At 72.6% G+C, this 115,343-nt stretch carries 92 protein-coding genes; 50 read left to right on the top strand and 42 right to left on the bottom strand.

Annotation, left to right across the window (positions count from 1 at the left end; genetic code table 11):
* The first annotated feature begins 4 nt into the window (after nucleotides 1-4).
* The 3 genes from tatA to ACFV3E_RS10840 all read left to right on the top strand — a co-directional run bounded on the left by tatA (nucleotide 5) and on the right by ACFV3E_RS10840 (nucleotide 2,168).
* Nucleotides 5-271 (top strand): Sec-independent protein translocase subunit TatA, encoded by a 267-nt coding sequence (gene tatA, locus ACFV3E_RS10850; protein ID WP_500534356.1) that lies wholly within the window; start codon nucleotides 5-7, stop codon nucleotides 269-271.
* Nucleotides 272-368: 97 nt separating this feature from the next.
* Entirely contained in the window at nucleotides 369-1,217 is an 849-nt protein-coding gene (gene tatC, locus ACFV3E_RS10845; RefSeq protein ID WP_500534355.1) for a twin-arginine translocase subunit TatC, read from the top strand.
* Nucleotides 1,218-1,745: 528 nt separating this feature from the next.
* Nucleotides 1,746-2,168 carry an organic hydroperoxide resistance protein gene (locus tag ACFV3E_RS10840; protein ID WP_500534354.1) on the top strand — a complete coding sequence of 141 codons (423 nt, stop codon included), beginning with the start codon at nucleotides 1,746-1,748 and terminating at the stop codon, nucleotides 2,166-2,168.
* Between the two features lie 267 nt (nucleotides 2,169-2,435).
* Here the strand turns inward: ACFV3E_RS10840 and ACFV3E_RS10835 are convergent, their stop codons facing one another.
* Genes ACFV3E_RS10835 through ACFV3E_RS10825 form a run of 3 tightly spaced genes read right to left on the bottom strand, consistent with a single transcriptional unit; the run spans nucleotide 2,436 to nucleotide 4,604 of the window.
* Nucleotides 2,436-3,107, bottom strand: a complete 672-nt coding sequence (locus ACFV3E_RS10835) for an ABC transporter (RefSeq protein ID WP_500534353.1) — start codon at nucleotides 3,105-3,107, stop codon at nucleotides 2,436-2,438.
* Nucleotides 3,104-3,928, bottom strand: a complete 825-nt coding sequence (locus tag ACFV3E_RS10830; RefSeq protein WP_500534352.1) for an ABC transporter ATP-binding protein — start codon at nucleotides 3,926-3,928, stop codon at nucleotides 3,104-3,106. The genes ACFV3E_RS10835 and ACFV3E_RS10830 overlap by 4 nt, the downstream gene beginning before the upstream one ends.
* A gap of 1 nt (nucleotide 3,929) precedes the next feature.
* Nucleotides 3,930-4,604 carry an AIM24 family protein gene (locus ACFV3E_RS10825; RefSeq protein WP_500365468.1) on the bottom strand — a complete coding sequence of 225 codons (675 nt, stop codon included), beginning with the start codon at nucleotides 4,602-4,604 and terminating at the stop codon, nucleotides 3,930-3,932.
* On the opposite strand from ACFV3E_RS10825, the gene ACFV3E_RS10820 reads away from it, so the two are divergent.
* The 5 genes from ACFV3E_RS10820 to ACFV3E_RS10800 all read left to right on the top strand — a co-directional run bounded on the left by ACFV3E_RS10820 (nucleotide 4,546) and on the right by ACFV3E_RS10800 (nucleotide 9,704).
* The gene (locus ACFV3E_RS10820; protein ID WP_500534351.1) at nucleotides 4,546-5,352 is read left to right on the top strand and encodes an aminoacyl-tRNA hydrolase; all 807 of its coding nucleotides are present in this window, start codon (nucleotides 4,546-4,548) and stop codon (nucleotides 5,350-5,352) included. The genes ACFV3E_RS10825 and ACFV3E_RS10820 overlap by 59 nt on opposite strands.
* A gap of 93 nt (nucleotides 5,353-5,445) precedes the next feature.
* Nucleotides 5,446-6,801 carry an MbnB/TglH/ChrH family RiPP precursor modification enzyme gene (locus ACFV3E_RS10815; protein WP_500534350.1) on the top strand — a complete coding sequence of 452 codons (1,356 nt, stop codon included), beginning with the start codon at nucleotides 5,446-5,448 and terminating at the stop codon, nucleotides 6,799-6,801.
* Nucleotides 6,802-6,962: 161 nt separating this feature from the next.
* Entirely contained in the window at nucleotides 6,963-7,700 is a 738-nt protein-coding gene (locus ACFV3E_RS10810) for a DUF4142 domain-containing protein (protein WP_500534349.1), read from the top strand.
* Nucleotides 7,701-7,714: 14 nt separating this feature from the next.
* Nucleotides 7,715-8,881 (top strand): DUF1996 domain-containing protein, encoded by a 1,167-nt coding sequence (locus ACFV3E_RS10805; RefSeq protein ID WP_500534348.1) that lies wholly within the window; start codon nucleotides 7,715-7,717, stop codon nucleotides 8,879-8,881.
* A 73-nt stretch (nucleotides 8,882-8,954) separates the two neighbouring features.
* Complete coding sequence (locus tag ACFV3E_RS10800; protein WP_500534347.1) at nucleotides 8,955-9,704, top strand: TIGR04222 domain-containing membrane protein; 750 nt, start codon at nucleotides 8,955-8,957, stop codon at nucleotides 9,702-9,704.
* A gap of 191 nt (nucleotides 9,705-9,895) precedes the next feature.
* On the opposite strand, the gene hemQ is transcribed toward ACFV3E_RS10800, so the two are convergent.
* Together hemQ and hemG are read right to left on the bottom strand one after the other, a co-directional pair.
* Nucleotides 9,896-10,627 (bottom strand): hydrogen peroxide-dependent heme synthase, encoded by a 732-nt coding sequence (hemQ, locus tag ACFV3E_RS10795; RefSeq protein ID WP_500365478.1) that lies wholly within the window; start codon nucleotides 10,625-10,627, stop codon nucleotides 9,896-9,898.
* A gap of 4 nt (nucleotides 10,628-10,631) precedes the next feature.
* A complete protein-coding gene (gene hemG / locus ACFV3E_RS10790; protein WP_500534346.1) occupies nucleotides 10,632-12,077 on the bottom strand; it encodes a protoporphyrinogen oxidase in 1,446 nt (481 codons plus the stop codon).
* A gap of 127 nt (nucleotides 12,078-12,204) precedes the next feature.
* On the opposite strand from hemG, the gene ACFV3E_RS10785 reads away from it, so the two are divergent.
* Nucleotides 12,205-13,230 (top strand): DUF4349 domain-containing protein, encoded by a 1,026-nt coding sequence (locus tag ACFV3E_RS10785; protein ID WP_500534345.1) that lies wholly within the window; start codon nucleotides 12,205-12,207, stop codon nucleotides 13,228-13,230.
* A gap of 46 nt (nucleotides 13,231-13,276) precedes the next feature.
* On the opposite strand, the gene hemE is transcribed toward ACFV3E_RS10785, so the two are convergent.
* Nucleotides 13,277-14,320, bottom strand: coding sequence for a uroporphyrinogen decarboxylase (hemE, locus tag ACFV3E_RS10780; RefSeq protein ID WP_500534344.1), 1,044 nt, complete (start codon nucleotides 14,318-14,320; stop codon nucleotides 13,277-13,279).
* 89 nt (nucleotides 14,321-14,409) lie between these two features.
* Between hemE and ACFV3E_RS10775 the strand changes: the two genes are divergently transcribed.
* The 5 genes from ACFV3E_RS10775 (at nucleotide 14,410) to ACFV3E_RS10755 (ending at nucleotide 21,268) form a co-directional block, all read left to right on the top strand.
* Nucleotides 14,410-15,060: a DUF3000 domain-containing protein gene (locus tag ACFV3E_RS10775; protein WP_500365484.1), complete on the top strand. Its 651-nt coding sequence runs from the start codon at nucleotides 14,410-14,412 to the stop codon at nucleotides 15,058-15,060.
* A gap of 215 nt (nucleotides 15,061-15,275) precedes the next feature.
* Nucleotides 15,276-15,938: a response regulator transcription factor gene (locus tag ACFV3E_RS10770; protein ID WP_018563211.1), complete on the top strand. Its 663-nt coding sequence runs from the start codon at nucleotides 15,276-15,278 to the stop codon at nucleotides 15,936-15,938.
* A gap of 79 nt (nucleotides 15,939-16,017) precedes the next feature.
* A complete protein-coding gene (locus ACFV3E_RS10765) occupies nucleotides 16,018-17,259 on the top strand; it encodes an HRDC domain-containing protein (protein WP_500534343.1) in 1,242 nt (413 codons plus the stop codon).
* Nucleotides 17,260-17,912: 653 nt separating this feature from the next.
* Nucleotides 17,913-19,133: a thiolase family protein gene (locus ACFV3E_RS10760; protein WP_500534342.1), complete on the top strand. Its 1,221-nt coding sequence runs from the start codon at nucleotides 17,913-17,915 to the stop codon at nucleotides 19,131-19,133.
* Entirely contained in the window at nucleotides 19,130-21,268 is a 2,139-nt protein-coding gene (locus ACFV3E_RS10755; RefSeq protein WP_500534341.1) for a 3-hydroxyacyl-CoA dehydrogenase NAD-binding domain-containing protein, read from the top strand. The genes ACFV3E_RS10760 and ACFV3E_RS10755 overlap by 4 nt, the downstream gene beginning before the upstream one ends.
* A gap of 63 nt (nucleotides 21,269-21,331) precedes the next feature.
* Here the strand turns inward: ACFV3E_RS10755 and ACFV3E_RS10750 are convergent, their stop codons facing one another.
* The 3 genes from ACFV3E_RS10750 to ACFV3E_RS10740 all read right to left on the bottom strand — a co-directional run bounded on the left by ACFV3E_RS10750 (nucleotide 21,332) and on the right by ACFV3E_RS10740 (nucleotide 24,395).
* Nucleotides 21,332-22,288, bottom strand: a complete 957-nt coding sequence (locus ACFV3E_RS10750; RefSeq protein WP_500534340.1) for an SPFH domain-containing protein — start codon at nucleotides 22,286-22,288, stop codon at nucleotides 21,332-21,334.
* Complete coding sequence (locus ACFV3E_RS10745; protein WP_500534339.1) at nucleotides 22,285-23,568, bottom strand: peptidoglycan-binding protein; 1,284 nt, start codon at nucleotides 23,566-23,568, stop codon at nucleotides 22,285-22,287. Before ACFV3E_RS10745 ends, ACFV3E_RS10750 begins: the two co-directional genes overlap by 4 nt.
* Nucleotides 23,569-23,657: 89 nt before the next feature.
* A complete protein-coding gene (locus ACFV3E_RS10740; protein WP_500534338.1) occupies nucleotides 23,658-24,395 on the bottom strand; it encodes a DsbA family protein in 738 nt (245 codons plus the stop codon).
* A 129-nt stretch (nucleotides 24,396-24,524) separates the two neighbouring features.
* On the opposite strand from ACFV3E_RS10740, the gene ACFV3E_RS10735 reads away from it, so the two are divergent.
* A complete protein-coding gene (locus ACFV3E_RS10735) occupies nucleotides 24,525-24,932 on the top strand; it encodes an NTP pyrophosphohydrolase (RefSeq protein WP_500534337.1) in 408 nt (135 codons plus the stop codon).
* Here ACFV3E_RS10735 and ACFV3E_RS10730 read toward each other — a convergent pair whose 3' ends face one another.
* From ACFV3E_RS10730 to ACFV3E_RS10675, 12 genes are all read right to left on the bottom strand, one after another.
* Nucleotides 24,933-26,465, bottom strand: coding sequence for a glycosyltransferase family 39 protein (locus tag ACFV3E_RS10730; protein ID WP_500534336.1), 1,533 nt, complete (start codon nucleotides 26,463-26,465; stop codon nucleotides 24,933-24,935). It abuts the gene before it with no gap.
* 37 nt (nucleotides 26,466-26,502) lie between these two features.
* A complete protein-coding gene (locus tag ACFV3E_RS10725; protein WP_500365501.1) occupies nucleotides 26,503-28,014 on the bottom strand; it encodes an amino acid permease in 1,512 nt (503 codons plus the stop codon).
* Between the two features lie 146 nt (nucleotides 28,015-28,160).
* Nucleotides 28,161-30,089 carry a 1-deoxy-D-xylulose-5-phosphate synthase gene (gene dxs / locus ACFV3E_RS10720; protein ID WP_500534335.1) on the bottom strand — a complete coding sequence of 643 codons (1,929 nt, stop codon included), beginning with the start codon at nucleotides 30,087-30,089 and terminating at the stop codon, nucleotides 28,161-28,163.
* A gap of 136 nt (nucleotides 30,090-30,225) precedes the next feature.
* The gene (locus ACFV3E_RS10715) at nucleotides 30,226-31,527 is read right to left on the bottom strand and encodes a sugar ABC transporter permease (RefSeq protein ID WP_500534334.1); all 1,302 of its coding nucleotides are present in this window, start codon (nucleotides 31,525-31,527) and stop codon (nucleotides 30,226-30,228) included.
* Entirely contained in the window at nucleotides 31,524-32,312 is a 789-nt protein-coding gene (locus ACFV3E_RS10710) for a sugar ABC transporter ATP-binding protein (protein WP_499514582.1), read from the bottom strand. Before ACFV3E_RS10710 ends, ACFV3E_RS10715 begins: the two co-directional genes overlap by 4 nt.
* Before the next feature lie 187 nt (nucleotides 32,313-32,499).
* Nucleotides 32,500-33,603 carry a sugar ABC transporter substrate-binding protein gene (locus ACFV3E_RS10705; RefSeq protein WP_500534333.1) on the bottom strand — a complete coding sequence of 368 codons (1,104 nt, stop codon included), beginning with the start codon at nucleotides 33,601-33,603 and terminating at the stop codon, nucleotides 32,500-32,502.
* 146 nt (nucleotides 33,604-33,749) lie between these two features.
* Nucleotides 33,750-34,946 (bottom strand): ROK family transcriptional regulator, encoded by a 1,197-nt coding sequence (locus tag ACFV3E_RS10700; RefSeq protein ID WP_500534332.1) that lies wholly within the window; start codon nucleotides 34,944-34,946, stop codon nucleotides 33,750-33,752.
* A 227-nt stretch (nucleotides 34,947-35,173) separates the two neighbouring features.
* Complete coding sequence (locus tag ACFV3E_RS10695) at nucleotides 35,174-36,109, bottom strand: carbohydrate ABC transporter permease (RefSeq protein ID WP_500534331.1); 936 nt, start codon at nucleotides 36,107-36,109, stop codon at nucleotides 35,174-35,176.
* 16 nt (nucleotides 36,110-36,125) lie between these two features.
* Nucleotides 36,126-37,058, bottom strand: coding sequence for a carbohydrate ABC transporter permease (locus ACFV3E_RS10690; protein WP_500534330.1), 933 nt, complete (start codon nucleotides 37,056-37,058; stop codon nucleotides 36,126-36,128).
* A 102-nt stretch (nucleotides 37,059-37,160) separates the two neighbouring features.
* Nucleotides 37,161-38,555 carry an N-acetylglucosamine/diacetylchitobiose ABC transporter substrate-binding protein gene (gene ngcE / locus ACFV3E_RS10685; protein WP_500534453.1) on the bottom strand — a complete coding sequence of 465 codons (1,395 nt, stop codon included), beginning with the start codon at nucleotides 38,553-38,555 and terminating at the stop codon, nucleotides 37,161-37,163.
* A 266-nt stretch (nucleotides 38,556-38,821) separates the two neighbouring features.
* Nucleotides 38,822-41,536, bottom strand: coding sequence for an aconitate hydratase AcnA (gene acnA / locus ACFV3E_RS10680; RefSeq protein ID WP_500534329.1), 2,715 nt, complete (start codon nucleotides 41,534-41,536; stop codon nucleotides 38,822-38,824).
* 266 nt (nucleotides 41,537-41,802) lie between these two features.
* Nucleotides 41,803-42,630: an isocitrate lyase/PEP mutase family protein gene (locus tag ACFV3E_RS10675; protein WP_500534328.1), complete on the bottom strand. Its 828-nt coding sequence runs from the start codon at nucleotides 42,628-42,630 to the stop codon at nucleotides 41,803-41,805.
* 133 nt (nucleotides 42,631-42,763) lie between these two features.
* Between ACFV3E_RS10675 and ACFV3E_RS10670 the strand changes: the two genes are divergently transcribed.
* The 8 genes from ACFV3E_RS10670 (at nucleotide 42,764) to ACFV3E_RS10635 (ending at nucleotide 54,003) form a co-directional block, all read left to right on the top strand.
* Entirely contained in the window at nucleotides 42,764-44,254 is a 1,491-nt protein-coding gene (locus ACFV3E_RS10670) for an AlkA N-terminal domain-containing protein (RefSeq protein WP_500534327.1), read from the top strand.
* A 3-nt stretch (nucleotides 44,255-44,257) separates the two neighbouring features.
* Nucleotides 44,258-44,764, top strand: coding sequence for a methylated-DNA--[protein]-cysteine S-methyltransferase (locus tag ACFV3E_RS10665; RefSeq protein ID WP_500534326.1), 507 nt, complete (start codon nucleotides 44,258-44,260; stop codon nucleotides 44,762-44,764).
* 14 nt (nucleotides 44,765-44,778) lie between these two features.
* Nucleotides 44,779-46,308: a helix-turn-helix domain-containing protein gene (locus ACFV3E_RS10660; protein WP_500534325.1), complete on the top strand. Its 1,530-nt coding sequence runs from the start codon at nucleotides 44,779-44,781 to the stop codon at nucleotides 46,306-46,308.
* A 123-nt stretch (nucleotides 46,309-46,431) separates the two neighbouring features.
* A complete protein-coding gene (locus ACFV3E_RS10655; RefSeq protein WP_500534324.1) occupies nucleotides 46,432-47,454 on the top strand; it encodes a hypothetical protein in 1,023 nt (340 codons plus the stop codon).
* Between the two features lie 50 nt (nucleotides 47,455-47,504).
* Entirely contained in the window at nucleotides 47,505-49,349 is a 1,845-nt protein-coding gene (locus tag ACFV3E_RS10650; protein WP_500534323.1) for an HSP90 family protein, read from the top strand.
* A complete protein-coding gene (locus tag ACFV3E_RS10645) occupies nucleotides 49,349-52,261 on the top strand; it encodes a hypothetical protein (RefSeq protein WP_500534322.1) in 2,913 nt (970 codons plus the stop codon). Before ACFV3E_RS10650 ends, ACFV3E_RS10645 begins: the two co-directional genes overlap by 1 nt.
* A gap of 144 nt (nucleotides 52,262-52,405) precedes the next feature.
* Nucleotides 52,406-52,759 (top strand): YciI family protein, encoded by a 354-nt coding sequence (locus ACFV3E_RS10640; RefSeq protein ID WP_500534321.1) that lies wholly within the window; start codon nucleotides 52,406-52,408, stop codon nucleotides 52,757-52,759.
* A gap of 8 nt (nucleotides 52,760-52,767) precedes the next feature.
* Nucleotides 52,768-54,003 (top strand): RNA polymerase sigma factor, encoded by a 1,236-nt coding sequence (locus tag ACFV3E_RS10635; RefSeq protein WP_500534320.1) that lies wholly within the window; start codon nucleotides 52,768-52,770, stop codon nucleotides 54,001-54,003.
* A 385-nt stretch (nucleotides 54,004-54,388) separates the two neighbouring features.
* Here ACFV3E_RS10635 and ACFV3E_RS10630 read toward each other — a convergent pair whose 3' ends face one another.
* Complete coding sequence (locus ACFV3E_RS10630) at nucleotides 54,389-54,787, bottom strand: RidA family protein (protein WP_500534319.1); 399 nt, start codon at nucleotides 54,785-54,787, stop codon at nucleotides 54,389-54,391.
* Nucleotides 54,784-55,890 (bottom strand): acyl-CoA dehydrogenase family protein, encoded by a 1,107-nt coding sequence (locus tag ACFV3E_RS10625; RefSeq protein ID WP_500534318.1) that lies wholly within the window; start codon nucleotides 55,888-55,890, stop codon nucleotides 54,784-54,786. Before ACFV3E_RS10625 ends, ACFV3E_RS10630 begins: the two co-directional genes overlap by 4 nt.
* A gap of 119 nt (nucleotides 55,891-56,009) precedes the next feature.
* Here ACFV3E_RS10625 and ACFV3E_RS10620 point away from each other — a divergent pair, with 119 nt between their 5' ends.
* Both ACFV3E_RS10620 and ACFV3E_RS10615 read left to right on the top strand, forming a co-directional pair.
* On the top strand, nucleotides 56,010-57,590 hold the full coding sequence (locus tag ACFV3E_RS10620; RefSeq protein WP_500534317.1) for an AMP-binding protein: 1,581 nt from the start codon (nucleotides 56,010-56,012) through the stop codon (nucleotides 57,588-57,590).
* A 4-nt stretch (nucleotides 57,591-57,594) separates the two neighbouring features.
* On the top strand, nucleotides 57,595-58,419 hold the full coding sequence (locus ACFV3E_RS10615; RefSeq protein ID WP_500534316.1) for a PaaX family transcriptional regulator: 825 nt from the start codon (nucleotides 57,595-57,597) through the stop codon (nucleotides 58,417-58,419).
* 48 nt (nucleotides 58,420-58,467) lie between these two features.
* Here ACFV3E_RS10615 and ACFV3E_RS10610 read toward each other — a convergent pair whose 3' ends face one another.
* The 11 genes from ACFV3E_RS10610 to ACFV3E_RS10560 form a co-directional block, all read right to left on the bottom strand.
* On the bottom strand, nucleotides 58,468-60,735 hold the full coding sequence (locus ACFV3E_RS10610) for a bifunctional salicylyl-CoA 5-hydroxylase/oxidoreductase (RefSeq protein ID WP_500534315.1): 2,268 nt from the start codon (nucleotides 60,733-60,735) through the stop codon (nucleotides 58,468-58,470).
* A 2-nt stretch (nucleotides 60,736-60,737) separates the two neighbouring features.
* A complete protein-coding gene (locus ACFV3E_RS10605) occupies nucleotides 60,738-61,565 on the bottom strand; it encodes an enoyl-CoA hydratase family protein (protein WP_500534314.1) in 828 nt (275 codons plus the stop codon).
* Between the two features lie 98 nt (nucleotides 61,566-61,663).
* Nucleotides 61,664-62,668 carry an ornithine carbamoyltransferase gene (gene argF / locus ACFV3E_RS10600; RefSeq protein ID WP_500534313.1) on the bottom strand — a complete coding sequence of 335 codons (1,005 nt, stop codon included), beginning with the start codon at nucleotides 62,666-62,668 and terminating at the stop codon, nucleotides 61,664-61,666.
* A 115-nt stretch (nucleotides 62,669-62,783) separates the two neighbouring features.
* A complete protein-coding gene (locus tag ACFV3E_RS10595) occupies nucleotides 62,784-64,007 on the bottom strand; it encodes an arginine deiminase (protein ID WP_500534312.1) in 1,224 nt (407 codons plus the stop codon).
* 75 nt (nucleotides 64,008-64,082) lie between these two features.
* Entirely contained in the window at nucleotides 64,083-66,629 is a 2,547-nt protein-coding gene (locus ACFV3E_RS10590) for a polynucleotide kinase-phosphatase (protein WP_500534311.1), read from the bottom strand.
* Complete coding sequence (locus tag ACFV3E_RS10585) at nucleotides 66,626-68,083, bottom strand: 3' terminal RNA ribose 2'-O-methyltransferase Hen1 (protein ID WP_500534310.1); 1,458 nt, start codon at nucleotides 68,081-68,083, stop codon at nucleotides 66,626-66,628. The genes ACFV3E_RS10590 and ACFV3E_RS10585 overlap by 4 nt, the downstream gene beginning before the upstream one ends.
* On the bottom strand, nucleotides 68,074-69,036 hold the full coding sequence (gene mmuM, locus ACFV3E_RS10580) for a homocysteine S-methyltransferase (protein ID WP_500534309.1): 963 nt from the start codon (nucleotides 69,034-69,036) through the stop codon (nucleotides 68,074-68,076). Before mmuM ends, ACFV3E_RS10585 begins: the two co-directional genes overlap by 10 nt.
* Before the next feature lie 31 nt (nucleotides 69,037-69,067).
* Nucleotides 69,068-69,991 (bottom strand): LLM class F420-dependent oxidoreductase, encoded by a 924-nt coding sequence (locus ACFV3E_RS10575; protein ID WP_500365542.1) that lies wholly within the window; start codon nucleotides 69,989-69,991, stop codon nucleotides 69,068-69,070.
* A gap of 118 nt (nucleotides 69,992-70,109) precedes the next feature.
* Nucleotides 70,110-70,565, bottom strand: a complete 456-nt coding sequence (locus ACFV3E_RS10570) for a DUF6099 family protein (RefSeq protein ID WP_500534308.1) — start codon at nucleotides 70,563-70,565, stop codon at nucleotides 70,110-70,112.
* A gap of 241 nt (nucleotides 70,566-70,806) precedes the next feature.
* Nucleotides 70,807-71,139, bottom strand: coding sequence for a nucleotide pyrophosphohydrolase (locus tag ACFV3E_RS10565; RefSeq protein ID WP_500365545.1), 333 nt, complete (start codon nucleotides 71,137-71,139; stop codon nucleotides 70,807-70,809).
* Between the two features lie 10 nt (nucleotides 71,140-71,149).
* On the bottom strand, nucleotides 71,150-72,418 hold the full coding sequence (locus tag ACFV3E_RS10560) for an AAA family ATPase (protein ID WP_500534307.1): 1,269 nt from the start codon (nucleotides 72,416-72,418) through the stop codon (nucleotides 71,150-71,152).
* Nucleotides 72,419-72,520: 102 nt separating this feature from the next.
* Here ACFV3E_RS10560 and ACFV3E_RS10555 point away from each other — a divergent pair, with 102 nt between their 5' ends.
* Nucleotides 72,521-73,063, top strand: coding sequence for a DUF1697 domain-containing protein (locus tag ACFV3E_RS10555; protein WP_500534306.1), 543 nt, complete (start codon nucleotides 72,521-72,523; stop codon nucleotides 73,061-73,063).
* Nucleotides 73,064-73,102: 39 nt separating this feature from the next.
* Here the strand turns inward: ACFV3E_RS10555 and ACFV3E_RS10550 are convergent, their stop codons facing one another.
* From ACFV3E_RS10550 to ACFV3E_RS10540, 3 genes are all read right to left on the bottom strand, one after another.
* Complete coding sequence (locus ACFV3E_RS10550; RefSeq protein ID WP_500534305.1) at nucleotides 73,103-74,098, bottom strand: extracellular catalytic domain type 1 short-chain-length polyhydroxyalkanoate depolymerase; 996 nt, start codon at nucleotides 74,096-74,098, stop codon at nucleotides 73,103-73,105.
* Between the two features lie 85 nt (nucleotides 74,099-74,183).
* A complete protein-coding gene (locus ACFV3E_RS10545) occupies nucleotides 74,184-76,133 on the bottom strand; it encodes a GTP-binding protein (protein WP_500534304.1) in 1,950 nt (649 codons plus the stop codon).
* Nucleotides 76,134-76,309: 176 nt separating this feature from the next.
* Nucleotides 76,310-77,323: an alcohol dehydrogenase gene (locus ACFV3E_RS10540; RefSeq protein ID WP_500534303.1), complete on the bottom strand. Its 1,014-nt coding sequence runs from the start codon at nucleotides 77,321-77,323 to the stop codon at nucleotides 76,310-76,312.
* Nucleotides 77,324-77,468: 145 nt separating this feature from the next.
* Between ACFV3E_RS10540 and ACFV3E_RS10535 the strand changes: the two genes are divergently transcribed.
* Entirely contained in the window at nucleotides 77,469-77,861 is a 393-nt protein-coding gene (locus ACFV3E_RS10535; RefSeq protein WP_499514547.1) for a PPOX class F420-dependent oxidoreductase, read from the top strand.
* 46 nt (nucleotides 77,862-77,907) lie between these two features.
* Here the strand turns inward: ACFV3E_RS10535 and ACFV3E_RS10530 are convergent, their stop codons facing one another.
* Complete coding sequence (locus ACFV3E_RS10530; RefSeq protein ID WP_500534302.1) at nucleotides 77,908-79,581, bottom strand: acyl-CoA dehydrogenase family protein; 1,674 nt, start codon at nucleotides 79,579-79,581, stop codon at nucleotides 77,908-77,910.
* Between the two features lie 30 nt (nucleotides 79,582-79,611).
* Nucleotides 79,612-80,229, bottom strand: coding sequence for a TetR family transcriptional regulator (locus ACFV3E_RS10525; protein WP_500534301.1), 618 nt, complete (start codon nucleotides 80,227-80,229; stop codon nucleotides 79,612-79,614).
* A 1,089-nt stretch (nucleotides 80,230-81,318) separates the two neighbouring features.
* Between ACFV3E_RS10525 and ACFV3E_RS10520 the strand changes: the two genes are divergently transcribed.
* From ACFV3E_RS10520 to ACFV3E_RS10420, 21 genes are all read left to right on the top strand, one after another.
* Nucleotides 81,319-82,797 carry a sugar transferase gene (locus tag ACFV3E_RS10520; RefSeq protein WP_500534300.1) on the top strand — a complete coding sequence of 493 codons (1,479 nt, stop codon included), beginning with the start codon at nucleotides 81,319-81,321 and terminating at the stop codon, nucleotides 82,795-82,797.
* A gap of 73 nt (nucleotides 82,798-82,870) precedes the next feature.
* A complete protein-coding gene (locus ACFV3E_RS10515; RefSeq protein ID WP_500534299.1) occupies nucleotides 82,871-84,187 on the top strand; it encodes a nucleotide sugar dehydrogenase in 1,317 nt (438 codons plus the stop codon).
* On the top strand, nucleotides 84,177-85,442 hold the full coding sequence (locus ACFV3E_RS10510) for a glycosyltransferase family 4 protein (protein ID WP_500534298.1): 1,266 nt from the start codon (nucleotides 84,177-84,179) through the stop codon (nucleotides 85,440-85,442). The genes ACFV3E_RS10515 and ACFV3E_RS10510 overlap by 11 nt, the downstream gene beginning before the upstream one ends.
* On the top strand, nucleotides 85,439-86,806 hold the full coding sequence (locus tag ACFV3E_RS10505; RefSeq protein ID WP_500534297.1) for a YveK family protein: 1,368 nt from the start codon (nucleotides 85,439-85,441) through the stop codon (nucleotides 86,804-86,806). The genes ACFV3E_RS10510 and ACFV3E_RS10505 overlap by 4 nt, the downstream gene beginning before the upstream one ends.
* Nucleotides 86,803-88,332: a Wzz/FepE/Etk N-terminal domain-containing protein gene (locus ACFV3E_RS10500; protein ID WP_500534296.1), complete on the top strand. Its 1,530-nt coding sequence runs from the start codon at nucleotides 86,803-86,805 to the stop codon at nucleotides 88,330-88,332. Before ACFV3E_RS10505 ends, ACFV3E_RS10500 begins: the two co-directional genes overlap by 4 nt.
* 2 nt (nucleotides 88,333-88,334) lie before the next feature.
* Complete coding sequence (gene asnB, locus ACFV3E_RS10495) at nucleotides 88,335-90,269, top strand: asparagine synthase (glutamine-hydrolyzing) (protein WP_500534295.1); 1,935 nt, start codon at nucleotides 88,335-88,337, stop codon at nucleotides 90,267-90,269.
* A 29-nt stretch (nucleotides 90,270-90,298) separates the two neighbouring features.
* Complete coding sequence (locus ACFV3E_RS10490) at nucleotides 90,299-92,479, top strand: bi-domain-containing oxidoreductase (protein WP_500534294.1); 2,181 nt, start codon at nucleotides 90,299-90,301, stop codon at nucleotides 92,477-92,479.
* On the top strand, nucleotides 92,476-94,440 hold the full coding sequence (locus ACFV3E_RS10485; RefSeq protein ID WP_500534293.1) for an alginate lyase family protein: 1,965 nt from the start codon (nucleotides 92,476-92,478) through the stop codon (nucleotides 94,438-94,440). The genes ACFV3E_RS10490 and ACFV3E_RS10485 overlap by 4 nt, the downstream gene beginning before the upstream one ends.
* Nucleotides 94,441-94,448: 8 nt before the next feature.
* A complete protein-coding gene (locus tag ACFV3E_RS10480) occupies nucleotides 94,449-95,990 on the top strand; it encodes a right-handed parallel beta-helix repeat-containing protein (protein WP_500534292.1) in 1,542 nt (513 codons plus the stop codon).
* 1 nt (nucleotide 95,991) lies between these two features.
* Nucleotides 95,992-97,296, top strand: a complete 1,305-nt coding sequence (locus tag ACFV3E_RS10475; protein ID WP_500534291.1) for an O-antigen ligase domain-containing protein — start codon at nucleotides 95,992-95,994, stop codon at nucleotides 97,294-97,296.
* A 2-nt stretch (nucleotides 97,297-97,298) separates the two neighbouring features.
* Complete coding sequence (locus tag ACFV3E_RS10470; RefSeq protein WP_500534452.1) at nucleotides 97,299-98,576, top strand: glycosyltransferase family 4 protein; 1,278 nt, start codon at nucleotides 97,299-97,301, stop codon at nucleotides 98,574-98,576.
* Complete coding sequence (locus ACFV3E_RS10465; protein ID WP_500534290.1) at nucleotides 98,573-99,808, top strand: class I SAM-dependent methyltransferase; 1,236 nt, start codon at nucleotides 98,573-98,575, stop codon at nucleotides 99,806-99,808. Before ACFV3E_RS10470 ends, ACFV3E_RS10465 begins: the two co-directional genes overlap by 4 nt.
* The gene (locus ACFV3E_RS10460) at nucleotides 99,805-100,599 is read left to right on the top strand and encodes a sugar phosphate nucleotidyltransferase (protein WP_500534289.1); all 795 of its coding nucleotides are present in this window, start codon (nucleotides 99,805-99,807) and stop codon (nucleotides 100,597-100,599) included. Before ACFV3E_RS10465 ends, ACFV3E_RS10460 begins: the two co-directional genes overlap by 4 nt.
* On the top strand, nucleotides 100,596-101,243 hold the full coding sequence (locus tag ACFV3E_RS10455) for a PIG-L deacetylase family protein (RefSeq protein WP_500534288.1): 648 nt from the start codon (nucleotides 100,596-100,598) through the stop codon (nucleotides 101,241-101,243). Before ACFV3E_RS10460 ends, ACFV3E_RS10455 begins: the two co-directional genes overlap by 4 nt.
* A 3-nt stretch (nucleotides 101,244-101,246) precedes the next feature.
* The gene (locus tag ACFV3E_RS10450; protein WP_500534287.1) at nucleotides 101,247-102,272 is read left to right on the top strand and encodes an NAD-dependent epimerase/dehydratase family protein; all 1,026 of its coding nucleotides are present in this window, start codon (nucleotides 101,247-101,249) and stop codon (nucleotides 102,270-102,272) included.
* On the top strand, nucleotides 102,260-103,543 hold the full coding sequence (locus ACFV3E_RS10445; RefSeq protein WP_500534286.1) for a DUF4910 domain-containing protein: 1,284 nt from the start codon (nucleotides 102,260-102,262) through the stop codon (nucleotides 103,541-103,543). Before ACFV3E_RS10450 ends, ACFV3E_RS10445 begins: the two co-directional genes overlap by 13 nt.
* The gene (locus ACFV3E_RS10440) at nucleotides 103,540-104,847 is read left to right on the top strand and encodes a hypothetical protein (protein WP_500534285.1); all 1,308 of its coding nucleotides are present in this window, start codon (nucleotides 103,540-103,542) and stop codon (nucleotides 104,845-104,847) included. The genes ACFV3E_RS10445 and ACFV3E_RS10440 overlap by 4 nt, the downstream gene beginning before the upstream one ends.
* Nucleotides 104,844-105,791 (top strand): glycosyltransferase family 2 protein, encoded by a 948-nt coding sequence (locus ACFV3E_RS10435; protein WP_500534284.1) that lies wholly within the window; start codon nucleotides 104,844-104,846, stop codon nucleotides 105,789-105,791. The genes ACFV3E_RS10440 and ACFV3E_RS10435 overlap by 4 nt, the downstream gene beginning before the upstream one ends.
* On the top strand, nucleotides 105,788-107,038 hold the full coding sequence (locus ACFV3E_RS10430; RefSeq protein ID WP_500534283.1) for a polysaccharide pyruvyl transferase family protein: 1,251 nt from the start codon (nucleotides 105,788-105,790) through the stop codon (nucleotides 107,036-107,038). Before ACFV3E_RS10435 ends, ACFV3E_RS10430 begins: the two co-directional genes overlap by 4 nt.
* Nucleotides 107,035-107,586: a dTDP-4-dehydrorhamnose 3,5-epimerase gene (gene rfbC, locus ACFV3E_RS10425; protein WP_500365593.1), complete on the top strand. Its 552-nt coding sequence runs from the start codon at nucleotides 107,035-107,037 to the stop codon at nucleotides 107,584-107,586. Before ACFV3E_RS10430 ends, rfbC begins: the two co-directional genes overlap by 4 nt.
* Before the next feature lie 7 nt (nucleotides 107,587-107,593).
* Nucleotides 107,594-108,928: a glutamate-1-semialdehyde 2,1-aminomutase gene (locus tag ACFV3E_RS10420; RefSeq protein ID WP_500534282.1), complete on the top strand. Its 1,335-nt coding sequence runs from the start codon at nucleotides 107,594-107,596 to the stop codon at nucleotides 108,926-108,928.
* Nucleotides 108,929-108,935: 7 nt separating this feature from the next.
* On the opposite strand, the gene ACFV3E_RS10415 is transcribed toward ACFV3E_RS10420, so the two are convergent.
* From ACFV3E_RS10415 to ACFV3E_RS10405, 3 genes are all read right to left on the bottom strand, one after another.
* Nucleotides 108,936-109,688 (bottom strand): phosphatase PAP2 family protein, encoded by a 753-nt coding sequence (locus tag ACFV3E_RS10415; protein ID WP_500534281.1) that lies wholly within the window; start codon nucleotides 109,686-109,688, stop codon nucleotides 108,936-108,938.
* Nucleotides 109,689-110,207: 519 nt separating this feature from the next.
* Entirely contained in the window at nucleotides 110,208-111,560 is a 1,353-nt protein-coding gene (locus ACFV3E_RS10410; protein ID WP_500534280.1) for a class I SAM-dependent RNA methyltransferase, read from the bottom strand.
* 77 nt (nucleotides 111,561-111,637) lie between these two features.
* On the bottom strand, nucleotides 111,638-113,689 hold the full coding sequence (locus ACFV3E_RS10405; protein WP_500534279.1) for an APC family permease: 2,052 nt from the start codon (nucleotides 113,687-113,689) through the stop codon (nucleotides 111,638-111,640).
* Between the two features lie 137 nt (nucleotides 113,690-113,826).
* On the opposite strand from ACFV3E_RS10405, the gene ACFV3E_RS10400 reads away from it, so the two are divergent.
* Complete coding sequence (locus tag ACFV3E_RS10400; RefSeq protein WP_026251763.1) at nucleotides 113,827-114,495, top strand: potassium channel family protein; 669 nt, start codon at nucleotides 113,827-113,829, stop codon at nucleotides 114,493-114,495.
* A gap of 85 nt (nucleotides 114,496-114,580) precedes the next feature.
* The gene (locus ACFV3E_RS10395) at nucleotides 114,581-115,258 is read left to right on the top strand and encodes a potassium channel family protein (RefSeq protein WP_499514519.1); all 678 of its coding nucleotides are present in this window, start codon (nucleotides 114,581-114,583) and stop codon (nucleotides 115,256-115,258) included.
* The last annotated feature ends 85 nt before the right edge of the window (nucleotides 115,259-115,343 follow it).

The following is a 115,343-nucleotide window of genomic DNA, read 5'->3' as shown; positions in this document are numbered from 1 at the left end:
GCCCATGTTCGGCAGGCTCGGAGCACCCGAGATCATCCTCATTCTCGTCGTCGTCCTGCTCCTGTTCGGCGCCAAGCGCCTTCCCGAGATGGCCCGTTCCTTCGGGCAGTCGCTGCGGATCCTCAAGAGCGAGACCAAGGCCATGCGCAAGGACGACACCGGCGAACCCCCCGCCGGCTCGCCCGCCACGCCCCCCGCCCTGCAGTCCGTGGCCGATGGCCGTGGCATCGCTCCGGAAACGACCGAGACAGACACCCCGCACCGGCGTTGAAGCACCACAACCACCCACCGACCGTGTGCAGCCGGTGCCGCCCATCAAGGAACCCGAACCGCCCATGCCCACCCCCACGACGCACAACGCTGCCCGGATGCCGCTCGCAGAGCACCTGCGCGAGCTGCGAAACCGCCTGATCAAATCCGTCGGGGCGATCCTGCTCACCACCGCCATCGCGGCCTTCTCCTACCGTCAGCTGATCGGATTCCTCATCGATCCCCTACCGGGCTGCGCCCCGGGCCGACCGACCGGCACCACCAGCGCGGGACACTGCGGCCTGATCTCCCTCAACGGACTTCTCTCACCCTTCACCCTCGCACTGAAGGTGTCGATCACCGCGGGAGTCGTCGCCGCCAGCCCGGTATGGCTGTATCAACTGTGGGCCTTCATCGCACCGGGACTGCACCGCAACGAGAAGAAATACACACTCGCCTTCCTCGGAGCCGGCATCCCCCTGTTCCTCACAGGCGCCGCCACGGCGTACTGGACCCTGCCCACCACGGCACGGGTACTGATCTCCTTCACCCCCGACAAGGCCACCAACCTCCTGCCCGTCGACGACTTCCTCGACCTGGCCACCCGCATGGTCCTCGTCTTCGGCCTCTCCTTCGAACTCCCCGTCCTCCTCGTACTGCTGAACCTCGGCGGCGCCATCACCGCCCGCCGGATGACCGGCTGGTGGCGCGGCATGCTCATGGCCATCGCCCTCTTCGCCGCACTCGCCACCCCCAGCACCGACCCCCTCAGCATGCTGCTGCTCGCCACACCGATCAGCCTGCTCTACCTCGCGGCGTGCACCATCGCCTGGTGCAACGACCGCCGCCGCGAACGCACCAACAGCACCACACCAGGCGCAAACCCACAGGACACCGAAGCATCCCCCCTCGACCTGACACCGGCCCCCATCGAACCCCCCGACAGCACCACCATCAGCCCACCCTGACACGCCCTCCCGAACCCGAGCGGGCAGCCGCCACGCGACGGGCCACGTCGCCCGTATCTCCACGGACCCGACACCGGTGGACTCAACCGGTTGTCGCAACGGCCCGGTCGGCCTCGGCCTTCACAACCGCTGGCGCGCCCCGACCGTGAATCCAGGGACGCCCCGCTGAAAGCAGGCCTGCACCGCCTGGCGACCCCCACCAAGCCCGCCCTGCTCTATGTGCCAAGCCGCCTTCCGCCCTGACCGGTCCCCCTGCTGCGACCATGCGACCGTCGCGATGGTGGGCGGACGTGATCGAGGGTGGTGGGGTCCTCGAGTCACACCAGGCGGGTCTCGCGGGCGAGCTCTCCGGAGTCGATCGACCGTGCCCACCACTCCCGCCCACCCATCACCACCTTGACAGGTGATGGTTGCGTCGCGATCATTTAGTCACCTCCTGGGCAGGTGACGCAGGTAAACGCACGCCCGTCAGAAGGTTTTGCGATTCAAGGAACCCGCAACATTCCCAATCCCCTGGAAGGGCATGCCATGTCGAACAGCTACACCGCCGTCGTGAACGTCACCGGCGAGGGCCGCAACGGCGGCCGCGTGCGGTCCGACGACCGTCTGCTGGAGACCACCCTGTCGCTGCCCAAGGAATTCGGCGGTGCCGGCACCGCCACCAACCCTGAGCAGCTCTTCGCCGCGGGCTGGGCAGCGTGTTTTCTCGGCGCCGTTCGTCGTGCTGCCGCCGACCGCAAGGTCGGGCTGTCCAGCACGGAGATCAACGCCGAGATCACCCTGAATCACAGCGACGGCGAGTTCTCCCTCGCCGCCGTCCTCAACCTCGAACTCGGCGGCGTCGACCAGGACCAGGCCACCGAGCTCGCCAACGCCGCCCACCAGCTCTGCCCCTACTCGAAGGCCACCCGCGGCAACATCCCCGTCACCATCAACGCCACTGCCGTCTGAGCCGGCCGGGAGTGGACGCCGGCGCCCAGGGCCTCCATGGGTCGCCTCACGTCCAACTGCCAGCAAGACATGGTGGATTCACAGCCGGCGCTCCCCGAGGAGTCGTCGCAACACCCGCCGTTCGAAGGTGGGCGGGACGTTCGAGGGATGGGTTCTCAAAGCCGTGGATCCCCAGGGCCTCGTCGCCGCACACTCAACGGTCGGCCGCGTACAGCTGCCGGCGCGGCTCGCCGTTTGTGACCCTGGCCAGGACACCCGGGCCGCTAGCTAGCCCCGGCGCGCGCTGAGCGTCGCCGCGAGCCAGCCGGCGCCCGCGGCGGCGAGCGCCGCGAGCAGGAGGGGCACCAGCGGGAACGGGACCGCGCCGGTACGGGAACCGGTGACGAGCCCGGTGACCGCCGCGTTCGCGGGCGATCCGGCGGCGACGAGGACCAGGACCGCGGTGAGGGCCGTGACGGGCACCGCCCATCCGGGGCGGAGCAGCACCGGGGGGTTGGTGAGGGCGCCGACGGCGGTGCCGAGCAGCGCGGTCACCAGGGCGGCCAGGAGACCGGCCACGGCCGCCGGGACCACCGGGATGGCCTTCAGGTGGTCCGTGGTGCGGGGGTCGGCGATGCCGAGCACCACGGCGGTGCCCGCGGTGCCCAGCACCACCGAGCACAGCAGCGCCGCCAGGACGCCCGCCGTGTGGGCCCGCCCCGGCCCGGTGGCGGCCGCCACGCAGGCGCGGGCGGCCGGCGGCTCGGCCGTCACGCTGACCCGCACCAGCCAGGCCGCGGCCGGGAGCAGCGCGGCGGCGCTCCAGCCGAGGGAGTCCAGCAGCGGCTGCGGGCCCCCGGCCAGCCCGATCCCCATGACGGCCAGGTGGAGCAGGAGCGGCGGCAGCCAGCGGAAGGACCGCAGGAGCAGGGAGATCCGGTAGTGCAGCAGTGCGGTCATGAGGACTCCGTGGGCGGCTCCGCGGGGCGGACCGCGCGGATGTGCCAGGGCGGGGCCGCGGCGAGCAGCCGCCGCAGGACGGCGTCGGACCCGGCGACGGGGACGGTCACCCGGAGCGTGCCGGGCGCGGCGGGCTCGTACGCGAGCCCGGCCGGCGGCTCCCCGCCGCCGGTCGCCTCGATGACGACGCGCGGCCCGGCGGCGGCGTCCAGGGGCACCGGCACGAGCCGGGCGTCCTCGACGCGGTGGACCTCCGTGGTGTCGCCGGCCAGCCGGCGCGGGTCGTGGTCGACGAAGACGACGGTGCCGCCGGCGGCGCTCCGGGCGCGCACGGCGTCGTCCAGGACGGTGCGCGCGTCCCGGTCGAGCCCCGTCCACGCCTCGTCGAGGACGAGGAGTTCCGGCTCTGCCACCAGCGCCTGGGCCACAGCGACCTTCTGGCAGGTGCCCTTGGACAGCTCGGCGAGCGGGATCCGGGCGTACCCGGCGATGCCGAAGCACTCCAGCCACTCCGCGGCCCGCCGGGCGGCGGCGGCGCCGCCGAGCCCGTGCACCCGCCCCAGGTGCACGAGGTAGCCGTGCGCGTCGAAGGGCAGTGCCGGCGGGAACCGCTCGGGCACGTACGCGGTGCGCGGGCGCCCGCTGACCCGGCCCGTGGTGGGGCGGTCGATGCCGGCGAGGATCCGCAGGACCGTGGACTTGCCGCTGCCGTTCGCCCCCTCGACGCGCAGCACCCGTCCCCCGGGCACGTCGAGGTCGACGCCGCGCAGCACCCAGGGTCCGCGCGCCCCGTACCGGCGGCCGACCGCCTCCAGCCGCACGTCAGTTGGACGGCTGGTGGGGTGTGGACTCGCTGGGCCGGACGATGACGAAGCCCTCCCCCTGCAGCATCAGCTGCACGGCCTCGCCCGAGCCGCCGCGCAGCATCGAGCCGAAGCTCTGCGAGCGGTGCAGGGAGGTCTGCAGCTGGGCGCTCCAGCCGACGACCGCGTCGGTGTCGACGTACACCGGGGCCTGCGGGGTGACCGGGATGACGATCGGGGTGCCCTCGCACATCACGCCGAGGCGGCCGTGCCCGGTGAAGACGCTGTTGAACAGGCCGCCGCCGGCCATGCCCGCGCCCTTCACGACCTTTATCTCGTAGGAGAGCGTCGAGTCGAAGACCAGCACGTTGCGGCCGTTGATGGTGAGGCTGTCGCCGGGGTCGAGGTCGATGACGAAGCAGTTGGCGGCCTCGTGCGCGAACCAGGCCTCGCCCTGGCCGCGCACCGACATCAGCGGCAGGCCCTCACCGGTGAAGGCGCGCTTGAGGAACTTGCCGACGCCCTGCCCCTTCACCTCGAACTGCAGGTTGCCGCGGAAGGCGATCATCGAGCCCTGGCGCGCCAGGCACTCGCCGTTCACCGCGTACTTGATCGACTTGGCGTTCTGGAGGGTCATGCCGGGCTCGGTGGCCGGCTGCGCCGTGTTCTCGGTCGCGAAGAGGTCGCTGTGCACCCCGGCATCCTGGCCCGGAGGGATCGGCTCCGACAAGCTCTTGCGGGGCGGGTGGCAGACTGTCGAGGTGACAACCGATCCTCGCGACGCCGCTCCCCAGTTCGTCCTCCCCCTGGTCGTCCGCATCGAGCGGACCGCCCCGCCGGCGCGGACCGACGCGCTGGAGACGGCCGCCCGCGCCGTGCTCCTGTTGCGCTCCGACGAGCGCGCCACCGCCGGGGACGGGGAGTGGGCCGGGGCGGTACGGGGCTGGGAGGACGCCCGCATCCGCAAGGTCGTACGGCGGGCGCGCGGCGCCGAGTGGCTGCGGGCCGAGGCACTGCCCGGCATCACCGTCACCGGCAAGTCGGCCGAGGTCCGGGTCTTCCCGCCGGTGCCGCTGGACGGCTGGCCCAAGGACCTGGCGCGGCTGCAGGTGTCCGGGACGGAACTGGAGGACCCGGAGCCGCCCGCCGGGCCGGAGAGCGGGACGCCGGTGCTCTGGCTCAACCCCGGGGTGCAGATGTCGGCCGGCAAGGCCATGGCACAGGCCGGGCACGGCGCCCAGCTCGCCTGGCTCGCACTGCCCCCCGCCGAGCGCGCACAGTGGCGCGACGCCGGATTCCCGCTGGCCGTGCGCACGGCGCCGCAGGCCGGCTGGGAGGCGCTCACCGCCTCCGGGCTGCCCGTGGTGCGGGATGCCGGGTTCACCGAGATCGCCCCGGGGTCGTGCACCGTCGTGGCGGACCACCCGGCGCTGCGCCGCTGAGGCGCCAAGCTCAAATCAAGCTCTGAAACCCGCCCCCGCGGGGTTCACCCGCCCTGCGCGGGGCCAGAACCCCGGCAGGAGGAAGGGGGGCGCATGGAGCACTCGTATCTGGGCACGGGCATCGGCTGGCGGCCGGAGATCGCGGCGGCGGTCGAGGCCCTGGCGGAGGCCGGCCGTGTCGACTGGGTCGAGGCGGTCGCCGAGAACGTGTGCCCGGGCCATCTCCCCGACTCCCTGCTGCGGCTGCGCGAGCGCGGTGTCACGGTCGTCCCGCACGGTGTCTCGCTCGGCCTCGGGGGCGCCGAGCGGCCCGGCGCGGACCGGCTGGCCGCGCTCGCGCAGCGCGCGGAGGCGCTGGGCGCCCCGCTGGTCACCGAGCACATCGCCTTCGTGCGCGGCGGCGGGGAGCTGACGGGCTCGGCGCACCTGGAGGCGGGGCACCTGCTGCCCGTGCCGCGGACCCGGGACGCGCTGGACGTCCTGTGCGAGAACGTGCGCATCGCGCAGGACGCGCTGCCGGTGCCGCTCGCGCTGGAGAACATCGCGGCGCTGATGGCCTGGCCGGACGAGGAGATGAGCGAGGGTGCCTTCCTCGCCGAACTCGTCGAGCGGACCGGGGTGCGCCTGCTGATCGACGTCGCCAACCTGCACACCAACCACGTCAACCGCGGCGAGGACCCCCTCGCCGCACTCGACGCGCTGCCTGTGCACGCCATCGCCTACGTCCACGTGGCGGGCGGTGTCGAGAGGGACGGCGTGTGGCACGACAGCCACGCGCACCCCGTCCCCGAGGCCGTGCTGGACGTGCTGGCGGCGCTGTACGAGCGGGCCTGCCCGCCCGGCGTGCTGCTGGAGCGCGACGACGACTTCCCCGCCGGCGGCGAACTGGCCCGCGAACTGGCCGCGATACGCCGCGTGGTGGACGCGGGCACGGGCGGGCGGACGGACGTGCCGCCGGCCGTGCCCGCAGGGGTCGCCGCGGCGCCCGGGGCGGCCCGTCAGCGCCTCGCACTGCGCCAGACCGCGCTGTTGTCGGCGCTCGTGGCCGGGACGCCGGTGCCGGAGGGCTTCGACCGGACCCGGATCGGTGTGCAGAGCCGCGCGCTGGCCGCCAAGCGCGCCGGCATCGTCGCCAAGGTGGCGCCGGAGCTGCCGGAGATCCTGGGGGCCGCGTACCGGCCGCAGTTCCTGCGCTACGCCGCGCGGCGGCCGCTCGACGGGGGCCACCGCCGCGACGCCATGGCCTTCGCCGCGTACGTCCTCGACGGGGACGACCCGCACGACCCCGCGGTCACCAGGCGGCTGGCCGCGTGGTGGCGCGAACGCTCCGGCCCGGCACCGCTCCCGGCCTGGCGGCAGCGTCTGCGCGGAAGGGTTTTCCCGGCGCCGCGACAGCCCTCACACGTATTCATACGTATGCGGGACGCGCTCCGTTCAAAGCTGCCATAATCTTTTTCCAAGGGCCTCCCACCTGCGAAGGGAATGGCGGCGGGGCCCATCGGGCGCGAAAAGGCAACAACGTATCAAGGACCGGGTCCGGATTCCTGGAATTCGCGAATACGTGACAGTTCCTCGCCCTGGACGCTTCAAACGCACTAACGTGCGGTCCCATGCGATCCACCCGTTACGCCACCGGACTCAGCCTCGTGGTCGGGGCTCTCGTGGTCACGCTCGCCGCGCTGGCCTACCCCGTCATGTCCGGGCTGAACAGCCCCGCCGTGACCGCGGCCGGCGCCCAGACCGTGTCCACGCAGTACGGTCCGCTCACCCAGCTGGACCGCACCTTCGTCACCAAGGTCCGGCTGGCCGGCCTGTGGGAGTTCCCCGCCGGGCAGATGGCCCTGCAGAAGGGGACGACGCCTGCGGTCAAGCGCGCGGGGCAGCACCTGATCGACGGGCACACGAACCTCGATTCGACGTGCCGCACGATCGCGCCCCAATTGGGCATCCCCCTGCCCAACCAGCCCACAGCACAGCAAATGGGCTTTCTGGCCACCATGTCCGCGGCGACCGGACCGGATTTCGACCAGAAGTTCGCGAACATCCTGAGGCTCGCCCACGGCCAGGTGTTCTCGGTCGTGGCCCAGGTACGCGCCACCACCCGCAATTCGCTGGTGCGCGAACTGGCCGACCAGGCGAACGCGACGGTGCTCGACCACATCACCGTCCTGGAGAAGACCGGCCTGGTCAACTTCGACCAGGTCGCCGTGGACACGACCGCCAGCCCCACCAACCCCGGTGCGGCGGTGCCGGTCTCCCCTGCTCCCGGTGAGCCGACCTTCATCGTCACCCCGTCCCCGACGTACTCACTTCCCCCAGCGGCTTCGTCCCCCCAGCCGTCGCAGTAGAAATGAGCGATCCGATGCCCACACGACAACACATGAACCACCGGCGCAGGTTGAGCACCAAGCAACTCGTGCTGATAGCCGTGCTGGCACTGCTCGGCTCCGGCGGCACCTTCGCCCTGGTCACCGGTTCGGCCTCGGCCCACTGGCGGTCCAACTCCGGTCACTCGGGCGGCTGGCAGAGCCCCAGCCCGGGGAACAGCACCAAGGCGGACAACGGGGGCCAGAACGGCTCCACGGCCCCCTCCGCGGCCCCCTCCGCGGCCCCCTCCGCGTCCGCCTCGGCCTCCGCGTCCGCGCCCGCCGGCGGCGGCTCGCAGACCAACGGCCCCTCCCCCGAGGACTTCGCCGACATCCGCTCCGTCCAGCCCAACGTCCAGCGGGCGGCGAACCAGCGGGGCGCCTCGCGCGGCACGTTCACGGCGCGCTGCGGCCGCAACGAGAACAAGCACCACAACCCCGACAACTTCATCGTGGCCCCCGGCGTCGCCAACGGCGCGCACCACGTCCACGACTACGTCGGCAACCTGAGCACCGACGGCTTCTCGACCAACGAGTCCCTGGCCGCGGCCGGCACCACCTGCGCCCGCGGGGACAAGTCGGCGTACTTCTGGCCGGTGCTGCGCACCCGCTCCGCCAACGACGCGCCGGACGCCGACGGCAACACCGGCACCATCCTGCAGGCCACCTCGGTGCAGCTGCTCTTCGGGGGCAACCCGAGGGCCAAGGTGGTGGCGATGCCGTCCACGCTGCGGATCATCATGGGTGACGCCAAGTCCTTCACCAACGGCGTCGCCAACGCCAAGGCGTCGTGGAGCTGCACCGGCTTCGAGAACCGCCAGCTCACCGACAAGTACCCGCTGTGCCCGCAGGGCAGCCGGGTGGTCCGCACGCTGAACTTCCCCAGCTGCTGGGACGGGACCAACGCCGACAGCGCCAACCACCGCACGCACATCGTCTTCCCCGACGGTGCCGGGCAGTGCCAGGCCGGCTTCAAGGCCGTCCCCCAGCTGAAGATGCGGCTCACCTACAAGGTGCCGCAGGGCCCGAACTACGCGCTCGACAGCTTCCCCGAGCAGCAGCACAAGCCGGTCACGGACCACGCGGACTTCGCCAACTTCATGCCGACGCGCCTGATGAACCAGGTCGTCAGCTGCATCAACGGCAACCGCAACTGCGGCTGACGCGGTAGCCCGCGCCGCCCCCGATTCGGTAAACCGCGGGCGGACCCCCACGGGGGTCGGCTACAACTCCTCCATGTGGATGCTCTTCCTCCTCGTGGCCTGGGCCGCGGCGATCGCCTCCTGCACACGCCTGTGCAGGGCGGCGGTCGCCGCGGCCGATCTGCCTGACGGGGCCGCCGCACCGGCCGCCGACCACGCGCTCGGGCTCTACGAGATGGCCTTCCTGTCCGGCGGACCACGCCGGGTCACCGAACTGGCGATGGTCACGATGGGGCGCGAACGGCGTCTGCTGCTCGCCAGGACCGGCTGGGCGACCGTCGTCGACCCGGACGGCCGGGACGCCATCGAGCGCTCCCTGATCGCCGCCACCGGCCCCGAGGGGCAGGCCCCCGTCCCCGCGATACGCGCGGCGCACGCGACCTCCGACGGGGTCCGCGCCTTGGCGCAGGGCCTCGCCGACGCGGGGCTCGCGATGCCTCCCGCGGCCCGGGAGTCGATCTCCACCGGCATCCGCGAGGTCCGCGCGGCCTCCGCCCTCATCCTGGTCACGCTGGCCGCCGCGACGACCCTCAGCCCCGCGGGCCGGTCCCTGCTGCCCTGGTTCGCGCTCCCGCTGCTGGTCACCCTGGGCTGCCTGGCCATCGCGCGCTTCGAGATCCACCCCTACACCCGCTGGGCCGCCCCCGCGGGCCGCGAGCTGCTGCGCGCCGTCGACGTCCCCGACGGCCCGGCCCCCGACGACCGCCGGCAGCTCCTCACCGCCGTCGCCGTCCGGGGCCCCTCCGCCCTCTCCGACCCCGCCCTCCGCGCCGCCCTGAGCTGACGCACCGCGCGGGGCCGGGCCTCAGGCCAGGCCCGCCACCAGATCCGCCACCGACTTACGACGACCGGTGGCCCCTCCCCCACGGCCGCCCTCGCACCGCTCGGCCCCAAGGGGCCTCCCGGGCTTCGACCGGCACGCCGGACTCCGCCCGGCACCCGCCACCCGGGAAAGCCCCCGCGCGGGGCCGGGCCTCAGGCCAGGCCCGCCACCAGATCCGCCACCGACTTACGACGACCGGTGTAGAACGGCACCTCCTCGCGGACGTGCATACGCGCCTCCGAAGCCCGCAGATGACGCATCAGGTCCACGATGCGGTGCAGCTCGTCCGCCTCGAAGGCCAAGATCCACTCGTAGTCGCCCAGCGAGAACGACGCCACCGTGTTCGCCCGCACGTCCGGGTAGCCCCGCGCCATCTTGCCGTGGTCGGCCAGCATGCGGCGGCGGTCCTCGTCGGGGAGGAGGTACCAGTCGTAGGAGCGGACGAAGGGGTAGACGGAGACGTAGTCGCGGGCCGTCTCGTCGGCGAGGAAGGCGGGGACGTGGCTCTTGTTGAACTCCGCCGGGCGGTGCAGGGCCATGTTCGACCAGACGGGCTCCAGCAGGCGCCCCAGCATGGTGCGGCGGAAGCGGTTGTACGCGTCCTGGAGGGCGTCGGCGGTCTCGGAGTGCCACCAGATCATGACGTCCGCGTCGGCGCGCAGCCCCGACAGGTCGTACGTGCCGCGGACCGTGACGTCCTTCTCGGCGAGCTGCTCGAAGAGCTCCTCCACCTCCTCCGCGTAGCGGGTGCGGTCGTCGGGCAGGACGTCGCGCAGCCGGAACACCGACCAGAGGGTGTAGCGGATGACCTCGTTGAGGTCCTTGGCCTTCTTGCCGGCGTTGGGGGCCTTGGCGGGGGCGGCGGATGCAGTGGAGTCGGTCATGGGGCTATTGTCCCGCGTCCGGTTCCGCAGCCTGCCGCAGGGTGCCCAGGACCTGCGTGGCCGCGCCGCGCGCGCTCGCGACGCACGCAGGGATGCCGACGCCCTCGTAGAGGGCCCCGCACACCTCGAGGCCGGGCAGCTTCGCGACGTGCTCGCGCAGCCGCGTGACCCGGGCCAGGTGGCCGACCGGGTACTGCGGCAGGCCGCCGTCCCAGCGGGTGACGCGGGCCGCGACGGGGGCCGCGGTGAGCCCGACGGCCTCGCCGAGGTCCTCGCGGGAGAGGCGGACGAGGTCGGTGTCGTCCCACGCGAGGTCGGCCTCCTGGCCGTGCCGGCCGATCGAGGTGCGCAGGACGTAGACGTCCGCATCGGCGGCGCCGCTCCAGTGCCACTTCTGGCTGGAGAACGTGGACGCCTTGATGGTGCGCCCGTCCACCGGCGGGACGAGGAAGCCGCTGCCGGGCAGCGCGTGGGCGATCTCGCGGCGCCGGAAGGCCATGGTGACCAGGGCGACACTGGCGTACTCCACCGTCGAGAGCTCCGCGGCGGCGCCCGGTGACTCGGCGGCCAGCAGCTTGGCGGCGGCCGGGGCCGGCACGGCGAGCACGACCGCGTCCGCGGAAAGCGTCTCGCGGGTGCCGTCGTGGTCGAAGGCGACCTCCCAGCCGACTGGGGTGCGGCGCAGCGTACGCACCGGGGCGTCGGTCTCGATGCGCGCACCGGCGGCCCGGCAGGCCGCGGCGACGGCGACCGGGAGCCGCCCGACGCCTCCGCGGATGCCGGCGAAGACCGTGCCGTCCTGCCGCGCGGCGGCGGCCTTGCGCTGGCTCTCGCGGACGGCCTCGATCAGCGAGCGGCCGCCGCGCGCGCCCTCGTACAGCTGCGGGATGGCGGCGCGCAGCGAGATCTCGTACGCGTTGCCCGCGTACACCCCGCCGAGCAGCGGTTCGACGAGCCGGTCGACGACCTCGTGGCCCAGCCGGGCGGCGACGTAGGCGCCCACCGCCACGTCCTCGCCCACCTTGGTGCGGGGCAGGACGTGGTCGAGCGGCAGCCGCGCGAGGCCGGCCGCCGAGAGCACCCCGGACGCGGCGAGCGCGCCGAGGTCGCCGGGGACGCCCATGACGCCGCCCTTGGGCATGGGGCGCAGCCGGCCGCGCGTCCACAGGCCCGCGTTCGTCGTGGCAGGCGCCTCCAGGTCGTCGCCGAGGCCGACGGCGCGGGCCAGGTCGACCGCCTCGGGGCGGCGCGCCAGGATCGACTCGGCGCCCAGGTCGACCGGGACGCCCGCGATCTCGTCCGCGTACAGCTTGCCGCCCAGGCGCCCGGAGGACTCCAGCACGGTCACCCGTGCCACGCCGTCCTCCAGCAGGAAATGCGCCGCGGCGAGTCCGGAGACCCCGCCGCCCACGACCACCACATGCCCGGCCCGGGGCTGCGTATTGCTCATGGCTCCACTGTCTCAGACGCCGGAACGAGCCCTAACCGTGACCTCTTCGGGATCACGCACCCGCAACCCGCCCCGCGCCCCCCGCGTCGAATCGGCAACAGACGCAACGACCCCGGGGGGACGCCCTGTGAGCACGTCAACCACCACCGCCCGCAGACCACTTGCCGCCGTCCTCGGCGCCCTGGCCCTGGCCGCCGCCCTCACGCTCACCGGCTGCGGCGCCGACAACAGCACCGACAGCAGTTCCAGCGAGGCGGGCAGCAAGGCGGGCGCCGCCGCACCGGACCTGGCCGAGCGGCCCGGCGCCCAGACCGCGGCCACCGAGGCGGACGGCGACGCGAAGAACGCCACCGGCAAGGGCGCCGGTACCGGGGCGGGAAGGACCCCGACCCTCGCGCAGTCGTACATCGTGCGCACGGCAACGCTGACGGTCGAGGCCAAGAACGTCTCCGGCGCCGTGGCCAAGGCGCGCACGCTCGTGGAGGGGACGGGCGGCTACGTCGGCAACGAGAGCACCAGCCTGGACGACGACGGCCGCGAGTACTCCACCATCACGCTCCGCGTGCCGCCGGACGGCTACGACCGGGTGCTGCGCGACCTGTCGGAGCTGGGCACGCTCCGCAACCGCAAGGTGGACGCCCAGGACGTCACCGGCCAGGTCGTGGACGTCGAGAGCCGGCTCAAGACGCAGCGGGCGAGCGTGGCGCGGGTACGGGAGCTGATGGACCGGGCGACGAAGCTCAGCGACATCGTCTCCCTGGAGAGCGAACTCAGCTCCCGCCAGGCCGACCTGGAGTCGCTCGAGGCCCAGCAGGCCTCGCTGAAGGAGCGGACCGGGATGGCGACGATCACGCTGGAGGTGCAGGAGCCGGCCGTCAAGGAGGCGCCGGAGAAGGACGACGACGGCTTCTGGGCCACCGTGGGCAGCGCCTTCGGCAGCGGCTGGCACGCCTTCTACCTGACCCTGCGGGCCCTCCTGGTCGCCCTCGCGGTGCTGGCCCCGTTCGCCGCCCTGGCCCTCCTCGGCTACCTGGGCTTCCGGCTGCTGCGCCGGGTGCTGCCCGCGCGGCGTCCCGTCGCCGCGCCCCCGCAGCCGGTGACCGTGCCCGCGCCGATCGGTGCGGGCGACAGCGGGGCACAGCCGCGGGAGTAGCGGCGGACCCGGTGTCCCCGCGCCGGGCGGCGCGGGGACACCGCCGTCAGCGGGCCGTCTCGGTGTGGACGAAGTCCACGAGACGGGTCAGGGCGTCGGGGTCCGTGGTGGGCAGGACGCCGTGGCCCAGGTTGAAGATGTGGCCGGGGGCGGCTCCGGCCGAGTACAGGACCTCGCGGGTCTTCTTCTCCACCGCCGCGCGCGGGGCGAAGAGCACCGCGGGGTCCAGGTTGCCCTGGAGCGCCTTGCCGGGGCCGACCCTGCGGGCGGCCTCGTCCAGCGGGACGCGCCAGTCCACGCCGACCACGTCCGCGCCGGCCTCGCCCATGAGCCCGAGCAGCTCGCCGGTGCCGACGCCGAAGTGGATGCGGGGCACGCCGTAGTCCGCGACGGCCCGGAAGACCTTGACGGAGGCGGGCATGACGTAGCGCCGGTAGTCCTCGGGGGCGAGCGCGCCGACCCAGGAGTCGAAGAGCTGCACCGCGCTGGCGCCGGCCTCGATCTGCACCTTCAGGAATTCCGAGGTGATGTCCGCGAGGCGGTCCAGGAGCTCCGCCCACAGTTCGGGCTCGCCGTACATGAGGGCCTTGGTGCGCTCGTGGTTGCGCGACGGACCGCCCTCGACGAGGTAGCTCGCCAGGGTGAAGGGCGCGCCCGCGAAGCCGATGAGCGGCGTCGTGCCGAGTTCACCCGTGAGCATGCCGATCGCCTCGGTGACGTACTTGACGTCGTCCGGGTCGAGCGGCCGCAGACGCTGCAGGTCCTCCCGGGTGCGGATGGGCTGCTCGACGACCGGGCCGACGCCCGGCTTGATGTCGAGGTCGAGCCCGATGGCCTTGAGCGGCACCACGATGTCGCTGAAGTAGATCGCCGCGTCGACCTTGTGCCGCCGTACGGGCTGCAGCGTGATCTCGGTGACGAGGTCGGGCCGCATGCACGACTCGAGCATGGGGATGCCCTCGCGCAGCTTGAGGTACTCGGGGAGGGAGCGCCCGGCCTGGCGCATGAACCACACGGGGGTGTGCGGCACGGGCCGGCGCCGGCACGCCAGGATGAAGGGGGAAGCAGCGGTCTGCTGGTGCGCACTCACCCCCGAATCTTCGCATGCGCCAAGTGGGCGACCCGCCCGACCGGGTGTCCTCCCTCACTGCGGGCCCCCTTCGGCCTACGCTTCCGGGCATGGCAGCGGCTCATGGGCACCTCTCGGACGGGAACGACGCCCCCCTCCCGTTCCAGCACGCGGTCGACGCACTGCTGCGCGCCCGGGTACGGCACGAGGTGGAGCTCGATCCGGTGCCCCCGCCCAAGCGCCTGGCACCGCACGCGTACGCCCTGGAGGCGGCGGTCGTCGTCGACGACGAGGAAATCGGGGACGGGCGCCTGGTGCTGCTCTACGACCCCGACGGGCAGGAGGGCTGGCACGGCGCCTTCCGGCTGGTCACCCTCGTCCGGGCGGAACTGGAGCCGGAGATCGCGGCGGACCCGCTGCTGCCCGAGGTGAGCTGGTCGTGGCTGACCGGCGCGCTGGAGGGCCGCGGCGCGGCCTTCACCGCGGCGGGCGGCACGGTCTCGCGCAGCTCCTCGCACCACTTCGGCGCCCTGGCCGGGCGGGAGGACTCCACCCGCATCGAGATCCGGGCCTCGTGGACGCCGCTCGCCGTGAACGGCGGGGTACCTGACATGGCCACCCACCTGGCGGCCTGGTGCGACCTGGTGTGCACCTGCGCGGGGCTGCCGCCGGCGCCCACGGACCCCTCCTGCCCCCCGCCGGGCGGCGGGCCCTCGGTGGTGCCGCTGCCGAAGCGGCGCGGTCCGCAGCAGACGCGCTGAGGGTCGCCGCGCCCGCGCTGACCATTCGCTTTACCGCCGTCAACAAGGTCTGACACCCGGTGACCGCGATCTTCACACCTTCGATCGACCCTGGTCGACAGCGCGTCCGAATTGCCGGAATTGTTACTAAACAAGTCGTGATCATTCTCTAAAGCCGGGCGAAGTTGCTGCCGAAGGAACCTGTGACCCTTCCCGCCAATGTCCCAGGAGGCCCGGTGTCGGTTCTTCTCGAGCACCCCACAAGCCTGGTCGCCTACCGCCCCAACAAGCCGACGGCGATGGTGGTGGTCGCCGATCCCCGCGTACGTTCCACCGTCACGCGCCACTTGTGGGCGCTCGGAGTACGCGACGTGATCGAGGCGTCCTCCATCGCCGAAGCCAGGCCCCGGGTGGGCACCCCCCGAGACATCTGCGTCGCCGACGTACACCTCCCCGACGGCTCCGGGCTGACCCTGCTCGCCGAGACCCGGGCGGCGGGCTGGCCCAACGGCCTGGCCCTGTCCGCCGCCGATGACATCGGTGCCGTGCGCAACGCCCTCGCGGGCGGTGTGAAGGGCTACGTCGTCACCGGCACCCGCACCAACCTCGGCATCCCGGGCCGCCCCGGCGCCGTACCCCTCGGCCCGGCCGGCCAGCGGCTGCAGCGCCGCCCACCGGGCGCACCGGGCCACGGCGGCGGCTACCGCGAACTGTCCGGCCGCGAGGTGGAGGTGCTGCGACTGGTCGCGGAGGGCCAGTCGAACAAGGCGATCGGCGTCTCCATGGGGCTGTCGGCGCTGACCGTGAAGAGCCACCTGGCCCGGATCGCCCGCAAGCTGGGCACCGGTGACCGTGCGGGCATGGTCGCGGTAGCGCTGCGTACCGGCATCATCCACTGATCGAAGTCATATCCCGCGTGCGCCCGCCGACGGAACGTTCCGTCGGCGGGCGCCTGCTGTACACAGATACTCTTGACTGGTGACCGACGCCCGAGAGACCGCAACAGAAGCACCCCCGGCGCCGGTCCCGCTGCTGGACCCGCGCGAGGGAATCCCGCCGGTGACCGCCAGCCCGGAGGCCTTCGCCGACATCGTCGCGGCTTTCGCCGCGGGCTCCGGACCTGTCGCCGTCGACGCCGAGCGCGCATCCGGTTACCGCTACGGTCAGCGGGCCTATCTGGTCCAGCTGCGCCGCACCGGGGCAGGGACCGCGCTGATCGACCCCGTCGCCTGTCCGGACCTGTCGGCGCTGAGCGCCGCGCTCGACGGCACGGAATGGGTGCTGCACGCCGCCACGCAGGACCTGCCGTGCCTCGACGAGGCGGGCATGCGACCCGCCCGGTTGTTCGACACCGAGCTGGCCGGCCGCCTGGCCGGGTTCGCCCGGGTCGGGCTCGGCGCGATGGTGGAGAACGTCCTCGGGTACGCCCTGGAGAAGGGCCACTCCGCCGTCGACTGGTCGACCCGGCCGCTCCCCGAACCGTGGCTGCGGTACGCCGCGCTCGACGTCGAGCTCCTGGTCGACCTGCGCGACGCGCTGGAGGAGGAACTGCGCGCCCAGGGCAAGCTGGAGTGGGCGCTGCAGGAGTTCGCGGCCATCGCCGCGGCCCCGCCGCCCCCGCCCCGCGTCGACCCCTGGCGCCGCACCTCCGGCATGCACAAGGTGCGCCGGCGCCGCCAGATGGCGGTCGTACGCGAACTGTGGAACCTCCGGGACCGGCTCGCCCGCGAACGGGACGTCTCCCCCGGCCGGGTCCTCACCGACGCCGCGATCGTCACGGCGTCGCTGGAGGCCACCCCCAACGCGCACGCGCTGGCCGCGCTCCCCGGGTTCGGGCACCGCATGGGGCGGCGCCAGCTGGAGCAGTGGCAGGCCGCGATCGACCACGCCCGCAGCATCCCCGAGCGCGACCTCCCGCAGCCCGGCCCCGCCTACACCGGCCCCCCGCCCCCGCGCGCCTGGGCCGACAAGGACCCGGCCGCCGCGGCCCGGCTCTCCGCGGCCCGCGCGGCGGTCTCCGCGCTGGCGGACCAGCTGAACCTCCCCCAGGAGAACCTCATCACCCCGGACACCGTCCGCCGCCTGTGCTGGGCGCCCCCGCGGGACCGCAGCCCCGAGTCCGTGTCGGCCTTCCTCCAGGACGCCGGCGCGCGCCCCTGGCAGGTCGAGCTCACCACGCCCATCCTCACGGCGGCGCTCGCGGCAACGCCTCCGGCGTAGCCCGGGGGTTGCCCCTCGCGGCCGCCTGTTGTGTGCGGGTTGTTCGCGCCTGCGGCGGGCGGTTTCCCCGCCGCCCGCCCTCCCCCAGCCTTCGGCCGGGGGTGCCCCCAACTCCCCCGCCCCCTCCCTATCGCGGGCGACCAACGGCCGGAGGGTGGCTGAGACGGCGGTCCGGGGCCGCCGCAAGTGCCCCACTGAACCCCCACCGGCCGTCAGTCGCCCATACGACGGGAGGGGGTGTGGCGGGGTGCGCCCATGGGGGTCCCCCCGGCCGAAGGCTGGGGGAGACGAGCGGCGAACGCGGCGCCCAACGATGTAGGGCCAAACCGCGAGCGCTGTGGGGGTCCCCCCGGCCGAAGGCTGGGGGAGTGCGCCGGCGCGGCCCCGACCCCAACCCAACCCAACGATGCGCAGGCCCGCACTGACCGCGCCGGATGGGGGTCCCCCCGGCCGAAGGCTGGGGGAGGGCGGGAGGGCGGGGAAGAAACCCCACGGCAAGCACGAACGGCCGCACGCGGGAACCCCGGAGGAAGACCGAACGTGTGACCCCGCACACCCGCACTGTGCACATCGGTTACCCGCGAGTAGCATGTACGGCGGAGCCGCCGTCTTCTGCCCGCGGCAAGCGAACCCGCATCTTGAGGAGAGCCAACGTGCCTCGTACCGCTAGGGACGTCGTCTTCGTCGACGGCGTCCGCACCCCGTTCGGCAAGGCGGGCCCGAAGGGCATCTACCACGAGACCCGTGCCGACGACCTGGTCATCAAGTCCATCCGGGAGCTGCTGCGGCGCAACCCCGCGCTCTCCCCGGAGCTCATCGACGAGGTCGCCATCGCCGCGACCACCCAGATCGGCGACCAGGGCCTGACCCTGGGCCGTACGGCCGCGATCCTGGCGGGGCTGCCCAAGTCGGTGCCCGGTTTCTCCATCGACCGCATGTGCGCGGGCGCGATGACCGCGGTGACCAGCGTCGCCGGCGGCGTCGCCTTCGGGGCGTACGACGTGGCGGTCGCGGGCGGCGTGGAGCACATGGGCCGGCACCCGATGGGCGAGGGCGTGGACCCGAACCCGCGCTTCGTGTCGGAGAAGCTGGTCGACGACTCCGCGCTGTTCATGGGCATGACGGCGGAGAACCTGCACGACCGCTTCCCCCACCTGACCAGGCAGCGCGCCGACGAGTACGCGGTGCGCAGCCAGGAGAAGGCCGCGAAGGCGTACGCGAACGGCAAGATCCAGCAGGACCTGGTGCCCATCTCGGTGCGCCGCACCTCCCCCGAGGGCGGCGAGACCGGCTGGGGCCTGGCGACGACGGACGAGCCGATGCGCCCGGGCACCACGCTGGAGAACCTGGCCGGCCTGAAGACCCCGTTCCGCGCCCACGGCAACGTGACCGCGGGCAACTCGGCGGGGCTGAACGACGGTGCCACCGCCTCCCTGATCGCCGCCGAGGACGTCGCCCGGGAGCTGCAGCTCCCGGTGAAGATGCGCCTGGTCTCCTACGCCTTCGTGGGCGTCGAGCCCGAGGTGATGGGCGTCGGCCCGATCCCGGCGACGGAGAAGGCACTCGCCAAGGCGGGCCTGTCGATCTCCGACATCGGCCTGTTCGAGGTCAACGAGGCGTTCGCCGTGCAGGTGCTGTCGTTCCTCGACCACTACGGCATCGCCGACGACGACGCACGCGTCAACCAGTACGGTGGCGCCATCGCGTTCGGCCACCCGCTCGCTTCCTCCGGCGTCCGTCTGATGACGCAGCTGGCCCGCCAGTTCGAGGAGCAGCCGCACGTCCGCTACGGCCTGACCACCATGTGCGTGGGCTTCGGCATGGGCGGCACCGTGATCTGGGAGAACCCGCACTTCGACGGAGGCAGCAAGTGACCACCACCGCCGAGCTCCTCAAGGGAGCGGCCGAGCTGTTCCCGGACGAGGTCGTGACGCAGGCGCAGGTGCGCCACCTCGACCTCCCCCAGGGCGCCGGGCGTTTCGCGCTCATCACCCTGGACAACGGCCTGGACCACACCAAGCCGACCACCTTCGGACCGCAGTCGCTGGCGAACCTGAGCGCCGCCCTCGACCAGGTCGAGAAGGAGGCCGCGGACGGCGGGATCGTCGGTGTCGGCATCACCGGCAAGCCGTTCATCTTCGCGGTCGGCGCCGACCTCAAGGGCGTCGAGCTGCTGAAGCGGCGTGAGGACGCGCTGGCGATCGGCAAGGGCGGCCACGACGTCTTCCGCCGTCTGCAGTCCCTCGCGGTCCCCACCTTCGCCTACTACAACGGCGCGGCCATGGGCGGCGGCGTCGAGGTCGGCCTGCACTGCAGCTACCGCACCGTCTCCTCGGCCATCCCGGCGTTCTCCCTCCCCGAGGTCTTCCTGGGCCTGGTCCCGGGCTGGGGCGGCTGCGCGCTGCTGCCGAACCTCATCGGCGCCGAGCGCGCGGTGAGCGTCATCATCGAGAACTCGCTCAACCAGAACAAGCAGCTGAAGGGCGGTCAGGTCTACGACCTGGGCATCGCCGACGCGCTGTTCGACGGCGCGGACTTCCTGGAGCAGTCGCTCTCGTGGACCGCCGCCGTCCTCAAGGGCGAGATCCAGATCGTCCGCCCCGAGGTGGACCGTGGCGCGGCGTGGGACGAGGCCGTCGCCAAGGGCCGCGCCTTCGCCGACTCCAAGGTGCACGGCGCCGCCCCGGCCGCGTACCGCGCGCTGGACATCATCGCCGCCGCCAAGGACGGTGACCTGTCCGCCGGTTTCGACGCCGAGGACGAGGCCCTGGCGGACCTCATCATGGGCGGCGAGCTGCGCTCCGGCATCTACGCCTTCAACCTGGTGCAGAAGCGCGGCAAGCGCCCGGCCGGTGCCCCGGACAAGAACCTGGCCCGCCCGGTCACCAAGGTGGGCGTCGTCGGCGCCGGTCTGATGGCCTCGCAGCTGGCGCTGCTCTTCGCGCGCCGTCTGGAGGTGCCGGTGGTCCTCACCGACATCGACCAGGAGCGCGTGGACAAGGGCGTCGGCTACGTCCACGGCGAGATCGACAAGCTGCTGCTCAAGGGCCGGGTCAACCAGGACAAGGCGAACCGCCTCAAGGGCCTGGTGTCCGGCTCCCTCGACAAGGCCGCCGCCTTCGGCGACGCGGACTTCGTCATCGAGGCGGTCTTCGAGGAGATCGGCGTCAAGCAGCAGGTGTTCGCCGAGGTCGAGGCGGTGGTGAAGCCGGGGGCGATCCTGGCCACCAACACCTCTTCCCTCTCGGTATCCGAGATGGCGTCGAAGCTGGAGCACCCGGAGCGGGTGGTCGGCTTCCACTTCTTCAACCCGGTCGCGGTGCTGCCGCTGCTGGAGATCGTGCGCGGCGAGCAGACCGACGACGCGTCGCTGGCCACCGCGTTCGCCGTGGCGAAGAAGCTGAAGAAGACCGCGGTGCTGACCAAGGACGCCCCGGCGTTCGTCGTCAACCGCATCCTCACCCGCTTCATGGGCGAGATCCAGAACGTCATCGACGAGGGCACCCCGGTGGAGACGGCGGAGAAGGCCATCGAGCCGCTCGGCCTGCCGATGTCCCCGCTGGTGCTGCTGGAGCTGGTCGGCCCGGCGATCGGTCTGCACGTCTCCGAGACGCTCAACCGCGCCTTCCCGGACCGCTTCACGGTCTCCCCGAACCTCGCGGCCGTCGTCAAGGCGGGCAAGCGCGGCTTCTACGTCTACTCCGCCGAGAACGGCTTCAAGCCGGAGCTGGACCCCGAGGTCGCCGCGCTCCTGGTGCAGGGTGACAGCGTCCTGACGGAGGAGCAGGTGCGCGCCCGCGTCCTGGACGCCGTCGCGCAGGAGATCGGGATCATGCTGGAGGAGGGCGTCGTCGCCGAGGCGCAGGACATCGACCTGTGCCTGATCACCGGTGCCGGCTGGCCCTTCCACCTGGGCGGCATCACGCCGTACCTGGACCGTGAGGGCGTCTCGGAGCGGGTGAACGGCAAGCCGTTCCTGGCCCCGGGCGTGGCCTCCGTCCCGGCGTAACGCCGGCTGCGTACGCGGAAGGGGCCCCCGCCGTCCGGCGGGGGCCCCTTCCGCGTACGCGGCTCAGGAGGCCTGCGCGCCGCCGTCGGGGACGTGTGCGGTGCAGTAGGCGACCGTCAGGTCCCGTACGAGGGCCTTGCGTTCGTAGTCGTCGAGGTCGACCAGGCCGCGCTCGAGCAGGCCCCGTACGGTCTCGCCGACGGCGGTGAGGGCGTCGTCGAGGGCGGCCCGGCGGTGGCGGGCGTCGAGCGCCGCCAGTTGGGCGCGGCGCATGGCGGAGGCCACGGCGGGGGCGTAGTCGACGCGGACGGGCTGGGCGGAGAACACCTCGACGCCGACCGGCCGCAGGTCCCGGACGAGGATCCGGGTGAGGTCGTCCGCGAGACGGTCGGTGGCGCGGAGCGTGGGACCGGGGCCGTGGAAGTCGTCGGCGGGCAGCCGGGACACGCAGCGGGCGACCGCGGCCTCGACCTGTTCGCGCAGGTAGCGGACGTGGTCGTGGACGCCGAAGGTGGCCCGCGCGGTGTCGCGGACCCGCCACACCACCAGGACCGTGATCTGCAGCGGGGTGCCGCCCGCGTCGGTGGCCTCGATGGGGCTGCTGCGCCAGTGGCGCAGGCTGGTGTCGATGCGGCGGCGGACGAGCAGCGGGCTGATCCACAGCAGTCCGGTGCGGCGGACGGTGCCGTGGTAGGCGCCGTGCCGGGTGAGCATCCACACGGAGCCGGGGCGGCCCCGGGCGAGGCCCAGCGCGGTCAGGGCCGTGAGCGCCACGAGGACGGCCACGGCGCCGCCGCGGACGGCCGGGGACGTCCCGATGGGGCCCAGCACGAGCGCCGCCGTGCCGCCGGCCGCCGCCAGAGCCGTGAGAACGGCGAGGCCGCCGGGAAGGCAGCGTCCCGGACGCTCGGCGATCTCGGGCAGCGGCGCCGCACCGGCCTGGCCGGGGGTGCCGTGGGCGGTGGGGGCCTGGGCGGGGACGGGACGTTCGGCCCGGCTCCCCTGGGGGGTGATCGTCATGAGAAGAGCCGCCTCCACGTCTCGGGACCCGGGTAGCCGTCCGCCTGGCTGCCCGACCAGCCCTGGGACCGCTGGAAGGCCTCCACCGCGCGCCGGTCGGCCTCGCCCCAGCCGGGGCCGGGCCCCTTCGCGTAGAACCGGCCGAAGCCCTTGGCGGCCAGCCGCCGTCCCAGCGCGAGCACGTGCGGGCCCGACTGGCCGGGCCGGAAGCCCCCGAGGCCCGGGTAGGCCGGCTGGGCCAGGTGTGCCGGGCGGGCCGGGGGCGCCAGCGAGCGGCCGCCGCCGACGTCGGACCCGCCGCCCTCGGTCAGGTATCGCCACGTCAGGGGGCCCGGGAAGCCGTCGGCCTGGTCGCCCTTCCAGCCCTGGGCGCGCTGGAAGGCGCGGGTGGCCTCGCGGTCGGCGTCGCTCCAGCGGGGTCCCGGACCGTCGTGGTAGTACGCGCCCGCGCCCCGCTTCCGCAGCATCCGGCCGAGCCGGGTGACGTAGCCGTTGGAGGCGCCGGGGCCGAAGGACACGCTCCCCGGGTAGCCGGAGGCCAGGTCACCGAGGTCGAGGTCCCCGTAGAGGTCGTCGTAGAAGTCGTCGTAGCCCTCGCCGCTCAGGTACTTGTAGCGGTAGGGGACGTAGCGCTTGGAATGGTCCCAGTAGGCGTACGGGGTCGTGCGCACCCGGGCGCGCGGCCGGGTCTCCTCGTAGGCCACGTAGCGGTTGTGCGCGGCGTTCGCCCAGCCCCCGAAGATCGTGACGTGGGAGCCGTCGACGGGGTCGCGGGGGTTGTGGAAGAGCAGGATGTCGCCGGGTTCGAGATCGCCGCGGCCGATCCGTTCCGCGAAGCGCGGCAGCGTGCCGGTCCACTGGCTGCTGCCCAGGCCCCAGGCCATGGAGACGAATCCGGAGCAGTCCTGCCGGTAGCCGTCCCGCCAGCGGCGGCGCATGTCGTACGGGACGCGGGCGTCGATCCAGCGCTGGGCCCGCTCCAGGATCTGATCGCGGGTCAGCCGGAGCGGGGCCACGGCGCCGATCCGGTCGGGCTGCGCCTGCTCGGTCAGGCCCGCGGACGCGGCCTGGCCGGCGTCCTCCGCGGGGGCCGCCACGGCGGCGGGCGCCATGACGGCCGCGCCGGCCGTGGCCAGGAGGACCAGCGCGGCGGGAGCGGCGGCCGGTGGCGCGCACGGGGGCGTGGCGCGGGTCGCCGCCCGGATCAGCCGCCGCCGTGCGCAGTCCTCACAGACGCAGCCCGGCTGCGGCCCGACCTCGTCGAACACCGGTGTGGACATGCGCACCACCACTCCTCACGATCGAGTGCCACATGCCCTTATTACCCGATTTCCACATAAATCTGATGGAATGACAGCGGGTGATGTGGTCAGCCTGTCGCGATGGTGCTGTTCACGACCTCGGCGACGGCCTTGTCGACCAGCTGCGTCAGCCTCTCGGGAGTGAGCCCGGACGCGCCACCCGAAGGGTCGGTGACGGTCTCGCCGTTCACCTGCACGACCGGCGCGGAGGTGAACCCGGCCGCGGCGAACTCCTCCTGGGAGCGCCGCACCCACCCGTCGTGGTCCCCGCCCTGGACGCACGGGACGAAGTGCGTCTCGTCCACGTCGCCGGCCTTCTTGGCCAGGCCCTTCAGGAACGTGTCACTGGTGAACGGGTCCTCCGAGGCGTCGGCGGGCTGGGCGTCCCACACCTGCGCGACGTACTCCTGGAACCGGCCCACGTCCTGGGCGCACGCGGCCGCGTTGGCGGCGGCCAGGGAGCCGGTGCCGCCGTCCGCGGTGTCGGTCGGCGTCACCAGGCGGTAGTCGATCCCCACCTGACCGGTGGCGACCAGCTTCGCGAGGGTGTCCCCGTACTCGGCGGCGAAGGCCTTCGACTCCGGGCTGCGCAGGTCCTCGTACACGGTCAGCGTCACCGGCAGCTTCGTCGGCTTGACCGGCACCGCCAGCTGTTCCTCGCCCGAGGCGCCGGCCGGTACCTTGACCTCGTGCTGCTTCTCACTGCGCACATGCGCCCCGAGGACGGCCGAACCCCCGAACACCACGCCCAGGACGATCACCGTCCCGGCGTAGGACTGCCAGCGCTTGGACTTCGTCTGCTTCACCGGGACTTTCTACCACCGCGTACGAACACGCCCCGTGGGAGGGTACGGCCTCCGCCCGATGCACCTGCCCTGCCGGCCGGTCACCGAGCAGGCCACCCGTCCCCGGGCCGGTTGTGACAGGGTGGGCCGGTGAACGGTGGGAGCGCGCCCCTGGTCGTGGTCGACGCCGCCAACACCGTGGGGTCCGTCCCCGACGGGTGGTGGCGGGACCGGCACGGAGCGACGGAGCGCCTGCGGGACGCCCTCGCCGGGCTGGCCGGTACCGGGCTCCCGGAGCGGGCGGACGTGCCGGAATGGGCCCGGCGGGCGCCGCTCGACGTCGTGCTCGTCGTGGAGGGCGCGGCCCGGGGGGTGACACCCGTGCCGGGGGTACGGGTCGAGGCGGCGCCCGGCAGCGGTGACGACCTCATCGCCGAACTCGTCGCGGGCCGTCCGGCGGAGCTGCCGTGCCTGGTAGTGACGGCCGACCGCGAGCTGCGCCGCCGGGTGACCGCCCACGGCGCGGCCGTCGCGGGGCCGCGGTCGGTGCGTGCCTGACTACCGGCCGGGCGGCCGGGCGTACAGCACCGCGCCGTCCGCGGTGGCGACGCGCTCGTAGCCGCCCCGGTCGAGCAGGCGGCGCAGACCGGGCACATGCGCCGCGCCGTAGGGGGCGTCCCGCGAGTCGTCGACCACGACGGCCGGGGGCGCGGCGGAGAACTCGCGGCGGAAGGCCGCCCAGGCGCCCGGTACGGCGTACTCCTCGCCGACCCGGGCCCCGCCGCGGCCGCCGCTGAAGTTGGTGAGGAATCCCGCGGTGAGGAACCGGCCGGCCGGTGCGCGCCCGGAGAGCCAGTACTGCTCCGGGTGCATGCCCCACACCAGGACGGTCCCGTCCGCGTCGGTGTGGGCGCGGATCGCGGCGGCGACGGCCCGGGCGTGGTCGAGTTCGGCGCGTGGGGCCGCGAAGCCCCAGCCGGTGAACACGGCCGCCGCCAGCACCGTCCAGACCGCGGCCGCCCTTCGGGCCGGACCGCGCGCGGGCAGCCGGCGCAGCGCGGCCACCCCGACGAGCGTGAGCGGGGGCAGCAGTTGCAGGTAGTAGTGGCCGTAGAACTGGAAGCCCGCCACGACGGCGACGGCGGCCGCGCCGAGCCAGATCCACAACTCGGCCCCGGCGCCGGCCCTCCGGCGCGCGGCGAGCCGGACGGCCGGCAGCACCAGCCCCGCCCCGGCCGCCGTGAGGATCGCGGCGTTGCCGAGCCCCCGCCCGGCCGCGAGCAGCCAGGCTCCCTCGGGTGACATGTAGGCCCCGGAGCCGGTGACCGTCCAGAAGACGAAGCGCCCCGCACCGGTCGCCAGGGCCACGGCCACGACGGGCAGCGCGCACCCCGCCGCCAACCGGGCCCACGCTCCAGCGGACGCGGAGGCGGACGTACTCCCCCGCCGGGCCCGCCACAGCATCCAGACCACCGGGAGGAGCACCACCGCGCCGGTCTGCTTGGTCAGCGCCGCCCCGGCCACCGCCACCCCGGCCGCGCCCCAACGCCCGCGGTCGGCGCACAGCACGGCGGCGACCGTCCACGGCAGGGTGAAGACCTCGAAGGACGCCGCCTGCGTGTCCTCGGGCGCCAGCCCCACCGACAGCAGCAGGTAGCCGAACCCGGCGGCCGCGCCCCACCGGTCGCCCCAGCGGCGCCGGGCGAGGGCGACGAGCAGCGCCGCGGTCACCACGTGCGCGACGACGGCCGCTGCCCGCACGGGCCGGAGCGAGCCGTCGCCGAAGAGCGCGAACACCCCCTCGTAGAGCCACGGCAGCAGCGGGGGCTTGCGGTCCACGACGGTGTCGTAGAGGACGCCTCCGGAGGCGAGCACGCGCGCCTGGGTCGCGAGGAACCCCTCGTCGGGGTTCCAGACGGGGCGTACGAAGGAGGGCAGATGGACCAGCGCCGCCACCAGCGTCAGCAGCGGGAGCAGCACGGGCCACGAGAACCGGGTGAACGGCGAGGGCGTCCGGGACGGGGCGCCGTCCGCCCGCCGGTCCGGGAGCGCGGGCGCGGCGGCGCGGGCGGTCTCGGGGCGGGTCGGCACGCGCCCAACGTACCGGGCGCCCTCGGTGTGCGTCAGCTCACCCCTGCCGGGCCGGTGTGCGGACCCGGCTGTGCCGGTAGCCGTAGAGGAAGTAGACGAGGAAGCCGAGGGCCATCCAGATGGCGAACCGCAGCCAGGTCTCGGCGGGGAGGTTGAGCATCAGCCACAGCGTGGCGAGCACCGACACCGCGGGCAGCCACGGCACGAGCGGGGTGCGGAAGGCACGCGGCAGGTCGGGGCGGGTACGGCGCAGCACCACGACGCCGATGGCGACGACGATGAACGCGAAGAGGGTGCCGATGTTCACCAGCTCGGCCAGTTCCTCGATGGTCGTGAAGCCGGCGACGATCGCCACGATGCCGCCGAGCAGGATCGTCGAGCGGTAGGGCGTGCCCCGGGTGGGGTGCACCCGGGAGAAGAAGCGCGGCAGCAGCCCGTCGCGGCTCATCGCGAAGAACACCCGGCTCTGCCCGAGCAGCAGGATCATGCAGACCGTCGTCAGGCCCACCACCGCGCCGAAGGCGATCAGCCCGGCCCAGAAGGGGTGGCCCACCGCCTTGAAGGCGTCGGCCAGCGGCGCGTCCACCGTCAACCGGGTGTAGTGCTGCATGCCGGTGACGACGATGGAGACGGCGACGTAGAGCACGGTGCAGATGATCAGCGAGCCGAGGATGCCGCGCGGCACGTCCCGCTGCGGGTTCCTGGTCTCCTCGGCGGCGGTGGCGACGATGTCGAAGCCGATGTACGCGAAGAAGACCACGGCCGCCGCGGTGAAGATGCCCATGACGCCGAACTGGGACGGTGTGAAGCCCGAGATCAGCTGGATGAGCGGGGCCTTGATGCCGGCCTCCGCCCCCTCGGACGGCACGGCGGGCGGGACGAACGGGGTGTAGTTGTGGCTCTTGATGAAGAACGCGCCCACGATGATGACGATCAGCACCACGGTGACCTTGATGGCGACCACCACGGAGGTGACCCGGGCCGACAGCTTCATCCCGGCGACCAGGACGGCGGTGAGCACGGCCACCAGCAGGAAGGCCAGCAGGTCGAAGTGGAAGCCGCTCTGTTCGCCGCCGGACAGCACGGACGGCAGGTGCCAGCCCCAGTTGTCCATGATGGAGCGCAGGTAGCCTGACCATCCGACGGCGACCACGGCGCAGCCCAGCGCCAGTTCCAGCACGAGGTCCCAGCCGATGATCCAGGCGGGCAGTTCGCCGAGGGTCGCGAAGGAGAAGGTGTACGCGGATCCGGCCACCGGCACGGTGGAGGCGAACTCCGCGTAGCACAGGGCGGCGAGCGCGCACACGACGCCCGCGGCGACGAAGGACAGCGCGACCGCAGGGCCCGCGTTCTCCTTCGCAACCTTGCCCGTGAGGACGAAGATGCCGGTGCCGATGACGACGCCGACACCGAAGACCGTGAGGTCGAGGGCGGACAGCGACTTCTTGAGCGCGTGCTCGGGCTCCTGGGTGTCCCGCAGGGAGTCCTCGACCGATTTGGTACGGAAGAAACCGCTCCGACCCTTCGCCGCGTTACCGCCCACGTCCACCGGCGCACCTCCACAGTTGTTCCTGCATCACAGCACCCGCAGATGCTTGTGACCGGATCTGGCGCGCCTACACATCAGCAGAAGGGCCGGGCGATCACCCATTGGGGTGTCGCCCGGCCCGGTGGTGCGATGGACGGGGAGCGGCCTCAGTCGCCCGCGACCTGGGGCGCGGGCTCGTCGGCGTAGCGGTCCCCGAGCCGGCTGACGAGGCCGGTCACCTGGCGCGCGATGTCCGGGGCGGTCAGACCGATCTCGGCCATGACCTCCTTGCGGCTGGCGTGGTCGAGGAACTCCTGCGGGATGCCGAAGTCGCGCAGCGGCACGTCCACGCCGGCGTCGCGCAGCGCCTGGGCGACGGCGGAGCCGACACCGCCGACGCGCCCGTTGTCCTCGACGGTGACGACGACCCGGTGGCCGGCCGCGAGACCGGGCAGGGCCGCGTCGACGGGCTTGACCCAGCGGGGGTCGACGACGGTGGTGGTGATGCCCTGGGCGTCGAGCAGGTCGGCGATCTCCAGGCACATCGGGGCGAGCGCGCCGACGGAGACCAGCAGGACGTCCGGCTTGGCGTCGTCGCCCTGGGGCTCGGCCTGACGCAGCACGTCCATGCCGCCGACCTTGCCGACGGCCTTGACCGCCGGGCCGACCGCGCCCTTGGAGTAGCGGACCACGGTCGGGGCGTCCGACACCTCGACGGCCTCGCGGAGCTGGGCGCGCACCTGGTCGGCGTCGCGCGGGGCGGCGATCCGCACGCCCGGGACGACCTGCAGGATCGACATGTCCCACATGCCGTTGTGCGAGGCGCCGTCGGTGCCGGTGATGCCGGCGCGGTCCAGCACGAAGGTGACGCCGCACTTGTGCAGCGCGACGTCCATCAGGACCTGGTCGAAGGCGCGGTTGAGGAAGGTCGCGTAGACGGCGACCACCGGGTGCAGGCCGCCGGTCGCCAGGCCCGCCGCGGACACCACCGCGTGCTGCTCGGCGATCCCGACGTCGTAGACGCGGTCGGGGAACGCCTTGGCGAACTTGTCCAGGCCCACGGGCTGGAGCATCGCGGCGGTGATGGCCACGATGTCCTTGCGCTCCCTGCCGAGCTTGACCATCTCCTCGCCGAAGACCGAGGTCCAGTCGGCGCCGGAGGCCGCGATCGGCAGGCCGGTGTCGGGGTGGATCTTGCCGACGGCGTGGAAGCGGTCGGCCTCGTCCTGCAGCGCGGGGGTGTAGCCGCGGCCCTTCTCCGTCAGGCAGTGGACGATGACCGGGCCGCCGAAGCGCTTGGCGCGCTGCAGCGCGGACTCCAGGGCGGCGATGTCGTGGCCGTCGATCGGGCCGACGTACTTCAGGCCCAGGTCCTCGAACATGCCCTGCGGGGCGATGAAGTCCTTGAAGCCCTTCTTGGCGCCGTGCAGGGTCTCGTACAGCGGCTGGCCGATGACCGGGGTGCGCTCCAGCAGTTCCTTGGTGCGGGTGAGGAAGCGCTCGTAGCCGTCGGTGGTGCGCAGCGTGGCGAGGTGGTTGGCGAGGCCGCCGATGGTGGGGGCGTAGGAGCGCTCGTTGTCGTTGACGACGATGACCAGCGGGCGGTCCTTGGCGGTGGCGATGTTGTTCAGCGCCTCCCAGGCCATGCCGCCGGTCAGCGCGCCGTCACCGATGACGGCGACGGTGTGGTCGCGCTTGCCCAGCTGCTCGTTGGCCTTGGCCAGGCCGTCGGCCCAGCCGAGCACCGTGGAGGCGTGGCTGTTCTCGATGACGTCGTGCTCGGACTCGGCGCGCGAAGGATAGCCGGACAGGCCCCCCTTGCTCTTGAGCTTGGAGAAGTCCTGACGGCCGGTGAGCAGCTTGTGGACGTAGGACTGGTGCCCGGTGTCCCACAGCACCTTGTCCTGCGGCGAGTCGAAGACACGGTGGAGCGCGATGGTCAGTTCGACGACACCCAGGTTCGGTCCCAGGTGCCCGCCCGTCTTGGAGACCTCGTCGACCAGGAAGGTACGGATCTCGCCTGCCAGCTCGACCAGCTGCTCCGGGCTGAGCCGGTCGAGGTCGCGCGGTCCCTTGATACGGGTCAGCAGAGCCACCCGTGCCTCCTTGTTGTCGCTTGCCGGTTTCCCGAGTGTATGTGTTCGCGTTTTCAGCTCCGCACACACCCGTGCCCGGCGCTGGGATGATCTTCCCTGCGCCGGGCACGTCACGCCACTGGTGCGGTGCGGACCCTCAGCCGCGGCCCGCGGCCTTCTGGCTCTTGCGGGACACCGAGTCGATGACCACGGCGGCGAGCAGCACCGCGGCGGTGATCATGTACTGGAGCGCGGTGTTCATGTTGAGCAGGTCCAGGCCGGTCTGGATGGACTGGATGACCAGCATGCCGAGCAGCGCGGACCAAACGTTTCCGCGGCCGCCGAAGAGGCTGGTGCCACCGATGACCGCGGCCGCGATGGCCAGCATCAGGGTGTTGCCGCCGCCGGCGCCCAGGGTCGCCGTGAAGGTCTGCGCGGCGAAGAACAGACCGCCGAGCGCCGCGAAGCCGCCGGAGATGGCGAACACCGAGATGCGGACCATGGCGACGTTGATGCCGGCACGACGGGCGGCCTCGATGCCGCCGCCGACCGCGAACACCTTGCGGCCGTACGAGGTGCGCCGGAGCACGAAGTCCGTGACGACCAGGGCCGCCAGGAAGACGACCAGCGCGTTGGGCACGCCGCTCGCCTGGTTCAGGACGTACGCGGCGACGAAGGAGACGACCGCCAGGGCGCCCACGCGGAACGCGATCTCGCCGGTGGGCCGGAACGGGACGCCGGCCGCGCGACGCCGCCGCTGCTCGATCAGCGAGCCCGCCAGCATGGCCACGGTGCCGAGGCCGGCCAGCAGGTAGGCGCCGGAGATGTCCTGGTCCATGAAGAAGGAACGCTGGCCCAGGATGTGCAGCGGGCCGTCGTCCGGGATCGAGAGGCTTCCGCTGTCGCCGAGCAGCTGCAGCATCAGGCCGTTCCAGCCGAGGAAGCCGGCCAGGGTGACGACGAACGCGGGGACGCCGATCTTCGCGAAGAACCAGCCGTGCAGGGCACCGATGAGGATGCCGGTGACGACGGCCAGGATCATGGCCAGCCACGGGTTCATCCCGTGGTTCGTGACGAAGATGGCGAAGACGGCCGAGGCCAGACCGCTGACCGAACCGACCGACAGGTCGATCTCACCGAGCAGCAGTACGAAGACCAGACCGATGGCGAGCATGCCCGTGGCGGCCAGGAAGAAGCCGATGTTGGCCAGGTTGCCGGCGCTCAGGAAGTTGCTCGACTGGGTCTGGAAGATGGTCCAGATGATGATCAGGCCGATGATGACCGGCAGCGAGCCGAGCTCACCGCCGCGCACCTTGCGCTTGAACTCGGTGAGGTAGCCCTTGAAGCCCTCTTCACGGACGAGCAGGCGCGGGTCGACCACGGGCACCGCCGCCGAGGACGCGTCCTCGACCGCCGCTGCCACCTCGTCCTGCTTTACGGTCTTCGACGTGTCGCTCACTTTGCAGCCTCCGTGCGCCGCCCCTGACGGCGGGTCACGGCATTGTCCGTGGCACCGGTGATGGCGGAGATGATGTCTTCCTGGGACGTGCTCTTGACGTCGAAGACGCCGTTGTTGCGGCCGAGCCGCAGTACCGCCACCTTGTCGGCGACGGCCTTGACGTCGACCATGTTGTGGCTGATGAGGATGACGGCGAGGCCGCGCTCACGCAGCCGCTCGACCAGGTCGAGCACCTGGGCGGTCTGCTCGACACCGAGGGCGGCGGTGGGCTCGTCGAGGATGACCAGCTTGGGGTCACCGATCAGGGCGCGCGCGATCGCGACGACCTGACGCTGACCACCCGAGAGGCTGGCGATCGGGATGCGGACGCTGGGGATGCGGATCGACAGCGTGCTGAGCAGCTCCCGGGACCGCTTCTCCATCATGACCTCGTCGATCACACCGGCGCGCTTGATCTCGCTGCCGAGGTAGAGGTTGGCGACGACATCGAGGTTGTCGCACAGCGCGAGGTCCTGGTAGACGGTGGCGACGCCCAAACCCTGGGCGTCGTGCGGCCGGTTGATGTTGACCGGCTTGCCTTCCCACTCGATGACGCCGTCATCGATGGGGTGCACACCGGCGATCGTCTTGACCAGGGTCGACTTCCCTGCGCCGTTGTCGCCTACGAGCGCGACGACTTCTCCGGCGTGAACCTCCAGGTCGACATCGGTGAGTGCTTGGACCGCACCGAATCGCTTGGAGACTCCGCGCAACGCCAGCACGGGCGTAGCGGACACGTGAACCATCTCCTTCGCCGCCTGACCGGCGGGGATGCCGCGCTTGGAGGGGCGCGGAGTTTTGTGCAAACTGCACAGCTTTACATGAACTGGAACGGACTGTCTGTCCGGCGCCCGCCCCGTCAGCGGGGTCTGTTGGACGGGGCGGGCACCGGACAGGTTCGCGTGGCGGCCTCCGGAGGGAGGGCCTGCCGTGTTACTGGAGGCCGGCGGCCTTGCAGGCCTTGGCGAACTCGGCCGTGCAGATCTCCTCGACGGACCACAGCTTGTCGGCGACGACCGTGTCCTTGACGTTGGCCTTGGTGACCGAGACCGGGGTCAGCAGCTGCGACGGGACCTTGTCACCGGAACCGCTGGTCAGCGAGGTGGTGGCCAGCGAGTCGATGGCCTTGCCCTCGACCAGGTTCACCGCGAGCTGGGCGGCGGCGTCGGCCTCGGGCTTGAACGCCTTGTAGACCGTGCTGGACTGGCTGCCCGCGATGATCCGCTGGATGCCCGCGAGTTCGGCGTCCTGGCCGGTCAGCGGGATGCCGCTGATGCCGGCGCCCTTGAGGGCGGTGGCGATACCGCCGGCCATGCCGTCGTTCGCGGCGTAGACGCCCGCGATCTTCTTGGCGCCGATCTGGGTGATGGCCGCCGTCACCTTCTGGTTGGCGACGGTGTCCTTCCACAGACCGCTCTGCTCGTAGGCGATCTTGACCTTGCCGTCGAGGACCTTGTGGGCACCGGCCTTGAACAGCGCGGCGTTCGGGTCGGCGTCGTCACCGTTGATCATGACGACGTTCGCCGAGGGCTTGGCCTTGTCGCCCAGCGCGTCGAGGAGCGCCTGGCCCTGCAGCTCGCCGACCTTCTCGTTGTCGAAGGAGACGTACGCGGAGACCGGGCCCTGGGCCAGACGGTCGTACGCGATGACCTTGATGCCCTTGTCGACGGCGGCCTGGACGGAGGACTTGATGGCAGCGGCGTCCTGGGCGCTGATCACGATCACCTTGACACCCTTGGTGATCATGGTGCTGACCTGCTGGGCCTGCTTGCCGGAGTCACCCGCGGCGTTCGCGTACTGAACGTCGCAGTCCGCGCACAGTTCCTTGACCTTGGCCTCGAACAGCGGCTTGTCGAACTTGTCGTAGCGCGCGGTGACGCTGTCGGGGAGCAGCAGACCGATGGTCTTGCTCTTGCTGCCGGCGCTGCTGCTGCCGCCGTCCGCCTTGTCGTCACCGGCCTTGCCGCACGCAGCAACGGAAAGGGCCATGGAGACGGCCGCGGTGCCGATCACGACGCGACGCATCATTGCGTTCATGTGGGGTTGCCTCCCTGACAGGGCCGCAAGAGACTGCGGCCGAGGTGAGCGTGAGTCAACTCGGCAACAGCCTTGACGTCAAGAAGTAAATACTTAACGAGATGGCAACGGTGCGTTTCGTTATCTAGATGAACGCAGAGTGATCTCTACGGCACAGCAACCGCCGCGGGAACGTTAGCATCCAAAAGGGATGAATCGCCCACTTCACTGAGGGCCAGCGCCAGTGCGCCCAGGACCTCCGCACGGGCCCCGAGGCCCCCTGAGACCACCGAAAGCCTACGGGCCGCGCTGGGGATCGCGTACCGCGCCACCGACTCCCTGATGGGCGCCAGGACCAGCTCCCCGGCCTCCGCGAGATCACCGCCGAGCACCACCCGGCTCGGGTTCAAGAGGTTGGCGAGGCTGGCGACACCCATGCCGATGTGCCGGCCGACGTCCGCGATCACCCGGCGGCAGCCGGGGTCGCCCTCCCTGGCCAGCTGCACCATGCGCGCCAGGGTCAGGTCGGGGCCGTGGCTGCCGCGCAGCAGGTCCAGCACGTAACGGGCGGCGGTGAAGGTCTCCAGGCAGCCGCGGTTGCCGCAGCGGCAGACCGGGCCGGACTCGTCCAGCGTGATGTGACCGATCTCGCCCGCGGTGCCGCCGGGGCCGCGGTAGATGCGGCCGTTGATCACCAGCCCGGCGCCGACGCCGCTGGCCACCTTGATGTACGCCAGGTCCTTCACGCCCCGGCCGCCGCCCCAGACCAGCTCCCCGAGGGCACCGAGGTTCGCGTCGTTGTCCACCTGGACCGGCATGCGCAGCCGCTCGGCCAGTTCCTGGCGCGGGTTGATGCCGCCCCACCCCGGCAGGATGGCGGTGGACCCCAGCGCGCCGGTCTCCACGTCGATCGGGCCCGGGACGCCGAGGCCGACGCCGATCACCTTGTCGGCGTCGATGCCGCTCGACTCGATCAGCCGCGCGACGAGCTGCTCGGCCCGGTCGAAGCCCTCGGAGGCCGAGGCGTCCACGTCGATCGGCTCGGACTGCTCGGCCAGCACCTGGTGGGCCAGGTTGCCGACCGCGACGCGCAGGTGGGAGTGCCCGAAGTCGACGCCCACGACGACGCCCGCGTCGCCGGACAGCGCCACCGCGCGGGCCCGGCGGCCTCCCGAGGAGGTGGGCGTGACCTGCACGGTCCCGTTGTCGCGCAACTCGCGGACGATGTTGGAGACCGTCGCCGCGGACAGCCCCGTCGTACGGGCGATCTCCGCCTGCGTCAGCGAACCCGCCAGCCGTACGGCGCGGACCACCCGCTCGAGGTTGGCCCGGTGCAGCGACGACTGGGACCCCGGAGTCTCCACGACCATTCCACTCCTGCCGAACCGGACGGGAGCCACGCCGATGAGACCCCGTCGTCTACAACATGTGAACTCTAAGCAAGCCTTTAGGCCCGCTTCCCGTCAAGGGGCAGAACCAGACCGCTGACGTAATGACCCAAAAAATCCAGAAGCGGCCCCGCATACGGCGGGACCGCTTCCGCTCCGACGTCCGGGCGGCCGGGCGTCGGCCACGTGGAGTGACCTTCCGATTACTTCAAGGTGCCGGCCGTCAGACCCGCCTGCACCTGCCGCTGGAAGGAGAGGTAGACCACGAGCACCGGCAGCATCGCGATGGTCATGCCCGCGAAGAGCGCCGGGTAGTCACCGGAGTACCCCTGCTGCTGCGCCAGGTTCACCAGGCCCTGGGCCAGCATCGAGCGGTCCGGGTCGCTGCTGGACTGCTGCTGCTGCAGGGTCATCGGCAGGATGTACTGGTTCCACTGGCCCAGCACGTTGAAGATGCCCACGCTGATCAGGCCCGGCTTCGCCATCGGCAGCATCACCTGGAAGAAGGCCCGGGAGTGGGAGCAGCCGTCGATCATGGCCGCCTCGTGCACCGCCGTGGGCAGGGTCCTGAAGAAGGAGTGCATGAAGAAGACGGTGAAGGGCAGCGAGTAGGCGACGTAGACCAGGATCAGGCCCTGGTAGGTGTTGAGCATGCCCAGGTTGCTGACCATGAAGAACAACGGCACGAGGGCGAGGTACACCGGGAACATCGCGCCGCCGACGAACAGGTAGAAGATGATCCGGTTGCCGGGGAACTCGTAGCGCGCCAGCACGTACGCCGTCATCGACCCGAGCAGCATCGTCAGCGGCACCGAGAACACCAGCACGATCACCGTGTTCACGAAGAAGTCGCCGATGCCCTTCTCCCAGGCCCGGGAGAACGCGTCGAAGGACCAGTGCGAAGGCCAGGACCAGGCGCTCCCGCCGATCTCGGAATTGTTCTTGAAGGACCCGAGGACGATCCAGCCCAGGGGCAGGAGGATCAGCACGCCCCACAGGACCAGGAAACCGTGCGAGAAGACGTTGAGCGTCGCGCCGCCGTCGGCGAAGCGTTCCCGTTCCGTCTTCTTGCTGCCGATGGTGGTGGGCTGCCCCTTGAAGACCGGCACCGGGGTGGGCTGCTTGATGGGAGTGGCCATGGGATGCGCTCCCCGCTCAGTACTCGATGCGATCGCGGCGGGAGACCCGCAGCGCGACGGCGGAAAGGATCAGGGTGAGGAAGAGGATGACGACGCCCATCGCACAGGCGTAGCCGCTCTTTCCGAAGGTGAGGAAGTTGCGCATCAGGTAGGTCGCCATGACCTCACCGTGGTAGTCGGGACCGCCGCCGAAGTTCGATCCCGGAGTGAGGACCGAGGCCAGTACGAAGAAGTCCATGGCGGCGATGGCGAGGTACACCCAGGCCGTCTGCACGCTGTCCCACAGGAGCGGAAGGGTCACCTTGAAGAAGGTCTGCAAGCGGCCGGCGCCGTCCAGCAGGGCGGCCTCGTAGATGTCCTTGGGAACGGACTGCATGGCCGCCGAGAACAGCACCAGGTAGAAACCGACACCGGCCCAGATCTGCACGCCGAGAAGGCACCACATCACCAGGTTGGGACTGTTCAGCCATTCGATCGGGGCCTGTGGGTCCTCGAGGTGCAGTTTGATCAGGATGCCGTTCAGCAGGCCGCTTCCGTCACTGCGGTAGACCGCCTGGAAGAGCACGACGAGAATGGCGACGGAAAGCACCTGGGGGAAGAAGAAGATCACCTTGTAGAAGGCGGATCCGTGTACTCCCCGGACGCCCGTGGTGCCGCCGCGGCCGCCCACGTTGAGCATGAAGGCGAAGAAGAGCGCCAGCAGGATCGTGACCACCGGCAGGAAGACCAGCAGCAGCACGTTGTGCCGGAGCGCCTGCAGGAAGACGTGGTCCCCGAAGAGCTTCGTGTAATTCTCCAGGCCGACGAAGTGCATCTCCTGGGACTGCCCGGACCAGTCCGTCAGGGAATACCCGAACGTCTGCAGGTACGGCCAGATCACGAAGACGACGTAGAGCACGACCGGAATGAAGAGGAATCCCGCGATGAACGGGTACTTGCGGTAACGCATGGCGATGCTCCTGCCATCGGGTAGACCGTCGCACCGGGGCCCCGAACGCCCCCTGGACCATCAGGGGGCACCGGGGCCCCGGTGCGCAAGGGCCGGTCGGTACTAAGAGCCCTTCTTGGCCTTCTCGGCCGCCGCCTTGACCCGCTTGAGCCAGTCGGCGGGCTTGATGCGCTTGGCCATCAACTCGGCACTGGCGTTCTGCACGTCCGTGTCGAAGGCGCTCTGCGTGTTGATGTAGTTGTAGTTGAAGACGTTGCCGCCGGCCGCGGTGAGCGCCGTGACGGTGGACTTGGTGCCCGGGCGCAGCTGGACGTCGGAGCCGACGCCGTCCTTGAGCACGGTCAGCGAGTTGGCCGTCTGGGCGAACTTGCTCGAGGCTTCCTTGGTGAGCATCGTCCGCAGGAACTCCAGGCCGCCGGCCTGGTTCTTGGCCTTCTTCGGGACGATGAAGGGCTCACCGGCGCCGGCCCGGATCGCCTCGAAGGGCAGCTTGTCGCCGTCCAGCGAGGGGATCGGCAGGAAGGTCATCTCGAAGTCCGCGGGGGTGGCCTTCAGCTGCTCGTTCTCCAGCCACGAACCGCAGGGGATGAAGGCGGCCTTGCCCTCGTTCCAGGCGGTCTGCGACTCGATGTGGGTCATGCCGTTGGTGCCGGGGAGCAGGTAGCCCTTGTCGGCGATCTGGTAGACGGCCTCGACGGCCGCCTTGGCGGCGGGCTCGTCCCACACCGTCGGGTCGAGGCTGTCGATCCGCTTCACCAGGTCGGGGCCGCCGTGCTTGGCGATCAGGTCCATGACCACGATGTTGATGTAGTACGGGTACTTGCCCTGGTGGCAGAAGGGCGCCATGCCCGACTTCTTGATCTCCTCGGAGAGGGACATGAAGTCGGACCAGGTCTTCGGCGCGGTCCAGCCCTTCTCCTTGAAGAGCTTGCCGGAGTACCACAGGCCCCAGACGGTGTAGATGTAGGACAGCTGGTACATCTTGCCGTCGTCGAAACTGCCGATCTCGACGGTGCCGGGCTGCAGGACGTCCCTGATCTTCTTGCTCGGGTCGTCGATGTAGGGCGCGTCGAGGAGCGGGGTGAGGTCGGTGAGCTGGCCGCTCTTGTAGAGCACGTCCAGCTTGATCTGCTGGGCGCCGGAGTCGTCGACGACGTCCGGCGGGTTGCCGGCGTTGAAGCGGGGCTGGAGCTTTCCGGTGATCTCCTGGGTGCCGAGGTGGCTGACCTTCGACCCGGAGAACTTCTTCTTGTAGATCTTCTCGAACTCGATGGCGTACGCGTCGCCGTAGCCGCCCTTGAAGATCACGACGTCCAGAGGGGCGTCGTTGGCCACGCCGAAGGGGTTGTCCTTGGACTTCTCGCCCTTCTCGCTGGTCTTGTCGTTGCCGCTGCCGCTGGACGCACAGGCACTCAGCAGACCCGCGGCCGGAGCGGCCAACAGGCCCACCGCTGCAGCCCGCTTGATCAGATCGCGCCGGTTGACGTCGGATCTCATGCTCAAGTCCTCACCTTCTCCAGGACCCATGCGGTGCGGAGTTGAATCTGTGCACGGGCCACGCACCCGTTGTTCCCCCCGCGCAAGCCCGCGTTCAGCGGGCCTCCTGGACGCCGACAGGTATAGTCCACTTCCCGCGAGGTGGGCAAGGTCATGCGCGCTTTTGACGGACAGCTTTCCCTAGTTGAGACCTGCCGGTAACGCGAACGGGCCCGCACCCCCGGCAGGGGTGCGGGCCCGTTCACCGGGTCCGGACGCGGTGATCCCTACTTGCGGATCAGGGAGCGCAGGACGTACTGCATGATGCCGCCGTTGCGGTAGTAGTCCGCCTCACCGGGGGTGTCGATGCGGACCACGGCGTCGAACTCGACGCCGGTGTCGGTCGTCACCTTGACGGTGCGCGGCGTGGTGCCGTCGTTGAGCTCGGTGATGCCGGTGAACGAGAAGGTCTCCTCACCGGTCAGGCCCAGCGAGGCCGCCGAGGCGCCCTCGGGGAACTGCAGCGGCAGGACGCCCATGCCGATCAGGTTCGAGCGGTGGATGCGCTCGTACGACTCGGCGATGACGGCCTTGACGCCCAGCAGCGCGGTGCCCTTCGCGGCCCAGTCGCGGGACGAGCCGGAGCCGTACTCCTTGCCCGCCAGGACGACCAGCGGGATGCCGGCGGCCTGGTAGTTCTGGGAGGCGTCGTAGATGAACGACACCGGGCCGCCGTCGGCGGTGAAGTCGCGGGTGTAACCGCCCTCGGTGCCCGGCGCGATCTGGTTGCGCAGGCGGATGTTGGCGAAGGTGCCGCGGATCATGACCTCGTGGTTGCCGCGGCGGGAGCCGTAGGAGTTGAAGTCACGACGCTCCACACCGTGCTCGGTGAGGTACGTGCCGGCCGGGGTGTCGGCCTTGATCGCACCGGCCGGGGAGATGTGGTCGGTGGTGACCGAGTCGCCCAGCTTGGCCAGCACGCGGGCACCGGAGATGTCGGTGACCGGGTCCGGCTGGTCCTTCATGCCCTCGAAGTACGGGGGCTTGCGGACGTAGGTCGACTGCGGGTCCCACTCGAAGGTGTTGCCGGTCGGGATCGGCAGCGACTGCCACTGGGCGTCGCCGGCGAAGACGTCCTGGTAGGAGGAGGCGAACATGTCCTGGCCGATCGCGGCGGCGACGACCTCGTTGACCTCCTGCTCGGACGGCCAGATGTCCTGCAGGTAGACCGGCTTGCCCTCGGTGTCGGTGCCGATGGCGTCCCTGGTGATGTCCACCTTCATGGAACCGGCGATGGCGTACGCGACGACCAGCGGCGGGGACGCCAGGTAGTTCATCTTGACGTCCGGGTTGATCCGGCCCTCGAAGTTGCGGTTGCCCGACAGCACCGAGGTGACGGCCAGGTCGTGCTCGTTGACGGCCTTGGAGACCTCGTCCGGCAGCGGGCCGGAGTTGCCGATGCAGGTGGTGCAGCCGTACCCGACCAGGTTGAAGCCCATCTTGTCCAGGTACGGGGTGAGGCCGGCGCGGTCGTAGTAGTCCATGACGACCTTGGAGCCCGGGGCGAGCGTGGTCTTCACCCACGGCTTGCGGGTCAGGCCCTTCTCGACCGCCTTCTTGGCCACCAGGGCGGCGGCGACCATGACGTACGGGTTCGAGGTGTTGGTGCAGGAGGTGATCGCGGCGACGGTGACGGCGCCGTGGTCGATCTCGTACGTGGACCCGTCGGGAGCCGTCACCAGGGTCGGGCGGGTCGGGACGCCGTTGGTGGCGGCCGGGGAGTCGGAGGCCGGGAAGGACTCCTTCCCCGACTCGTCCGCGGTGTCGACGTAGTTGCGCACGTCGCTCTTGAACTGCTCGGCGGCACCTGCGAGGACGATGCGGTCCTGCGGGCGCTTGGGGCCGGCGATGGAGGGTACGACCGTGGAGAGGTCCAGCTCCAGCTTCTCGGAGAAGTCCGGCTCGGCGGCCGGGTCCAGCCACAGGCCCTGCTCCTTGGCGTACGCCTCGACGAGCGCGAGCTGCTGCTCCGAACGGCCGGTCAGCTTCAGGTAGTTAATGGTCTCCGCATCGATCGGGAAGATCGCCGCGGTGGAGCCGAACTCCGGCGACATGTTGCCGATGGTGGCGCGGTTGGCGAGCGAGGTGGCGGAGACGCCCTCGCCGTAGAACTCGACGAACTTGCCGACGACACCGTGCTTGCGCAGCATCTCGGTGATGGTCAGCACGAGGTCGGTCGCGGTGGTGCCGGTGGGGAGCTCGCCGGTCAGCTTGAAGCCGACGACGCGCGGGATCAGCATGGAGACCGGCTGGCCGAGCATGGCGGCCTCGGCCTCGATGCCGCCGACGCCCCAGCCCAGCACGCCGAGGCCGTTGACCATGGTGGTGTGCGAGTCGGTGCCGACGAGGGTGTCGGGGTAGGCCTGGCCGCCCCGGACCATGACGGTGCGGGCCAGGTGCTCGATGTTCACCTGGTGGACGATGCCGGTGCCCGGCGGGACGACCTTGAACTCGTCGAACGCGGTCTGGCCCCAGCGCAGGAACTGGTAGCGCTCCTTGTTGCGGCCGTACTCCAGCTCCACGTTCTGCGCGAAGGAGTCCGGGGTGCCGAACTTGTCGGCGATGACCGAGTGGTCGATGACCAGCTCGGCCGGGGCCAGCGGGTTGATGCGGGACGGGTCGCCGCCCAGCTCCTTGACGGCCTCGCGCATGGTGGCGAGGTCCACCACGCACGGCACACCGGTGAAGTCCTGCATGATCACGCGGGCCGGCGTGAACTGGATCTCCTGGCTCGGCTGGGCCTGGGAGTCCCAGCCGCCGAGCGCACGGATGTGGTCGGCCGTGATGTTGGCGCCGTCCTCGGTGCGGAGCAGGTTCTCCAGCAGCACCTTCAGGCTGTAAGGGAGGCGCGCGGAGCCCTCGACCTTGTCCAGCCGGAAGATCTCGTACGACTCGTCGCCCACCTGCAGGGTGCTGCGGGCGTCGAAGCTGTTCGCCGACACGACAGTCTCCTTCGTAACTTTGCGCGTACCACCGCAATGCTGCCGCTTCGACCCCTGGCCGATCCGCTAAGGTAAGGCTAAGTAAGGTGAGCCTTACCTCTGGCGGCAGCGGTGCGCCTTGGCAGATATCTCGATGTCGAGATAACTCTAATACATCACCGCTGCCGGGTCATGCGCTGGGCCGCCCGTGTGCGGCATCACGCCCCTTCCCCATGCCGCCGGGGGCCCGTCCCGCCCCGCCAGGGTGCCGCCGTGAGGCCCTGCCCTCACGCCTGCGGGAGCATCAGTGCGTTGAGCTCGCCCCAGGGGATGCCGCCCGCGACGGCGGCGTACGTGCCGGTGGCGAGCAGCTCGCGGGTGGCGCGGCCGACGAGGGCGTAGGCGGCCTCGGCGACCGCGCTGCCGAGGCTGACGCGCGCGGCGCCGGCGGAGGCCAGTACGGACACCGGCGGCGCGCCGGGCCCGGCGAGGATGCCGACGGGGGCGTCGATGCCCTCGGCCAGGGCGGCGACGACGGCCGGGTCGGTCACGCCGGGCACGAAGATGCCGTCGGCGCCCGCCGCGAGGTAGCCGGCGGCACGCTCCAGGGTCTCCCCCAGGTCCCCCGCGCCCCGCAGGAAGGTGTCGGTGCGGGCGTGCACGAACAACGGCACCCCGGCCTCGTCGGCGGCGCGGCGGGCGGCGGCGATGCGGGCGGCCTGGCCGTCGGCCGTGCGCAGCGGCGCAGGACCGCCGTCGTGGGAGTCCTCGATGTTGATCCCGACCGCGCCCGCGGCCAGCACCGCCCGCACCGTCTCCGCGACGCCCTCGGGGTCGGCCGCGTAGCCGCCCTCGACGTCGGCGCTGACGGGGACGGAGACGGCCGCGGCGACCCGCGCGGTCAGCTCCAGCGCGAGGACGCGGTCGACGTGGTCGCCGTCCGCGGTGCCCAGGGTCCAGGAGACCCCGGAACTGGTGGTGGCGACGGCGGCGGCCCCGGCGCGCTCGGCGACGCGGGCACTGGCGGCGTCCCAGGCGTTGGCCAGCAGCAGCGGGCGACCGGGGACGTGGAGGGAGTGGAAGAGTTCGGCCTTGGCCTTGAGTTCGCTGATCACGGACCGCAGTCCATCACCGGCCGGGCCCCGGGTCCGGCGGATATCCGACACCTACGTCCCGCGCCGCCTCCCCGTACGTCCACGTCGGATTCTCGCTAGCCCCGGCCCGCGCGGGCCACGGATGCTGGGGGATGTGCATGAGGACTTCGAGCGCTGTGTGCGCGCCGTGCAGTCGAAGGACTCCCGTTTCGACGGGTGGTTCTTCACCGCGGTGCTGACCACCCGCATCTACTGCCGGCCCGGCTGCCCCGCGGTGCCGCCGAAGCCGCAGAACATGACCTTCTACCCGAGCGCGGCCGCCGCCCAGCAGGCCGGGTTCCGCGCCTGCAAGCGCTGCCGCCCCGACGCCGCCCCCGGTTCCCCGCGGTGGAACGAGCGGGCGGACCTGGTGGCCCGCGCCATGCGCCTGATCGCGGACGGGGTCGTCGACCGGGACGGCGTACCCGGGCTCGCGGCGCGTCTCGGCTACAGCACCCGGCAGGTGGAGCGGCAGCTGCGGGCCGAACTCGGGGCCGGGCCGCTCGCCCTCGCCCGTGCGCAGCGGGCGCAGACGGCCCGCCTGCTGGTCGAGACCTCGGCGCTGCCGATGGCCGACGTCGCCTTCGCCGCCGGGTTCAGCAGCATCCGCGCCTTCAACGACACCGTGCGCGAGGTCTTCGCGCTCACCCCGACCGAGTTGCGGACGCGGGCGGCACGGGGGCGGCACTCCGCCCCCGCCGCCGACGTGGCGGGCTCGCTGGCGCTGCGGCTGCCCTTCCGGGCGCCGCTGTGCCCCGGCAACCTCTTCGGGCACCTGGCCGCGACCGCCGTGCCGGGCGTGGAGGAGTGGCGGGAGGGTGCGTACCGCCGCACACTGCGGCTGCCCCACGGCCACGGGATCGTGGCCCTGCGGCCCGAGCCCGACCACGTCGCCTGCCGGCTCTCCCTCACCGACTGGCGGGACCTGTCGCACGCGATCAGCCGCTGCCGGTGGCTGCTCGACCTGGACGCCGACCCGGTCGCCGTCGACGGGCTGCTCCGGGAGGACCCGCTGCTCGCCCCGTACGTGGACAAGGACCCCGGGCGCCGGGTGCCGCGCACGGTGGACGGGCCGGAGTTCGCGGTGCGCGTGGTGCTCGGGCAGCAGGTGTCGACCGCCGCGGCGCGCACGCTGGCCGGCAGGCTGGTGACGGCGCACGGCGAGCCCGTCGCCGACCCCGGGGGCGGGCTGACCCACCTGTTCCCCTCGCCGTGGGCGCTGACGGCCCTGGACCCGGGGTCCCTGGCGATGCCGGGCACCCGGCGGGCCACGCTGACCTCCCTGGTGGCCGCGCTCACCGAGGGGGGCCTGGACCTGGACGTCGGCAGCGACTGGGAGAAGGCCCGGCGGCAGCTCGCCGCGCTGCCGGGCTTCGGCCCGTGGTCGGTCGAGGTGGTCGCGATGCGGGCGCTCGGCGACCCGGACGCCTTCCCCGCCACCGATTTGGGCGTACGGTCGGCCGCGGAAAAACTGGGCCTCCCCACGACCCCCGCGGCCCTCGTCCGGCGGGCCGCGGCCTGGCGGCCGTGGCGCGCGTACGCCGTGCAGCACCTGTGGGCCACCGGCGACCACCCCGTCAACGTCCTGCCCGCCGACCCGGCCTGAGGAATGATCATGTCCCTTCGCACACACGCCCTGATCGACAGCCCCGTCGGGCCGCTGACCCTGGTCGCGACCGACGGCGTCCTGTCCGGTCTCTACATGCCCGCCCAGCGTCACCGGCCGCCGGAGGAGTCCTTCGGCGCGCGCCGCGACCCGGCGACGTCGCCGTTCACGCGGGCCGCCGAGCAGCTGCGGGCCTACTTCACGGGCGAGTTGACCGCCTTCGACCTGCCGCTCGACCTGCGCGGCACCCTCTTCCAGCAGCGTGTCTGGGCGGGTCTGCGGGCCATCCCGTACGGCACCGTGATGACGTACGGTCAGCTGGCGGAGGAGCTCGGCAGCCCCGGCGCGTCGCGCGCCGTCGGGCTCGCCAACGGACGCAACCCGGTCGGCATCATCGTGCCCTGCCACCGTGTGGTCGGAGCCTCCGGCAGCCTCACCGGATACGGGGGCGGACTGGAGCGCAAGCGGTACCTGCTGGACCTGGAGCTCGGCTTGCCATCTCATATGTGAGATAGTCTCTCCGCATGGGAGACGACTACCTCGCACGCATCGGCAAGCTCATCCGTGACGCCCGCCAGCACCGGGGCTGGACCCAGTCCCAACTGGCGGAGGCACTCGGGACCAGCCAGAGCGCGGTGAACCGTATTGAACGCGGGAACCAGAACATCAGCCTTGAGATGATCGCCCGAATCGGTGAAGCGCTCGACAGCGAGATCGTCTCCCTCGGCTACGCGGGTCCCATGCACCTGCGTGTCGTGGGCGGGCGCCGGCTCTCCGGCTCCATCGACGTCAAGACCAGCAAGAACGCGTGCGTGGCGCTGCTGTGCGCCACGCTGCTGAACTCCGGGCGGACCACCCTGCGCCGCGTCGCGCGGATCGAGGAGGTCTACCGCATCCTGGAGGTGCTGAACAGCATCGGCGTGCGGACCCGCTGGATCAACGACGGCAACGACCTGGAGATCGTCCCGCCCGCCCGGCTGGAGCTGGACGCCATGGACACCGACGCCGCCCGCCGCACCCGCAGCGTGATCATGTTCCTCGGCCCCCTGATGCACCGCACCGACCGCTTCCGCATCCCGTACGCGGGCGGCTGCGACCTCGGCACCCGTACCGTCCAGCCGCACATGACCGCCCTGCGGCACTTCGGGCTGGAGGTGACCGCCACCAGCGGGATGTACCACGCCCGGGTCGCCCCCTCGGTGGCCCCGCGGCGGCCGATCGTGCTGACCGAGCGCGGCGACACCGTGACCGAGAACGCGCTCCTGGCGGCCGCCCGGCACGACGGGGTGACCGTCATCCGCAACGCCAGCTCGAACTACATGGTCCAGGACCTGTGCTTCTTCCTGGAGGAGCTGGGCGTCCGGGTGGACGGCATCGGCACCACCACGCTGACCGTGCACGGTGTCACCGCCATCGACCGGGACGTGGACTACGCGCCCTCCGAGGACCCGGTGGAGGCCATGAGCCTGCTGGCCGCGGCCGTGGTCACCGAGTCCGAGCTGACCATCCGGCGGGTGCCGGTGGAGTTCCTGGAGATCGAGCTGGCGGTCCTGGAGGAGATGGGCCTGGACCACGAGCGCTCGGCCGAGTACCCCGCCGACAACGGCCGCACCCGGCTGATCGACCTCACCGTGCGCCCCTCCAAGCTGCGCTCCCCCATCGACAAGATCCACCCCATGCCCTTCCCGGGCCTCAACATCGACAACGTGCCCTTCTTCGCGGCCATCGCCGCCACGGCCCAGGGCTCGACCCTCATCCACGACTGGGTCTACGACAACCGCGCCATCTACCTCACCGAGCTGACCCGGCTCGGCGCCAACGTCAAGCTGCTGGACCCGCACCGGGTGCTGGTCGAGGGCCCGACCCGCTGGCGCACCGCCGAGATGATGTGCCCGCCGGCCCTGCGGCCCGCCGTGGTGACCCTGCTGGCGATGCTCGCCGCCGAGGGCACCTCGGTGCTGCGGAACGTGTACGTCATCAACCGCGGCTACGAGGAGCTGGCCGAGCGGCTCAACTCCATCGGGGCGCAGATCGAGACGTTCCGCGACATCTGACCCGCCCCGCCCCTCCTGGCCGGGAATCCGGCTACTCCCCCGCAAGGTGGCCGTGATAGTCATGCTCCGGGCCGCGGATCATGGCCCATGGGGGAGGAACGGCCAGGCCAGGAGGGGGTCTTCATGGTGGCGGTCCGAGGTGGTACCGCGGGCGGGACGGTGGACGGCAGCGCGCGGCGCAGTTCCGCGTTCTCACTGAGGCGGTGGGCGCCGCGCCCGTCGCCCCGGCTCGATCCGGCGCGGGGCAACCCCGCGCTCGCGGACCTGCGCGCGGCCGCCGCCGCGGCGGACTGGCCCGCGATCCGGGAGCGGCTGTCGGCGGTGGCCGACGACCGCGAGCGCAGCTGGCTCGTGGCGAACGTCGTGGACGTCGACGGCTGGGAACGCTGGATGCCGGCCGTCGTGGCGGCCGAGCCCGACTCCGGGCTCGCCCAGCTGGTGGCGGGCGCCCGCCAGGTGACCTGGGCCTGGGAGGCCCGGACCGGACTGCGCGCGCAGCACGTCTCGCGTGAGCAGTTCCAGGTGTTCCACGAGCGCCTCGAAGTGGCCGAGGACCTGCTGTACCGGGCCGCGGAGCTCGAACCCGCGTGGGCGTCCCCCTGGTACTTCCTGCAGATGAGCGGCCGGGGGCTGCAGGTCGGCCCGGACCTCGCGCGGCTGCGCTTCGAAGCGACCGTACGGCGCTCCCCGCTGCACCTGGGGGCGCACCAGCAGCAGTTGCAGCAGGTGTGCCGCAAGTGGGGCGGTTCGCACGAGGAGATGCACGCCTTCGCCCGGGAGTCCATGCTCGCCGCCCCCGAGGGCAGCGACCTGGGCGTGCTCGTCGCGGTCGCGCACCTCGAGCACTGGGGCGACCTGGACCGCGGCGACGACACGGCGTACATGCTCCGCCTGCAGGTCGAGAAGGAGCTGCACGAGGCCGCGGACCGCTCCTACCGCAACGCGGCGTACCAGGGCGCCCTCGACCCGGTCGGGACGTTCAACGCCTTCGCCATGGCCTTCGCGCTGGCCGGCGAGAAGAAGGCGGCGGCCGAGGCCTTCGCCGCCACCGGCGGACTCGTCACCGAGTTCCCGTGGCAGTACCTCAACGGCAACGACCCGGTGGCGGCCTACCGCTCCCTGCGGTCCCGCGCCGGACGTCCCTGACCGCCCCGCGCCCCGTTCCCCGTCCGCGCACCGCCCGGAAGGCCCCTTCGGTGTCCCAGTCCCCGTCAGCGCACACGTTCCAGGTCGACCTGCGCGGCCTGGTCGACCTGCTCTCCCACCACCTCTACTCCAGCCCCCGCGTCTACCTGCGGGAGCTGCTGCAGAACGCCGTCGACGCGATCACCGCCCGGCAGGCGGTCCAGCCGGGCGCACCGGCCAGGATCACCGTGCGGACCGGTGGGACGCTCAGCGTCACCGACACCGGTGTCGGGCTGAGCGAGGCCGACGTGCACACCTTCCTCGCCACCATCGGGCGCAGCTCCAAGCGCGCCGCCGACGGCGAGATCGAGGCCGCCCGCGGCGACTTCATCGGCCAGTTCGGCATCGGGCTGCTGGCCTGCTTCGTGGTGGCCGACGAGATCACGGTCGTCAGCCGCCCGGCGACCGCCCCCGGCGCCCCGGCCGTCGAATGGCGCGGCCGCTCCGACGGCAGCTACACCCTCCGCACGCTCCCCGCCGACGCGCTGCCCGAGCCGGGCACGCGCGTGACGCTGACCCCGCGCGCGGACGCCGGCGAGTGGACGGAGCCCGGCCGGGTGGCGTCGCTGGCCCGGCACTACGGCAGCCTGCTGCGGCACGAGGTCACCGTCGTCGACCCGCGCGGCGAGACGACCTCGATCAACGAGACCCCGCCGTGGGAGCGCCGCCACGGCTCCCCGCTGGCCCGCGCCGAGGCGCTCGCCGAGCACTGCCGCGCGACGTTCGGCTTCACCCCGCTCGACGCCATCGACCTCGACCTGCCCGTCGCCGGGTTGCGCGGCGTGGCCTACGTACTGCCGACCCCCGTCAACCCGTCGGAACGGGCCGGGCACCGGGTGCACCTGAAGGGCATGCTGCTCTCGGACCGGGCCGCCGAGCTCCTGCCGGAATGGGCGTTCTTCGTCCGCTGCGTCGTGGACGTCACCAGTCTGCGCCCGACGGCCTCCCGCGAGGCGCTGTACGAGGACGAGACCCTGGCCGCCGTCCGCGACGCGCTGGGCGCCCGCATCCGCGACTGGCTGACCGGGCTCGCCGCCAGCGACCCGGCGCTCCTGCGGCGCTTCGTCGACAGCCACCACCTCGCCGTCAAGGCGCTGGCCCGCTACGACGACGCACTGCTGCGGATGCTGCTGCCGTGGCTGCCCTTCGAGACCACGGACGGCAACGTCACCCTGGAGGAGTTCGCCCGCGCCCACCCCACGGTGCTGGTCACCCGCAGCGTCGACGAGTTCCGGCAGGTCGCCCCGATCGCGGCGGCGGCCGGTCTCGGCGTCGTCAACGGCGGCTACACCTACGACCGGGACCTGGTGCACCGGCTGCCGGAGATCCGTCCCGGCACCACGGTCACCGACCTGGACCCGGCCACCATGACCGCACACCTCGACCCGGTCGACTCGGCAGCCGAACTCGCCGCCGCCTCCTTCCTCGCGGTCGCCCGCGAGGTCGTCGGCCAGTACGACTGCGACGTCGTGCTGCGGGCCTTCCAGCCGGTCACGGCGCCCGCGCTGCTCCTGGACGACCGCGAGGCACGCCACGAGCGCACCCGGTCCGGCCTCGCGGAGAGCAGCGACGGGCTGTGGGCGGACATCCTCGGCTCGCTGCGCACGCAGGCCCCGCGGGCCCAGCTCGTCCTCAACCACCTCAACCCGCTGGTGCGCCGGGCCGCCACCGTCACCGAGCGCGGGCTGGCCCTCACCACCGCCGAGGCCCTGTACGGGCAGGCGCTGCTGCTCACCCGGCGGCCGCTGAAGTCCTCGGAGAGCGCGCTGCTCAACCGGGCCTTCATCGGTCTGCTCACCCACGCCATGCACGACCAGGACACCCCCGCGTCCGGGCCGGACGCCAAGGAGCACTGATGCTGGACACCCCCGAGGCCGTGTTCGAGGCGCTCCGCGAGAACAACGAGCGCCCCTACGGAACGCCCCGCACCGTGACCGCCGAGGAACTGGTCGAGGCGGCCGAGCAGTTCGAGGAGAAGGACGTCCTCGTGACGGCGCTGCTCGAACTCATGTCGGCGTACGAGTACGCCGCCGAGCACCGCAAGTCGCCGGTCGTCTTCGCCCGGATCCTCAAGCTGTGGGAGGAGGTGCCCGGCTCCTTCAGCGAGTGGGAGGGCCATCAGGTGCTGTGGCGCCACAAGTGGGTGACGACCTCGCTGCTCCAGGTGCCGGACGTCCCGCTGGCGGCGGTCCACGGGTGGGTCGGCCAGATGGGCGAGCGCTACCGCGCGGCCGGTGAGGGCCTGCAGCCGGTCGCGGCCATGCGGCACCGGATCGCCGCCCACACCGGCGCGGACCGCGAGACGGCCTGGGACCTGTGGGTCACCCGGCGCCAGGAGCGGCTCAGCGACTGCCAGGCCTGCGAGACCCGGCACCAGGGACTGCACCACCTCGCGGCGGGCGACGACGAGCGGGCCCTGCGGACCTGGGAACCGGTCCTCGACGGCGTCCGGAACTGCGAGGAGGAGCCCTGGGTCACCCAGGCCCACGCCCTGCTGCCGTTGCTGCGCCTCGGCCGCACCGACGAGGCCCGCTCCCACCATCTGACGGGCTACCGGCACGCCCGGGGCCGGATCGGCATGGCCGAGGAGACCGGACTGCACGTGGAGTTCTGCGCGCTGTCCGGCAACGAGGGCCGGGCGCTGGAGATCCTCGCCGAGAACCGCGCCCTCTTCGGCACCACCGGCGCGCCGCTGTCGCTGCTCGGTTTCCTCACCGGCGTCGAGGTCCTCACCCGGCGCCTGGTCGACCAGGGGTACGACACGACCCCCGTCGCCGGACCGCTGGGGCGCACCTGGACCGCGCGGGAACTGCAGGACCACGTGAGCGAGCAGGGCGACACCCTGGCCGCGGCGTTCGACCGCCGCAACGGCACCGGCAGCGTCGGCGAGCGCCGCCGGGCACGCCTGACCCGGCGCCCGCCGCTCGCCGAGCCGCTGGCACTCGGTCTGCGCACCGCGGCCGTGCCGTCCCCGGCGGCCGGGCCGGCGGCGACAGCCCCGCCCATGGCCGTGAGCGCGCGGGAGGTGCCCGAGGACTTCGTCGAACTGGTGGAGAGGGCCCGCGAGATGGGGGACGCGGGCCGTCCCGGCGACGAGGAGCTGTGGCGCCGGATCGCCGAGCGCGCCGGTGCCGAGGGCCATGTGCACGACCCCCGGCTGGGCCCGGAGGAGCGGCTGCGGGCCGAACTGGCCGAGCACCGCGCCTTCGCGGCCATGGAGGACGAGGACCGCACGGCGGCCAGGGCCGCGCTCACCGAGGCACGGGAGCTGTTCGCCCTGGCCGGCATGCCCGAGCGCGTCCTGACCTCCCGCGCGCGGCTGGCGTCGGTGGGCGTGGAGCCCGGCCCGGAGGCCGTCGCGGGCCGGGCGGAGCTGGACGCGGTGCGGGCCGAGGCCCGCGCACTGGTGGACGAGGGCTCCGCCGAGGTCCGGCGCGCCTACTGCGTCGTACTGCAGTGCCGTGCCTACCTCGCCCACACCGAGGCGGCGGCCACGCTGCCGGACGTCCCCGTGGAACTGCGCGAGCGCTTCGAGGCGGCCGTGGCCGAGGCCCTGGCGGAGTCGGAGCGGCTCGGCATCCCGGAGCGCACGGTCAACACCCGGATGTCCGCCGCCGATCTCGCGGCGCGCTCCGGGGACCTGGACGGCGCCGAGCGGGAACTGCGGAGCGCGCTGCGGGTCGTGGAGGCGGCCGGGACGCCCTGGCGCGCCACCCGCCCGCGGGGCCTGCTCGGCCAGGTGCTGCTGCAGCAGCACCGCCCCGAGGAGGCCATGGAGCAGTTCCACGGCGCGCTCGCCACGGCCACCGCCCATGGCGACACCGCGTTCCCGGTGGCGCGCACCCACGCGCTGCTCGGCCACGCCGCCGATCACGCGGGCGACCTGAACGCCGCCGTACGCCATCTGTCCGACGCCGCGGCGCGGCTGGACCGCGAGGGCGACGTCACGGGCGCCGCCGAGCTGCGGGTGGAGCTGGCGGACGTGCTCGCCCGCGCCGACCGCCAGGCGGACGCCGTCGCCGTGCTGGAGTCGCTGGTCTGCGACGAGGCCGCGGCCGGCATGGACGAACGCGCCCTGGCCCAGGCCCGGCTGCTGCTGGCGCGGGGCCTGCGGGAACTGGAGGAGCACCGCGCGAGCGCCGAGCAGTTCCTGCTGCTGGCCGACGCCGTCCAGGGGTGGGAGGAGCAGTTCACGCACACGCTCGCCGCCTCGGAGGCCGCCGTCGCCCTGCTGGAGGCCGGCCGCGAGGACGCGGCGCGCTCCGCGTACGACCGCGCCGTCGCCTCGCACGCGAAGGGGCCGAACCCGCACGCGGTCGCGGAGATGATGCGGGACTTCGCGGGCTCCGCCGTCTCGGCACAGGGCGCCGAGGGCCTGGAGACCGCCCTGGACCACCTGCGCCGGGCCGACGAGGTGCTGGCGGCCGTGCCCGCGGACGACGAGGACTTCGCCCTCTGGTACGAGAGCGGCGCCACGCACTACCAGCGCGGCCGGGCCTATGCCGGCGCCGAGCGCTTCCCCGAGGCGCTCGCAGAACTGGAGCGGGCGATCGCCGCCCACGAGGAGGGCGGGCCGCGGGGCGAGGCGCCGCGCGCCGAGGCCGTCCGGGTCGCCGCCCTCGTCGAGGCGAACGGCCTGGACCGGCCGGACGCGGCCCTGTCCCGTCTCGGTGCCGCGATCACCCGGTGCCGGGCCGCGGGGCTCGACCACGCGGCCGGGGTCCTGTCCCGGGTCAGGGACGAGGTGTCGTCGCGCCTCCGGGGCTGACACCCGTGGTACGAACGAGGTGACCGCCCTCGGCGCCCGTCCCCGGACATCCGCAGGGCGCGGGGTGTCGATCCGGGCGGTCGCCGTTCGTGTAGAGGGTGGAACGCCGGCGAAGGGCCGGCCCGGACCACGAGGACGCCCGACATGAAGCACTACCTGCTCAGCGTGTACCAGCCCGAGGCGACCCCGCCGCCGCCCGAGTTCCTCGCCCGGGTCCTGGCCGACCTGGACGTCCTCAACCGGGAGATGAAGGAGGCCGGGGCCTGGGTCTTCGGCGCGGGGCTGAACGCCCCGGACACGGCCACCGTGCTGCGGCTGCGGGGCGAGGAGGTGCTCGTCACGGACGGGCCGTTCGCGGAGAGCAAGGAGTACCTCGGCGGCTTCACGATCATCAAGGCGGCCGACCTCGACGCCGCGCTCGCCTGGGGCCGCCGGCTGGCCCGGGTGACCACGCTGCCCATCGAGGTCCGGCCCTTCGCGCACGAGGTCGAGGACTGACGGCCGGCGTGCCGGAGCCGGGCGCACCGGAGGTCGAGCGGGTCTTCCGCGAGGAGTACGGGCGCGCGGTGGCCGTCCTGGTCCGCCGGTTCGGCGACATCGACGTCGCCGAGGAGGCGGTCCAGGACGCCTTCACCACGGCCGTCCAGCGGTGGCCGCGGACCGGGCTGCCGCCGAGCCCCGCGGGGTGGATCATCACGACCGCCCGCAACCGCGCGATCGACCGGCTGCGCCGGGAGGCGGCCCGCGAGGACCGGCAGGCCCGGGCCGCCCTGCTGCAGGACGCCCGGGACGTCCGGGAACCCGGCGAGGAGGGCCCCGTGCGGGACGAACGGCTCCGTCTGCTCTTCACCTGCTGCCACCCCGCGCTCGCCCCGGCCTCACGGGTGGCGCTGACGCTCCGGCTGCTGGGCGGGCTCACCACCGCCGAGATCGCCCGGGCCTTCCTCGTCCCCGAGAGCACCATGGCCCAGCGCCTGGTCAGGGCGAAGGGCAAGATCCGCGACGCCCGGATCCCGTACCGGGTCCCGGACGAGGCCGACCTGCCCGAACGGCTCGGCGCCGTCCTCGCGGTGGTGTACCTGGTCTTCAACGAGGGGTACCTGCCCGGCTCCGGGGACCGCCTGGTCCGCGAGGACCTGTGCGCCGAGGCGATCCGCCTGGGCCGGCTGCTGGCCGGGCTCATGCCCGACGAGCCCGAGGTGCTGGGGCTGCTCGCCCTGATGCTGCTGGTCCAGGCACGCCGCCCGGCCCGCACCGCCGCGGACGGCGAAGCGGTGCCGCTGGCCGAGCAGGACCGCGCCCTGTGGGACCGGCCGCTGGTCGCGGAGGGCCGGGCACTGGTCCGCCGCTGCCTGCGGCACGGCCGGCCGGGGCCGTACCAGATCCAGGCGGCGATCAGCGCCGTGCACAGCGACGCCCCGGTCGCGGCCGCCACGGACTGGCGGCAGATCCTGGCGCTCTACGACCAGTTGACGACGCTCGCCCCGGGCCCCGTGGTCGCCCTCAACCGCGCCGTCGCCCTCGCCGAGGTCGAGGGTCCCGCCGCCGCGCTCGCCGCCGTCGACGGCCTCCCCCTGGAGGGCTACCCCGCCTTCCACGCCGTCCGCGCCGACCTCCTGCGCCGCCTGGGCCGTACGCCCGAGGCCGCGCAGGCGTACGGAGCAGCCGCCGCCCGCACAGAGAACGAGGCCGAACGGGACTTCCTGCGGCGCAGACGTGAGGCGCTCGGCGGCCCGAAGTGACCGCCTTGCGGGGCCTTCGGAACCGGGCGGACGCGCGCGGAGCGGGGCCACCTCCGCCGCGACGGCGCGGGCCCCGCACGACGCCGCGGCCGCACCACGGCGGTGACACCGCCTCGGGTCCCGGCCCTGGCCCCACGCACCCACACCCGGGCTCGTCGCGTACCGGCAGCGGCCGCGCCGTCCTTACGTACGCCCGGCGGCGCGCGGATCGGCGCCACAGCCACCGTCGTGAAGCGTCGCGGACACCGTGACGCCCGGCCACCGTCCCCGGCCTGCGGCGGCTGCCACCTGCGCGATCCCCGGCCGTCGGGCGCAGGGAACGGCGAGCGGCCACCGCCGACGTGCCGGGCCACCCTCCGTACCCCGGGTTCCTCCTGACTTCGGGTCAGGAAAGCACGGCGAGGCCGTCGAGTTCGACCATGGCCTCCTCGTCCCACAGGCGGGTGATGCCGATGACCGCCATCGCCGGGTAGTCACGGCCTGCAAGGGCGCGCCAGATGCGGCCGAGTTCGGGCGCGTGGTCGCGGTAGGCGGCGACGTTGGTGGTGTGGACGGTGAGGCGGGCGAGGTCGGCGGGGGTGCCGCCGGCGGCCTGGAGAGCGGTGAGCAGGTTGATCAGCGCGTGCTCGAACTGGGCGGGGAGCGTGTCCCCGACGACCTTGCCCCCGGAGTCCAGGGCGGTCTGTCCCGCGAGGAGGACGAGGGTGCGGCCGGTGGCGGTGACGGCGTGGCTGAAGCCGGTGGGCGGGGAGAGCTCGGGCGGGTTGATCCGGTTGAGGGTCATGCGAAGAGCTCCTTGGCGATGATCGACCGCTGGACTTCGGTGGCACCTTCGTAGATACGCGGTGCGCGGACCTCGCGGTAGAGGTGTTCCAGGACGTGGCCGCGCTCCAGGGCGCGGGCCCCGTGGATCTGGACGGCCGCGTCGACGGCGTACTGGGCGGTCTCGGTGGCGAAGAGCTTGGCCATGGCGGAGCTGCGGGCGGTGCCGGGAGCGCCGGAGTCGTAGGCCTCGGCGGCGGCGTAGACCAGCAGGCGGGCGGCCTCGGTGCGGGTGGCCATCTCGGCGAGGGTGTGGGAGACGGCCTGGAGCTCCTTCAGGGGCGCGCCGAAGGCGGTGCGGGAGGCGGCGTGGGCGGTGGCCGCGTCGAGGGCGGCCTGCGCCATGCCGACCGCGAAGGCACCGACGCTGGGCCGGAAACGGTTGAGGGTGGTCATGGCGACCCGGAAACCGCGGTCGACCTCGCCGATCACGTCGTGCCGCCCGACCGGTACGGCGTCGAAGCGCAGCCGCCCGATGGGGTGCGGGGAGAGCATGTCGAGGTGTTCGCCGCCGAGGCCGGGGCGGTCGGCCGGGACGGCGAAGGCGGTGACGCCGCGGGCCCCGGCTCCGGGGGTGGTCCGGGCGAAGACCGTGTAGATGTCGGCCTCGGGGGCGTTGGAGATCCAGCACTTCTCGCCGGTGAGCCGCCAGCCGCCGTCCGGCGCGGGCTCCGCGGCCAGTTCGAGGGCGGCCGCGTCGGAACCGGCGCCCGGCTCGGTGAGCGCGAAGGCCGCGACGGCCTCGCCGGAGACGACCCGCGGGATCCAGCGGGCGGCCAGTTCAGGCGATTCCAGCAGGGGGTGGGCGCCCAGGCCCTGCAGGGCCAGCGCGGTCTCCGCCTCGGTGCACTCCCGGGCCAGGGACTCCCGGAGCAGGCACAGCTCGAGGGCGGTGCCGGGGAAGAGGCGCCCCAGCAGGCCGAGTTCGCCGAGGGCGGTGAGCAGCGGCCGGTTGACCTGCCCGGGTTCGCCGGACCCCGCCAGCGGCCGGAGCCGTTCGGCGGCCCAATCACGGACCTGTGCACACCACTTGAGCTGTTCCGGATCCAGCGCGAACGATGCCACGCGGCACCTCCCGTATCGCGTACCGTTGACTGCCGTCACAAACACGTTACGCTGAATCCGCCCGCAACCAGGTGCCAACGAGGGGCGAACCCGCCATGGACCTGCTGCCATCAGCACACGTGGACACTTTCCCGCGGGATCACCTCCCGCCGCGTGACCAGTGGCCCGTCCTGACCCAAGACCTCCCCGAGCTGGCCTATCCCGGCCGGCTCAACTGCGGCACCGAACTCCTCGCCGCCGGACTGCCTGAGGCGCCCTGCCTGCGGATGCCGGGCGGTGAGGTCTGGTCGTACGCGGACCTGCGCGCCGCCTCCGACCGCATCGCGCACGTGCTGACCGAGGACCTCGGGGTGGTGCCCGGCAACCGCGTGCTGCTGCGCGGCCCCACCACGCCGTGGCTGGTGGCCTGCTGGTTCGCCGTCATGAAGGCGGGCGCGGTCGCGGTGACCGTGCTCGCGGCGCACCGCCCGCACGAGCTGGCCACGATCTGCGAGATCGCCGCCGTCCGGCACGCGCTGTGCGACATCCGCGCGGTCGACGACCTCGCCAAGTGCGAGGCGCCCGGGCTGCGCATCGCCACGTACGGCGGGGAGGCGCCGGACGATCTGCTGCGGCTCGCGGCCGACCGGCCGGACTCCTTCCCCGCGGTGGAGACCTCGGCCGACGACGTCGCGCTGATCGCCTTCACCTCCGGGACGACCGGACGGCCCAAGGGGTGCATGCACTTCCACCGGGACGTGCTGGCGATCGCCGACACCTTCTCCGCGCACGTACTGCGACCGACCTCGGCGGACGTGTTCGCCGGCAGTCCGCCGCTGGGCTTCACCTTCGGGCTGGGCGGCCTGGTCGTCTTCCCGCTGCGCGTGGGGGCGTCGGCGCTGCTGCTGGAGCAGGCCGGCCCCGAACAGCTCGCCCGGGCCGTCGCGGAGCACGCGGTGACCGTGCTGTTCACCGCGCCCACCGCCTACCGGGCCATACTCGCCTCGCACGGCACCCGCGACCTGTCCTCGCTGCGGCGCTGCGTGTCGGCGGGCGAGAACCTGCCCGAGGCGACCTGGCACGCCTGGTACGAGTCGACGGGGCTGCGGATCATCAACGGCATAGGGGCCACGGAGCTGCTGCACATCTTCATCTCCGCCGCCGACGACGTGATCCGGCCGGGCACCACGGGCCTGCCGGTGCCGGGCTACCAGGCCCGGGTCGTCGACCCCTCGACGCTCTCCCCCGTGCCGGACGGCGAGCCGGGGCTGCTCGCGGTGCGCGGCCCCACGGGGTGCCGCTACCTGGCGGACGAACGGCAGCGGGAGTACGTGCGCGAAGGCTGGAACATCACCGGCGACACCTACGTGCGCGAGCCGGACGGCTACTTCCGCTACGTGGCCCGCGCCGACGACATGATCATCTCGTCGGGGTACAACATCGCGGGCCCCGAGGTCGAGGAGGCGCTGCTGCGCCACCCCGACGTGCGGGAGGCCGCGGTCATCGGCGTGCCGGACGACCAGCGCGGCCAGATCGTCCGGGCCTTCGTCGTGCTGCGGGACGGCCCCCCGCGCGACGAGCACACGGTCGAGGCGCTGCGCGCCTTCACCCGGGAGGAGATCGCGAGCTACAAGTGCCCCCGCGAGATCGCCTTCCTCGACGCCCTGCCCCGCACTCCCACCGGGAAACTGCAGCGCTTCCGGCTGCGCGACCTACAGTGATCGCGTGACCGAGCACACCCCCAGTTCGCTGATCGTGACCTTCTTCGGTGCCTACGGCCGGGCCGAGGCCTGGGACGGGCGGATACCCGTCGCCGGGCTGATCCGGCTGATGGGCGCCGTGGACGTGGACCCGCAGTCGGTGCGCTCGGCGGTCTCCCGGCTCAAGCGCCGCGGCCTGCTGGAGCCGGACCGCGTCGGCGGCGCCGCGGGCTACGCCCTGTCCGAGGACGCACGGCAGCTGCTCGCCGACGGCGACCGCCGCATCTACGGTCACCCGGCCGGCGGAGCCGGGGACCAGGAATGGGTGCTCGCGGTCTTCTCCGTGCCGGAGAGCGAGCGCCACAAGCGGCACCTGCTCCGCTCCCGCCTGGCCCGGCTGGGCTTCGGCACCGCCGCCCCGGGCGTGTGGATCGCGCCCGCCCGCCTCCACGAGGAGGCCCTGCACACCCTGCGCCGGCTCGGCCTGGACACCTACGTCGACCTCTTCACCGGCACCCACCTCGGCTTCGAGCCGACGGCCGCGGCCGTGCGCCGCTGGTGGGACCTCGACGCCGTCGCCAAGCGCCACCACGCCTTCCTCGACGCCCACGAGCCCGTACTGCGCGCCTGGGCCGCCCGGGAGGCGACCCCGCCGCAGGAGGCCTTCGCGGACTACCTGCGCGCCCTCGACTCCTGGCGCCGCCTCCCCTACGCCGACCCGGGCCTGTCGCCCGCCCTCCTCCCGCCCGACTGGCCCGGCGGCCGCGCCGCGGCGGTCTTCGAGGGCCTGCACGCACGGCTGCGCGACGCGGGGGCACGGTTCGCGCGGTCCGCCGATCCCACGGCGTGACCGGGCACCGTCACCTCCCTCTTCGCCTGACCCGCGGCCCGCGACCCCTCACACGTCCAGCGTGAGCCGGGGCCGGGGGGCGTCCGTGCGGCCCGTGGGCGGGCGGCGGCTGCCCGCCTGGTACGGCAGGGGCCAGGGGGCGCCGGGGCCGGAGTAGTCCTGTTCGGCGGCGGCGTGGAGCGTCCAGTTGGGGTCGTAGAGGTGGGGGCGGGCGAGCGCGCACAGGTCGGCGCGGCCCGCGAGGATCAGGGAGTTGACGTCGTCCCAGGAGGAGATGGCGCCGACCGTGATGACGGGCACCCCGAGTTCGTTGCGGATCCGGTCGGCGTAGGGGGTCTGGTAGGAGCGGCCGAAGTCGGGGGCCTCGTCGGCGACGACCTGGCCGGTGGAGACGTCGATGGCGTCGGCACCATGGGCGGCGAAGGCCCGGGCGATCTCGACCGCCTCGTCGGCGGTCGTGCCGCCCTCGGCCCAGTCGGTGGCGGAGATGCGGACGGTCATCGGGCGGTCGGCGGGCCAGACCTGGCGGACGGCGTCGAAGACCTCCAGGGGGAAGCGCAGCCGCCCGGTCAGGTCGCGGCCGTAGGCGTCGGTGCGCCGGTTGGTGAGCGGGGAGAGGAAGGACGAGAGCAGGTAGCCGTGGGCGCAGTGCAGTTCCAGCAGGTCGAACCCGGCGCGGGCGCCGCGCGCGGCGGAGGCGGCGAACTGCTCGCGGATCGCGGCGAGCCCCTCGGCGTCCAGGGCGTGCGGGACCTGGCTCACGTGGGGGTGGTACGGCAGCGGGGAGGGGGCCGCGAGCGGCCAGTTGCCCTCCGGGAGCGGCTGGTCGATGCCGTCCCACATCAGCCGGGTGGAGCCCTTGCGGCCGCTGTGGCCGAGCTGCAGGCCGATCGCGGCGCCGGGCCGGGCGTGCACGAAGCCGGTGACGCGGCGCCAGGCGTCCTCGTGGCCGTCGTTCCACAGGCCCGCGCAGCCGGGGGTGATGCGGCCCTCGGAGCTGACGCAGACCATCTCGGTCATGACCAGGCCGGCGCCGCCGAGGGCACGGGCGCCGAGGTGGACGAGGTGGAAGTCGCCGGGGGTGCCGTCGGTGGCGGAGTACATGTCCATCGGCGAGACGACGACCCGGTTGCGCAGGGTCAGCCCGCGCAGGGTGAACGGGGTGAACATCGGCGGGGTGTCCGGCCCGGTGCCGAACTCCCGCTCCACGGAGGCGGTGAACTCCGCGTCGCGCAGGCGCAGGTTGTCGTGGGTGACCCGGCGGCTGCGGGTGAGCAGGTTGAAGGCGAACTGCCGGGGCGGCTGGGCGGTGTACTGCTCCAGGTGCTCGAACCACTCCAGGCTGGCCCGCGCGGCGCGCTGCGTGCTGGCGACGACCGGCTTGCGCTCGGCCTCGTAGGCGGCGAGCGCCTCGGGGACGCCGGGCTGCTCGTGCAGGCAGGCGGCGAGGGCGAGGGCGTCCTCCATGGCGAGCTTGGTGCCGGAGCCGATGGAGAAGTGCGCGGTGTGGGCGGCGTCGCCGAGGAGCACGATGTTCCCGTGCCGCCAGCGCTCGTTGACGACGGTGGTGAAGGCGATCCAGCGGGAGCGGTTGCCGCGCAGGCCGTGGCCGTGCAGGGCGTCGGCGAAGATCTTCTCGCAGCGGGCGATCGACTCGGCCTCGTCCAGCCGGTCCAGTCCGGCGCGCTGCCAGACGTCCTCGCGCATCTCGACGATGAAGGTGCTCGCGTCCGGCCGGTACGGATAGCCGTGGGCCTGCATCACGCCGTGCTCGGTCTCGGCGATCTCGAAGCGGAAGGCGTCCAGGACGAGGTCGGTGGAGAGCCAGATGTAGCGGCAGCGGTGGCCGGTGAGGGTGGGGCGGAAGACGGCGGCGTGGGCCCCGCGGGTGGCGCTGCCCGCGCCGTCGGCGGCGATGACGAGGTCGTTGTCGCGGGCCAGCCGTTCGGCGGCCGGGGCGAGTTCGCGGCTGCGGACGGTCACGCCGAGGTCGCGGCAGCGGTCGTGGAGGACCGCCAGCAGCGTGCGCCGGTCCACCGCCGCGAAGCCGTGGCCGCCGGAGGTGACGGCACGCCCGCGGTGGCGCACGTCGATGTCGTCCCAGCGGGTGAACTCCCGCTCCAGGGCGCGGAAGACGACCGGGTCGGCGTGCTCGATGCCGCCGAGCGTCTCGTCGGACAGCACGACGCCGAAGCCGAAGGTGTCCTCCGGCGAGCCGCGCTCCCAGACGGTGATCTCGCGTTCCGGGTCGAGGCGCTTGAGCAGTGCGGCCGCGTAGAGCCCGCCGGGGCCGCCGCCGATGATGGCCACCCGCACGGCTAACGGCCCTTCCAGTTGGGGCTGCGCTTGTCGGTGAACGCGGCGTGGAACTCGGCGTAGTCCTCGCTGGTCATCAGGAGCGCCTGGGTCGCGGCGTCCATCTCCACGGCCGCGCCGAGCGGCATGTCGAGCTCCGCGGTGAGCAGTGCCTTGGTCTGCGCGTACGCCAGCGCGGGGCCGGCCGCCAGGCGCTTGGCGAGGGCGGCGGCGCTCGCGTCCGCCTGCCCGTCGTCGACGAGCTCGCTGACCAGGCCGATGCGGTCGGCCTCCGCGGCGCCGACGGTGTCGCCGAGCATCAGCAGCCGGGTGGCATGGCCGAGGCCGACGATGCGGGGCAGCAGGTAGGCGGCGCCCATGTCGGCGCCCGCGAGGCCGACCTTGGTGAAGAGGAAGGCGAAGCGGGCCGAGCGCTCGACGATCCGGAAGTCGGAGGCGAGGGCGATGACGGAACCGGCTCCGGCCGCGACGCCGTGGATGGCGGCGACGACGGGGAAGGGGGCCTCGCGGAGGGCGCGGACGACCTGTCCGGTCATGCGGGTGAAGTCCAGGAGCTGGCCCGCACCCATGGCGAGGGTGGCGCCGATGATCTCGTCGACGTCCCCGCCCGAGCAGAAGCCGCGACCGGCCCCGGCGAGCACGAGCACGCGGGTGTCGCCGTGGTGCGGCAGCTCGGTGAGCAGGTCGCGCAGGTCGGCGTAGGCGCCGAAGGTGAGCGCGTTGAGCTTGTCGGGCCGGTCAAGGGTGACGGTGACGACGCCGTCGGCGCGCTCGACGCGCAGGTGCCGCCATTCCTCGGTCCGGCCTGCGGAGCCTCGGTAGGGGCTCATGGGCACGTCCTCCTTCGCGGGGGAGGCAGGCTTGCCAACACCGCGAAGTTATCACTCCTTCGTGACCGCCGTCACGAGTGCGCGATATGCGCGGCGCCTCACACGCCTCCCAGCGTGGCGACGAGGACGGCCTTGATGGTGTGCATCCGGTTCTCGGCCTGGTCGAAGACGATGGACCGCGCCGACTCGAAGACCTCGTCGGTGACCTCCAGCGAGGTCAGCCCGTGCCGTTCGTGGATCTCCCGGGCCAAGGTGGTGCCCAGGTCGTGGAAGGCGGGCAGGCAGTGCATGAACTTCGCGTCCTGGCGGCCGGTGGCCCGCAGCACGTCCGCGGTCACGGCGTACGGCTTCAGCAGCGCGATGCGCTCGTCCCACACCTCGGCAGGCTCGCCCATGGACACCCAGACGTCGGTGTGGACGAACTCCGCGCCGGCGACGCCCTCGGCGACGTCCTCGGTCAGGGTGACGCGGGCGCCGGTGGTCTGCGCGAGGCGCCGCGCCTCGGCGACGACGCCGCCGTCCGGCCACAGCTGCTCCGGGGCGGCGATGCGGACGTCCATGCCGAGGAGGGCGCCGGTGACCAGCAGCGAGTTGCCCATGTTGGAGCGGGCGTCGCCGAGGTAGGCGTAGGCGGTCTCCCCCAGCGGGGAACGGGAGTGCTCGGCCATGGTGAGCACGTCGGCGAGCATCTGGGTGGGGTGCCACTGGTCGGTGAGGCCGTTCCACACCGGCACCCCGGCGTGGGCGGCCAGTTCCTCGACGACCTCCTGACCCGTCCCGCGGTACTCGATGCCGTCGTACATCCGGCCGAGCACGCGGGCGGTGTCCTTCACCGACTCCTTGTGGCCGAGCTGGGAGCCGGCCGGGTCCAGGTAGGTGGTGGACGCGCCCTGGTCGGCCGCGGCGACCTCGAAGGCGCAGCGGGTGCGGGTGGAGGTCTTGGCGAAGATCAGGGCGATGTTCCGGCCGGCGAGCCGCCGGACCTCGGTGCCCGACTTCTTGGCCGCCTTCAGCTCGGCGGCCAGGTCCACCAGCCCGCGGAACTCCTCGGGGGCGAAGTCCAGCTCCTTGAGGAAGTGGCGGCCCGTGAGGTCGATGGCCATGGGGGCTCCTAGGTCGGGGTCGGCCGGGTGCCGAACATGAGTGCGCCGAGACCATGGAAGTGTATACGAACAGGCGCATCCTTATACAGCCCGGGCCCGGCCACGGATCGCCCCGTCAGACCGGGTCCCGCTCGATGGGGCAGCTCATGCAGCGCGGACCGCCGCGGCCGCGCCCCAGTTCGCTCCCGGGGATCTCTATGACCTCGATGCCGCGCTTGCGCAGGAAGGTGTTGGTGGTGACGTTGCGCTCGTACGCCAGCACGACGCCCGGCTCCAGCGCGAGCACGTTGCACCCGTCGTCCCACTGCTCGCGCTCGGCGGAATGGACGTCCTGGGTCGCGGTGAGCACGCGGATGTCGTCCAGGCCCAGGGCCGCCGCGATGGCCCGGTGCATGTGCTCCGGCGGGTGGTCGGTGACCTTCAGGTCGCGCTCCCCCGCGCCGGGCTCGATGGTGTACGAGCGCAGCATGCCCAGGCCCGCGTACTTGGTGAAGGTGTCGCCGTCGACCATCGTCATCACGGTGTCCAGGTGCATGAAGGCACGGCGCTTGGGCATGTCGAGGGCCACGATCGTGGTGGCCGACCCGGCGTTGAACAGGCGCTGGGCCAGCATCTCCACGGCCTGCGGGGTGGTGCGCTCGCTCATGCCGATGAGGACGGCGCCGTTGCCGATCACCAGGACGTCGCCGCCCTCGATGGTGGACGGGTAGGCCGCCTGCCCCTCGGACCACACGTGGAAGGAGCCGCCCGCGAAGAGCGGGTGGTGGCGGTAGATCGCCTCGTAGTGGATCGTCTCGTGCCAGCGGGCCGGCCAGCGCATCGCGTTGATGCTGACCCCGTCGTAGACCCAGGCCGAGGTGTCCCGGGTGAAGATGTGGTTCGGCAGCGGGTTGACCAGGAAGTCGTCCAGGTCCGTCACATGGAAGCGGACCGAGGTCGGCTCCGCGAAACGGGCCAGGAACTCCCGCTTGGTCATGCCGCCGACCAGGGCCTCGGTCAGCTCGGCCGCGGACAGCTCGTCGAAGGCCGCGCGCAGGTGGTCGGTGACCACCGGGCCGTACTCCTTCTCGTCGAAGACCCGGTCCAGCACCATGCGCCGGGCCTCGGCCAGGGTCAGCGTCTCCCGCAGCAGGTCACCGAAGAGGTGCACGGCCACGCCCCGGTCGCGCAGCACGTCGGCGAAGCCGTCGTGCTCGGCACGGGCCCGGCGCACCCACAGGACGTCGTCGAAGAGCAGGGCGTCCTTGTTCGACGGCGTGAGCCTTTTCAGCTCCAGGTCGGGGCGGTGGAGGATGACGCGGTGCAGCCGCCCTGCCTCGGAGTCCACATGGAATGCCATGGAGCTAGACATTCCCACTTGGCAAGGGTTTACCGCCAGGGAGGGGCGGGCACCCGGGTGCCCGCCCCTCACCCGTCACAGCCGGGGGTCCACCGGCTCGGACTCCAGCGCCAGGACGGCGAAGACCGCCTCGTGCACGCGCCACAGCGGCTCGCCCGCGGCCAGCCGGTCCAGCGCCTCCAGGCCCAGCCCGTACTCGCGCAGCGCGAGGGAGCGCTTGTGGCCCAGGGCGCGGGAGCGGAGCCTGGCCAGCTGGTCGGGCCGGGTGTACTCGGGACCGTAGATGATCCGCAGGTACTCCCGGCCGCGGCACTTGATGCCGGGCTGGACCAGCCGGTTGCCGTCCTCGGTGCGCACCAGGGCCTGGAGCGGCTTGACGACCATGCCCTCGCCGCCGGCGGAGGTCAGCTCCAGCCACCACTGCGTACCGGCCGCCACCGACTCCTCGTCGCGGGTGTCGACCAGCAGCCGGCGGGTCTCCTGGAGCAGCCCCGTCGGGTCGTTGGCGACCATGCGGTCGATGAGCGCCAGCTGCTCGTCGTGCGGGAGCGCGGCGAGGCTGCGGCCCTGGGCGGCCAGGATCTGGAAGGGCGCGAGACGCACCCCGTCCAGGCCCTCGGTCGTCCAGCAGTAGCGCCGGTACGCCTCGGTGAAGGCGGCGGCGTCCGCGGACCGCCCGCGCTGCCGCTCCAGCAGGCCCGTCACGTCGGTGCCGCGTGCGGCGGCGTGCTCCAGGGCGGCGATCGCACCCGGGAAGACCGCGCCGGAGGCGGCGCCCACGGCGGCGTACTGCCTGCGCAGCAGGCCGGTGGCCTTCAGCGACCAGGGCAGCAGCTCGGCGTCGAGCAGCAGCCAGTCCGTGCCCAGCTCCTCCCAGAGCCCGGCGGCGGTGACCGAGGCCCTCAGCCGGTCGAGGACCTGCTCGGTGACGGCCGGGTCGTCGAAGAACGGACGGCCCGTGCGGGTGTGCAGGGCGCCCGTCACGCCGCCGGTCACCCCGAAGCGCTCGCCGGCCGTCTCCGCGTCGCGGCACACCAGCGCCACGGCGCGGGAGCCCATGTGCTTCTCCTCGCAGAGCACCGGGCCGATGCCGTCCGCGCGGTAGGCGGCGAACGCCTCGTGCGGGTGCTCCAGGTAACCCTCCCGTTGCGAGGTCGCGCACGGCGACATCGTCGGCGGCAGGTACATCAGCAGCCGCGGGTCGACCGCGAAGCGGCTCATGACCTCCAGCGCGGCGGCCGCGTTCTCCTCACGGACGGCGACCCGGCCGTGGTGCACGGTCTCCACGACACGGCGGCCGGCGACGTCGGCGAGGTCGAGCGGTCGCCCGTCCTGCCCACCCGGGGCCTCGCCGGCGAGCGGCTTGGCCGGCTCGTACCAGACCCGCTCGGCGGGGACGTCGACGATCTCGCGCTCGGGCCAGCGCAGGGCCGTCATCCGCCCGCCGAAGACGGCGCCGGTGTCGAGGCAGATCGTGTTGTTGATCCACGAGGTGCTCGGCACGGGTGTGTGGCCGTAGACGACGGCTGCACGGCCGCGGTAGTCCTCGGCCCACGGGTAGCGCACGGGCAGGCCGAACTCGTCGGTCTCGCCGGTGGTGTCGCCGTACAGGGCGTGCGAGCGGACCCGGCCGGAGGTGCGGCCGTGGTACTTCTCGGGCAGGCCGGCGTGGCAGACGACCAGCTTGCCGCCGTCGAGGACGTAGTGGCTGACGAGTCCTTCGATGAACTCGCGCACCTGCTCGCGGAAGGCGGGGTCCTTCTCGTCCTCCTTCTCCAGCTGCTCGATGGTCTCGGCGAGGCCGTGGGTGTGCTGGACCTTCTTGCCCTTCAGCCAGCGGCCCAGCTTGTTCTCGTGGTTGCCGGGCACGCACAGGGCGCTGCCTGCGGCGACCATGCCCATGACGCGGCGCAGCACGCCGGGGCTGTCGGGGCCACGGTCGACGAGGTCCCCCACGAAGACGGCCGTGCGGCCCTCGGGGTGCACGCCGTCGACGTAGCCCAGCTTGCCGAGCAGGGTCTCCAGCTCGGAGCTGCAGCCGTGGATGTCGCCGATGATGTCGAACGGGCCGGTGAGCTCGCGCTTGTCGTTGTAACGGCGCTCCAGCACGACCTCGGCCGCCTCGACCTCCTCGGTGCCGCGCAGGACGTGCACCTTGCGGAAGCCCTCGCGCTCCAGCTGCCGCAGGGAGCGGCGCAACTCGCGCTGCTGGCGCTGCACGACGTGCCGGGGCAGGTGGGCGCGGTCGGGACGGGACGCGTTCCGCTCGATGCAGACCTGCTCGGGGACGTCGAGGACGATCGCGATGGGCAGCACGTCGTACTCGCGGGCGAGCCGGACGAGCTGGCGGCGGCTCTCCTGCTGCACGCTGGTGGCGTCGACGACGGTGAGCCGGCCTGCGGCCAGCCGCTTGCCCGCGATGTAGTGCAGCACGTCGAAGGCGTCACCGCTGGCGCCCTGGTCGTTCTCGTCGTCGCTGACCAGGCCGCGGCAGAAGTCCGAGGAGATCACCTCGGTGGGCTTGAAGTGGCGCCGGGCGAAGGTCGACTTGCCGGAGCCGGTGGTGCCGATCAGGACCACGAGGGAAAGGTCGGTCACCGGGAGGGTGTGCTTGCCGGTCATGCGGACGTGACCTCCTTCGCGGTCATCGTGAAAACTGCCATCTGGGTGGGCGGGCCGACCTCGGGGTCGTCGGGGCCGACGGGGACGAACCGCACGCCGTAGCCGTGCCGTCCGGCGACCTGCTCCGCCCACGAGCGGAACTCCGCCCGGGTCCACTCGAAGCGGTGGTCCGCGTGCCGGGCGTGCCCGGCGGGCAGCGTCTCCCAGCGCACGTTGTACTCGACGTTCGGCGTGGTCACGACCACGGTCGCGGGTCGTGCCGCACCGAAGACGGCGTACTCCAGGGCGGGGAGCCGAGGCAGGTCGAGGTGCTCGACGACCTCGCTGAGCACCGCGGCGTCGTAGCCCTTGAGGCGGGCGTCGGTGTACGTCAGGGAGCCCTGCACGAGCCGGACGCGGGAGGACTGCCGCTCGCCCATGCGGTCCAGCCGCAGTCGCCGCGCCGCCTCGCCCAGGGCCCGGGCCGACACGTCGACGCCGAGGATCTCGGTGAAGCGGACGTCCTTCAGCAGCGCGCCGACCAGCTGGCCCTGACCGCAGCCGAGGTCGAGGACCCGGTTCGCCCCGGCGTCGCGCAGCTCCGCCAGGATCGCCTCGCGGCGCTGCACCGCCAGGGGCAGCGGCTTCTCCTCGGTGTCCACCTCCTCGTCGACGGCGTTGTCCAGCTCCTCGGCCTCGCTGTCGTCGGCCTCGGCGAGCCGGGCCAGTTCCAGCCGCTCCATGGCCTGCCGGGTCAGCGACCAGCGGCGGGCGAGGTAGCGGCTGGTGATCAGCCGCTGCTCCGGGTGGACGGCGAGCCATCCGTCGCCCATGCGCAGCAGCTTGTCGACCTCGTCGGGCGACACCCAGTAGTGCTTGGCGTCGTCCAGGACCGGGAGCAGCACGTACAGGTGCCGCAGGGCCTCGGACAGCCGCAGCTCACCCTCCAGGGCCAGCCGCACGTAGCGCGACTCGCCCCACTCGGGGAACTGCTCGTCCAGCGCGACCGGTTCGGCCTCGACGGTCCAGCCCAGCGGCTCGAACAGCCGGCGGACGAGGGCGGCGCCGCCCCGCGCGGGCACGGCGGGGATCTCGATCCGCAGCGGCAGGGGCTGCGCGGCCCGCTCGGGGCGGGCGTCGCAGACGCCCCTCAGAGCGCTGGCGAACACCGTGCGGAGGGCGACCGCCAGCAGCGACGAGGCGGCGTACGGCCGGTCGTTGACGTAGTGCCCGAGAGCGGAGTCCGGGGCCCCGCCCCGGCCCTTGCCCTTGCCGCGCCGCACGAGCGCCACCGGATCGACCTCCAGCAGCAGCGCGGCCGTGCACCGTTGCTCGGACGCCACGGGGTAGAAGACGTGGGCGTCGCCGTAGGAGGTCGAGAAGACCTGGGCCTTCTCCGGATGCTTGTGCAGCAGGAAGCCGAGGTCCGTGGCGGGCATGCCGCCGCTGCCGGTGGTTGTTATCGTCAGGAACACCGCCTGAGTATCGCCTGCCCGTCCCCGCTCCGAACAGCGGTTTTCCCCGGCTGAGGGGTGAGTGCGCAGGCGAGGGCGGATATCTGCGCGGGCCCGACCCGGCAGCATCCCCCGATGAGCCGGGCACCGGCCCGCTGCCAGCCGGACGCCAGTGCCGGGTCGAAGACGGAGCCGCCGCGCCAGGCCCGGGCCCGTTCGTCCCAGCTCTCGCCGCTGTTGGGGTAGACGACCACAGGAAGGTCCACGGTCGCCGCCGCCGTCTCGACCGCCCGGGCGGCGTCCGCCGGGTCGCAGCAGTTGACGCCGACGGCGATCACCGCGTCCGCGTCCGCCGCGATCCGGAACGCCTCCTCCAGCGGCTGACCCGCCCGGGTCGTCCCGCCGGCGACGGTGTAGCTCAGCCAGACCGGCACCCCGAGGTCGCCGACGATCCTCAGCAGCGCCTCCGCCTCGTCGGTGTCCGGCACGGTCTCCAGCGCCAGGACGTCCGGACCGGCCTCGGCCAGCGTCTCGATCCTGGGCCGGTGGAAGCGCTCCAGTTCCGCGACGCTCAGCCCGTAGCGGCCCCGGTACTCGCTGCCGTCCGCGAGCATGGCGCCGTACGGTCCCACGGAGGCCGCCACCCAGACGTCCTCGCGGTCACGGGCGGCGGCACGGGCGAGGGCGACGCTGCGGCGCAGCAGGGCGGTCGCCTCCTGCCGTCCGATGCCGCGCGCGGCGAAGCCCTCGTAGGTCGCCTGGTAGCTGGAGGTGATGAGCACCCGCGCGCCCGCCCGCACGTAGGCGGTGTGCGCCGCCTCGATCTGCTCCGGCGCGTCGGCGAGCAGCCGGGCCGACCACAGCGCGTCGGCCAGGTCGCAGCCCTGGTCGGCGAGCTGGTTGGACAGCCCGCCGTCGAGGACGACGGTGGACTCGGCGAGGGCCTGCGCCAGGGGCCGGTGGGGTGCGGGCATCGCGGATGCTCCTTGCGGTGGTGTGCCGGGGTCAGCCGAGCTGCGACTGGACCTCGGAGGCGATCAGTTCCAGGTGCCCGAGGTCGCTCAGGTCCAGGATCTGCAGGTAGAAGCGGGTGGCACCGAGCTCGGCGTAGCGGCCGATCTTGTCGACGACCTCGGCAGGGGACCCGGCGAGGCCGTTGGCCTTGAGCTCGTCGACCTCGCGGCCGATGGTGGCGGCCCGGCGGGCGACCTCGGCGTCGTCCTTGCCGACGCACACGACGAGGGCGTTGGAGTAGACGATCTCGTCCTTGCCCCGGCCGTGCTCCTCGGCGGCCTCCCGCACCCGGGCGAACTGCTGGGCGGTGTCCTCCAGCGAACCGAACGGCAGGTTGAACTCGTCGGCGTAGCGGGCCGCGAGCCGTGGGGTGCGCCTGGCGCCGTGCCCGCCGATGAGGACGGGGAGCTTCGCCTGGGCCGGCTTGGGCAGGGCGGGCGAGTTCTCCACCGTGTAGTGCGTGCCCTTGAAGTCGAAGGTCTCGCCCGTCGGGGTGCCCCACAGCCCGGTGACGATGGCGAGCTGCTCCTCCAGCCTGGCGAACTTCTCCTTCGGGAACGGGATGCCGTACGCGGTGTGCTCGTCCGCGTACCACCCGGCGCCCAGGCCCAGCTCGACGCGGCCGCCCGACATCTGGTCCACCTGCGCGACCTGGATGGCGAGCACACCGGGCAGCCGGAACGTGGCGGCCGTCATCAGGGTGCCGAGCCGGATCCGCTTCGTCTCGCGGGCGAGGCCGGCCAGGGTGATCCACGCGTCGGTCGGCCCCGGCAGACCGTCCGCGTCGCCCATCTTGAGGTAGTGGTCCGACCGGAAGAAGGCATCAAAACCGAGCTCCTCGGTCGCCTTGGCGACGGAGAGCAGGGTGTCGTACGAGGCCCCTTGCTGGGGCTCGGTGAAGATTCGAAGATCCATGACTCCATCCTGCACCTCTCCGGTCCGAATCGATCGGCAACCTGTCGCGCGTGGCACCTTCCCGGGCCGGGGGCGACGGCAATCCGCCAACTCCATTCACGCTCCGGCGGCTTACCGCTCATGCGCCCTCCCGCTGCCGCGCCTCGACCGCGCGCAGGAGCACACCCACCCGGTCCTTGGACTCGTCGGCGGCGTCCACCGCCTCAATGCACTGCCAGTACTCCGTCTCGCTCTCGGCGGTGCAGGCCACCGAGACCAGGGCCATGCCCAGCTCCGTCAGCAGCTCGCGCAGTTCGCGCAAGGTCCCGGCCGGCTCGCGCACGTCGGTGAGCAGGGACGCCCGCAACGGCCCGGAGGCCACCCCCGGAGGTCCCGTGGCGCCGCACGCCCTGCCGCCCGCCTCGCAGACGGAGAAGCCGGGGGTGCGCAGCTCGGGCGCCCCGTGGAGGGCGAGGTGGCTGCCGACCGCCTCCGTCAGCGCCTGTACCTGCCAGGCCTCCGCCATCAGCTCACGCTCGGTCCCGCCGCTTCGCAGCGCCTCCCGAGTGGCCCGGATCAGCCGTACCGCGTCCATCACGACGCACCTCCGCCCCGTCTCCGCCCCGTCGATCCCGTTCCTTACTCAGAGTGACGGATCACGACGCGAGGTGGAAGTGGCCGGTTCCCGCCTGTGGACAACCCGCTCACCCGCCCGTGCCAGCGGGCGAACGCGCGGTTGACCGATGGACCGGTGAACCGACGGACCGGTCGATCGGCCGGTGGCCCGGCGCGCGCACCCGCGACGCCCGCACCCGCGGCGCACCGGCCGCCGCGGCTCAGTCCCCGGCCCCCGGCAGCGGAAAGCGCAGCTCGTTGCGGTCGATCTTGGCGGACAGCGCCTCGAGCACGTCGACACCGAGCACCTCGCAGAACTGCAGCAGGTACGCGAGCACGTCCGCCACCTCGTCCCGCACCCGGTGGGCGCTGTCGGGCTCCTCCATGACCCGTGCCGCCTGCTCGGGCGTGAGCCACTGGAAGATCTCCAGGAGCTCGGAGGCCTCGACGCTCAGGGCCACGGCCAGGTTCTTGGGCGTGTGGTACGGCTCCCAGCGCCGGGCGGCCGCGAAGGCGGCCAGCCTGCGCTGCAGCGCGTGCAGATCCTCGGTCACACCCGCAGGTCTACCCCATCGCCGCCGCGTGCTGCGCCGGGGCCTGCCCGGCCGGCGGGGCCCCGGCGTCCGGCGCATCCGGACCCGTCCCCTGGGCCGGCACCCGTTCCGGGTCGGCCGCGGCGCTCCCGAGGCGCAGCAGGGTGACCCCGTCCGCCCCCTCGGCCACCGAGGGGTCGTGCACCGTGCCGAGCAGCCTGATGTGGCCGCGCTCGGCGACCAGGGCGGCCAGCGCCAGCAACTGCCGCGTCTGCGCCCGGTCGAGACCGGCGTCCAGTCCGTCCGCCAGGACCGTGAGCACCTGCACGGCGTCCGGCACCTCGCCGCTGGTGTCCACCTCCAGCACGCCCGGCCCGGTGAGCAGCACCAGCGCCAGCGCGAGGAAGCGCAACTCCCCGTCGCCGAGCCGGTCCACCGGCACCAGCCCCAGCGGTCCCCGGTCGACGGCCGCCAGTACGGACTCCGCGTACGCCCCCGTCCCCGGCTCCCCGGCGGGGATCACCGTCAGTCCCTCGACGGGCGGGCTGCACACCGCCCGCAGGGCGCCGACCAGCGCCGCGTGCCGCGTACGGCACTCGCCCTGGGTGCGGCGCAGCACCGCCGAGAGGTTGTCGCAGCCGCCGCGGAGCAGGCCGTCCGCCACGCGCGCGGGTTCCCGCATCGCGTGCGGCCGGGGGTCGACGGGGAACGCCCCGCGCAGCGCGAGCACCGTCTGCTCGGCGGCGGCGAGCACCAGCCGCTGCCCCTGCGTCGTCCCCGCGACGCGCAGCGGCAGCAGGGAGGTGGCCAGCCGGTCGTCGGGCAGCGGGGCCCGGGTCACCGGGACCAGCCCCGCCGTGTGCCAGGCCGCCTGGACCGTGCGCCGTCCCGGGTCGCGCAGCGCGGTGGCGAGCAGGGTCTCCCCGGCGCCGGTCAACCGCTCGCCGACGATGCGCAGTTCGGGTTCGGTCTGCACGGCGACGTCGAGCACGACGGGGCCGACCGCGCCGTCCACCGTGCACCCGATGCGGAATCCGCGCCGCCCCTCCGCGTCCGGCCGGGCCGCGTGGGGCACGCAGGCCGCCACTCCCCCGCGCACGCCGTCGAACGCCGTCGCCAGTTCCTCGCCCGCGGCGAGCCGGCCGAGCAGGCCGAGCCCCTCCAGGACGCTGGACTTGCCGGTCCCGCTCGCCCCGCCCAGCAGGGTGAGCGGCCCGAGCGGGAAGCTCGCGCCGCGATGCGACTTGAACGCGGAGAGCCGCAGTTCGGTGACGACCGGGCGGTCACGCTTCGTGCTCATGGACGCGAACGTAGCGGTGGCGCCCGGTGCCGAACCGTTCCGCCGGGCCGGTGGTCCTCCGAAAGTGGGTAAGCCCGGCGAGGCGACGGTTAATGTGGCGGGGTGACCGGATACGTGGCGCTCCTGCGCGGGATCAACGTCGGGGCGACGACCAGGCTCCCGATGCAGGACCTGCGGCAGCTGCTGGAGGAGATCGGCGGCGCCCGCGTGCGCACCCATCTGCAGAGCGGCAACGCCCTGTTCGAGCACGAGCAGGCCGACCCGGGGAAGCTGGCGGACGCACTGGAGGCGGCCATCGCCGGCGCGTTCGACGGGCGGAAGGTGCCGTGCGTCGTCCGCGAGGCGGCCGCGCTCGCCGGGGTCGTCGAGCGCAACCCGTTCGACATGACGGGCGTCGATCCTGCGCGCTTCCTGGTCACCTTCCTGTCCGGGCCGGTCGATCCGGACCGGATCGCCGGTCTCGACCCGGCCGACTTCGCGCCCGACGACTTCCGCCCCGGCGAGCGCGAGATCTACGTGCACTGCCCGGGCGGGGTGCAGAAGACCCGGCTCTCCCACGCGCTGTGGGAGAAGCGCCTGGGTCTGACGGCCACGGCCCGCAATTGGAACACCGTGACCCGCCTGGCGGCGATGGCCGCGGAGTGACGGGGCGGGGCCGGCGCGCGCCCCGTCACCCCCTCCCGCTCAGCCCAGGCCCCAACCCGTCCCGAGCCGGTACGCCGCGCAGAGGTTGACGTCGAGCATGTAGGCGGCGGCCGTGCCGCACTGGGCCGCTCCGCTGCCCGGGTCGACGGGCTGGCCGTGGCCCATGCCCGTGATGCTGTACGTCTCGACGACGGCGGCGCCGGAGGCGTCCTTGTACGTCCGGTGCGGGAAGCCCGCCACGGTGTCGGAGACGTCGGCGGTCTGGTCGGCGCCGTGCACGTCCGTCCACTGCCGTACGAGGTCGTCCATGTTGACGGGCTTGACCGTGTAGTCGGCGGTGCCCTGGAAGACGGTCAGCCGCGGCCACGGACCCGCGTACCCGGGGAAGGCGGCGCGGACCCGGGCCCCCCACTGCGCGGGGGTCTGCGTCGCGCCGACGTACATGCACACGTACGGCGAACCCGCCGCCTGCGCGCAGCCGTACGGCAGCCCGGCGACCACGCCGCCCGCGGCGTACACGTCGGGATAGGCCGCCATCATCACCGCGGTCATCGCGCCGCCCGCGGAGAGCCCGGTGACGTACACCCGGGAAGGATCCCCGCCGGTGTCCGCGATCTGACGGTCGGTCATCTGCCGGATGGAGGCGGCCTCGCCCTGGCCGCGCGCGATGTCGCCGGTCTGGAACCAGTTGAAGCACTGGCTGAGGTTGTTGGCCGAGGTCTGCCCGGGCAGCACAACGGAGAAGCCCCAGCGGTCCGCCAGGGCGGTCCAGCCGCTCTGGGCGCCGTACCCCTGGGCGTTCTGGGTGCAGCCGTGGAGGGCGACGACGACCGGCCGGCCCTGCGGCAGCCCGGCGGGGACGTAACGGTACATCCGCAGCGCGCCCGGGTTGCTGCCGAAGCCGGTCACCTCCTCGATCGCGCCGGCGGCGTGCGCGGGACGGACGGGGACGAGCGCGGCGAGGAGCGCCACGAGGACGGCGAGCAGGGCGGCACGCGGGCGGCCCCGGTGGAGTGCGGCTCTGAGTAAGGTCATGCGCCGGACGGTAGGAGCGGTGCGACGCCCGCGACATGGCCCGGGGCACCACATCGCGGGCGCCGCGCGTGGTGCCCCGGACCGCTCAGTCCCGCCGGTGCCCGGGCAGCGCCGGGGGCTCGCCGCGGACTTCCCGCCAGTGGTCGAAGACGTACTCCAGGACGCCCTCGCCGCTGGTCAGGGCGGGCAGTCGGCGTTCCAGGGCGTGCACCTGCGCCGCGGGGACGTCGCCCTCGACGACGTACGACGCACCTTGAGGCGCCGAGGTGCGCGGCACCGCGCGCAACCGGGCGAGGACGGGCAGCACCCGGGCGTAGGCCTGCTCGGGGAGGTCGAGGGTGAAGCGGTGGACCGGCTCGCAGACGACCGTGCCCGCCCGTTCCAGCGCGCGCATCAGCACCACCGGGGTGAGGCCCCGGAAGTCGCCCGCGGTGCTCGACATGCTCTTGTCGAACACCGCGTGCGCGTGGCTCTGCCGCGCGGCGTAACCCGAGTGCGTCATGGTGACCGTGCAGTCGACGACCCGCCAGCCGTACAGGCCGTGCCGCAGCGTCTCGGTGACGGTCTCCTCGACCGCCCGGATGAACGCGTAGGGCATGGAGCCGAGTTCGACCTCCAGCCCGAACGCCACCCCGCTGCCCGTCGGCGCCGGGTCGACGCGCAGTCCCACGGTCGCCAGGAAGGGGTTGGAGGCGGTGTGGATGACCTCGGCGGCGGCGCCCGTGCCCACCGGCCGCTCGATGTGGATCGTCGTGGTCTCCTCGAAGGTCACCTCGACGCCGAAGTCGTCCGCCAGCGTCGCCTGTACGACCTCCTTCTGCACCTCCCCGTAGAGGGAGACGGCGATCTCCTGCCGCACGTCGTCCAGCCGCAGGTCGATCAGCGGGTCCTGTTCGGCGAGCCGGGTGAGCGCCACGTGCAGCGCGCCCGCGTCCGCCGGCCGGCGGGGCACGACGACCGTCTCCAGCGTGGGCGGCGCGAAGTGCCGGTCCGTGCCGGGGGCCGTACGGTGCGGCTCGCCGATCGCGTCGCCGACGCGGATCGCGCCGAGCCCCCAGAGCCTGCCGATCTGCCCCGCGGAGACCGCCTCCCCTGGCGTGTCCACGCCGCGCTCGAACACGCTGACCGCGGTGACCTTGCCCTCCTGCCCGGCGCCGTGCGTCAGGCGGTCGCGTACGCGGACGGTCCCCGAGAACATCCGTACATGGGCGATCTTCTCCCCCGCGGGGCCGCGTTCGATCTTGAAGACGGTGCCGGAGACCGGGCCGTCCGGGCTGCCCGCGGCGACGGGGAGCAGTTCCGCGATCCCCTGGACCAGGGCGTCCACCCCGGCGCCGGTGACGGCAGAGCCGAAGTACACCGGATGGACCAGCGCCCCGCGCGTCTGGGCGGCGAGGGCCGCCCGCAGCCGCGGGTAGGACGGGGCCGTCCCGTCCGCGACGTAGCCGGCCAGGAGCTCCTCGTCCCGCACGGACAGGACGTCCAGCAGCCGGGTGGTGAACCCGGTGTCGTCCGGACCGTACGGCGTGGAGCGCGCGTCCCGGGTGCCGAGGCCCTCGACGCGGCCCATGGCCACGCAGGCCGGGCTGAGCCGCTCCGCGACGGCGCGCAGCACTTCGGCGTCCCGGGCGCCGGAACGGTCCGTCTTGTTGACGAAGAGCAGGGTGGGGATGCGCAGCCGGCGCAGCGTCCGCATCAGCACGCGGGTCTGCGCCTGCACGCCCTCCACCGCCGACACCACGAGCACGGCGCCGTCGAGGACGCCGAGCGCCCGTTCCACCTCCGCGATGAAGTCCGGGTGGCCGGGGGTGTCGATGAGGTTGACGGTGATCTCGTCGCCGATCGCGAACGAGGCGACGGCGGACCTGATGGTGATGCCCCGCGCCCGTTCCAGGGCCAGGGTGTCGGTCTGGGTGCTGCCGTCGTCGACGCTGCCGAGCGTGTCGATGACGCCGGCGGTGTGCAGCAGCCGCTCGGTCAGGCTGGTCTTCCCGGCGTCAACATGCGCCAGGATCCCCAGGTTGAGCACGTGCATGGAATGCCATGTCCTCCGAATAGGCGATGAATTCGGGCTGGGTGGACATGTGCAGTCCCCGCATGATCACGACTCCCCGGTGGATGGCCTGTGGTCCTGGCAGTGCAGCAGAGGCCGCCGGCCGGGGGCAACCGGATTACCCCCGGCCGCCGGCCGGCCGGCGGCACCCGGGCGGCTCAGGGGACGAGGACCATGCGGAAGCGCGCGGCGCCGGACATCATGCGGGCGAACGCCTCGTTGACCTCCTCCAGCGGCACCGTCTCGGTCATCGGGCGGATCCCCGCGAGCGCGCTGAAGTTCATCGTGTGCTCGACGTCGCGCGAGGTGCCGGAGGGGTGGCCGACGACGGAACGGGACGACAGGATCAGCTGGGCCGGGGTGATCGGCAGCGGCTCGGAGTCGATCCCGATGACGATCAGCTGGCCGCGCGGCTGGAGACCCTCGACACCGGCCGCCATGGCCTGGGAGTTGGAGGCCGTGGCGAGCACCGCGGTGGCCCCGCCGAGGGCCTGGAGTTCCTTGGCCGGGTCGCCGGCGGAACTGTCGATGTAGTGGTGGGCGCCGAGCTCCATCGCCAGGGCCCGCTTGTCCTCGCCTCGCGCCACGGCGACCGTCTCGAAGCCGAACTTGGCCGCGTACTGCACCGCCAGGTGGCCGAGGCCGCCGATGCCGATCACCGCGACGAGGTCGCCGGGCCGGGCGGAGCTCTTCTTGAAGGCGTTGTACGTGGTGACGCCGGCGCAGCCGAGGGGGGCGGCGTCGACCGCGGTCAGCCCGTCGGGGATCCGGGCCAGCGCGTTGACCGGCGCGACCATGTGCGTGGCGTAGCCGCCCTCGTACGCCCAGCCGGGCACCTGCAGGTTCCGGCAGTCGATGAAGTCGCCCTCGCGGCAGGGCGGGCAGTGCCCGCAGTGCCCGCCGAACCAGCCGACCTCCACGCGGTCGCCCACCGCCCAGTGCCGGACGCCCTCACCGAGGGCGTCGATGCGCCCGGCGACCTCGTGGCCGGCGACCAGGGGGAAGGTGATGTGGGGGAAGGCGTTGTGCACGAAGCCGGCGTCGCTGTGGCAGACGCCCGACGCCTCGACGGCGATGCGGACGTGGCCGGGGCCGGGCTCCGGCAGCGCGCGCTCGACGATTTCGAATGGTCCGCCCGGTTCTGCGACCTGGGCCACCCGCATGGAGTTCATGGCCGTCCGGTGTGTGAGGGGTTGCGGCGCGTGGCGCCCTTCCCACCCATCGTGACCCCGGAGGCGTGATTTCTCGCGCCGAACACCGGTCGCCGGGCCGCCGGGCGGGGAGCGTAGGCTGCGCCCAGCCGACCGAGGGATCATCGTGAAACTACCCGCCGACCTGCTCGACCTCCTGCACCGCCCGAGCCTGTGCTTCCTGGCGACCACCATGCCGGACGGCTCGCCGCAGCTGACCCAGACGTGGGTCGACACCGATGGCGAGCATGTGCTCGTCAACAGCGTCCAGAGCCATGTGAAGACGCGGAACATCGCGCGGGACCCGCGGGTGGCCGTCGCCGTCTCCGATCCGGACGACCCGTCCCGCTACTTCCAGGTACGCGGCCGCGTGCGCGAGGTGACCACGGAGGGCGCGGCCGACCACATCGAGAAGCTCTCGCACCGGTACACCGGCGGCCCCTACCCCTGGTACGGCGGCCGTGACCAGGTGCGCGTGGTCTTCGTGATCGAGGCCGAGAGCATCAGCGGCACGGCGTGACCGCAGCGGGTCCGCGACCGCGGCACGGCCGCGGACCCCGGCCCGTTCAGCCCGTGGCGCCGGGCACGCGCTCGATGACGGCGGCCAGGTCCGTCCCGGCCGGGAGGGTGCCGAAGGCCAGGCCCCGGTCGCCGGCCAGGCGGGAGGCGCAGAAGGCGTCCGCGACCGGTGCCGGCGCGTACCGGACGAGCAGCGAACCCTGCAGCACCAGCGCCAGGCGCTCGACCAGACGGCGGGCCCGCAGCGGGGCGTCCTCGGTGGGCACCAGCTCCCCGCGCACCTGGCGCCACGCCTCGTCGAGGCGGGCGTCGCCGCCCGCAGCGGCCTCGACCTCGGCGCGGAAGGCCTCGAGGGAGTCCGGCTCACGGGTCAGGGCGCGCAGCACGTCGAGGGCGTTGACGTTGCCCGAGCCCTCCCAGATGCCGTTCAGCGGGGCCTCGCGGTAGAGCCGGGGCATGCCGGAGGCCTCGTCGTAGCCGTTGCCGCCCAGGCACTCCAGGGCCTCCGCGACCGCCGCGGGCTGCCGCTTGCACACCCAGTACTTGCCGACCGCGGTGGCCAGCCGCAGGAAGGCGCGCTCCTGCGCGTCCCCGCGGCGGGCCCGGTCGACCGCTCCGGCGACGCGCAGCGCGAGGGTGGTGGCGGCCTCGGACTCCAGGCCCAGGTCGGCGATGACGTTGCGCATCAGGGGCTGGTCGATCAGCCGGGCTCCGAACACCGAGCGGTGGCGCGCGTGGTGGGCCGCCTGGGCGAGCGCGGCACGGGTGCCGGAGGCGGAGCCGAGGATGCAGTCCAGCCGCGTCATGGTGACCATCTCGATGATGGTCCGTACGCCCTGGCCCTCGGGACCGACCAGCCAGGCCACGGTGTCGTCGAACTCGGGCTCGCTGCTGGCGTTGCTGCGGTTGCCGAGCTTGTCCTTCAGCCGCTGGATGCGGAAGGTGTTGCGGCTGCCGTCCGGCAGCACCCTGGGCACCAGGAAGCAGGACAGGCCCGCGGGGGCCTGGGCCAGCACGAGGAACAGGTCGTTCATGGGCGCGCTGGTGAACCACTTGTGCCCGCGCAGCCGCCAGGTGCCGTCCGGCTGCTCGACGGCGGTGGTGGTGTTCGCCCGTACGTCGGTGCCGCCCTGCTTCTCGGTCATCCCCATGCCCGCCAGGAGCCCGCGCTTGCCGGCGGGGGCGCGCAGTCCGGGGTCGTAGACGCGGCTGGTGAGCAGCGGCTCGTACACCGCCGCCAGGTCCGGCGCGGCACGCAGCGCGGGGACGACGGCGTAGGTCATGGACACCGGGCAGCCGTGGCCGGCCTCGGCGGTGCTCCACACCATGAAGCCGGCCGCGCGGGCCACGTGCGCGCCGGGCCGGTCGTCGGCCCAGGGTGCGCCGGCGAGGCCCTCGGCGAGGGCGACCTCCATGAGCGCGTGGTAGGAGGGGTGGAAGTCCACCTCGTCGACGCGGTTGCCGTACCGGTCGTGGGTGCGCAGCACCGGCTCGTACCGGTTGGCCTCCTCGGCCCAGCGCTGCACCTGCTCCGATCCGGCGAGCCGTCCCAGCCGGTGCAGGTCGTCGACGTACCACCCGGCTCCCTCGCGCCGTACGCCCTCCAGCAGCACGACGTCGTCGGCGACGTCGTGGCCGACCAGCGGCGGGGCCTGGTTGGTCACCTCGTGGGTGCGCGCGGTGGGGTTGCTGCGCGGCGCGGCATCTGCGATCGCGGTCATGGCAGTCGGGCCCTTCGTGGTCGTGGGGAGTCAGACGGCGGGCGCGGCGCCCGCGCAGCGCAGGGACATCGCCACCAGTTCGGTGACGAGGTGGTCGGCGGCGGCGCCCTCGGCGGGAGCGGACAGCGGGTCCACCAGGACCTCGCCGATGGCACCGGTCAGCGCCGCCGCGGTGACCTCGGGGTCCTGGGCGGGGAGGAGCCCGGCGGCCATCCCCTCGCGGATCACCTCGGCGAAGACGGTGCGGTAGCGGCGCCGGAAGTCCAGCCGCTCCGCGCCCAGGGCCGGTTCCGCGGGTGCCGCGAGCAGGGCGTGGGCCAGTCCCCGGTTCTCCATGGCGCGGCGGGCGAAGACGGTGACCCCCAGGGTCAGCCGCTGCACCGGGTCGCCGGCGCCGTCGCGGAGCACCTCGCCGAGCACCTCGACCTCGCGGCCCGAGGCCCGGCGGAAAACCTCGACCGCGAGCGCGCCCTTGGACGCGAAGTGCTGGTACACCGTGCCCACGGACATGCCGGCCGCGGCCGCCACCGCGGTGACGGAGGCGTTCGCCCAGCCCACGTCGGCGACGACGGCCGTGGCCCGCGCCACCAGGTGCTCCCTGGCGGCGGTCAGGCGGTCCTGCACCGCGGGGGTCTTCCGGTAGGCCATGGCAACAAGTGAAGCACCGTTCAGAGCTTCGAGCCACCCCTCGGCCGGCAGCGCCGCCCGAGGGGCCGGGCGAACGCGTGCGACCGGCCCCACACCGGCGGATCCTCACCACGACCACGGACCACGCGCGGGCGGGAGCGCATCGCGAAACGAAGCTCCGGCAGTGGACCCGGAACCGCGCGAGCGACTCGCGCCGGAACTCGGAGCAGCCCTGCGACCGGACCCGCAACTGCTGCCGCACATCGCGTGGTTGTTGCCCGATCTGCACGTTCCGCCCGCTCCAGGGCCGCCCCGCACTCCACGTGGCGCGTCGCCGCGAAGACGTGCAACTGATCCCCGCGGGGCAAACCCAAAGATCAGGCCACGTTTTCGGGCTTCCCGGCCAGGCTTCGCGAGTCGATAGGCGTCACATGGGAGTCACGAATTCCGATCATGCTCGCCCCGCACTCGAGCACCGGTTGTTCTCGGCCACACTTTCTCCATCAATGCCTGGGCCGGCATCGCGGCATGCACCGGGGCCTTGAGGCGGTCGCGACCGGCCCTGGACACACCGCCGCACTCCGGCAAGATCAACCAGTGCACCTCAGCGGGGAGTTGCCACCGGAGCGCGCTGTGGCGCGAAGGCATCCATAGGCGGTCAGCGCTCGTTGGATCCAGCCTCAAAGCTTGAGCACAAATTACACACATTCACTCTTCATACCGGCGCCGATGGTCTAGATTGACCTTGCTTCAGCCGTTCGGGCACGAGGCGACCACTAATGATCTACAGGTTCGGCGCTACGGAAAGCCGGCAGTCGCGTACCCGGCGCCAGACGTGGGGGTGATCGGTTCTTGGAGCCCGATAAGGGGCCTTGGGCGCGGGGAGCCCCGGGGTTTCGACGGGTTCCGGCACACCTCGAGGGTCCGGCGGAACCGGCACGTCAGCTTCCGCCAGGGTGGGTTGTTCAAGTGACTCCGAAATAACCGGGAGTTCACGCGCGGGGGGCGGGGGCCTCCCGAGGGGAGGAACGGTGCGGGAGGCGGGGGCCTCCCGGGGGGAGGGACCGTGTTGGGCGAACACGTCGAACCACTGGGGACCTGGGGGGTTCTGTGCGGCATGGGGGACTAGTCAGCCCGTTTCCGTCGGCACGCGAGCATCTGGGGAACGGCGCGGTCAGCCGGCCCGCAATCGAATGGGAGCAGCGGTACCGCCGTGCCGTGATCACCAGCGATACGGTGGCCACCGCCATCGTGGTGGCCGCGATCGGCGGCTTCTTCGGGGTCCGGGACGCGGCCAACTGGCATGAGAAGTGGGGGATGCTCGCCTTCGGCACCGAGCTGCTGGTGCTGGGGACGCTTGCGGTGAGCCGGTCGTGGGCTCCGGCCGTGCTCGGCCAGGGCGCCGAGGAATTCCGCCGGCTCGGACGCTCACTGTGCACGGCGGCCGTCGTGCTGGCGCTCGGCGGGGTCGCCGTCACCTCGCGCAACATCAAGCTCTGGATCTTCGTCGCGATCCCGGCGATCGCACTCGTCACCATGACCGAGCGGTACCTGCTGCGCCTGTGGCTGCACAAACAGCGGAAGGAAGGGCGGTGCCTGCGACCGGTGCTCGCTGCCGGGAGCCCGGCCACCGTGCGCGACCTGATCACCCGGATCCGCAAGTTCCCGCACCTCGGCTGGCAGGTGGAGGCGGTGTGCACGGCGGACACCCCCGGGCTCGACGGTGACCACGTGGACGGGGTGCCGGTCGTCGGCCGGCTGACCGACGTCGCGGGCCACGTCCGCCGCAACGGCTACCGTGTCGTCGCGGTCACACCGGACCCGCACTGGTCACCGGACCGGCTGCAGCGGCTTGCCTGGAACCTCGAGGGCAGCGATGCCGAGATGGTCGTGGCCCCCGTGCTGATGGAGGTGGCCGGCCCGCGGCTGCACGTCGACGCGGTGCTGGGGATACCGCTGCTGCGGCTCAGCATGCCGACCTTCACCGGTGGCCGCCGCGCGGTCAAGGAGGTCGTCGACCGGCTGGGCGCGGCGGTCCTGCTGATGCTGTTCGCGCCGCTGATGGTGTTCGTCGGGCTGCTCGTGCTGGCGGACAGTCCGGGTGGGGCGTTCTACCGCCAGCGCAGGGTCGGCAAGGACGGTCGCGAGTTCACCATCTTCAAGTTCCGCACCATGGTCTCCGGGGCCGACCGGGCACGTGCCGAGCTGGCCGACCGCAACGAGGGTGCCGGCCTGCTGTTCAAGCTCCGCCGGGATCCGCGGGTGACCCGGGTGGGAGCGGTGCTGCGCCGGTACTCGATCGACGAGCTCCCGCAGCTCTTCAACGTGCTCACCGGCTCGATGTCGCTCGTCGGTCCGCGGCCTCCGTTGCCGGAGGAGTCCGCCGAGTACGGCCCGGACATCCGGCGGCGGCTGCTGGTCAAGCCCGGGCTCACCGGCCTGTGGCAGATCAGCGGACGCAGCGACCTGCCGTGGGACGAGGCGGTCCGGCTGGACCTGCGGTACGTGGAGGACTGGTCGCTCGCCCTGGACACGGTGATCTTGTGGAAGACGCTGCGTGCGGTGCTCCACGGGCAGGGGGCCTACTGATGCGCGGAGGTCGTCGTCCGGCCGGCGCGAGGATCGCAGGCCGGGAGAGCCTGCCTGGGGGGAGGAACGGGTCATGAGAGTCAGCGTTTTCGGGCTCGGCTACGTGGGCTGCGTGTCGGCCGCGTGCCTGGCCAGCATGGGTCACCAGGTCATCGGGGTGGACGTGAACCCGGTGAAGGTCGACCTGGTCAACGACGGCAAGGCCCCGGTGGTCGAGGAGCGGATCGGCGAGCTCACCGCCGAGGTCGTGCGGACCGGAGCGTTGCGCGCCACCGGCGACGTCCGCGAGGCGATCATGGACAGCGAGGTGTCACTGATCTGCGTGGGCACACCGTCGGAGCCCAACGGCAGCCTGTGCACCACGTACTTGGAGCGGGTCACCGAGCAGATCGGCGCCGCGCTGGCCGAGCGGGGTGGGCGGCACACCGTCGTGTTCCGCAGCACCATGCTCCCGGGCACCTGCCTGAACCTGCTGGTGCCGATCCTGGAGAAGTACCTCGGCGGCACGGCCGGGGTGGACATCGGAGTCGCGGTCAACCCGGAGTTCCTGCGCGAGGGCACGAGCGTGCGGGACTTCTTCGACCCGCCCAAGACCGTCATCGGCGAGCTCGACCCGGCGAGCGGCGACGTGGTGGCGGCGCTGTACGACGGCCTGCCCGGCGAGGTGTTCCGGGTACCGGTCCCGACGGCCGAGGCGATCAAATACGCGGACAACGCGTTCCACGGCCTCAAGATCGGCTTCGCGAACGAACTGGGCGCGGTGTGCCAGGCGCTCGGGGTGGACTCGCACCAGGTGATGGACGTGTTCCTGGCCGACCGCAAGCTGAACATCAGCCCCGCCTACCTGCGGCCCGGCTTCGCCTTCGGCGGCTCCTGCCTGCCCAAGGACCTGCGCAGCCTGGTCCACGCCGCGCAGCGGGCCGACGTCTCGGTGCCCATCCTCGCCAACGTGCTGACCTCCAACTCCGAACATCTGCAGCGCGCGGTGGAGCTGGTCGAGCGCACCGGCAAGCGCCGGGTGGGCCTGTTCGGGTTGTCCTTCAAACCCGGCACCGACGACCTCCGCGAGAGCCCGCTCGTCGAGCTGGCGGAGAGGCTCTTCGGCAAGGGGTACGACCTGCGCATCCACGACGCCAACGTGAGCCTCTCCCGGCTGATGGGCGCGAACCGCGAGTACATCGAGACCCGGCTGCCGCACCTGGCGCAGCTGCTCGGGGACTCCGTCGGCGAGGTGCTCGAGCACGCCGAGGTGGTCCTGGTCGGGACCAGGGATCCTGCCGTGCTGTCGGCGCTGCCGCATGGCGACGGCCCGGTGATCGTCGACCTCATCCGCCTCCCCGACGCCGAGGCGCGCCGGGCCGAACCGGGGTACATAGGCCTTGCTTGGTGACACGACCAGGGGCGACCGGCCGGACCGGCGCGCGCTGATCCTGGTGGAGAACCTGTCGGTCCCGTTCGACCGGCGGGTGTGGCAGGAGTGCACGACGCTGCGCGACGCGGGCTGGGAGGTGCACGTCATCTGTCCCCGGGGGAGCAAGCGGGACACGGAGCCGGAGGCGGAGATCGACGGGGTGCGGATCCACCGCTACCCGTTGCGCGCGGCCACCGGAGGTCCGGCCGGCTACCTCAGCGAGTACGGATCGGCGTTGTGGCATACGTTCCGGCTGGCCCGCAAGGTCGGCCCGGTCGACGTGGTCCACGCCTGCAACCCGCCCGACCTGCTGTTCCTGCCGGCACTGTGGCTGAAGCGGCGCGGCGCGCGGTTCGTCTTCGACCAGCACGACCTGGTACCCGAGCTGTACCTGTCCCGGTTCGACCGCGGGAAGGACCTCCTCTACCGCGCCGTGTGCGCGCTGGAACGGCGGACCTACCGGGCCGCGGACGTCGTGCTCGCGACGAACGAGAGCTACCGGGACGTGGCGCTGCGCCGAGGCGGCAAGCGGCCGGAGGACGTCTTCGTGGTGCGCAGCGCGCCCGACGTCGACCGTTTCCACCCGGTACCGCCCGAGCCGGAGCTGAAGCGCGGCAAGCCTCATCTGCTGTGCTACCTCGGTGTCATGGGCCCGCAGGACGGCGTCGACTACGCCTTGCGGGCCCTGGCGAAGCTGCGCGACGAGCTCGGGCGGAGCGACTGGCACGCGGTGTTCGTCGGCGCCGGGGACGCCTTCGACGCGATGGTGGAGCTGTCCCGGCGGCTCGGGCTCTCGGACCAGGTGCAGTTCACCGGGCGCATTCCGGACGCCGACCTGGTGCGCTACCTGTCGACCGCGGACGTGTGCCTCTCCCCCGACCCGCGCAATCCGCTCAACGACGTGTCGACCATGAACAAGGTCCTGGAGTACATGGTGATGGGGCGGCCGATCGTCTCGTTCGACCTCCGGGAGGCACGCGTCTCCGCCGGTGACGCCGCCGTCTACGCGCCCGCCAACGACGAGGCCGAATTCGCGGGGCTCATCGCGCTGCTGCTGGACGATCCGGAGGAGCGGGCCCGGATGGGCAAGATCGGCCAGGAGCGGATCACCGGGCAGCTCTCCTGGCGCACCTCGCAGCGGTCGCTCCTCGCCGCCTACGCCGCTGCCTGTCGTGACCGGGCTCCGGCCTCGGCGGGCGACCCGGTTCCGACAGAGAAAAGGCCGCCCCGTTGAGCGATGACACGATGCGCCTGGCCATGATCGGGCGGATGATCCGTCGGCGCTGGCGGCTGCTCGCCGTCCTCGCCGTGGTGGGCGGGCTCGTCGGCTACGGCGCCTCCTTGCTGTTCCCACCGCGGTACACGACGTCGGCATCGGTACTGCTGCCGGGGGCGTGGGAGGAGCGCGAGCTGCTGACCCAGTCGGAGATCGCGACCAGTTCGGTGGTGCTCGACCGGTCGGCCGCCACGCTCGACTGGGCCGGGGTCGGCGGCGTCGAGCTGCGGGACCGGGTGAGCGCCAAGGCCACTGCCGGGAACATCATCAAGATCTCGGGTACGGCCGACACCCCGGAGCGCGCGCAGCGGCTCTCCGACGAGGTGGCCCAGCAGTACGTCACCTTCGCCGCACGGGTCGTGGGCGACAACACCGATCCCGAGGCGTCGGCGAAGCCCGAGGCGCTGCGGGAGCTGATGGAGCAGACCAGTCGCCGCATCACCGACCTGGCCAAGGCGGCCGATCCGGGTCGGACCGTGGAGAGCGTGCAGGCCCGCACCGAGCTCGAGAAACTGCGCACGACGCTGGAGCAGGCCATGGACAAGCTGGACCAGACCGATCCGGCGACCAACAAGGCCAACATGGTCGTCATGGGGGCGGCGGCCCGGCCGATCGGCGAGGCACCGCCGACCAGGACGCAGTTCATCGTCACCGGGGCGCTGCTGTTCCTCCTGTTCGCGGTCATCGGTCATCTCGCCGCCGCACGGATGAGTCGCCGGCTGCGCACCGAGCCGGAGATCGCCGCGGCGCTGGGCTCGGCGCTGCTGGGTACCGTCGACGTACCTGATGGACGGCGCGCGCACCGGCCGGAAGGCCGTGGCGCGCGGACCCGGATCCGCCGGCTGCTGGGTGTCGACACCCGGTGGGACGTGCCGGCCCTGCACGCGTCCGGTGACGAGGCCAGCAGGAAGATCCGCTACGGCCGGGTGTGCGCCCGCCTCCGGGACCAGCTGCCGGCCCCCCGGCGGCTGCTGGTGGTCGTCCCGGACGGCGACGGGACCGCCCGCCGGGCCGCCGAACAACTCGTCGCCGAGGCCGGGAGCGATCCGCTGCTGCGGGTGGTGGGGGTCTCGGCGTCCCGGCCGTTGGTGCCGGACCGCGACACCGAGTCCGGTGTCCTGGTCGTGCTCAGCGCGGGCAGCTGGACGGCAGGGGAGCTCGCCGGCATCGGCGAGGCATGTGCCGACGCCCGGCATACGGTCGTCGGCATCGTCGTCGCCGGCGGGGTCAGGGACCGTCGGACACGGTCTGCCGCCCCTCCTCCGGATGGCGCCACGCCGGCGCTCCCGGTTGGCGTCGACGCGATGGGAGGTTCGGTGTGACGACGAGCACGACTTCGCAGTCGTCGGCAGCCGCTCCGCTGCTGGACCTGCAGGCGCTGGTGGTGGCGGTACGCAGGCGCCGCCGCCTGTGGTGTTCCGTGGCGCTGCTGGGGTTGCTGGTCGGCGCGGGGGGCGCGGTCCTGCTGCCGCCGCAGCCGACCGCGGTGACCACGGTGCTGGTCGCCCATCAGGCGGACCAGCCGAACGACCCCGGAACGCTGATCCGCACCGACGCCGCGCTGCTGGAGACCACGCAGATCGCCGGTGAGGCCCTGCGGTCGCTGAAGTCCTCGGAAGACCCGGAACACTTCATGCGGGACTACCGGGGCATCGGTTTGACCAACAACCTGCTGCAGATCAACGTGACGGCTGACAGCGACGCGGAAGCCGTGGCCCGCGCCAAAGCACTGGCCGACGCCTTCGTCGCGGACCATGTGAAGCGGATACAGAAGGCCGCGAACGCCGAGGCCAAGACCCTGCTCGACCAGCGTGACCGCATGCGGGACGAACTCGCCCAGGTCAACAAGGCGATCGGGGAGGGGCCGCCGGAGAGCGACCCGAACGCGTCGGCGAACCTCGAGTCGCTCTTCGCCCGCCGGGCCGAACTCACCTCGCGGATCGCCGATTTCGACCAGCGCGCCGCGGAGGCGGGCGTCGGCACGCCCCAGCTCATCGCCGGCACGCAGATCGTGGACGCCCCGCGCGCGGTGCAGTACTCCCTGCCCAAGGCCGCTGCCACCAACGCCGCGATCGGACTCGGCCTCGGGCTCGCGCTCGGGCTCGCGCTGGCCGCGGTCGGCGCGGTGGTGGCGGACCGCCCCGTGCTGCGCCGGGAGATCGCGGCGAACCTGGGCGCCTCGGTCATCGCGGAACTGCGCCGCACGCCCCGCCGCCGGTCGGCCGGGCGGTGGCAGCGCCGACGGACCCGGGCGGCACGCGAACGGCTCACCGCGACCCTGGCCCGCACCGTACGCGGCTCCGCGGAGCCGGTGTCGCTGCTGGAACTGGGCTGCGCACGCGGCGCGAGCGTGATCGCCCTGGACCTCGCCGGCGCACTGGCGGCGGAGGAGCCCGTGGTGATCATCGACGGTCTGCCCGGCCGGCAGCTCGCCAACCGCCGCCGGAAGTCGGGAGACCCGGCCGTGGTCGGCGGCGAGCGTGCCGCGACCGTGTCGCACGAGGTGCGCCGGCTCGGCGTCGGCTCGGTCGCGCCCGGCACGGCGTGGACCGACCTCCAGTACCTCGGTACCCAGACGGTGCTCGTCGTGCGTGCCGGGCACGGCAGCGCCGCATGGCTGCACACCGTGGCGCGGCAGCTCGCGGACCTGCGCATTCCGGTCATCGGTGTGGTGCTGATCGACCCCGATCCGCGTGACCGGACCGACGGCACGCTGTGGGACGGGCTGCACACCGCGCTGCGCGGCCACAACGAGCGGCTGGCCCGGCAGAGCGGGACGGGCCGGCCGCGGCCGATGCAGCCGTCGTGGGCCGCACGGGTCCCGGACAGCGACCAGGAGGCGCGCTAGACATGTGTGGCATCGCAGGCACGTACCGATGGCCGGACGGGAAGGCCGTGGCCGACCGGCTCACCGACACCCTCGCCCACCGCGGTCCGGACGGGGCGGGCCGGTACAGCCATCCCGTCGGTGACGGCGAAGTGCACCTCGGGCACCGTCGGCTGGCCATCATCGACCTGTCCGAGACCGGCGCCCAGCCGATGGTCTCGGACGGCCTCGTCCTGACGTACAACGGCGAGCTGTACAACGCGCCCGAGCTGCGAGCCGAGCTCGCGGCCGCCGGGGTGCGCTTCCGCGGTACCTCCGACACCGAGGTCCTGCTGGAGGCCTGGCGGCGCTGGGGCACGGACTGCCTGCCCCGGCTGCGCGGCATGTTCGCGTTCGGGATCTTCGACGAGCGAACCGGTGAACTGGTGCTCGCCCGCGACCAGCTCGGCATCAAGCCCCTGTTCCTGCTCCGGCGCGGCGAGGGTCTGGTGTTCGCCTCCGAGCTCAAGGCGCTCGCCGCCGTGACCGACGGGTCGCTGCAGGTGGACCCCGCGGCGCTGGTGGCCTCGCTGCTGTACTACTGGGTGCCGGACTCGCGGTGCGCGTTCCGTGAAGCGGAGAAGCTGCCGCCGGGGACCTGGCTGCGGTGCCGGCCCGACGGCCGCGTGGAGCGCGGCCGGTTCTGGAACCTGAAGGACGTCGCCGCCGAGGGACGGGAGCGGGCCCTGAGCGGCGAGCAGCCGGACATCGCCGCCGTCGTCGAGGAGTCGACCCGGCGCCACCTGCTCTCCGACGTACCCGTGGCGACCTTCCTGTCCGGCGGACTGGACTCGAGCTACCTGACCGCGCTGGCCGCCCGCGACCGCCCCGGGATCTCCGCTTACACGATCGGGTTCCGCGCCGAGGACGCCAAGTTCGAGGCGATGCCGGACGACCTGCGCTACGCCCGGCAGGTGGCCGGGCGGTTCGGCGTCGACCTGCACGAGATCGAGATCGCTCCGAACGTGCTCGACCTGCTGCCGCAGATGACCCACCACCTGGACGAGCCGATCGGCGACCCCGCCGCGATCAACACGTTCCTGATCTGCTCGGCCGCCCGGGAGGCCGGGGTCAAGGTGATGCTCTCGGGGATGGGCGCCGACGAGCTGTTCGCCGGTTACCGCAAGCACCTGGCCAACATGATCGCGCTGCGCTACCAGCGCGTCCCGCGGCCCCTGCGGCGCGGCCTGTCCAGGGCCGTGGACCGGCTGCCGGTCGCAACGGCCCGCCGGGGGTACCGGTCGGTGCGCTTCGCGAAGCGGTTCCTGTCCTTCGCCGATCTGCCGGAGGAGACCGCGTTCCGGCGCAGCTACACCATGTACGACCAGGACGAGCTGCTCGCCCTGGTCGATCCGGACCTGGCCGGGTCGGTCGAGGACGTGCTGACCGAGCACGCGGACGTCTACCAGGACAACGACCTCGACGACTTCGTCAACCGCATGTGCCTGGGCGACGCCCGGATGTTCCTGCCGGGCCTGAACCTCACGTACACGGACCGGTCGAGCATGGCCGCGTCGACCGAGGTGCGGGTGCCGTACGTGGACGTCGAGGTGGTCAGGGCGGCGTTCGCCGTGCCCGGCGACCGCAAGATCGTCGGACGGCAGGGCAAGGCCGTCCTCAAGGAGGCGGCCACCTCGATCCTGCCCCGGGAGATCGTGTACCGGCCCAAGGGCCTGTTCAGCGCCCCGCTGCGCGCATGGATGAGCCGGGACCTGGCACCGCTGGTGCGCGAGGTGGTGAACGACGGCGTGCTCGTCAGTTCCGGGTTCCTGCGCCGCGACGCGCTGGCGCGCATGGTCGCCGAGGACGCCGCCGGACAGCGGGACTTCTCCAAGCATCTGTGGCACGTACTGACCCTCGAGTACTGGTACCGCGACGCGACCTCCGGGTCCGGCCAGAACGCCCGCTCGGCGGCATAGAAGACGGCGTAGAAACAAGGGGACTTCGGGTGAAGCAGGTTGTGCAGAACTACAAGAGCGGCGAGCTGGCGGTGCTCGACGTGCCGGAGCCGGGGTGCAAGCCGGGCGGTGTGCTGGTCAGGACCGCCTACTCGCTGATCTCCACCGGGACCGAGCTCATGAAGGTGTCCGAGGCGGGCATGTCGATGCTGGGCAAGGCCCGTTCGCGGCCGGACCAGGTCGCCAAGGTCATGCAGAGCGTGGCCACCAACGGGGTGCCCGCCACCTACCGCAAGGTGATGGGCAAGCTGGACTCCTACACCCCGCTGGGCTACTCGCTGTGCGGGGTGGTCGAGCAGGTCGGCAGCGGGATCGACGACGTGAAGGTCGGCGACCTCGTGGCCTGCGCCGGCAACGAGCACGCGCTGCACGCCGAACTGAACTGGGTTCCCAAGAACCTCTACGCCCCGGTGCCGGACGGCCTCGCGCCGCGGCACGCGGCCTTCGGCACCGTCGGGTCGATCGCGATGCAGGGCGTCCGCCAAGGCGAGCCGCAGCTCGGCGAGGTGGCGCTGGTCATCGGCCTCGGGCTGATCGGGCAGCTGGTGGTGCAGCTCCTGACCGCCTCGGGGGTCCGCGTCGTCGGGGTCGACCCCGATCCGGCGCGCTGCGAGCTCGCCGAGCGCCTGGGCGCCGCGGCCTGCGGCGATCCCTCGTCCGCGGCCGTGGAAGCCGCCGTCGCCGAACTCACCGGCGGTCACGGCGTGGACCAGGTGTACCTGGCCGCCGGCGGCGGCAGCAACCAGCCCGTCGAGCTGGCCGCGCGGCTGAGCCGGGACCGCGGCCGGGTCGTCGACATCGGCAAGTGCCGCCTGGACCTGCCGTGGAACGCGTACTACGAGAAGGAGCTCGACGTCCGGTTCTCCCGCTCCTACGGCCCCGGGCGCTACGACCCGTCGTACGAGCTCGAGGGGCGGGACTACCCGATCGGCTACGTGCGCTGGACCGAGCGCCGCAACCTGGCGTGCTTCCTCGATCTCCTCGCCCGCGGCGCCGTCGACGTGGAGCCCTTGGTCTCCCACGTCGCCGACTTCGATGACGCCGTCGAGACGTACCGGAGCCTGAAGGACGGCGACCTGAAGGCCGTGGCCGTGCTGTTCCGCTACCCCGAACACGCGCGAGAGGCGCAGGCCCCGGCGGTGGCCGTGCCCGCGGTGCGACGCGACGAAGGAGTCTCCGTCCCGGCCCGGTCCGCCAAGGCTCCGGTGCGGCTCGCGTTCGTCGGCGCGGGGAACTACGCGACGTCGATGCTGCTGCCGCACCTGGCACAGCGCGACGGCGTCGAGCTGTCCACGGTCGTCACCACGACGGCGCTGTCCGCGGCCAACGCGCAGCGGAAGTTCGGCTTCGCGCAGGCGACCACGGATCTCGACGCCGTGCTCGGCGACACGTCCATCGACGCGGTGTTCGTCGTCACCCGGCACAGCTCGCACGCCGAACTGACCCGAAGGGCGCTGCTGGCCGGCAAGACGGTGTTCGTGGAGAAGCCGTTGGCACTCACCGGGGACGAGCTGGCGGACGTGCTCGCGGCGGTCGAGGAATCCGGCAACGACCGGCTGCAGGTGGGCTTCAACCGCCGGTTCGCGCCGCTGCTGCAGGAGGCCAAGAAGCGGTTCGGCGGCCGGACCGGTCCGGCGAGCCTGCGCTACCTGGTCAACGCGGGCCGGCTGCAGCACGGGAGCTGGTACCTCCAGCAGGGCACCGAGGGCTCGCGCTTCGCCGGCGAGGGCGGCCACTTCATCGACACGGCGAGCTGGCTGCTCGACGCCGACCCGGTGTCGGTGTACGCGGTCGCCACGTCCGGCAACGAGGACCTGCAGGTCGTGCTGCACTACCCGGACGGGTCGACCGCCACCATCAGCTACGTCACCACCGGCGCGCCCAGCTTCCCCAAGGAGACGCTGGACCTCGTCGCGGACGGCAGGGTGCTGCGGCTCGACGACTTCGTCCGTGCCTCGGTCTACGGCCGCAAGCGGTGGGTCAGTTCGCGGCTGCCCAAGGCCCGGGACAAGGGCCAGTCCGCCGAGCTGGCCGCGTTCGTCAAGGCAGTGCGGACCGGCGGACCGATGCCGGTGCCGCTGGAGTCGCTGGTCGCCACCACGGCGGCCACCCTCGCCGTGCAGGCCGGCCTGGCCGGCGGCGCGCCGGTGACGTTGGCGAGGGCGCGATGACCATGACCGCGGGCTGGTACCTGCGGCGGCTGTCCCGGATGGGACCGCGCGAGGTCGGCGGCCGGATGGGCGACGCGGTGCGCAGGCGGCGGTGGCGGTCGGCGCTGCCCGACGGCCCGGGCGTGACCGGCGCCCGGTTCACCGCGGTCCTGCCCGCCGGGACGATCGCCGCGGTGCCACCGGACGCGGCGAAGCGCCTCATCGCCCAGGCGGACCGGCTGATGGACGGGCACGCCGAGTTCTTCGGTGTGGAGCGCGACGACCTCGCCGACCCGGACTGGTGGTACGACCCGAAGACCGGGCGCCGGGCCCCGTCGGGTTACGCCTTCGACGTGCCGTACCGGAGCGAGGACGCGGTCGGGGACATCAAGCAGATCTGGGAGCCGTCCCGGCACCAGTACCTGACCGTGCTCGCCGTCGCCTACGCGATCACCGGCAACGACCGGTACGCCGAGCGGGTGGCCGAGCACCTGCGGTCGTGGTGGGCGGCCAACCCGCCGCTGCGCTCGGTGCACTGGATCAGCGGCATCGAGCTGGGCATCCGGCTGCTGTCCTGGGTGTGGATCCGCCGGCTGCTCGACGGCTGGCCGGGCGCGGCCGGGCTGTTCGAGGACAACCCGGTGGCGCTCCGGCAGATCTGGCACCACCAGCGCTGGCTGGCCGCCTTCCCCAGCCGGGGGTCCTCCGCGAACAACCACGTCGTCGCCGAGGCCGCCGGGCAGTTCGCCGCGGCCTGCGCGTTCGGGTGGTTCCCCTCCTCGGCGCGCTGGCGGGCAGGCGCGGTGCGGTCGCTGGAACGGCACCTGAGGAGCAACACCTTCGAGTCCGGCCTCAACCGCGAGCTGGCCACCGAGTACCACGGACTCGTGCTGGAACTCGGCCTGGCCGCGGTGGCCGAGGCGGACGCCGCCGGCGTGCCGGTCCCCGCGTCCATCCGGCTGGTGCTGCTGCGGATGACCGACGCGCTCGCGGCCGTCGTGGACAGCCGGCTGCGGCCGCCGCGTCAGGGGGACGCGGACGACGGGCACGGTCTGGTCGTGGACGGCGCGGGCACCGACCGCTGGGCCTCGCTGCTGGCGACCGGGGAGGCCGTGTTCGGCCGGCTCGCCTGGTGGCCCGCGGTGACCGGTACCGACGTACGCACCCCGCTGCTGGCCGCGCTCATCCGACCCGGCGCACCGGCCGTGACCCGCCCGGCAAGCCGGCCGGACCACCTCGCCGACGCGGGGCTCACCATCCTGCGCGGTCCGGGGGAGATCTGGTGCCGCTGCGACGGCGGTCCGCACGGCTTCCTGTCCATCGCCGCGCACGCCCACGCGGACGCGCTGTCCGTCGAGGTCCGGCACGACGGGGTCGACGTGCTCGCCGACCCCGGGACGTTCTGCTACCACGGGCAACCCGAGTGGCGGCGGTACTTCCGCTCGACCCTCGGCCACAACACCCTGCAGCTGGACGGCGGCGACCAGTCCGTCTCCGGCGGCCCGTTCCTGTGGACCCGGCATGCCCGCAGCCGCGTCCTGGTCGCGGACACGTCCGGCGCCTCGGAAGGGGGGACGGTGCGCTGGTGCGCGGAGCACGACGGCTACCAGCGCTCCGTGCACCGCCGCCGGGTGGAGCTGACCGCCGCGAGCCGGGAGCTGCGGGTGGTCGACGAGGTGCGCGGCCCGCGGCGGACCGCCGTGCAGCTGGCGTTCCACCTCGGCCCGGCGATCGCCGCGGACCTGGTGGAGAACCGGGCGGTGCTCACCTGGACCCGGGACGGCGAGGGCCGCTCCGCGGTGCTCGACCTGCCCGGGCAGCTGCGCTGGCGGGCGCACCGCGGCGAGAGCGACCCGCCGCTGGGCTGGTACTCCGCCGGCTTCGGGCGCAAGGAACCCGCCACGACGCTGGTCGGCACCGGCTCCGCCGACGGCGCTGCGCTCTCGGGGGAGTTCACCACCGTACTCAGGTTCCGCGGCTAGGGGGACGCGTGGGATTCAAGTGGAGGCACCGGGCGTGGCCGGCGGCACCGCTGGCGCTGGCCCTGCTGGCGGCGACCGCCTGTACGAGCACGCCGGACGACGCCCGGGCGAAGCCGACGCGTGCGCCCTCCACGTCCGGAGCGCCCTCCAAGTCCGTGGCCCGGGTGTGCGCCAAGCCCGCGGCCGGGCCGGCGAAGGCGCCGGCGGGCGCGGTGACGGTCGACCCCGGGGTGGTCGGTGACCTGGCCGAGAAGACCGAGAACAGCCCTCCGGGCACCACGTTCTGGCTTCGACCGGGCACGCACACGCTCGACAAGGACCGCTACGCCCAGGTCATCGCCAAGAAGGGGAACCGCTACCTCGGCGCGCCGGGCGCGGTGCTCGACGGCCGGAAGACCAACAACTACGCGTTCAGCGGCACTGCCCCCGACGTCACCATCAGCTATCTGACCGTGCAGCGTTTCGTCGCGCCGCACGACGAAGGCGTGGTCAACCACGACATGGCCGACGGGTGGGTGATCGAGCACGCGACGATCCAGAACAACTCCGGCGCCGGGCTGATGGCCGGTGCCCGCCAACAGGTCCGGGCCAACTGCCTGCGCGACAACGGGCAATACGGAATGAACGCGTACAAGACCGGTGACACCATCCGCGACCTGGTGGTCGAGGGCAACGAGATCGTGGGCAACAACACCGACGACTGGGAGAAGCAGCGGCCGGGCTGCGGCTGCACCGGTGGCATCAAGTTCTGGGCCGTCAACGGCGCCGACGTCCGCGGCAACTGGGTGCACGACAACCGCGGCGCCGGGTTGTGGGCGGACAACAACAACAACGACTTCCGCATCGAGAACAACGTGCTCGAGGCCAACGACGGTGCCGCGCTGATCTACGAGACCAGCTACAACGCGGTCATCCGGAACAACACGATCCGGCGGAACAACTGGGTCGAGGGCCGCACATCCGCCGAAGCCGGCGACAGCTTCCCGTTCGCGACCATCTACCTGTCCGAGTCCGGCGGCGAGCCACGGATCCGGGCCCGCACGGACAAGATCGAAATCTATCGGAACGTACTGACGGACAACTGGTCCGGGATCACCCTGTGGGAGAACGCCGACCGGTTCTGCAACAGCCCGGCCAACACCTCGGCCGGTGAATGCACCTTGCTGGTGCCGGACATCGACCGCTGCGCACAGCCGGCGATCGCCACCGCACCGCTCTACGACGACTGCCGGTGGAAGACCCAGCGGGTGGACATCCACGACAACCGCTTCATGCTGGACGCGTCCGTCGTCGGGTGCACGGTGCAGTGCGGCCGCATGGCGGTGCTGTCCAACTACGGCACCTATCCGGACTGGTCGCCGTACCAGGGCGAACGGGTGGCCGAGGCGATCACCGACAAGCAGCACAACCGCTGGCACCGCAACGTCTACGTCGGGCCGTGGAGCTTCGTCGCCCACGACCCGAGCCGGACGCTGGACGTCCTGCAGTGGCAGGGCACGCCGTACCGGCAGGACACGGGCAGCACCTTCCGCCCACGGGCCGGTGGTTGAGATGGGCGGGGACATGACGCCCGGTGGGCCGCCGGGCGGACCGGCCGCGGCGGGCACGCGGCCCGGCGCCGAACCGCGCCCTGCCGGCACGCCGAAGACCGTCGGGGTGGTCTGGGGCCTGCTGGTCCTCAACACGCTCGGCTCCGCCGGGGCGAAGACCATCATCCCGCTGCCCCGCTCCCTCATCCAGATGGCCACCATGGGTGCGCTGGTCGCCGCGTTCGCGCTGGCGCTCACGCTCAATCTCCGGCTGCGCATCCGGCCCAGCGCCTTCGTGCTCCTGCTCACCCTGCTGCTGGTGCCGAGCTTGATCTCCAGCGCGGACCTGGCGTCAGGGTTCGGCGCGCTGTTCCGCTGCGCCCGGCTCGCTCTCTTCGTCGGCACACTGTGGCTGCTCAGCCGCTGGTGGGACGGCAGCCTGACGTTCGTCCGCTACCACATCCGGATGTACTTCGCGGTGCTCGCGTTGGTGATGGCCGGCCTGGTCATCTCACCGGGTGCGGCCATGCCCGAGCTCTACGGCGGGCGACTGGTCGGCGCGTTGTGGCCGCTCACCCCGCCGCAGATCGGACAGTACGCCGCGGTGATCATCGGGCTGACCGTGCTGCTCCTGATGGGCCGCCGGACCGACAGGGCAAGCGCGGCGATGATCATCGTGCCGTCACTCGTCCTGCTCGCGTTGACCCATACGCGGACGGCCACGGTCGGCCTGCTCCTCGGGTTGGCGTTGGCGATCGGCTCGCTCGTCCTGACCAGCGCCGCCGCCCGCCGGTTCTTCGCCTGGGCGGTGCTGTGCGCCGCGGTGGCCGCGGTGGGGTTCGCCGCCGCGCTACGGGCGTGGTTCCTGCGCGGACAGAGCCAGGAGAACTTCACCAGTCTCACCGGTCGGGCCAAGGTCTGGGACGCCCTGCTGGCAGCGCCCCGGACGACCGCGGAGAAGTTGTTCGGCATGGGTCTGGGCGACAAGTCGTTCGGCGGGCTGCCGATCGACAACAGCTGGCTGGCCGTCTACAACGAGCAGGGTCTGATCGGCGTCACCCTCGTGGCGGCGTTCATCCTCGTGCTGGGCGGTGTCGCGTTGCTGCGGCCGCCGTCGCTGCCGAGGGCCTGCGCGATCTTCCTGATCAGCTACGTCGCGATCTCGTCGTACACCGAGGCCGGGCTGGGCGACGCCTCACCGTATCTGCTGCATCTGGCCCTGGCCGCCTCGCTGCTGACGGCACCTGCCGCGACCACGCCTCTCCCGGCTCCTGCAGCCCCTCGACGACGTGTCCCGCGATGGGCCCAGAGATCGGAGGTGACGTGAGCATGCACGTCCTCGTGGTGCACAACCGCTACTCCTCGGCGCAGCCGAGCGGGGAGAACAGGGTCGTCGATGAGGAGGTGGGACTGCTGCGCGAAGCCGGCCACCGGGTCGAGGTGTTCGAGCGCCGCAGCGACGACATCGCCGCCCGGTCCCTGCTGGGCAAGGTCGCGGTGCCGCTGCTGGTGCCGTGGAACCCTGCGGTCCGCACGGAGCTCGCCGCCCGGCTCCGCGCCGAGCGGCCGGACGTGGTGCACGTCCACAACGTCTTCCCGCTCCTGTCGCCCGCGGTGCTGGCCGCCTGCGCCGACGCCGGCGTGCCCGCCGTCGCCACGCTGCACAACTACACCCAGGTCTGCCCGCCCGGCACGCTGCAGCGGGACGGCCGGCTGTGCACCGAGTGCGTCGGGTCGGCGGCGCCGCTGCCCGCCGTCCGGCACGGCTGCTACCGGAACTCCCGGCTGGCGACGGTGCCGCTCGCGGTCAGCCTGTCGGTCAACCGGCGGCGGTGGTGGTCCGGCGTGGACCGGTTCTTCTGCATCTCCGCGGCCCAGCGCGACGTCCTGGTGCGGTCCGGCATGCCGCCCGAGCGGCTGGCGGTGAAGCACAACTTCGTGCCCGACCCGGGCGCCTGCCGAGCCGGCGTCGGCGAGCAACTGCTCTTTCTCGGCCGGCTTGCGGAGAGCAAGGGCGTGCGCCTGCTCATGGCCGCGTGGGACGAGATCGCAGCGAGCGGCGGTGTGGGCGTACCGCTCATGATCGCGGGCGCGGGGCCGCTGGAGCGAGAGGTGACCGCCTGGGCGGCGGGCCGGGACGACGTGCGGTACGTCGGCCTGCTTGACCCGGCAGAGTGCCGGCAGGCCGTCGCGCGGTCGGTCGCCGTGGTGGCTCCCTCGATGGCCCTGGAGACGTTCGGCCTGGTGGTCGCGGAAGCCATGGCGGCGGGGGTCCCGACCGTCGCGGCCGGTCACGGCGCCTTCGTCGAACTCGTCGAGGACGGGGTGACCGGGCTGCTGCACCAGCCGGGCGAGGCCGCCTCGCTCGCGTCGTGCCTGCGCCGGATCACGGCCGATCCGTCCGGCAACCGGGAGATGGGCCGGGCGGCCCGGCGCCGTTACGAGCAGGGTTTCAGTCCGGCCGTCGGGCTGGAGCGTCTGGTGGAGGGGTACCGAGCCGCGATCGCGGGTCGGTCCGGCGGCGGGGACAGTGCGCCGCCGGTAGGAACGGAAACGCTGGCTCGCGGTGGGGACACCCGCGCGGGCAGGGATGGGGGCAGTAGATGACACGATGCCGACTCTGCGGCTCGACGGCGCTGGCGAGCGTCGTCGACCTGGGGGCGACCCCGCCGTGCGAGAGCTTCCTCGCCGCGGACCAACTCGACCGGCCGGAACCGGCGTACCCGCTGCACCTGCGGGTCTGCACCGACTGCTGGCTCGCGCAGATCCCGCCGCTGATCACGCCGGAGGAGACGTTCAAGGAGTACGCGTACTTCTCCTCCTACTCCACCTCCTGGGTGGAGCACGCGCGCACGTTCGTCGCCGGCGCCGTGCAGCGGCTGGGTCTCGGCCCCGAAGCCTTCGTGGTCGAGGTCGCGAGCAACGACGGGTACCTGCTGAGGCACGTGGTGGACCGGGGGATCCGCTGCCTCGGCATCGAGCCGTCGGTGAACGTCGGCGGCGCGGCGCGGGACGCGGGCGTACCCACGCTCACGGAGTTCCTGAGCCCGCAGACCGGCGCGGCCGTCCGCGCGGAGCACGGCCCGGCGGACCTGGTCGTGGCCAACAACGTGTACGCGCACATCCCCGACGTCGTCGGGTTCACCCAGGGGCTGCGCGCCCTGGTCGCCGACGACGGCTGGGTCTCCATCGAGGTGCAGCACCTGCTGACCCTGATCGAGGAGAACCAGTACGACACGATCTACCACGAGCACTTCCAGTACTACACGGTCGCGTCCGCGATCCGGGCGCTGGCCAGCGGCGGACTCACGCTCGTGGACGTCGAGCTGCTGCCCACGCACGGCGGCTCGATCCGGCTGTGGGCCCGGCCGTCCGAGGTGGCCGGCGAGCCGACGCAGCGGGTGGCCGACGTGCTGGCCCGGGAGAAGGCCGCCGGGCTGCAGGAGCTGTCGGGGTACACCGAGTTCTCCGCCCGGGTGGCCAAGGTGCGCCGGGACCTCCTGCGGTTCCTCATCGAGGCGGCCGAACGCGGCGAGACGGTCGTCGGCTACGGCGCCCCGGGCAAGGGCAACACCCTGCTCAACCACTGCGGCATCCGGCCCGACCTGCTCGCGTACACGGTCGACCGCAACCCCTACAAGCACGGCAGATTCACCCCGGGCACCCGCATCCCGATCCTGCCGCCCGAGCAGATAGCCGCAGACGAACCCGACTACGTCCTCGTCCTCCCGTGGAACCTGCGGGCCGAGCTGGTCGAGCAGCTGTCCTTCGTGCACGACTGGGGCGGCCGCCTTGTCTTTCCCATCCCGGAACTGAGCATTGTCGAGGTCGAGTCATGAAGGTCGTCCTGTTCTGCGGCGGTTACGGGATGCGGATGCGCAACGGCGTCTCCGACGACGTGCCCAAGCCGATGGCGATGGTCGGCCCGCGTCCGCTGATCTGGCACGTCATGCGCTACTACGCGCACTTCGGGCACAAGGAGTTCATCCTGTGCCTCGGGTACGGGGCGCACCACATCAAGAACTTCTTCCTCAACTACGAGGAGACGACGTCCAACGACTTCGTGCTGCGGGGCGGCAGGACCGAGCTGCTGTCCACCGACATCGCCGACTGGACGATCACGTTCGCGCAGACCGGCATCGAGTCCCCGATCGGGGAGCGGCTGCGCCGGGTGCGGCACCACCTGGACGGTGACGAGATGTTCCTCGCCAACTACGCCGACGTGCTCACCGACGCCCCGCTGCCGGAGATGGTCGACCGGTTCGCCGGGCGCGACGCAGGGGCGTCGATGATGGTGGTGCCACCCCAGTCCTCGTTCCACTGCGTGGAGTTGGGCGAGGACGGCCTGGTGGGGGGCATCACCGCGGTGAGCGACCTGCCGATGTGGGAGAACGGCGGCTACTTCGTGCTCCGCCAGGAGGTCTTCGACCACATACCGGAGAACGGGGACCTGGTCGCCGACGGATGCGCCCAACTGGCCAAGCGCGGCCGGCTGGTGGCGCACCGGCACCGCGGCTTCTGGAAGCCGACCGACACCGTGAAGGAGCGGGCCGCGCTCGACGACGCCTACGCCAGGGGCGACCGCCCGTGGGCCGTGTGGGAACAGGGCGCCGGAATGAGGACCGCATGATCCGGCTCAGCGCCGGGCGCCCGGACCGGATCGTCGCGGTGGGCGCGCACTGCGACGACATCGCCATCGGCGCCGGCGGCACGCTGCTGACCCTGTGCCGCGCGCGGCCGGGCATCCGCGTCGACGCGCTGGTGCTCTCCGGCGGCGGCAGCGAGCGGGAGCAGGAGGAGCAGGCCGCGCTCGCCGCCTTCTGCCCCGGTGCCGACCTGCGGCTGACCGTGCTCAAGCTGCCGGACGGCCGGCTGCCCGCGCACTGGGAGGAGGCCAAGGCCGCGGTCGAGGAGCTGCGCGAGCGGACCGAGCCGGATCTGGTCCTCGCGCCGCGTACCGATGACGCGCACCAGGACCACCGCGGCCTGGCGCGGTTGCTGCCCACCGCGTTCCGCGACCACCTCGTGCTCGGCTACGAGATCGTCAAGTGGGACGGCGACCTCGGCCGTCCGTCGGCGTACCAGCCGCTGTCGCCGGAGACCGCCGAACAGAAGGTGCGGCTGCTGCAGGAGCACTACCCCTCGCAGCGGCACCGGCCCTGGTACGACCGGGAGGCCTTCCTCGGCCTTGCGCGGATCCGGGGCATCGAATGCCACGCGCGCTACGCCGAGGCGTTCGCCGTCACCAAACTCACTCTCGACCTGGGGGAATGAACCTTGCGCGTACTGCTGACCGGACACCAGGGCTACCTGGGCACCGTGATGGCCCCGGTCCTGGCGGCCGCCGGGCACGAGGTCGTCGGTCTCGACGCCGGCCTGTTCGCCGACTGCGTGCTGGGCCCGGCGCCCGCGGACCCGCCGGGGCACCGGGTGGACCTGCGCGACGTCACGGCCGACCACGTGGCCGGGGTGGACGCCGTGATCCACCTGGCCGCGCTCTCCAACGACCCGCTGGGATCGCTGGCGCCGGAACTCACCTACGACATCAACCACCAGGCCTCCGTGCACCTGGCCCGGCTGGCCCGCGACGCCGGGGTGCGGCGCTTCCTGTACGCGTCGACCTGCTCCGTCTACGGCGCCGCCGGCGGTGACGACCTGGTGACCGAGGACGCCTCGCTGCGCCCGGTGACGCCGTACGCGGAGTCCAAGGTGCGCGTGGAGGACGACCTGCACGAGCTGGCCGACGGCGACTTCACCCCGGTGTTCATGCGCAACGCCACCGCCTTCGGCTACTCGCCCCGGCTGCGCGCCGACATCGTGCTGAACAACCTGGTGGGCCACGCACTCCTGTCCGGCGAGGTCCTCGTGCTCTCCGACGGCACCCCCTGGCGCCCGCTGGTGCACGCCGCCGACATCGCACGGGCCTTCACGGCCGCGCTGACCGCGCCGCGCGAGGCGGTGCACGACCGCGCGTTCAACATCGGCAGCGAGGTCAACAACGTCACGGTCGCCGAGATCGCCGAGCAGGTCGCCGAGGCGGTGTCCGGCGCGAAGGTGGTGATCACGGGCGAGACCGGTGCCGATCCGCGGTCGTACCGGGTGGACTTCTCCCGGTTCCGCGCCGCGATCCCCGGCTTCGACTGCGCGTGGACGGTGAAGCAGGGCGCGCTCGAACTCGCCGACGCCTACCGGAAGTTCGACCTGACCCGGGAGGACTTCGAGCAGCGCTTCACCCGGCTCGCCGTACTGCGCGCGGCGTCCGGCGCCGGCGAGGTCGACGACACCCTGCGGTGGCGCCGATGACCGCAGTCGGCGAGGAGATGCACGCGCTGGTGGAGCGGCTGTACCCGCTGTGCCGGAGCATCACCGGCGACGGTGTGCGCGCCACCCTGGAGATCGTCGGCGAGTACGTCCCGCTGCAGGTGCACGAGGTGCCGACCGGGACGCAGGTGCTCGACTGGACGGTGCCGCAGGAGTGGAACATCCGTGACGCGTACGTCGCCGACGCCGGCGGCAACCGGGTCGTCGACTTCGCCGCGTCGAGCCTGCACGTGCTCGGCTACAGCGTGCCGGTGTCGGCGACCATGCCGCTGGCCGAGCTGCGGTCGCATCTGCACACCCTGCCGGAGCACCCGGCCTGGGTGCCGTACCGCACCAGCTACTACAAGCCGGAATGGGGATTCTGCCTGGCGCAGGAGACCCTGGACGGGCTGCCGGACGGCGAGTACGAGGTCCGTATCGACTCCACGCTCGCCGACGGTCACCTCACCTACGCCGAGCACGTGGTCCCCGGGCAGGTCCCCGACGAGGTGATCGTCTCCTGCCACGTCTGCCACCCGTCGCTGGCCAACGACAACCTCGCCGGCATCGCGGTGGCGACGTTCCTGGCCCGCGCGCTGGCACAGGAGACGCCGTACTACACCTACCGGTTCATCTACGCGCCCGGCACCATCGGGGCGATCACCTGGCTGGCCCGTAATGCGGAGCGGGTGGACCGGGTCAAGCACGGGCTCGTACTGGCCTGCGCCGGCGACCCGGGCCGGCTGACGTACAAGCAGAGCAGACGCGGCGACGCGGAGATCGACCGGGTGATGCGACATGTCCTGACCGCCTCCGAACGCCCGCACCACGTCAAGGAGTTCACCCCGTACGGCTACGACGAGCGGCAGTACTGCTCGCCCGGGTTCGACCTCGGCGTGGGATCGCTCAGCCGGACCCCGTACGCCGGGTACCCCGAGTACCACACCTCGGCGGACAACCCGGACTTTGTCTCCCCGCAGGCGATGGCGGACACCCTCGCGGTCTGCCGCGAGGCGTTCGCCGTGCTCGACCGCAACCGGCGGTACGTCAACCTCAGCCCCTACGGCGAGCCACAGCTGGGCCGGCGCGGGTTGTACGACTCGCTCGGCGGCCGCAGCGACGCGCAGCAGGCCCAGATGGCCATGCTCTGGGTGCTCAGCCTCTCCGACGGCGAGCGCAGTCTGCTGGACGTCGCCGAGCGGTCCGGGCTGCCGTTCGACGCCGTCGCCGCCGCGGCCGGCGCCCTGCACGACGCCGGGCTGATCAAGGCATGACACCGATGACCACCGAGGGGGAGAATCCGCGGACGACGGCGGCACCGGCCGGGTCCGCCAGACGGGCCCTGGTCGGCCGGCTGTCCTGGGGACTGGCCGACCAGGCGGCCTCCAGCGTGAGCAACTTCGTGGTGGGCGTCTACGTCGCCCGCTCGCTGGGGGTGACCGCGTTCGGCGTGTTCAGCCTCGCCTGGGTGACGTACGGCGTGGTTCTCAACGTCTCCCGCGGGCTGGCCACCGATCCGCTCGTGGTGCGCTTCAGCGGCGTGCCGGACGCGTCCTGGCGCGGGGCGGTGGCCCGGTCGACGGGTACCGCACTCGGCGTCGGTGCGGCCATCGGCGCGGCGTGCCTGGTGGCCGGGCTCGGCCTCGGCGGCCGGGTGGGGCCCGCGTTCGCCGCCCTTGGTGTCGTGCTGCCGGGGCTGCTGCTCCAGGACGCCTGGCGGTTCTCGTTCTTCGCCGCCGGCACCGGGCGGAAGGCGTTCGTCAACGACGTCGTGTGGGGTGTCGCCCTCGTCCCGGCCATGGTGGTGGCGGCCCGTGCGGGCAGCGTGGCGGCCTTCGTGCTCGCCTGGGGCGCGTCCGCCACGGTGGCGGCCGGGTACGGCTACCTCCAGTCCGGCATCCGGCCCCGGCTGACCGAGGCGCGCGGGTGGCTCCGCGAGCAGCGCGACCTCGGCTACCGGTACCTGGTCGAGAACGTCAGCCTCAGCGGTGCGAGCCAGCTGCGGGCGTACGGGCTCGGCGCGATCGTCGGGGTGAGCGCGGTGGGTGCGGTGCGGGGCGCAGAGCTCCTGCTCGGCCCGTTCCTGGCGGTGCTCATGGGGCTTTCGCTGGTCACCGTCCCGGAGGCGGCCCGGGTGCTACGGAGGGCCCCGCACCGGCTCGGCACGTTCTGCCTCCTGCTGGGCGGGGGGCAGGCCGCCGCCGCTCTGCTCTGGGGCTCGGCGCTGCTGCTGATGCCCGGCCGGCTCGGCGAGCTGATGCTCGGCGGCGTCTGGCACTCCGCCTCGGAGCTCATCGTGCCGGTCACCCTCGGCGTCGCGGGCGCGGGCCTGGGCACCGGCGCGGCGGCCGGACTGCGCGCGCTCGGCGCGGCCCGGCGCAGCCTGCGCTGCCAGCTGTTCGCCTCCGCCTGCTACGCCGGCGGCGGGCTCGGCGGGGCGGCCGCCGCCGGCACGGTCGGCTCGGCCTGGGGCGTCGCCGCCGCGACCGTCTGCAGCTCGGCCGTGTGGTGGCTGCAACTGCGCTCCGCCCTGCGCGAGCACCACCGCGATCCCATCCCCGAAGTGAGGACCTCATGACCGCCCAACCCAGGCTGAGCATAGGCCTGCCCGTGTACAACGGCGAGGAGTACCTGGCCGAGTCGCTCGACGCCCTGCTCGGCCAGACCTACGAGGACTTCGAGCTCGTCATCTCCGACAACGCCTCGACCGACGGAACCCAGGAGATCTGCCGCAAGTACGCCGCGCGGGACTCGCGCATCCGGTACCTCCGGCTGCCCCGGAACATCGGCGCCGCGCCGAACCACAACCATGTGTTCACCGAGTGCCGCGGCGAGCTGTTCAAGTGGGCCTCGCACGACGACCTGTACGCCCGGGACCTGCTGCGGCGCTGCGTGGAGGCGCTCGACGAACGGCCGGACGTGATCCTGGCGCACGCCGACCAGGCGGTCATCGACGCCGACGGCAAGGTGAAGGTCCCGTACGAGTACACGCTCGCCACCGGCTCGCCGCACGCGCCGGAGCGATTCCGCAGCATGCTGTTCGAGCCCGGCGGCGACGACTTCTACGGGGTGATGCGTGCCGACGTGCTGCGCCGGGTGAAGCCGCACGACAGCTACCACCACGCGGACCGCACGTTCGTCAGCGAGATCGGCCTGCACGGGCCCTTCCACCAGGTGCCGGAGCTGCTGTACTTCCGCCGCGACCACCCCACCCGCGCCGAGCGGGCGAACCCTTCCAAGCGCTCCCGGTGCGTCAACCTGGACCCGCGCCGGGCAGGCCTGCTGCACCCGACGCCCCGGCTGCTCGCCGAGTACGTCTGGGGCTTCGCCTCGGCGATCCGGCGCGCGCCGTTGTCCGCGGCCGACCGGCGTGCCTGCTACCGCCACCTGGCCGCATGGATGACCAGCCGGGTCCGGCCGGGCGCCGGCGAGCGGGTCGAGGACCGCGCCCCGGTCGACCCGGGTCTGCTCACCGTCTCCGTCGACGCCCTCGTCGCCGGCCGTGAGGGGAGGCGGACATGACGGCCGCGGCCGGGGCACCGGTGCGCGTCGGGGTGTTCGGCCTGCTCGGCTCCGGCAACCTCGGCAACGACGGATCGCTCGAGGCCGTGCTCGGGTACCTCCGCGCCGAACACCCCGAGGCGGTCGTGGACGCGCTGTGCGGCGGACCCGAGGCCGTGACGACCCGGTTCGGGATCCCCGCGACGCGGCTGCACTGGTACCGCGGGGAGTACCTGACCGCCTCGCGTGCGGGCGCGGTCGCGGGGAAGGGCCTGGGCAAACTCGTCGACGTCTTCCGCACCGCCGCCTGGGTGCGCCGGCACGACGTGGTGATCGTCCCGGGCATGGGCGTCCTGGAGGCCACGCTGCCGCTGCGGCCGTGGGGCTTCCCGTACTCGCTGTTCCTGCTCTGCGCCAGTGGCCGGCTGCTGCGCACCCGGGTGGCGCTGGTCAGCGTCGGCGCCGCGACGATCGGCGACCGGCCGACCCGGGCCCTGGTGCGCTGGTCGGCGCGGCTGGCCGCCTACCGGTCGTACCGGGACGCGCAGTCCCGCGACGCGATGCGGGCGATGGGCGTGGACACCGCGCGCGACGAGGTCTACCCGGACCTCGCGTTCGCCCTCCCGGCGCCACGGTCGGGCGGACCCGACAAGCTCTCCGTCCCGTCGGCGCCGCAGGGCCCGGTCTGCGTCGGCGTCATGGACTTCCACGGCGGCAACGACGATCGTGCCCGGGCAGACGAGATACACCGGCGCTACCTCGACGGGACGATCCGGTTCGTCCGCGCGCTGGTCGAGGAGGACCGGGCCGTCCGGCTGCTCACCGGTGACGAGTGCGACACGTCGGTGGTCGCCGCGATCCTCGACGCGGTGGACTCGCCGCTGGTCACCGCCGCCGAGCCGTCCTCACTGGCCGACCTGATGAAGGAGATGGCGGCTGCCGACACCGTGGTGGCGGTCCGCTACCACAACCTGATCTGCGCGCTGAAGACCGGTACGCCGGTGCTCGCCCTCAGCTACGCGGCGAAGAGCGACGCGCTCATGGCGGAGATGGGCCTCGGCGCGTACTGCCACCCGGCGCGCGAGGTCGACGCCGACCGGCTGCTCGAGCAGTTCCGTGCGCTGGAGAAGCGTTCGGCCGAGCTGCGGCGGACCCTCACCGAGCGGAACCTGGCCGCCGCCTTGCGACTCCAGCACCAGTTCCACTCCTTGACCGCGGCCCTGTTCCCTGCGGCCGACCACGCCCACACCTCGCGGAAGGCCCCATGAAGGCGACCCAAGTCCCGGAGATCACCGGCGCGTACCTCTTCGAACCGACGCCGTACGCCGACGAACGCGGCTTCTTCTGCCGCACCTTCGACGCCGACGTGGTCCGCTCGGTGGGCCTCGACCCGGACGCCTTCATCCAGGACAGCCTGTCCCGCTCGGTCCGGGGCGTACTGCGCGGCCTGCACCTGCGCTCCGGTGCCGGCGAGGCCAAGCTGGTGCGGTGCTCGTACGGGAGGATCTTCGACGTCGTCGTGGACCTGCGGCCGGACTCGCCGACGTACCGCAACCGGGCCACCTTCGAGCTGTCCGGCGAGACGCAGGTGACCCTGTACATCCCGGCGGGGTGCGCGCACGGCTTCCAGGCGCTGACCGACACCGCCGACACCTCGTACCGGATCGACCGCCCGCACGATCCGGCCGAGGACGTGACGATCGCCTTCGACGACCCGGAGCTCGCCATCGCCTGGCCGCTGCCGGTCACATCGATGTCCCAGCGGGACCGGGAGGCGCCGAGCCTCGCCGAGGTCCTCAAGCACCAGGAAGGTTGAGGTCGGCGTGTACACCGAAGACACCGAAGAGTTGCTCCTGCCCCGGTCGCGGATGGCGAACGAGCGGCTGCACGCCATGATCCCCGGGGGCGCGCACACCTACGCCAAGGGCGACGACCAGTACCCCGAGAACCTGGCCCCGGTCATCAGCCACGGCCAGGGTGCCCACGTGTGGGACGTCGACGGCAACCGGTACGTCGAGTACGGCTCCGGCCTGCGGTCGGTCAGCCTCGGCCACGCCCACCCACGTGTGGTCGAGGCCGTGCGGCGGGAACTCGGCCGCGGCAGCAACTTCGTCCGGCCGTCCATCGTGGAGGTCGAAGCCGCGGAACGCTTCCTGGCCACGGTGCCGACCGCCGAGATGGTGAAGTTCGCGAAGAACGGCTCGGACGCCACCACCGCCGCGGTGCGCCTCGCCCGCGCCGCCACCGGGCGCCCGCGGGTGGCCCTCTGCGCCGACCATCCCTTCTTCTCCGTCGACGACTGGTTCATCGGCACCACGCCGATGTCCGCCGGTGTCCCGGCGGCGTCCAACGAGCTCACCGTGGCGTTCCCTTACGGGGACCTGGCCGCCACGGAGGAGCTGCTCACCCGGTACCGGGACGAGGTCGCCTGTCTGATCCTCGAACCCGCCACCCACACCGAGCCGCCGCCGGGGTACCTCGCCGGCCTGCGCGAGCTGGCCGACCGGCACGGCTGCGTACTGATCTTCGATGAGATGATCACCGGCTTCCGCTGGTCCGAGGCGGGCGCCCAGGGCCTGTACGGCGTCGTCCCCGACCTCTCCACGTTCGGCAAGGCGCTGGGCAACGGATTCGCCGTCTCCGCACTGGCCGGGCGCCGCGATCTGATGGAGCGGGGCGGGCTGCGGCACTCCGGCGACCGGGTGTTCCTCCTGTCCACCACGCATGGTGCGGAAACGCACTCCCTTGCAGCCGCGATGGCCGTGCTCACCACCTACGTCGAAGAGGGCGTCACCGCGCGGCTGCACACCCTGGGCGAGCGGTTGGCCGCCGGTGTCCGCGACGCCGCGGCCGCCATGGGCGTCGGCGACCATATCGTCGTCCGGGGCCGGCCCAGCAATTTGGTCTTCGCCACCCTCGACGAGAACCTGCAGCCCTCGCAGGAGTACCGCACCCTGTTCCTGCACCGGCTCCTCGCCGGCGGGGTGCTGGCCCCGTCGTTCGTGGTGAGCAGCGCGCTCAGCGACGCCGACATCGATCACACCGTCGACGTGGTGGCCCGGGCATGCGCGGTGTACAGGAAGGCACTGGACGCCGCCGACCCCACCCCCTGGCTGACCGGACGGCCGGTGAAACCCGTGTTCCGCCGCCTGGCGTGACGGGGCGTCAGCGTTGCTCCAGCCGACCGGCGTCGGCCCTTCCGCCGGCCGCCCCATCGGCCGTCCCGTCGGCCAGCCGGTCGGCCAGCCGGTCGGCCATCCGGTCGGCCATCCGGTCGGCCATCCGGTCGGCCATCCGGTCGACCAGCCAAGCGGTCGCCGGTATCACGGCCAGCGCGGTGCACCCACCGCCGAGGGCGTCGGTCGGGTAGTGCGCGCCCAGGGCGACCTGCGCCCAGCCCATGGCGGCGCCGGCGACCAGCGCCGCGGCGAGCACGAGTGACGTGCCGACTGTCCTGCCGAGGCGGAGCCGGTCGGCGGCGAGCAGCGCCACCACGAGGGCGAGCGCGGTGGCGAAGGCGGTGTGCCCGCTCGGATAGGACAGGTTCGCGCCGTGGATGGTGCGTCCCACCACGGACTTGAGCAGCGTCGTCGTCCCCACGGTCAGGCCCGCGCCAGCGACGACGAGCACCGCCGCGCGAGGACGCCGAAGCAGCAGGCAGCCCGTCACGATGGCCACGAGCAGCATCACCGCTCCCCTGGGCTCCCCCAAGAAGTCCGTGGCCAGAGCGACGTTCCGCCACGACTCCTGCACACCGTCCACGGCCGCCGAGATCCGCGCGTCCACCCTGCCGGGCTCGCTGTCGCCCGCATACAGGACCCCGAGCACGAGGACCATCAGCGCCGCGAGGGCCGCGATCGGCCCGAGCCACGTACGCAGCGAAGGAGGCAGCACCGCGGGCCCCGTCCGGCGGGTCACGGGCCCACCGCGTCCGGCCGATGGCACGGTCCCGCGCCGCGGCCCCCTTCGTGGTGACGGTCGATCCGGACTCCCCGCACGTCGTCGCAGACCGTCCGGCGGATGCGATGCACCTCTCCGTCCCGTCGGGGCCGACGCCACGTCACGCGCCCCTTCCGTGATGCCGTGCCCCCGGGAACTGCCCGCTGCCGGCCGCCGACACGGCCGGGATCGTCAGTCGCACGGACTGCGCACGGCTCGACCGGGCACGATGACCAACACGTCGAGCGCGAACGGAGCCGGGCCGACTTCCGGGCCCGCTCCGGCCTTCGGCTCCTGCCGGCGCCAACTCCCCACCAACGACCCCCCGTCGTGTCCGGCGTGGCCCTCGCGGGAGCCATCAGCCCGTGCGGCCCACCCTAACCAACAACCCGGTCGCGGCAAACCGCCGTCGGAGCGTCCGCGGGTCAACACTTGGCGAACTTCGGATTGGTGTCACCCTCCTGCGGGCCCCGACGTGCGCCGGGGCACGTTGTGGGCTCAGACGGCCTCTCGGGCCGGTTCGAGGATGGCCACGCACTCCACGTGGTGCGTCATCGGGAAGAGGTCGAACGCGCGCATCCGCCGCGGGGCGTACCCGGCCGCGGCGAAGTAGCCGAGGTCGCGGGCGAGGGCGGCGGGGTCGCAGGCGACGTAGGCGATGCGGCGGGGGCCGAGGGAGGCGACGTGCTCCACGGTGGCGCGGCCGGCGCCGGTGCGGGGCGGGTCGAGGACGACGAGGTCGGCCTCGGTGATCCCGGTGCGGGGCAGTACGGACTCGACCTTGCCCTGCTCGATGCGGACGCGGTCGAAGTCGGCCAGGTTGTGCCGGGCGTCCTCCACGGCGCGCTTGCCGGACTCGATGCCGAGCACGGCGCCGGTCTCGCCGACCCGCTCGGCGAGGGCGCCCGCGAACAGGCCCACGCCGCAGTAGAGGTCCAGGGCGGTCTCGCCCTTGCGCGGCATGAGGCCCTGCATGACGGCCTCGACCAGGAGCCCGGGGGCCTGGGGGTGGACCTGCCAGAAGCCGCCGGAGCCGACGCGCCAGGTGCGGTCGATCGCGCGCTCGCGCACGAAGCCGCGGCCGTGCACGCGGTGGACGCCGTCCTGCTCGTCGACGCGCAGGACGGAGACGGGACGGTCCAGCTCGACCAGGGGGAGCCGGCCGCCGGGGCGCGGGGTGAGGATCACCTGGCGGTCGGAGGAGCCGGTGGCGGCGATGGCCTCGACCGAGGCGATGCCGGACCAGTCGCGGGACTCCACGCCCAGCTCGCGGACGCCGGGGGCGGCGATCAGGCAGCGGTCGACGCGCTCGACCTCGTGCGAGCGGTGGCGGCGCAGGCCCGCGTGGCCCTCGGCGTCGACGGCGTACTGGACACGGGTGCGCCAGGCCGGGACCTCGCCCTTGGCGACCTTGTCGCCGGGGGCGGGTTCGACGGTGCCGTCCCAGCCGGCCTCCTCCGGGGTGAGGTGGGCGAGCCGCTGCAGCTGCTCGGTGATCACCTGCACCTTGAGCCGCCGCTGCGAGCCGGGGGCGGCGTGCTGCCAGTCGCAGCCGCCGCACTTGCCGGGGCCGGAGAACGGGCAGGGGGCCTCCACGCGGTCCGGGGAGGCCTGCAGGACCTCCACGGCGTCGGCGCGCAGGAAGCGCGAGTCCGGGCCGCCCTCGGTGATCTCGGCGATGACCCGCTCGCCGGGCAACGTGTGCCGGACGAAGATCACCTGCGGCCGGTCGTGGCCCGGCAGGACCGTCCTCGCGATGCAGTGGCCGCCGTGCGCCACCGGGCCGACCTCGACCTCGTAGCGCTCGCCGACGAGGGCGTCGGCCTCAGGGGCCTTCGTACGGTGCTGCATGACGGAACAGGCTCCTGGGGGCAGGGGGCGGGGAAGGACGGCAGCTCACCAGTCTACGGCCCGCCGCCGCCCCCGGTTCACGCCCGCCCGCTGGGCTCCCGGTGCCGCTTGGACGGCCCCGCCTCGCCGCGGCGCACGGAGCCCGGCGCGTTCCACTCGGCGCCCTTGCGGGCCCGCTGCTTGGCGCGCTCGGAGGACTCCAGCTGCCAGGGCACGGAGGTGACCATGACGCCGGGGGTGAACAGCAGCCGGCCCTTGAGCCGCAGCGCGCTCTGGTTGTGCAGCAGGTGCTCGTACCAGTGCCCGACCACGTACTCCGGGATGAAGATCGACACGACGTCGCGCGGGCTGCTGCGGCGCAGGCTCTTGACGTAGTCGATGATCGGCCGGGTGATCTCGCGGTACGGCGAGTCCAGCACCTTCAGCGGCACCTCGATGCCGCGGCGGTGCCACTCGGCCTGCAGCGCCTTGGTGTCGGCCGGGTCCACGTTGATGCTGAGCGCCTCCAGCGTGTCCGACCGGAAGAGCTTGGCGTACGACAGGGCCCGCAGGGTGGGCTTGTGCACCTTGGAGACCAGGACGATGGAGTGCACGCGGGAGGGCTTGACCTCCTCCTCACTGCGCTCCTCGGCCGCCGCGAGTTCGCTGGAGACCCGGTCGTAGTGGCGCCGGATGGCGGTCATCATGCCGTAGAAGAGGACCATGCCGAGGACGGCGACCCAGGCGCCGTGCGTGAACTTGGTCAGCAGCACGACGACGAGGACGAGCCCGGTGAAGAAGGCGCCGAAGGTGTTGATCGCCCGGGAGCGGACCATGTGGCGGCGCACGGCGGGGTCGGTCTCGGTCGCCAGGTGCCGGTTCCAGTGCCGGACCATGCCGATCTGGCTGAGGGTGAAGGAGACGAAGACGCCGACGATGTACAGCTGGATCAGCCGCGTCGAGTCGGCCCCGTAGATGTAGACCAGCACGCACGCGAAGGCGGCGAGCAGCACGATGCCGTTGCTGAAGGCGAGCCGGTCGCCGCGGGTGTGCAGCTGGCGCGGCAGGTAGCGGTCCTGGGCGAGGATCGAGCCGAGCACCGGGAAGCCGTTGTACGCGGTGTTGGCGGCCAGGAACAGCACCAGCGCCGTGGCCCCGGCCAGGAAGATGAAGGGGATCGACCCGTCGCCGAAGACGGCGGAGGCGACCTGGGCGATCACCGGGTCCTGGGTGTAGCCGGGGCCGACCGGCTTGCCGTTCACCAGCAGGTCGGCGGCCGGGTTCTCGGCCATGCGGACGTTGGTGTTGAGGGCGAGCGCGATGATGCCGCAGAACATGGTCACGGCGAGGACGCCCATCAGCGCCAGGGTCGTCGCGGCGTTCTTGGACTTGGGCTTCCGGAAGGCGGGCACGCCGTTGCTGATCGCCTCGACGCCGGTCAGCGCGGCACAGCCGGAGGAGAAGGCCCGCAGCAGGAGGAAGACGAGCGCGAAGCTCGCGAGTCCGGTGTGCTCGGCCTTGATCGTGTAGCCGGCGGTCGGCGCGTGCATCTCGTCGCCGATCGCGATCCGGAAGATCCCCCAGGCCAGCATGCAGAAGACGCCGAAGACGAACGCGTAGGTGGGGATGGCGAAGATCGTGCCCGACTCGCGCACGCCGCGCAGGTTCATCAGCATGAGCAGGACGATCATGCCGATGGCGCCCAGCACCTTGTGCTCGACGAAGAACGGCACGGCGGAGCCGAGGTTCTCCACGCCGGAGGCGACCGACACGGCCACGGTCAGGACGTAGTCGACCAGCAGCGCGCTGGCCACGGTGAGCCCGGCGCGCGGGCCGAGGTTGGTCGTCGCGACCTCGTAGTCGCCACCGCCGGAGGGGTAGGCGTGCACGTTCTGCCGGTACGAGGCGACGACGGTGAACATCAGCACGACGACCGCGACCGCGATCCAGGGGCTGAAGTGGTAGGCCGACACTCCCGCGATCGACAGGACCAGGAGCACCTCTCCGGGCGCGTACGCCACGGAGGACAGCGGGTCGGAGGCGAAGACGGGGAGCGCCAGCCTCTTCGGGAGGAGCGTCTCTCCGAGCCTGTCGCTGCGGAGCGCCCGCCCGATCAGGATCCGTTTCGGAAGGTCGGTCAGTTTGGACACCCCGCGATGTTAGAGGATCGTCAAGATTTCCGATCCCCCGCCCACCTATCAAGGGCTTACGTGCGTGTGTAGCTTTGGGCGCGGTCTGAGACCCTGAGGGGGATCGGCCGGAATTGTTGGCAGCCGGAAGGACGGTCGTGCACGTCGTGATTATGGGGTGTGGGCGAGTGGGTTCCACTCTCGCGCACTCCCTTGAGCAGCAAGGTCATACAGTGGCCGTGATCGACCAGGACCCGACGGCGTTCCGCCGCCTGGGCTCCGGGTTCAGCGGACGCCGCGTGACCGGGGTCGGATTCGACCAGGACACGCTGCGCGAGGCCGGCATCGAGGAGGCGGGCGCCTTCGCGGCCGTCAGCAGCGGTGACAATTCCAACATCATCGCGGCCCGGGTGGCACGGGAGATGTTCGGGATCGAGAACGTCGCCGCCCGGATCTACGACCCCCGGCGGGCGGAGGTGTACCAGCGCCTGGGCATCCCCACCGTCGCCACCGTCCGCTGGACGGCCGACCAGATGCTGCGCCGCCTGTTGCCGTCCGGCGCGGAGCCGCTGTGGCGCGACCCGAGCGGGGGTGTGCAGCTCGCCGAGGTGCACACGGACACCGCCTGGGTGGGCCACAAGATCAGCAGGCTCCAGGAGGAGACCGGAGTGCGCGTGGCGTTCCTCACCCGGCTGGGCGAGGCGATGCTCCCCACGTCGGAGACGGTCCTGCAGGAAGGCGACCTGGTGCACGTGATGATGCGCACGGGCGAGGTCGAACAGGTCGAAGCGGCATTCGCAAAGGGCCCTGAGGAGGCGCACCGGTGAGCGACGCACGCGCGGCCGCCGGGTCGCAGACGACGAACAAGGCGCGCTTTCGCCGCGCGGGCGGAGAAGCGAGCGAGGTGGCACTGTGAGGGTCGCCATTGCCGGGGCCGGGGCGGTCGGCCGCTCCATCGCGGGTGAGCTGCTGGAGAACGGCCACGAGGTCCTGCTGATCGACAAGAACCCGACCTCGATCTCGGTGGAACGGGTGCCCCAGGCCGAGTGGCTGCTGGCCGACGCCTGCGAGATCACGTCGCTGGACGAGGCCGCGCTGCAGCGGTGCAACGTGGTGATCGCCGCCACGGGCGACGACAAGGTCAATCTGGTCGTCTCGCTGCTCGCCAAGACCGAGTACGGCGTCCCGCGCGTCGTCGCGCGGGTGAACAACCCCAAGAACGAGTGGCTGTTCAACGAGGCCTGGGGCGTGGACGTGGCCGTCTCCACCCCGCGCCTGATGTCGGCGCTGGTGGAGGAGGCGGTGAGCGTCGGCGACCTCGTCCGGCTGATGCGCTTCAGCCAGGGCGACGCGAACCTGGTCGAGCTGACCCTCCCGGAGGAGGCCGCGCTGGTGGGCACCCGGGTCGGGGAGGTCGCCTGGCCGGAGGACACCTCGCTGGTCACGATCATCCGCGGCCACCGCGTGCTCACCCCGTCCAAGGACGACGCGCTCGAGGCGGGCGACGAGCTGCTGTTCGTCGCGGCCCCGCATCGCGAGGAGCAGCTGGAGGACCTGCTCTCGGTGCGCAGCGCCGAGGCCGGTGCGTAAGGCGTAGGACGTACAGGCCGTACGCACGAGGGGGGGGGGGGGCCCCCGGGGTTGGGGCCCCCCCCCGGGGGGGGGCCGCCGCGGC

This window comes from Streptomyces sp. NPDC059718 (genome assembly GCF_042733315.1).
Lineage (GTDB): Bacteria > Actinomycetota > Actinomycetes > Streptomycetales > Streptomycetaceae > Actinacidiphila.
The sequence above is the reverse complement of the archived record's forward strand: the minus strand, read 5'-3'. Positions and strand labels throughout refer to the sequence as shown.

Excerpts from the sequence above, each read along its gene's own strand:
- hemQ (WP_500365478.1), bottom strand. The coding sequence starts at position 10,627 with ATGACCGACTCCACTGCATCCGCCGCCCCCGCCAAGGCCCCCAACGCC.
- ACFV3E_RS10440 (WP_500534285.1), top strand. The coding sequence starts at position 103,540 with ATGACACCGATGACCACCGAGGGGGAGAATCCGCGGACGACGGCGGCA.
- ACFV3E_RS10460 (WP_500534289.1), top strand. The coding sequence starts at position 99,805 with ATGAAGGTCGTCCTGTTCTGCGGCGGTTACGGGATGCGGATGCGCAAC.
- tatC (WP_500534355.1), top strand. The coding sequence starts at position 369 with ATGCCGCTCGCAGAGCACCTGCGCGAGCTGCGAAACCGCCTGATCAAA.
- ngcE (WP_500534453.1), bottom strand. The coding sequence starts at position 38,555 with ATGAGATCCGACGTCAACCGGCGCGATCTGATCAAGCGGGCTGCAGCG.
- ACFV3E_RS10550 (WP_500534305.1), bottom strand. The coding sequence starts at position 74,098 with ATGACCTTACTCAGAGCCGCACTCCACCGGGGCCGCCCGCGTGCCGCC.
- ACFV3E_RS10835 (WP_500534353.1), bottom strand. The coding sequence starts at position 3,107 with ATGACCGCACTGCTGCACTACCGGATCTCCCTGCTCCTGCGGTCCTTC.
- ACFV3E_RS10800 (WP_500534347.1), top strand. The coding sequence starts at position 8,955 with ATGTGGATGCTCTTCCTCCTCGTGGCCTGGGCCGCGGCGATCGCCTCC.
- mmuM (WP_500534309.1), bottom strand. The coding sequence starts at position 69,036 with ATGCCCGCACCCCACCGGCCCCTGGCGCAGGCCCTCGCCGAGTCCACC.
- ACFV3E_RS10545 (WP_500534304.1), bottom strand. The coding sequence starts at position 76,133 with ATGCACGTGCTCAACCTGGGGATCCTGGCGCATGTTGACGCCGGGAAG.
- tatA (WP_500534356.1), top strand. The coding sequence starts at position 5 with ATGTTCGGCAGGCTCGGAGCACCCGAGATCATCCTCATTCTCGTCGTC.
- ACFV3E_RS10655 (WP_500534324.1), top strand. The coding sequence starts at position 46,432 with ATGGTGGCGGTCCGAGGTGGTACCGCGGGCGGGACGGTGGACGGCAGC.
- ACFV3E_RS10485 (WP_500534293.1), top strand. The coding sequence starts at position 92,476 with ATGACCATGACCGCGGGCTGGTACCTGCGGCGGCTGTCCCGGATGGGA.
- ACFV3E_RS10810 (WP_500534349.1), top strand. The coding sequence starts at position 6,963 with ATGCGATCCACCCGTTACGCCACCGGACTCAGCCTCGTGGTCGGGGCT.
- ACFV3E_RS10645 (WP_500534322.1), top strand. The coding sequence starts at position 49,349 with ATGCTGGACACCCCCGAGGCCGTGTTCGAGGCGCTCCGCGAGAACAAC.
- ACFV3E_RS10530 (WP_500534302.1), bottom strand. The coding sequence starts at position 79,581 with ATGACCGCGATCGCAGATGCCGCGCCGCGCAGCAACCCCACCGCGCGC.
- ACFV3E_RS10540 (WP_500534303.1), bottom strand. The coding sequence starts at position 77,323 with ATGAACTCCATGCGGGTGGCCCAGGTCGCAGAACCGGGCGGACCATTC.
- asnB (WP_500534295.1), top strand. The coding sequence starts at position 88,335 with ATGTGTGGCATCGCAGGCACGTACCGATGGCCGGACGGGAAGGCCGTG.
- ACFV3E_RS10695 (WP_500534331.1), bottom strand. The coding sequence starts at position 36,109 with ATGGCCACTCCCATCAAGCAGCCCACCCCGGTGCCGGTCTTCAAGGGG.
- ACFV3E_RS10435 (WP_500534284.1), top strand. The coding sequence starts at position 104,844 with ATGACCGCCCAACCCAGGCTGAGCATAGGCCTGCCCGTGTACAACGGC.
- ACFV3E_RS10410 (WP_500534280.1), bottom strand. The coding sequence starts at position 111,560 with ATGCAGCACCGTACGAAGGCCCCTGAGGCCGACGCCCTCGTCGGCGAG.
- ACFV3E_RS10750 (WP_500534340.1), bottom strand. The coding sequence starts at position 22,288 with ATGACGATCACCCCCCAGGGGAGCCGGGCCGAACGTCCCGTCCCCGCC.
- ACFV3E_RS10595 (WP_500534312.1), bottom strand. The coding sequence starts at position 64,007 with ATGGCATTCCATGTGGACTCCGAGGCAGGGCGGCTGCACCGCGTCATC.
- hemG (WP_500534346.1), bottom strand. The coding sequence starts at position 12,077 with ATGAGCAATACGCAGCCCCGGGCCGGGCATGTGGTGGTCGTGGGCGGC.
- ACFV3E_RS10745 (WP_500534339.1), bottom strand. The coding sequence starts at position 23,568 with ATGTCCACACCGGTGTTCGACGAGGTCGGGCCGCAGCCGGGCTGCGTC.
- ACFV3E_RS10590 (WP_500534311.1), bottom strand. The coding sequence starts at position 66,629 with ATGACCGGCAAGCACACCCTCCCGGTGACCGACCTTTCCCTCGTGGTC.
- ACFV3E_RS10605 (WP_500534314.1), bottom strand. The coding sequence starts at position 61,565 with ATGAGCCCCTACCGAGGCTCCGCAGGCCGGACCGAGGAATGGCGGCAC.
- ACFV3E_RS10840 (WP_500534354.1), top strand. The coding sequence starts at position 1,746 with ATGTCGAACAGCTACACCGCCGTCGTGAACGTCACCGGCGAGGGCCGC.
- ACFV3E_RS10690 (WP_500534330.1), bottom strand. The coding sequence starts at position 37,058 with ATGCGTTACCGCAAGTACCCGTTCATCGCGGGATTCCTCTTCATTCCG.
- ACFV3E_RS10640 (WP_500534321.1), top strand. The coding sequence starts at position 52,406 with ATGAAGCACTACCTGCTCAGCGTGTACCAGCCCGAGGCGACCCCGCCG.
- ACFV3E_RS10430 (WP_500534283.1), top strand. The coding sequence starts at position 105,788 with ATGACGGCCGCGGCCGGGGCACCGGTGCGCGTCGGGGTGTTCGGCCTG.
- ACFV3E_RS10560 (WP_500534307.1), bottom strand. The coding sequence starts at position 72,418 with ATGAGCACGAAGCGTGACCGCCCGGTCGTCACCGAACTGCGGCTCTCC.
- ACFV3E_RS10705 (WP_500534333.1), bottom strand. The coding sequence starts at position 33,603 with ATGAACGCAATGATGCGTCGCGTCGTGATCGGCACCGCGGCCGTCTCC.
- ACFV3E_RS10465 (WP_500534290.1), top strand. The coding sequence starts at position 98,573 with ATGACACGATGCCGACTCTGCGGCTCGACGGCGCTGGCGAGCGTCGTC.
- ACFV3E_RS10665 (WP_500534326.1), top strand. The coding sequence starts at position 44,258 with ATGATCATGTCCCTTCGCACACACGCCCTGATCGACAGCCCCGTCGGG.
- ACFV3E_RS10805 (WP_500534348.1), top strand. The coding sequence starts at position 7,715 with ATGCCCACACGACAACACATGAACCACCGGCGCAGGTTGAGCACCAAG.
- ACFV3E_RS10630 (WP_500534319.1), bottom strand. The coding sequence starts at position 54,787 with ATGACCCTCAACCGGATCAACCCGCCCGAGCTCTCCCCGCCCACCGGC.
- ACFV3E_RS10660 (WP_500534325.1), top strand. The coding sequence starts at position 44,779 with ATGGGAGACGACTACCTCGCACGCATCGGCAAGCTCATCCGTGACGCC.
- ACFV3E_RS10820 (WP_500534351.1), top strand. The coding sequence starts at position 4,546 with ATGCCGGGCTCGGTGGCCGGCTGCGCCGTGTTCTCGGTCGCGAAGAGG.
- ACFV3E_RS10525 (WP_500534301.1), bottom strand. The coding sequence starts at position 80,229 with ATGGCCTACCGGAAGACCCCCGCGGTGCAGGACCGCCTGACCGCCGCC.
- rfbC (WP_500365593.1), top strand. The coding sequence starts at position 107,035 with ATGAAGGCGACCCAAGTCCCGGAGATCACCGGCGCGTACCTCTTCGAA.
- ACFV3E_RS10710 (WP_499514582.1), bottom strand. The coding sequence starts at position 32,312 with ATGGTTCACGTGTCCGCTACGCCCGTGCTGGCGTTGCGCGGAGTCTCC.
- ACFV3E_RS10475 (WP_500534291.1), top strand. The coding sequence starts at position 95,992 with ATGGGCGGGGACATGACGCCCGGTGGGCCGCCGGGCGGACCGGCCGCG.
- ACFV3E_RS10455 (WP_500534288.1), top strand. The coding sequence starts at position 100,596 with ATGATCCGGCTCAGCGCCGGGCGCCCGGACCGGATCGTCGCGGTGGGC.
- ACFV3E_RS10815 (WP_500534350.1), top strand. The coding sequence starts at position 5,446 with ATGGAGCACTCGTATCTGGGCACGGGCATCGGCTGGCGGCCGGAGATC.
- ACFV3E_RS10470 (WP_500534452.1), top strand. The coding sequence starts at position 97,299 with ATGCACGTCCTCGTGGTGCACAACCGCTACTCCTCGGCGCAGCCGAGC.
- ACFV3E_RS10515 (WP_500534299.1), top strand. The coding sequence starts at position 82,871 with ATGAGAGTCAGCGTTTTCGGGCTCGGCTACGTGGGCTGCGTGTCGGCC.
- ACFV3E_RS10775 (WP_500365484.1), top strand. The coding sequence starts at position 14,410 with ATGGCAGCGGCTCATGGGCACCTCTCGGACGGGAACGACGCCCCCCTC.
- ACFV3E_RS10575 (WP_500365542.1), bottom strand. The coding sequence starts at position 69,991 with ATGGATCTTCGAATCTTCACCGAGCCCCAGCAAGGGGCCTCGTACGAC.
- ACFV3E_RS10570 (WP_500534308.1), bottom strand. The coding sequence starts at position 70,565 with ATGGACGCGGTACGGCTGATCCGGGCCACTCGGGAGGCGCTGCGAAGC.
- argF (WP_500534313.1), bottom strand. The coding sequence starts at position 62,668 with ATGGCCATCGACCTCACGGGCCGCCACTTCCTCAAGGAGCTGGACTTC.